Here is a 104,578-nt window from a genome sequence, read left to right on the forward strand (position 1 = left end):
CCTCGGCTGAAGCGGGCGCTTTCGGAGTCACCTAACAATTAGCTGCACAGGAAAATTTACTCGCGAGCTCGCAATTTTCCTGTGAGCTAGGCGTTATGCGAAGGAGAGAGAATGAGTTTCCTTGAAGAATCATGGGAAGAAAGAGAAGAGAAATCCTACAAAGAAATATTTGGTGATACGGGACCAGGTATATTCCCTCTATCAAATGAAATATTTGATCGAATGAATGCAAAGAGCATCGATCCTCGCTGGCTTACCCATGGTGTTTTTAAATGTCCGCCAACAGGCAATAGAAATACTTGGGCTTATGTAACCTCGGGTATGTCAAATCCTTGGGAGACAGAAGAACCTGAAGAATACTCTGGTCTTGGCGTAGAGTTTCTAATGGAAACGGAAAATGAGGAAAGCTGGACCATTGAGGTTCTTCAGACGTTAATGGCTTATAACTTATTACTGGCAGCAGGCCAAATGGGCGATTTTCCTCCACTCGATTACGGTCATCGAGTGCCTTTGGCCTTGTCTGAGTCTATAAAAGCTATCATGTTTGTTCATCCTGTTAATTTTACCGACCACTTTTCCATCAAGTCAGGTCGAGTTGATTTGTTGCAGGCAGTGGGTATCACTCCTTCGGAGTTGGAAGCAGCTAAGGAAACGTCATCTGAAGCAATCAAACAAAAATTAGTTAGCAATACTGGTGGGCTAGTTACGTCAAAGGAACGAGCTAGTGTTGCCTGAATCGCATAACAAGCAAAGGCAGCGGACGCCAAAAACGGCGCTCGCTGCTTTGGGCGTTATAAGCGAAAGTGATCTATGAATTTTGGCATGGCTTATACATTGTTATCGATCTACTTTGTGGTTAGTGTCGCAGCATCATTTCGTACGCTGCGTTCTGACTATTTCGGCATATGGCAGAAGGTGGCGCAGATATCAATTGTGTGGCTCCTACCAGTTATTGGTGGAGTGATTCTGTGGATGCTTCATGGGAGTTTGAGCCGGGGGCCGAAAAGAGCTTCCAGGAAATTTGGGGGTGGTCCGGTGAGCTCGGGAAATATCCAGCCAGGAGATAGTCATGGAAACTCATAACAATGCCATGAATGCGACAAGCGCATGATGGCCGGCGTTATGGTTGCTAAGCTATGAAGAAAACTATCAAGGTAGAGCGCCTGTCGTCGATAACATTGCTAAAGATAATGTTGATCACATCCCTTTTCCCCTGGGTATTGATCGATACAGTTGTAATTCTTTTTCATCTGTTTAGCGGCGATTTCATTGTGAACTACACTCAAGGTGAGAGTGAAAACGCGGTGCCACAACAAGTATCGTTAGCAAAGTTTGTGTTAGTGTCCTACCCAATTATTGTTGCACTAGGAGCATTCTTCACTGCAATGCTATGGCTGCCTTGTGCGTTTTCTCTCTGGGTATGGTCGAAAATTTCTAAGATGGATATTTCTTATTATGAGGCTCCAGATAAAGAAACATAACAATAAGCAGCAGGCCGACCTTCGGCGGCTGTGCTGAGCGTTAGGATAAAAAATGGACAGTTTGATTATTTCCTTAGGTATAGGGATAAGTAGCAGCCTTTTGGCTACCGCTCTATTTATCTTAGTGAGTGAGTTTTTCAGAAGAAAAATTCTTCCTTGGTACGCCGACAAAATATATAGAGGTGTGAGAATTGATGGGGAGTGGGGAGTTGTCGAGGCTCTAGGGGTGAATCTAAAAGATCAAAACAAGTCTATGACCCTTTCTCTCGTGCAACGAGGCGACGTAATTGTGGGAACCTATTCTCACAGAGATGGTGATGAAGAAATTGATGAGTATATTGTCCAGGGTAGAATTAGGGATATGTATTTCCTTGCTACGGCTATCCCGAAGTCCAATCGGCACGTAGATGCTATCACGTTGCTTCTGCATATAAGTAACGTTAAATCAAAACTAATTATGGCCGGCGGGCTCCTCTATCAAGCCAAACCAGGTGAGGTTGATAGCACTTTGGGTATTGAGTTTCAGTGGAAGAAATCCTAACAATGCCAGGCACGGCGACGCCTTTTTCGTTGCGGCTTTGCCTCCACTACAAAGGCGCGCATGCTGGCGGGCGTTAGGCATCAACGGTTTTGTAAGGGGTACCGGCAATGAGCGTTCAACTTGACCACGCGATAATTCCAGTTCGGGATAGAAGGGCGGCGGCCGAGTTGCTCGCCTACCTTCTGGACGTTCCATGGGCGGAGTCGGGAGTTGGACCGTTTTCTCCTGTTTACGTGAACGACGGACTGACCTTAGATTTCGACCAAGCTGACGGTTCCTATCCCGTCCAACACTATTGTTTTCGGGTAAGCGAGGAGTGGTTCGACGGGATCATAGCCAGAATCAGGGCTAGGGGGATCGAATACAGAAGTACGCCCCACGGTCCAGTAGATATGGAGATCAATACGCAACATGGCGGGCGAATCGTGTACTGGAACGAGCCTGACGGCCACGTGTGGGAAGCATTGACGGTGAGCTATGCTCGACAACCCCGGGAAGGTACGGACAATGATGCCTAACAAAGGCGATGGAGGCCGACGCTTGGCCGCTTCCTCTTTTCGCTTCCGCTCCAGCCAGTCGCCGTCAAGCGCGGCTCATCGCCAACGTTATGCGCTATAGGTTTCGAGGTGGGCAATGAATAAGGAGCAGCTTCTTAGATTGCTTGGTTCTCTGATTCGGGTCTCAGATGGTGAGTTGGTTGAGAACAAGTCTTGCTTTCCTTGTCCTGAGCGTGATCGAGAAAAGTACATCGTCGTGCGAGATTGCATCCAGAAAATGGTTGCTGAGGCAGACATTAGCAGATCTGATTCTTTCCAAGATGAAACAGCAGGGAAGTCGGAGGAGTATTCTGCAATGAAAGCTAGGATCCTAGGCGCTCCCACTAAAAGAGCGGAGCATAGGAGTATGCTTCTAAGTAAGTTAACTGACATTGGGGCGGTGGATAAGGCAGGCTATTTCATAAATGCTGAGCATCGCGGTTTGCATAATGAACTCATTCGTGCGCTTTCTGAGTGTCATGACGCATAACAAGCGGCGCCAGGCGGATCAAATTTCCGCTCGTTCCTCTCTCCAATTTGCCCGCTGCGCCGGGCGTTGGGCGGCAAGAAGATGAGCATTGATTCGGCGCGAGGAAGGGGTATGATAATGTCATACCTCTGCCGTGTTAGGAGTACCAGCCATGAGCATGCACCGGAAAACCATCACGCTGACCGAACAGCAAGACGGCTGGGTAAAAGCCCAGATTGAAAGCGGCCACTTTGGCAACGATAGTGAGTATATCCGCGATCTCATCCGAAGGGACCAGCAGACCAAAGAACGTCTTGCCATGCTGAGGCAAGCTCTCGCTGAGGGTGAGTCCAGCGGGGAACCGAAACCGTTGGATATATCGGCTATCAAGGCGGCTGGCCGTAAGCGGATTAAGGCTACCGATTAGTGCTTACGTTGAACGTCACGCCGAAGGCGGAATCCGATTTTATCGGGATTTGGGTGTATGCCTGTGAAGAATGGGGCGTTGATCAGGCGGATAATTACGTGGATCGGCTTGAGGCCGGCATGAAACGGCTGATTGATCATCCATCGCTTGGCGCGAACTACGACCATGTTTTTTCTGGGTATCGCAAATTACAGGTCGAGCATCACGTTGTTTTTTATCGACTACTTGAGTCGGAAGTGCTCGTTGTTCGTGTTTTGCACGAGGTCATGGATGCACCGGAAAGGCTTCTGGAGTAGTCGGAGTTATATTTTCGGCGCGGCTTAAATATTTCCATCCAGCACCGTGCTGTTGTCTCCCAACAAGTAACTGCACTCGGGAAAATTACTCGCTGCGCTCCTGATATTCCAGAATCAATAGGGCCAGGTCTCCCATTTCCCATTGGCTCTTCGGCTTTCGGGAATCAAGATGTTGAGCGTCCCTGCGTTTTACCCTGACCTTTCGGCAGGCAATAAACGTTGTCGGATTACGCCTTTCAGGCTAATTCGACCTACACGAATATGCGGCAATGAGGAGTTTCTGCCCCTTGTCGCTGCGAATGAATCGCTGCCTTGTTGTGGTACAGTGGCCACAAAATCCCAACCCGGACCCTCCCTATGCTCGTCTACCTTCTGGTCGCCTGCGATCGCCTTGATGAAAAGCAGGAAAAGAAGCTCAAGCGGAACCTGACTGATCTGCAGGCCGCGTTGCAGGCGTATGCCGAAACAAATGAAGCTGCCACGCTGATGGATGACTGCGAGAGTGAGGATTGTGAGGACTGGGTGCTGGGTATTAGCTTGCCGGTGAAGAAAAAAATCCAGCTTAAAGATTCGGTGAATCTGTTTAATGACCTGGCCAAGCGATACCACATTGATTGTGAGGTGGGTTCCATTGAGGGCGGGCAGCGTGACCCGGTGAGTTATTTTGGCAAGCGGGAAGGCATTGGGGATGCGTTTCTGATTGCGGAGTATTTGGGAGTATAGCGTACTTGTCGGATTACGCCTTTCAGGCTCTCTGTGCCCTTGGGTGAATTCGACCTACAAAAACTGTGCTTCGTAGGTCGGGTTAGGCGTAGCCGTAACCCGACACCAGCGCCGCCTTCAGGCGGCGTTTTGCTGTTTGCTTTCCTGTGTTGTCGGGGCGTACTGATTGGCGTCGGTGGTGTATTCCGCGTGGCCATAGTCCACCAGTAGTGCCTTGATTCTCTTCACCAATATCTTGTCCGCCGCCTTGTTGATCACCGGGATGTCTTGCAGTGTGCGATAGACGATCAGCCGGGGTAGCACGAACAGGTTGCCTACGGTGAACAGGGCATAGTCTATCAGGTGCGGTTCCACGCCCATTTCTTTTGCTTTCGATTTGTCCTTGCGGCCCAGGAACGCCTGAGTAAAGAAGACTTTGGAAAAACTGCGCTCCACCCGGTTGTGCACTTTGCTGAGCAGCGTTTCGTCTTTGGGGCGATAGACCGACATGGTCGCGCGGGTGAGCTCGCCGCAGGTCTCGTCGTCATAGCCTTCGCGCAGTGTGCCTGAGTACGTGAGCATGGTGTCGATAATGTCCGGCGCCTCGGCGGGCAGCAGCTCTTCGGGTAAGCCCAGCAGGAAGCATTCATAGCGTGACAGCTCGACAATGGCTCGCTCGTTGGCGGTGAAGTGTTTGCGCCCTTTGCGCAGGGCCTTGAAGGCGGTGAGGTAGGCGGGCATGGTGCCGGCGGGCATCTGGTCTACCTGGGGAATGGGGATGCCGTAGACGGCCGGGTCCCAGGGGCCGCCTTTGTCGGTGGTGGCGCGTTTGATGATGTTGAAGCGCACCATGGAGTGCATCAGGCGCACCATGGCGGCGGCCTTGAAGCCGGGGCCGAAGCGTTCCAGTGCGCCGGGCAGGGTGGCGGTGGTGAAAAAGCTGGCGGTTTCGTTGATGCGCTGGTTCACCGAGTCATTGGCCAGGGTGCCGGTAATCGCCATGGGCAGGCCTGAGTATTTGTTCATGAAGGTGGCGACGAAGGCGCCACGAATTACGTAGGGGGCCAGGTTGACCATCTGGTTGCGGCTGAGGCGAGCCCCTTCACGCACCAGTTCCATGTCTACCCAGTCCGGTGTGGTTTCCATGGCAGTGATGAAATCGATCAGCTCCTGGGGCGCATTGTCCACGGCCTCCAGGCCTTCATCGCAGGCTTTCTTGAGCATGGTGATCAGATTGCGAAAGCCGTATTCCGGCATCAGCGCGGCATAGGCGTCGGAAACGGTATCGCCGAGCAGGGTGTAGGCCCGGGCCCGTTCCACTTTTTCCTTGTCGGCCAGAATGCCACCGCGGTATTGGCGGGAAAACTTTTCGGGCAGGGCACTGCGGGTGTGGATGTCGTCGGTAAAACGTTCCGGTGTGACATCGAAATCGATATCGCCATACAGGGAGGGGATGCGGGTTTTCTGCGCCCGCACTTTTTCCCAGAGTGCATCCAGTGACTGTGCCATCACTCACCTCTAAAACGGTATTTAATGTGTGTATACATTGGGTTTACTGCGTGCTGGTGACAATGGCAGGAAAGCACAATCGTGAGAACTTGCTGGTTTTTGGCCTGAATGGACAGAGGCGGATGCAGACAGGGGAAACACGGGGCAGGGCTTTGTTTTTTCAGGGGAAACGGTTGCCCGGTTGATGTTTATTATTGGCAGTGCCCCTCTTCCGATAGCGGGAGAGGGGCACTGGCGTGTGGGTGACGAGGCGGGTTATTCCTGCTCCGTCATCGCCTCTTTGTAGAGTGATTTACGCGGCTCGGCGAAGACCTTACGCAACATGGGCTCGAAGTAATCCAGCGGCAGGATCTCTCCCTCCGGATCGAACGCGGGGGAATCATACTTGCTGACGAACTCCAGGGTCTGCCGATAGTGCGGGTGATCCTTGAAGTTCTCGCGCATGTCGCGATCCATGCCCAGGTAATGGAAGAAGTAGTAGCCCTGGAAGATGGCGTGGTGTTTCACCATCCAGTGGTTGGCATCGCTCACGAACGGTTCCAGCAATACGGCGGCCACGTCGGCGTGATTGAAGGTGCCGAGGGTGTCGCCGATGTCGTGCAGCAGCGCGCAGACCACGTATTCGTCGTCCTTGCCGTCACGGTGGGCCAGGGTGGCAGTTTGCAGACAATGCTGGAACCGGTCGATCTTGAAGCCGCCGAAGTCGCCTTCCAACAGACGCAGGTGCGTCATGATGCGGTCAGATAGCCCCTTGCTGAAATCACCGAAGGACTTGGCAATGATCTGCCAGTCCTCGCCGGTGCCATCCTTCATATGCGTAAACTCGGCGCGCGGTGCGGTCATGTCATTCATGGTGCACTCCTTATTCCGCGTAGCCGGGATTGTTACGGTCCAGCTTGCGCAGCAGGCCGGGCCACGCCAGGTTGCCGCCCATGCCCTTGGTTACCTGCGATGCCTGTTGTTTGATGGTGTCGACGATGCCTGCGGGGATCGGGGTCAGCGGGCGGTTGCCGGAGAGGGCTTGCAGCTGGATTTCGCAGGCACGCTGCAAGATGAACATGCCCAGGAAGGTGTCAGCGATGGTGCTGCCCACAGTGAGAAGGCCATGGTTACGCAGAATCATAAAGTTTGCGTCGCCCAGATCGGCTTGCAGGCGCGCTTTTTCATCGTCGCGCAGGGCCACACCTTCGTAGTCGTGATAGGCCAGGCTGGCCAGCGGGAACAGGCTCTGCTGTGACAGTGCCAACAAGCCTTCCTGCTGGGCCGACACGGCCACACCGGCGGTGGTGTGGGTGTGCATGACACAGGCCGCATCGTCGCGCACGGCGTGGATGGCACTGTGGATGGTAAACCCGGCTGGGTTAATGTCGTAATCGCTGTCGTCCAGCTTGTTACCTTCCTGATCCACGCGGACCAGACTGGAGGCCGTGATTTCGTCGAACATCATCCCGTAGGGGTTGATCAGGAAATGGTGCTCGTCACCGGGGATACGGGCGGACAAGTGCGTAAAAATAAGATCATCCCAGCCGTGCAGGGCAATCAGCCGGTAGGCGGCGGCGAGATCCACGCGCAGTTGCCATTCTTCGGCGCTGACGCTGCCTTTCTTGGAGGGGATGGTAGCTGGGGTAATGGTGACCTGGCTGTTCATTGTAGCGCTCTCCCTTGTTGTGGGTCTTATGCGGGTCAGTGACCCTTATGAAGGTACTCTTTTTTAAACTCTCTTGAGTGTAGGCCCGGGGTTAGGGGGAAAACTGTCAACTGGTTTACAATTGCTTCATGACGGATGCGTACACGGTGCTGCGGCACTGTCCCTTACTGGCCGGATTTCCCGATGTTGCCCTGCATGAAGCTGCGCGGCACGCTCGGGTGCGCTCGTTTCAGGCCAACCAGCCGATTTATGAGAAGGGCGAGCCCCAATCGAACCTGTGTGTGATTGCCGAGGGCCTGGTGCGGATCAGTTCGGTGAATGCCCAGGGCCAGGAAGCCGTGCTGATTATTTTTGACAGGGGTACCTGGTTTGGCGATGCGGTGTTTTCCCCCGGTACCGGGCGGGTCTATGGCGCCACGGCTCATGAGGCAGCGGTGCTGGTGGAAGTGCCGGGTCCCTTTTTCCGCGACTTGCTGCAACGTTACCCGCAGAGCTACCCGGTGGTGCTGGATCTGATCAGCCAGCGGCTGTGGTCAGCTATTTCTATGATCGAAGAAGACGCGTTGCGGGGTACCCAGGCGCGGATAGGGCAGCGCTTGTTGTTTCTGTCGCAAATGCAACGGGGCGGCAAGCCGGAGGGCGGGCCGGTGACGGTGCGCCTGACCCGTGAACATATTGCCAATATGATGGGGATGACCCGCCAGGGCGTGCACCGGACGCTCAAGGCGTTTGAGGCGCAGGGCCTGATCACGCTGGGCTACGGGCGCATTACGGTTGAAGATGAGGCGGCGCTGCGGGAGCACCTGGCGACGCTGAATTGATGTTAATGGCAGGATGTCGGATTACCCCTTTCAGGCTCTCTGTGCCCTTGGGTGAATTCGACCTACCCGCATACGACTCGTAGGTCGTGTTAGGCCGCAGGCCGTAACCCGACATTCCTGCCGTGGTTTGATTTCAACAGACATAAAAAAACCGGCGCTAGCCGGTTTTTTTATGTCGCTAATTAGCGCACTTCCATGCCCGGTGTGGCGCCGCTATCCGGGCTGAGGATGTGAATGTCATCCCCGCCGGGGCCAGCGGCCAGTACCATGCCTTCGGAGACGCCGAACTTCATCTTGCGCGGCGCCAGATTGGCGACCAGGACGACCAGTTTGCCTTCCAGTTCTTCCGGTGCGTAACGCGACTTGATGCCGGCGAAAACATTGCGCTCGCCCAGCTCGCCCACATCCAGTGTCAGTTGCAGCAGCTTGTCGGCGCCTTCCACATGGGCCGCCTTGGCCACGCGGGCCACGCGCAGTTTCACCTTGAGGAAATCATCAATGCTGATGGTGTCGTCGCCTGCGTCCGCTTTTTTTGCGTCTGCTTTCTTGGCCTTGTCGGCAGCGGGGGCCGGCGTGCTGTCTTTGGAGTCGGCTAGCATGGCTTCGACCTGAGCCATATCAATGCGGCCCAGCAAGGGTTTGAACTTGGCGATTTCATGGCCTAACAGCAACTGGTCCGCGTCTGCCCAGGTAAGCGGTTCCACCTGCATGAAAGCTTCAGCACGCTCGGCCAAAGCCGGCAAAACCGGTTTCAGGTAGATCACCAGCAGGCGGAAGACGTTGATGGCGGTGCTGCAGATGGCCAGCACTTCCTGCTCTTTGCCGTCTTCCTTGGCCAGGCTCCAGGGCGCCTTGTCGGCGATGTAGCCATTGGCGTGGTCAGCCAGTGCCATGATTTCACGCATGGCCTTGCCGAATTCCCGCTTCTCGTAGAAATCCGCAATGCGTGGGCCCGCTTCCTGTACTTCGCGCACCAGCATCATGTTGTCCAGATCGGTACTGAGCGTACCGCCGAACTTTTTCACGAAGTTGCCGGTGCGGCTGGCGATGTTGACCAGCTTGCCGACCAGATCCGAATTCACCCGTTGAGCGAAGTCTTCCAGATTCAGGTCGAAATCATCCACACGACTGGAGAGCTTGGCGGCGAAATAGTAGCGCAGGTACTCCGGGCTCAGGTGATCCAGATAGGTGCGGGCCTTGATGAAGGTGCCGCGGGACTTGGACATTTTGGCGCCGTTCACGGTGACAAAGCCGTGGCTGTAGATGGCGGTGGGTTTGCGCAACCCGGCGCCGTCCAGCATGGCGGGCCAGAACAGACCGTGGAAGTTGATGATGTCCTTACCGATGAAATGATACAGCTCGGCGGTGGAATCCTTGCCCCAGTAATCGTCGAAGCTCAGGCCTTCGCGGTCACAGTAGTTCTGGAAGCTGGCCATATAGCCGATGGGGGCATCCAGCCACACGTAGAAATATTTGCCCGGGTAGCCGGGGATCTCGAAGCCGAAGTAGGGGGCTTCGCGGGAGATATCCCAGGGCTGCAGGTCTTCGATCCATTCCTGCAGCTTGTTGGCCACCTGCTCCTGCAGGGCGCCGGAACGGGTCCACTCGCGCAGCAGGGGTTCGAACTTGGGCAGGTCGAAGAATAGCTGGGTGGTTTCCTTTTCCACCGGGGTGGCACCGCTGACCGAGGAGTAGGGATCGATCAGTTCCGCCGGCGTATAGGTCGCGCCGCAGACTTCGCAGTTGTCGCCGTACTGGTCTTCGCTTTTGCACTTGGGGCAGGTGCCCTTGACGAAGCGGTCTGCCAGGAACATGCCTTTTTGCGGGTCGTACAGCTGGGTAATGGTCTTTTCCAGGATATAGCCGGCATCCTTGTTGCGCTGGAACACCATTTCCGACAACGCCCGGTTTTCGGGGCTGTGAGTGCTGTAGTAGTTGTCGAAATTGACCTGGAAGTCGGCAAAGTCCCGCTCATGGTCCGCTTTCACCTGGGCAATCTGCTGTTCCGGAGTGACGCCGTTTTCCTCGGCCTTGAGCATGATGGCGGTGCCGTGGGCATCGTCAGCGCAGACATAGGTGCATTGCTGGCCACGGAGCTTCTGGAAGCGAACCCAGATGTCGGTCTGGATGTATTCCAGCAAATGGCCGAGATGGATGGGCCCATTGGCATAGGGGAGGGCACTGGTGACCAGTATCTTGCGGGGAGTGTCACTCATGGGAACGGCGTCGTTTTCCAAAAAATGGGTGGCCTATGATACGGGTGCTGCCGTTGTTTTTCATCCTGTGTTATTTGCCATTTGCGGTGCAGATTTTGTGCACGTACTGACGGCCATACCGCGAACGGCACCGCTGAAGTGAACAGGCGTTGTGGCGTTGTGGCGATCTGCTAGGGTTTGCGGTTAGTTGTGAGGGGGTGGGCAATGTCGCTGAGAGTTCGTATTCGCTGGTTACTGGTGGTCTCTGCCGCTATCTGTGTGGCGCTGGCAACGGTGGCTCTGTATTGGGTAAACCTGTCGTTGGTGGATACCCTAGCGGAGCGCAATGCGGAACGTGAGCTGGGCAAGGTGGAGGCTGCTTTTCTCGACCAGTTGTCGGTGTTGCGGGTACGGGCACAGGACTGGAGCCAGCAGCCTGAACAGGCTCCGCTGAATCAGGGAGGGGTTGGCCACCTGGACCTGATGATGGCGCTGGATAACGATGCCATTCGTTGGGATAACGGGGAGCCGGGAGCGGATTCGCCGGTGTTCGAGACCTTGGCGCGGCGTTTCACTGAGCAGGGCTGCATGCCGATTTGGGGGGTGGTGAAGGTAGAGGGAAGGCCTTTGCTTTTCAGTACCGCGGTGGAGAATGGCTGTCAGGCTTATCTGCTGGGGGTGTGGCTGGATAGTGGTTGGTTGAGTTACCTGTCCGAGCGGGTAGGGCATGCCTTGTACGTGCAGGAGGCCCAGGGTGATGGTCAGTTAATTCGTGGTCTGGGCGAGGTGGAAGGCGGGCAGTTACAGGGGCGTTTTCCCATTCCGGATTTCCTCGGGGGCACGCCGTTGGCGGTGATTGTCGAGATCCCCCATGACGGTTACCAGAGCATGCTTTATGCGGTCTTGTTGGTGGCGTTGATTATGGTGGTGCTGACCTCGATAACCGTGTTCGTCATCAATTGCCGTATTCAGCCCATGCTTTTTGGACGCTTGAGGCTGGTGCATAACGCCGTTCGATCGATTGCCCGTGGTGGAGCGCTGGATCAGCGTGTACCGGTGCTGGGCCGCGACGAAATCGGTGTACTGGCGGAAGACTTCAACGCCATGGTGGACAGTATTCACCATGCCCAGACTCAGCTCGCGCAAGCCAGGATGCAGGCAGAGGATGCCAGCCAGACCAAAAGCCAGTTCCTGGCCAATATCAGCCATGAAATCCGCACGCCAATGACGGCCATTCTCGGTTACACCGAACTGCTGCGCGATGGCTCGCTGAGTGCCGCAGACAAGCGGCGCTACCTGACCATCATTCAGCACAACGGCGATGCGCTACTGGCGCTGATTAACGATGTGTTGGATCTGTCACGGATCGAGGCGGGCCAATTGCATCCGGAGCAACGGCTGTTCTCTGTGCGGGTGTTGCTCGATGAGATCCTCGACAGTCTGCAGTTGCGGGCCACCGAGAAAGACATTGACCTGCGTATCAATTACCTGACGGACATGCCGCCAACGGTCAGTGGGGATGCGTTCCGTCTGCGCCAGATACTGGTCAATCTGATTGGTAATGCGGTGAAGTTTACCGAGCGCGGGCGGGTGCATGTGGGGGTTAACTGGAATGAAGAGGCGTCGCGTCTGAATGTGTCAGTGGAAGATACCGGGATTGGTATCAGTGAAGGCGAGCTGAGCCGCATCTTCCAGCCCTTCTCCCAGGCTGATGCGTCGCATACCCGTCGCTATACCGGCACCGGTCTGGGGTTGAGCATTGCGCGACAATTGGCCCGTGCCCAGGACGGTGACATCCAGGTCTTCAGTACCCTGAATCAGGGTAGCTGCTTTGTGCTGGATATTCCGCTGATGCGTGCCTGTGACACGGTTTCACAAACTGCTGGCGACAGGCCGGATACCCTGCCAGCTTCCCGGGAAGCGCTGGCTTCGCTGCAGGGGGGGCGGGCGTTGTTGGTGGAGGACAACGAAGTGAACCGTCTGTTTGTCCGCAAGGTGCTGGAGCAGGTGGGCATGCAGGTCACCGAAGCAGAGCACGGGCGAGAAGCCTGTGCGGTCTTTAATGACGCCGGCGGCGCTTACGATTTAGTGGTGCTGGATATGCAGATGCCGGTGATGGATGGCTATGAAACTGCGCAGGCCCTGCGCGACCGGGGGTTTGACGGGCCGCTGCTGGCTCTGACGGCCAACGTGCTGGCAGTGGATCGCCAGCGTTGCCTGGACGCCGGTTGTGATGCCTTTCTGGGTAAACCGGTACGGGTCAGGGAGTTGCTGGCGGTGTGCGCGCAGCTCCTTAACCCGTCAGGTGTTTCCGTTAGCCGGTAATGTCTCTGGAAACCTGGGGAACCTCTGGATAACTCCTTGCATGCTCAGCGTGACCTGGAGCGTACAGCTGTTGTGTCTTGTCTCGACGGTAAGGGTGGCTCCCTTTCCTGGAGACAGGGCGCAACAGATGTGCGCTCCAGGCCGCGCCCTTCGGGTCTTCCAGGCTGACCCGCACTCGTTGTTGCGCTTTTTCGATGGATGGACATACACCTTCAAAAACGCGCCTAGATTGCGAGCCAGCCTGAAAGACTGAGCACGTAAGGAGTTATCCAGAGGTTACCTGGCCACGCCTGAGTGCATCGTGGACCTGCTGCTGGGAGACCGGTTTGCTGAGGTAGTCATCTACCCCGGCGTCACGGGCTTTTTGCACATAGTCACCGGTGGCGTGGGCCGACAGGGCGATGATCCAGCAGTGCGGCGGTGTCTCCTGGGCGCTTTCCAGGGCACGAATTTCCCGGGTGGCCTGGTAGCCATCCATCACTGGCATCTCACAGTCCATGAAAATGATATCCCAGTAATCCGGATAGTTGCGGACGTGCTCTACAGCCTGCGCTCCGTCGCTGACCAGCGTGGCATGGATACCTAACGATTTGAGGATGCTGTCGATCACCAGCTGGTTGACGGCATTGTCCTCTGCCACGATCACCTTGAGCATATTGGCGCGGTCCAGCCGGATCAGTGGTTCTTTTGCGGTGGATGGAGCACGTGACTCGTCGGGGCCGGTGAGCAGGCTGCGCTTCAGCGCCTGACAGGAGAAGGGCGTTTCTATCAGCAGCAGATCTTCCGGCAGAGTGTCGCTGAGCGGCTGCCCGGTGGGGTGCAACAGTACCAGGGCCGGGTTATCGAAGTGAGCGCGCAGGCGTTCAACGTAGTGGGGATCTTCCAGCACAGGGAGTTCCGCGATGAGATAGTCCACGGGTTGGCTCGAGCTGGCGGGATCAAGCGCGGTTATGACGTCACGGTATTCCAGCGTCTTGGCACCCCAACGGCTGAGAATCTGCGAGAGGCTCAGCAATTGCGGGGCTGTGCTGGAGATGATCGCGGCGGTCCGGTTTGCCAGCACCGGTTGTTTCTGAATTTTTTCCACTTCCACCGGCAAGGATAGCCAGAATGTGGCCCCACGGCCCAGAGAGCTGGAGACGCCGATGTCACCACCGAGCAGCTCGATCAACCGTTTGCAGATCACCAGCCCAAGGCCGGCGCCGTTGTGTTTGCCCTTGGCGGACAGATCGCTGAAAGCCTGGAACAGGGACGACTGCTGGCCTTCATCCAGGCCGATCCCGGTGTCGACCACTTCAATCATCAGTACGCACATGCCCTTGTTATTCACCGGTTGCTTCAGGTTCACGTGCAGGGCGACGTGACCGCGGTCGGTGAATTTGAAGGCATTGCTGAGCAGGTTAGTAATGATCTGCTTAAGGCGAATCGGATCGGTTTTGATGCGTTCCGGTACCCGGCTGTCGATATGAATATACAGCGGCAGGGATTTTTCGCTGGAACGCAGGGCAAACAGCCGTACGCAGTCATCGACGATGTTTTCCAGTGCAATAGGCTGGTAATCCAGCTCCAGTTTCCCGGACTCGATCTTCGAGTAATCGAGAATGTCGTTGATGACGGTCAGTAACGACTGGGTAGACTGATAAATGGTGCCTACATATTGCGCTTGCTGGTGGGTCATGCTGGTGCGGCGCAACAGATCAGTCATGCCCATGATGCCGTTCATGGGCGTGCGAATTTCATGGCTCATGGTGGCCAGGAATTCACTTTTGGCGTGATTTCTGGCCCCCGCCTTGAACGCTTCCATTTCGGCGATGGCACGGTCACGCACGGAATCGGAATGGGCTTCCTTCAAGCGGTTGATGCGCCGGGCGAGCGCCAGGGAAAGCAGCACGACTTCCAGAAAGACGCCTATCTGTACGAGGTTTTCGGTCAGAGAATTGCGTGGAACAAAACCATATTTATTCAAAGCCATGGCGGCGGCGCCCACGATAAAGCAGGACCAGGCAATGGTGAAAATGCGTGCATCCGGGTCGCCGGTACGGGCGCGTATCAAACCGACGAAGAAGATACTGAAATCCATTAGCAAAATGGCGCTGACGGAAATCGGAATCAGGAAAGTGCGGCTGGTAAAAGGCGCCGCAAGAAAGAGTACGGTGCCAATACCCACCAGCATTTGCAGCCACATGGCCAGGCGCGGTGCTTTTTCCCGTAGCGACAGAAAGTGCAGGGTAAAAAGTGGCGGAAGCAGCACAATCAGGGGCAGCAGGTAATGAATCATGTACTGGCTGATCAGGGTGGAATGCGGCCACAGATAACGGTGGGCATAGCCGTGCAACACTGCCATGAACAGGGTGACCACGGCGGACCAGCACACATATAACAAATAGACTTTTTCGCGAATGGAAAAGAACAGCGACAGGTTATAGAGAATCATCACCAGCATGCCGCCGAAGAAAATGCCCTGCACGACGCTTTGTGTTTGTGTCGAAGCGTTGTAACTTTCCTGTGACAGCAATTCCAGCGGTAGCTGGATGCTGTGTGCGGAGGCGACCTTGAGGAAAATGTCGTTGTCGGTGCCTGTGGGTAAGGTCAGCGGGAACGCGGGAGTCGGGGCGGTACCTGGACGCACGGAAAAATCCCGGTCCATGCCTGCCTGAAAGTGGGCGACCAGCGTGCCGCCGGCATCGATCTGGTAGACATCCACTTCACCGAGCATGGCGTAGTCGATTTGCAGCTGCCAGTCACTATGAAGTCGATTAAGATTGCGAACTGAGAAGCGGAACCAGCAATGATCGGTGGTAAAGCCTAAATTCGGCGTGCTGGCTCCGGATGGTTGCCAGGGCAGGTCGGTGCGCTGAAGAATGGCATTAATGCCAGGCGACTGATCCGCAGGCGTGCAGAAGGTGTACAGGCCCTGATAGGGATGCATGTGTTCCTGCTGTTCGCCGATGATTTGGGTGTCCGGTCCTTTGGCTGAAGCCAGGGAAGACAGGCAAATCGAGAAAAAAGCGACGAACAAAAGCAGAGCGGCTTTCGAGTCCTTGAACAAAGTGTCTTTATCCTGAATAGACGGGGTGACATCACCTCTAATCAGCGATGCTAGCAGCGTGAGCCGGGGGGCTCAATGCAGGGGGAGAATAACAGATGACAGGGATAGTGAACCGCTTTGCGGTGGGGCCAATTACCGGTGAGTCAGGGAAAAGCCATGTGCGCCTTTTCGGAGCCTTGCCGAAAGGGGAACTGGGCGCGGGCAACAAGCTTATGTGGGGGCGGGTTCGCTGGCGTAAACAGGGGGAAGACAGCTGGTCCGAGCCCCGCAAGTTTCGCCTTAATGGCAACTTCGATGGCTCCGGGGTGGTGGTGATCAACGGGCTTGAGCCGGGCACTCGCTACCAGTATCAGGCCGGTTGGGTGCGCAGCGAAGCGGATGCTGCACCACTGGACTGGCACGCCATTGAGAGCGGCTGTTTTTCCACCGATCAGCCCACGGCTGATCAGACAACCTTCCTGTTTGGTTCTTGTTGTTACCGGTTTGTTGGGCTTGATGGGATTATCCAGGATGACCGCGCCGACAAGATTTTTGCAGAAATGTCGGTGCAGGCTGAGCAACACAAGCCGGATTTTGTCCTGTTTGGCGGCGATCAGGTCTATGCCGATTCCATGTACAGCATTGGCGCGGCGGCCACGCGCGACGATTTCGATTCCCTTTACCGGGCCAGTTTTTCCCAGAAGCACCTGGCCAAATTGCTAAGGGAAACCAACAGCTACATGATCCTGGATGATCATGAAATCGAGAATAACTGGCCGGCCAAGGCCGACGCCGAGTTATGGACGAACAAGTATCCGGCAGCGATCAAGGCATACCAGATTTATCAGGCGTCGCATTCCCCGGCGGCGCCATTGAATGAAGCCGGGACCTATCTGGATCGCGACCCGGATAAGTTCTGGTACACCTTTTCCCGTGGTCCCGCGGACTTCTTTGTCATGGATGTGCGTACCGAGCGGGTGCTGAGCCGCTGGCCCTGGCAGCGCAAGATGATCAGCGAGGTGCAGGAGCAGGCGTTCGTCGAATGGCTGGACCGCGACCCCGAGCGAATCAAGGTGCTGGTGACTTCCGTGGTGATGTTCCCGGAACAGCGGCGCCCGTTTCGTGGCAAAGATGCCTGGGAGGGCTTTCGTCATCAGCGTCAGCGACTGCTGGCTGCCATGGCAAAAAGTGCGAGCCAGAAACTGGTGGTGCTTAGCGGTGATGTGCATGCTTCCTTGTATGCCAGTTTGACGCTGAATGGTGGCAAAAAGGTACACAGCTGGACCTGTTCCGGGCTGTTCTGGCCCACCGCTTTGTTTGCGTTCCGCTGGTATCGGCCGATGATCCGGGTGCCGGGGCTGCTCTATAGCGGCTGGGGGCGCCCGTTGGGGCAAGTCAGCGTGCCGGGTGAGGTCTTTAGCGACAATGCTTTTTCGGTGGTGTCCTTCGATGACAGGGGCGCCCGGTTTGCGTTGTTCGATCGCCGGAACCGGCCCGTGCCGGATGCGAGCCGAACCATCGAATGGTAAGCGGTCCGTGAGAGAGGGGGGCGGGTTTCTCATGCTGCCCATGGCGAAACGCTTACATAGGTTGGCGCTTTTTTCGTCTTACCCCGGTTAGGCCGTTTCCCTAAAGTGGATCTTGCAAGGACGCGATGGAACACGGATGTTCGATTTCGGCCCGGTACAGCCTACGCTCGCCACCCCCAAATGGCGGGCGTTTCTTTTTCCGGGGTGTCCTCTTTCCTGCTTTCCCCTTTGATTGCCCATAACAGAACAACGATAATGTACCGCTTCACAGCAGGAGTCGGTCATGTCTGAGCAAGTAGAACAGCGGGAAATCCTCAAAGCCAAACTCAATCAGGAAACCGCCAAGGCCAGCTGGAAAGAGCTACAGCCGTTCTTTGCTCGTGGCCAGACGGTCTATGTGGCGCCGGAACTGGATTTGATTGAAGTCGCGCTGGCGTTTTCAGACGATGAGGCAGCGCAAATTGCACTGTGGCGGGACAAGGCCCAGGTCGACAAGGTGACCGATGAGCAAGCAGCGGCGTGGTTCGCGGCAGATAAAGGCTTGTGGACCGTGGTGCTACCGCCTTGGGTACTGGTGCAGCCGGAGTCCGTGCAGTAACTCGACCTGTTGCCCAGGTCGTCGGCAATAGAGCGTTGGTCGCGCGGTACATTGCCCAGTGGGTAACGGTCCTGGCACCTGGCATGCCGCCCCTTTCTGATTCTTCCTTCCTCACTCGTTCCCTGACTTCGCTTCCCACACTGTGACTTATGTGGTGGGGGGCAAGTCCTGATGCCGTGTCCGGTACTCGCCGGGGGGAAGCCCCAGCCACCGTTTGAAAGCCTTGTTGAATGACGAGGGATCTTCATAACCCAGCTGCTGAGCGATCTCGGCAAAGCCTGCTTCACTGTAGCGGACCAGTTGCTCGGCTAGTTCTGCGCGGACTTGATCGAGCAGGTCCCGGAACCGGGTATGGTGTGCGTTCAGGCGCCGCTGAAGGTTGCGCACGCTCATGTTCAGGCTATTGGCCAAAGCCTGCTGGTCGTAATGGCCTTCCTCCAGTTGATGGCGGAGGCGTTCACGAATCAGGTCAATCAGGTGGTGATCGCGCAGGGAATTCAGAGTCTTGTCGCAGTGGATCAACGCTTGCTGAAAACGCTCGTCATCGTGATTGGGGTTGAGCGTATCGAGAATCCGGGCAGGGAACAGCACTTGATCGTGCTCGCGACTCGCAGTGACCGGGGCCTGCAATAAAGCGCTGAATAGCTCGGTATGGGCAGTGTTTTCCTGCAGGTGAACGTGGACGTCTTCACTGGCCTGCACACCCAGAGCCACGTCTGCCAGCCGCAAAAAACCACTCAGTACGGCATGGGTCTGCATGGTATGAAGCGGGGCATCACCATTGGCAACGCAGCGCACCGCAACATACTCGTCCTGCAGGTGAATGGTCACTTGCTGGGCTTCTGTGAGTAATGGCCAGTACTGCTCCAGGACTTTCAGTGCCTGCCAGCCATCGCGGTAGTAGTGCAGGGCATCCCCCAGGGGGGCGATATCGGGGAGGAGAATTTGTTGGCCAATGCGAATGCCCATGGCGGGGTCGCCAAGTTTCCTTTCCGCCTGCTCGAACAGCCGGTGAATCGCGGACACGTCCAGACGCTCATCATTCTCGGTCAGTAGAGATGCCGGCAAACTGGCGCTGGTAAATAGTTCCAGCAGATCGAGTCCCTGGCGCTGCCAGTAACGCAGGTCACTGCGGAACATGGAAATGTGTTTGCTGAACATGGGTTGCCTCTAATCTTTTATTCTTATGTCGTTGTTTTGAAACGGCATTGGTTTTTGGCGACACACTCCTTGTTTGGCTGGCGTCTGGCGCCATATGTTGCTCTTCCTCTCCCTCGTAAGGTAGCCACTTCGTACGATAGTACATCGCTCTGTGCGTAATAACGCACCATTTTGCGATATATGTGGCGCGAAAACCCTCAAAACGGTGACTTACGTCACGCTTTTGTCCTGATGTTAGGGAGAGAGATAATAATGAATGCAGATAAGAATAAATTCGTAGATGTGCCGGCGGTTCGGTTGCTGGCGCCGCTGGCCCTGGCCGTATCACTGGCCGCCTGTGGCGGTGGCGGCAGCAGTAGCGGTGGTGGTGCTAATGGTGGTGGTGAGAACCCGGTGGGGTATCAGTTCCCGCAGGATATGCCAGCCGATGTGCCGCAGCAGGAAATCGCCTGTGGTGGTGACGACGCCATCATGCTGGATGCGAATAACATTACTGACAGCGCCAAGATTGCTTTCCTTGATGCTCAGGACGGGGATGTGATCGCGTTCCCGGAAGGTCGCTTTGACCTGAATGATACCCTGACCCTGGATGGTGAACTGGGTGGCGCACGCATTGCAGACATCACAATTTGTGGCCAGGGCATGGACAAGACCATCCTGGATTTCAGCAATTCCGTGGGTGATGACGGTCTGTTTATCACCAACATCAATGATGTGGAAGTCTACGGCCTGGCCGTAGTGGAAGCGGCGAATAACGCCATCAAGTTCCAGCATGCCGATGGCGTGCGTATCAACTACACCGCGACCGTATGGCAGGGTGAGCCGGACAAGGGTAACGGTGCTTACGGCCTGTATCCGGTAGAAAGCAGCAATGTGTTGGTGGAAAACAGCTACGTGCGCGGTTCTGCGGATGCCGGTGTCTATGTGGGGCAGTCACAGAACATTGTTGTGCGCAACAACGTGGCCGAATACAACGTGGCGGGGATCGAAATCGAGAACTCCACCGGCGCGGACATGTACAACAATATCGCCCGTTTCAATACCGGTGGCTTGCTGGTATTCGATCTGCCCATCGGTAATGGCACCTATGGTTCTGGTGTGCGGGTCTTCGGTAACACCGTGACTGAAAACAACACCAAGAACTTTGCCAATAGCAGCAGCAATCCGGGTGGCGTTCATATCGTACCGCCTGGCACCGGTGTCATCGTTCTGTCCACTGACGATGTGGAGATTTTCGATAACGAAATTGCCGATCACGATACCCTGGCAGTGGCAGTGACCAGCTTCTTTATCGCCGATGAAAATGCGGCGGGTCCTGACTATCAGTCCATCATCGCCGACGGTTGGCTGCCAGTTGTACGCAATATCCATGTGCACGATAACGCCATCACCAATGCCGGTTCCGCACCGAATGGGGCGTTGATTCAGGACATGATTACGCTGTTCACACTGACTCCGGAACTGCAGTGGCCGGGCATCCTGTATGACGGTCTAGGCGAGCAGCTGGCTAACAGCAGCGCTTTGCTGCCAGTGGCCGACGCTTATGAAGAGGGCGAGAAGGTTTGTTTCCAGAACAACGGCGATATCCTGATCGGCTATCCCTACGATCCGGCTACAGCTGCCACCATGGCCGGTCCGACGCTGAGCCCGGCAGTGGGTGCAGATCTGCTGGATTGCAGCCAGCCGGCGCTGCCGGCGGCCACCTTGACCTTCAAGGGTGAGCAGTTTGGTTGTGGCGTGGATGACACCACCAGCGAGCACTGCAAGCCGATCCCTGTTCTCTAACGTTTGTTTATCTTTTCTACCTGTCTGATTTCGGGGCGGCCTGTCGCCGCCCCGAAGCAGGAGTCATGACATGAAAACATTAATGCAGGTTTCTCTGCTTTCCACCGCCGCAATACTAACCGCCTGTGGCGGCGGTGGCGGTAGTAGTGGCGGTGGGGGTGCTGGTAATGGTGGCGGCGATCCGGTGGCCAGGAACTGCCAGATCAGTGACAGCGCGGACGTAAACTGGGACGCACTGGAAAACGACAATCTGGAAAAACTCTCCGACTACAACCTCTTTACCAGCAGCTGTGACCCCACCCGGGATGCCCACGGTGGCATAGCCTATGATTTGAATACGCCTTTGTTCTCAGACTACACCAGCAAATACCGATTTGTGTTTGTGCCGGACGGACAGAGTGCCACCTACAATGAAGACACTGTTTTCGACTTCCCGGTGGGCACCGTTATTACCAAGACTTTCGCCCTGCCGGCGGATACCGCTTACCGCGGTTATGATCCGGAGACGAGCACGGAAACGTTGCTGGAAACCCGCCTGCTGATTCATCGGGCTGGCGGCTGGACCGCGCTGCCTTATGTGTGGAACGCAGACGGCACCGAGGCGATCTACCGGGTTCAGGGGGCACAGTTGCCCGCGACACTGGTGCACAACGGTGCCGAGCAATCCTTCACCTATTCCGTGCCCGACAAGGCGCAGTGCAAACAGTGCCACAGCCATGATACCGGGGATACCAATGTGTTTATTCCCATCGGCCCCAAGGCCCGTCATCTCAATGGAGATATGGACTATGGCAGTGGCCCGGAAAACCAGCTGAGTCACTGGAGCGAAGCGGGTATTCTCAGCGGTCTGCCGGCTCTGGACCAGGTGGACAAGGTACCGAGCTACCACGATGCGGATGCGGGCTTGATTAGTGGTTACAGCGATGAACAACTGATGGTGGCGGCCAAAGGCTACCTGGATGTGAACTGTGCCCATTGCCACGGCGTGGGAGGCACCGCGGCCTACACCGGTTTGCAGCTGGAGTTCTGGCGCGACTATGACACCGAGAAAGAAAAGCACGGCGTCTGCAAGGGCCCCATCGCCTATGACCAGGGTGAAATGACCTACGACGTGGTGCCGGGTAACGCAGACGAATCGATCCTGCATTTCCGTATGGATACCACCAACCCGCAAGACAGCATGCCACGCCTTGGCCGTGCGCTGATCCATGAGGAAGGTGTTGCCCTGGTGAAGGCCTGGATCAATAGCCTGCCTGACGCGTCCTGTTCCTCCGAGTGAAGGGTGATGCAGTGATAGCAAGAACCGGTTTGTGTGGCGTCTTGTTATTGCTGCTGACGGCTTGTGGTGGCAGTGGCGGCAGTAGTGATACGGCCGCCACTGCACCGGAGCCCGAGCCGGATACCACCGACCCGCGCTGTCTTGCCGACAGCGACGGGCCGAACTGGCAAGCGCTGGCGGAAGTGAATTGCCCGCGCTTGTCCCAGTATCAACTGTTTTCTGATGGCCGTGATCCTCGTGTGGGCCCCACTGCGCCGGGGCTGCCATTTGCCCCGGCCAGTGGCCTTTTTAGTGATCACGCCACCAAGTACCGATTTGTTTTTCTGCCCGAGGGGAGCACGGCACAATACCGTGACACTTTTGGGTTGGTATTCCCGGTGGGCACCGTGATGGTGAAAACCTTCGCCTTGCCGGTCAGCGCTGCCGGGGGCGATGACCGCCTGATGGAAACCCGCCTGCTGATCCACCGGGCCTCCGGCTGGGTGGGGTTGCCGTATCAGTGGCAAGCGGATGGCCAGGATGCCACGCTGGCGAGGACCGGTAAGGTGATTGATACCTATGTCATGGTCGACGGTGTGCAGCAGGATTTCCGCTACCAGATCCCCGATGTGCTGACTTGCCGCAAGTGTCACCAGGGCCGCACTGACAATGAAGTGATGACCCCGCTGGGTACAACGGTTCGCCAGCTGAATCATGATTTTCCCTACGCCGGTGGAGCCAAAAACCAGCTGGTTTACTGGCAGGAAAACGGCATGCTGGCCGATGCGCCTGCCCCGGCAAGCTGGCCCCGAGCCGTGGATTGGCATGACACCAGCGAAGCGCTGGGCCTGCGCGTGCGATCCTATCTGGATACCAACTGCAGCCATTGCCACAGTGATGTGGGTAGCGGTGCGCTGTCGGGCCTGCGGCTGGAAATGTGGCGAAATCCTGCCGATTACATCTATGGCATTTGCAACCGGGCACAGGGCTATTACGGTGGGCCGTTGGGCCTCACCTACGATATCGTGCCCGGCAATGCGGCTGACTCGGTGTTGCCGTTCCGACTGGGTGCTCAGCGCCATACCGATAATGCCAAGGACATGATGCCTCCGCTGGGTCGTAGCCTTGCAGACCACGAGGCGGTTGCACTGGTGCGCCAGTGGATTGATGCGATGCCCGCGAAAGCGTGCGCTACACTGGATTAAATTCCCGCCTTCTTGCGTATTTCTGCGCTGGCTCCTCTCGGTTATCCCGCAACTCGCGATAACGATTTTCGTGTTGTCATCCTGCTGCCCTGATGGAATGGTTTGATTACTTGAAGCCGCAGGCTGGTATTGGCCGCGGCCACCGGTATAGAGTGATCGAAAGGGCCTGCAGGGCGCGCCCGGCCGGCCTGGTAAGAGCCCGGAAAACGTGACGTCTCACGTGATCCGGTTTTACGTAGCAACGTTGCGTAGTCACTTTGCAGAGAAGCTATATAGACAAACTATGTAGAGAAGCTTTGCAGAGTAACAAGGACGCCGGAGGTTTCGATGCAGGATGACATCGCTCAACGCCAGGCGCTGTTGCAGGCCCAGCTGGAAGGGCAGGTCACTGCCCACATCGGTGCTGACCACCAGTCTCTGTTTCGCAGCTTTCTCGCTGCCTATTATGAAATGACCAGTCTGGCCGCCTTGACGGCCCGGCCTCCGGAACAACTCTTCCATATTGCCCAGCAGCATTGGCTGATGGCGCACCAACGCCACCCCGGCGAAACCCTGATTCACCTGAAGCCTCCCTGTCGCCCCGGCGGCCTTGCCGCGTTGCGCACCGTTACCGATGACGTCCCCTTTCTGGTGGATTCGGTGGCCATGGCCGTGCGTGATGCCGGTACCGCCATCGACTGGACCGTGCATCCGGTCATTCAGGTGCGACGCGATGCCCATGGCCACCTGACTCAGGTGACGGGGGTAGGCGATGGTGAGCAGCCAGCGGAGTCCATGATCTACGTGGAATTCGAACCGCTGGCAGACGACGAGGATTATGCGCGTCTGCAGGACATTCTTGAGCGCGTGCTGGGTGATTTGCGCGTGGTGGTGAACGATTTCGAGCCCATGCTCGACAACCTTGAAGCGACCCGCAGCAACCTGTCGGCCAGTTACCCGGAGCGGGATCAGCAGGAGTTACAGGAAGCGACGGGCTTTATCGAATGGTTGTCCGAAGACCACTTTACCTTCCTGGGGTATGCCCGGTCCGAAGCGAAAGCGGTAGACGGCGGCATGCAGCTGCATTTGGTCGACGAGGCGGGTCTTGGCCTGGCGCGTCCCGGCAGCCCTTACGCCAACGCGGATGAATTTATTGCGCCCCATGACGAAATGGCCAAATACATCCGCCATGGTCGTCTGGTGGTCGTGACCAAAGCCAATGTCCGCTCGCCCATTCATCATCCACACTATATGGATGTGGTGTCCGTGAAGCGCCTGGCCGCTGATGGATCGGTGGAAGGCACCGACCGTTATATCGGGCTGTTTTCTCTGGATGCCTACATCAACCGCCCCCGGGATATTCCGCTGATTCGCCGCAAGGTAAATTATGTGCTGGATCGTTCCCGCCTGCCGGAACGCTCACATTCCGGCAAACACCTGCGCGATATCATTTACCAGCTTCCCCGCGATGAGCTGTTCCAGTGTAGCGAGGAAGAGCTGTACGACATCTGCATGGGGATTCGCGCCCTGCGTGATCGTCATCATCTGAGGGTATTCATGCGCCGGGACCGCTACGGGCGTTTTTATTCATGCATGATTTACCTGAGCCGCGAACGCTACTCCCGGGAATTGCGCGACAAGGTCACCGCCGAGCTGATGACGCTGTGTAACGGTCGCTCCGTGGAGCGCACCGTGGATTTCCTCCGGGAAGGGCTGGCCCGGATTCACTGTATTGTGCGTATTCCCCAAGGCACACAGCTGGCCATGACTGATAGCCAGGTGGAGCAACGGCTGATTGAAATTACCCGTTCCTGGTCGGACCAGCTACGGGAAGTGTTGCGCGAAAGTGGCTACCAGGATGAGCAGGGCGACAAGGTGGGCAGCCGGGCCGATGACGGGGCTGCGCTGGCGCTGCGTTACGGGGACGCCTTTCCCCTGGGTTACCGGGAAGCACACAGTGCCGTGGAAGCCGCCGCCGACCTGCAATACCTGACGCAGCTGTCCGTGGATCAACCGGTGTTGCCCAGCCTGGCGGTCACGGATGCGGATGGTGCTGCCTGCCCGACCAGCCTGCGCCTTTATAGCCTGAATAATCCCATCGGGCTGTCTGATGTGCTGCCGGCGCTGGAAAATTTCGGTTTGCGGGTGGTGCGCCAGAACCCCACCCGGGTGACGCCCCGTGATGGTGATCCCCGCTGGATTCAGGTCTTCGACGTGCAGGTTCACGGTGAGTGTTCCCTGGGGCCTGCCCAGCAGAAGCGCTATTTTGAAGATGCCTTCCTGCAATGCTGGAACGGCCACACCGAAAACGATGGTCTCAACCGTTTGGTGTTGCTGGCGGGCCTGAATGCCCGTCAGGTGGTGTGCCTGCGCACCCTGACCAAATATCTGATTCAAACCGGGTTGCCGTATTCGCAGAACTACATGGAAGAGTTGCTGGCGGAACATGCGCGCATTGCCCGCTTGTTGGTACAGCTTTTCGAAACCCGCTTTGACCCACAGTTGACTGACGGCCGTCGTGATAGTGAAGGACTGAAACTGGCACAGAACCTGGACCATGAACTCGATGGTGTGGCGTCCCTGGATGCGGACCGTGTCCTGCGGGCGTTCCTGAGTGTGGTACGCGCGGGGCTGCGTACCAATTTCTATCAGCAAGACGCGGGCGGGCACGACAAAGCCTATGTCAGCCTGAAGCTCGATCCGAAGAAGGTGTCGGAGCTGCCGCCGCCATTACCCATGTACGAAACCTTTGTGTATTCACCCACCATGGAAGGCATTCACTTGCGCGGTGGGCCGGTGGCTCGTGGCGGCCTGCGCTGGTCCGACCGGCGTGAGGATTTCCGCACCGAGGTGTTGGGCCTGGTCAAGGCGCAAATGGTCAAGAACGCCATCATTGTGCCGGTGGGTGCCAAGGGCGGTTTTGTGGTGAAAGGCGGTACACCGGGGGACCGGGAGGCGTGGCAACAGCAAGGCATCGCCTGCTACAAGGAGTTCATCCGCGGCCTGCTAGACCTCACTGACAATCGTGAAGGCGAGGCGATTGTGGCGCCAGAGCAGGTGGTGCGCCACGACGGTGACGACCCTTACCTGGTCGTGGCTGCCGATAAAGGCACCGCCACCTTCTCGGATATTGCCAATGGCCTGGCCGATGAGTACGGCTTCTGGCTGGGCGATGCGTTTGCCTCTGGCGGCAGTGCCGGTTACGACCACAAGCAAATGGGGATTACGGCGCGCGGAGCTTGGGAAAGCGTGAAGCGCCACTTCCGGGAACAGGACAAGGATATCCAGACGCAGCCGTTTACCGTGGTGGGGATCGGGGACATGGGCGGCGATGTGTTTGGCAACGGCATGCTTTTGTCGGACCAGATTCAATTAGTCGCGGCCTTCAATCACCTGCACATCTTTATTGACCCAAACCCGGACCCGGCGGCCTCCTTTGCCGAGCGCCAGCGCCTGTTCACGACCAGGGGCGCCACCTGGGATGATTTCGACCGCGAGGCCATGTCCGAGGGCGGCGGTGTCTGGTCGCGCAGCGCCAAGAGCATTGAGCTCAGTGAGCCGGCCTGCCAAGCGCTGGGTATCAGTGAACGGACGCTGACCCCGGCCGAATTGATCATGGCGATTCTCAAGGCGCCGGTGGAACTGCTCTGGAATGGCGGCATCGGCACCTATGTGAAAGGCAGTAACGAGAGTCATAGCCAGGTGGGGGACAGGGCTAACGACGCCATCCGTGTGAACGGCAAGGAACTGCGCTGCCAGGTCGTGGGTGAGGGCGGTAACCTGGGGCTCACGCAACTGGGGCGCATTGAATTTGCGCTCAATGGTGGGCGGATCAATACCGACGCCATTGATAACTCCGGCGGTGTGCACAGCTCTGACCGGGAAGTGAATATCAAGATTCCGCTTAACCAGCGTTTGCGTGACGGGCGGCTGGATCGCGATACCCGCGACCCGCTACTGGTGCGCATGACTGACGATGTGGCCGAGGCGGTGCTGCACGACAACTACGTGCAGAGCCTGGCGCTAAGCCTGCTGGAATATAACGCCGCATCGCGGCTGGATGAGCACGCCAATCACCTGCGCACGCTGGAGCGTCAGGCCATGCTGGTGCGCACGGTGGAGTACCTGCCGGATGATGAATCACTGAGCGAACGTCGCACCCGCGGCAAAGGACTGACCCGCCCGGAACTATCGGTGCTGTTGTCCTATACCAAGAATGCACTGTTCGATGCCTTGCTGGCGTCGGATGTCCCTGATGATGCGTTTTTCGATCAGGATGTGCTGCATTACTTTCCTCAGGAGTTGGTGGAGTCCTTCGGCGATGATCTGCTCAACCATGGCCTGCGCCGGGAGTTGATCGCCACGGTACTGGCCAACGCGGTGGTCAACCGGATGGGCTTCGCCTTTGTTCACCGCTATGCGGATGAGCATGGTTTATCGCTACACCGTTTGGTGAAAGCCTACGCCATGGCCCATGCGGTGTTCGATGGCGACCTGTATTGGGCGCCGGTGGATGGCCTGGACGGGCGCGTGGACAGCCAGGTGCAGCTACGGCTTTATGGTCGGGTAATCGGGCTGATGAAGCACGTGACCACCTGGTTGATTCATTACAAGTGGGGGCGGCGCCCGGTGGCAGAAGCGGTGGCCCGTTACCGCAAGGCCATCGCCGAACTGGAAGGCATGTTGCCGGAGGCACTGCCGGGCAGTTATCGGCAGGAATGGGATCAAGCCGTGGAGGGCATGAAGGACGACGGTGTGCCCGAGAAAGAAGCAAAACTGTTGGCCAACACCATGGTGCTGGGGTGCGCCCCGGATATTGTCGAACTTGCCTCGCAAGCTCAGGTGCCGCTGAAACTGGCGGCGGAAGTGTACTTTCTCGTGGGCGATAAGCTGCAGATTCTGTGGCTGCTATCGTCGATTCTGGATCTGTCTGTGCAGGATCGCTGGCAGGCACTGGCTCGTGCCAACCTGCGTGAAGATTCCTACCGCCTGCACCGGCAAGTGGCCGCCAAGGTGCTGGAGTATGAGGGGGACAACGCCGCCGCGCGCTTTGCGGCCTGGGAAGAAAAATCCCGCCGTAAGGTGGCCTTTGGTATCCACCGTTTGCAGACCTTGCAGGCGGATGGCCCCCACGACTTCATGACACTGGCGGTGGGGGTGCGGGAGCTGCGTAAACTGAGAAGCCTGTAGGGCGCAGAAGTCGAGACCATACGGATTACACTTGAGTTGGCTGGCCTCTGCATATACTGTACAAAAAGACAGTATATGCAGAGGTGAAGTTTATGCGCGCAGCGAACCGGGGAACCCTGAGCCAGCTACCTGGCCGTTTTGCCGTCAGCCATTGTGAATCGGATAACCCTCCGGTGAGCCGGCCTACTCGCTATCATCGCGAAAAAGCCAGCAGCATCATCATGACCAATCGTAGTCCGGACCTGCCATTTGAGCAGAGTATCAATCCGTATAGGGGCTGCGAACATGGCTGCATTTATTGCTATGCCCGTCCCAACCATGCCTATGTGGACCTATCACCCGGTCAGGATTTCGAGAGCGAAATTTTCTGCAAGGACAATGCCGCGGAGGTGCTTCGCGACAGCCTTCGCAAACCGTCTTATCGCTGCCGTCCCATTGTGCTCGGCACGGTCACCGACCCTTATCAGCCCATTGAACGAGAGCGACGTATTACCCGCGAGATATTGCAGGTGCTGGTAGATTGCCAGCACCCGTTCAGCCTGATTACCAAAAGCACTCTGGTACTGCGGGACCTGGACCTGATTGCGCCCATGGCCCGGGCCGGGCGTGCCTCGGTGGCTGTTTCGGTCACCACGCTGGATAACCGCCTGAAAGGCGAATTGGAGCCCCGTGCCAGCGGCGGCAAGGAGCGACTGAAAGTGGTCCGCGAACTCAGCCGTGCCGGCGTGCCGGTCACGGTGCTGGTCGCGCCGGTGATTCCTTTCATCAATGACCATGAGCTGGAAGACATTGTGCATCAGGTGGCCATGGCAGGCGCCCAGCAGGCGGGTTATGTGGTGCTGCGCTTACCTCATGAAGTCGGGCCGTTGTGGCAGGAATGGCTGGCAGACCATTACCCGGATAGGGCTGATAAGGTCATGTCGGTCATGCGCGATCTGCATGGCGGCGCCATTTATGACAGCCGCTGGCACCAGCGTCAGAGCGGGCAGGGGGCCTGGGCGCATCTGCTGAGTCAGCGTTTTGACTCCGCCTGCCGCAGTGCCGGGCTGGCGGGCAGGGAGTTGTTGGACCTGGACACGGGCGGCTTTGTGCCACCCGGACCCCATGGGCAGCTGAGCCTGTGGGGAGCCATTTAGTAACCCCGGGTTATTTACCTTTGCTGGTCTTTCCTTTACTTTAGTGACCAATGGTTACTAATTTGCATTGATGGTACGCCCGCTTCCGGTGTGCCTACAGGAGAGTCCGATGAAAGCGGTATTAATTACCGGTGCCAGCGCCGGTATTGGTGAAGAGTTTGCTCGCCAACTGGCTACGCAAGGGCACAACCTGGTGCTGGCGGCGCGGCGTCTGGATCGATTGGAAACATTGGCCAGTGAGTTGCGTCAGCGCCATAACCTGGAGGTTGTGTGTATCGCCTCCGACCTGGCCCTGGCCGGCGCGTCAGGAAAGCTGGTAGCGGACATGGCTACCCATAATGTGGAACTGACTGGCTTGATCAACAATGCCGGTTTTGGCGACCGGGGGGATTTTTCCGATCTGCCACTACAGCGTCAGCTGGACATGATCCAGGTGAATGTGACTGCCCTGGTGGATCTGACCTGGCAATTGGTGCCGCAGTTGAAAGCGGCCAGTGACGCATTTTTGATCAATGTCGCGTCCACGGCGGCGTTCCAGGCCGGCCCGAACATGAGTATCTATTACGCTTCCAAAGCGTTTGTACTGTCGTTTTCGGAAGGCCTGCACGAAGAGCTGAAAAAAGAAGGCGTGGCGGTAAGTGCACTCTGTCCGGGTGCCACTGCGTCCGAGTTTGCCCAGGAAGCGAACATGACCAACACCTTGCTCTTCAAGGCCGGCACCATGACCACCGAAGCGGTGGTCAGCAAGGCGTTGGCTGGACGCCACCGCGCCATTGTGATTCCTGGCTTGAAGAACCTGTTGATGGTGTGGCTCGGCAAGCTTTCGCCCCGTATGATTACCCGCCGACTGGCTGGGTTGTTACAAGCGTGAATTCTTGTCCTTTTCAACGTGCCCGTTCCCCGGAACAGAAAGCGGAGCGGCGCGCACAAATTCTGGAGGCTGCGGCCCTGTTTTTTGCCGAGCAGCGGTTCGCGGCCATCAGCCTGGCGGCCATTGCCCGCCAGTCCGGTGTGACCAAGGCCGCGTTGTACCGGTATTTCCCTTCTAAAGAAGCGCTGTTTCTGGCGCTCTATCTGAGTGAACTGGATGCCATGGTTGAGGCGCCTCTGCCGCAGGAAGCGCCCGCCTGGGTAGCAATCAGTGAGCTACTGATTGCCCGCCCATTGTTCTGCCGGTTGACCTCTATTCTGCATACAGTGCTGGAACATAATCTGGATGAATCACAGGCACGGGAATTCAAGCAGGCCTTGCTGGCCAGCTTTGCGCAGCTGGCCGCACGCTTGCAGCGCGACTTTGCCCTGGAAGGAGAACAGGCCATACGTTTCCTGATGCAGGTACAGCAATCGGTGATAGGTTGCTGGGCGGTGAGCCAACCGGCACCGGTGGTGGCCACCGTGATCAAGACGCCCCCGCTGGATGTGTTTCAGGTGGAATTCGGGGATGCACTGCGCACCCAGCTACGAGCATTGCAGGCAGCGTTATAACTCTTTGGCAGGGGAGCCTGGCATGACTGAATGGTTTGGCGTGGATTGTCTCTATGACCGGGCACAGAAGCCTGTTGCATTACTGCTGCTGGCACACGGTGCCGGCGCTGCGATGGACAGCGATTTCATGAACGCAATGGCCGCAGCATTGGCATCACATTCCGTGGCGGTGCTGCGGTTTGAATTTCCCTACATGCAGCGCCGTCGCGGCGAACAACGAAAATTCCCGCCGGACCGCGCACCGAAATTACTGACGGCGTTTGCCGAGCGCGTCAGAGAAGCGCGAAGTCTGGCGGCTGAATTATCACAGCATTCCAATGGCGCGTTGCCGCTATGGATCGGTGGAAAATCCATGGGCGGACGCATGGCCTCCATGCTGGCCGCTGAGGGCAATGGTGTGGCTACGCAGGATGTGGCTGGCGTTATCGCGCTGGGCTACCCTTTTCATCCGCCCGGGAAACCGGAGAAAACCCGGATAGATCACCTGCCGGCACTGACCGTTCCCCTGTTGATTTGCCAGGGGGAACGTGACCCCTTTGGTAAACCGGACGAGGTGGCAAATTATGGCCTTCCAGAGCGAGTTAGAGTGCATTGGCTGACCAGTGGTGATCATGATTTCAAGCCATTGAAGCGCAGTGGGCTTACTCAGGAAGACCTGATTGAGGAGGCAGCGGCCACGGCGGCAGAATTGATCAGGGAAGGGTAGTCAGAGGCTGGCAGAGAAAAGGGAATCATTGATCGTTTCCCTGTAGAGAATGTGCACGAATGAAACGTAAGAGGCCGCGTCCAAAGTGTTGGGCGCGGCCTCTTACGTTGAGATTGGAAAAATGCCAGCCGGCATGGCTGTCAATTTCCACTCTTAACTGTCAACTATCTTTGCCGGGCTTCTCACTGATCCACAGATTGATAGTGCCTTCTACCACTACGGTACCGTCATCGCGCATGGCTTTTACGGTTACCGGCAGGTTGCCAGGTTTCCAGTCTTCTGGATTGGCTTCGGCGGTGGCGGTGATATCGGTAGTGGCCTTGGCGGTGTAATTCACGTCCATGCCTTTGGGGATCCAGCGCAAATGCTTGGGTACAGAGGCTTCCGCCATGGCGCCCATGGCGCATTCCAGAGCATTACAGATGGCGATGACGTGGACGGTCTGGATGTGGTTTTCCACACCTTTGCGTTTCTTGAAGGTAACCTTACAAAAATTAGGGCGCAGTTCAGCAATTGTGGGGGTGATGGTAGCGAAATAGGGCGCTTTGCGGCTGAATACCATGGAAAAAAGCTTGCGGCCGGCGGGCAGTTTCAAGGCTTTTTCGTACATGTTCAGCAGGTAGTTATTACTCATGGGGCGGGCTCCTGAAATCAATGAGCTCATTCTCCACAGCCGGGGAGGCGCTGCAATGGGTTTTGGGGCGCCACGGCCCGGCCCAACTGCTACCATGGCGTCAGGATTTCAACATCAGTCGCATCGGTGAGAGGGGACAGGCGTGAAAGTCACACAGGCATGGAAGCGCAGTAGCTGGAAGGTCAAGACACTGTTGATTCTGGTCAGCCTCTATCTGTTGTACGCACTACTGGGCTTTTTTGTCGCCCCCGGCCTGGTGCGTGACAACGCCCGCGATGCGCTGGCTGAGTTGACCGGCCGTGAGGTGGTAATCAGCGAGGTGAAGATCAATCCGCTAGCGCTGAGTGCCACCGTAAACGGGTTCGCCATCAACGATCAACAGACCGATGTCCTGTTGGGCTTCAATCAGCTTTATGTGAACTTCGAGTTGTCGTCACTGTTTCGCTGGAGCTGGCATTTCAGCCAGATCGACCTCGATGGCCTGACGGTGCGTGGTCAGCGTAATCCGGGTTCTGTCTTTAACTTTGACGATGTGCTTACGCATATTGATAGCCAATTAACGGACAGTGCCGAGGACGTTGAGCCTGAGCCGGCCCCGGAAGAGGGCGGGGCTCTTCCCAACATTTCCGTGGGGGCGTTGGCCCTGACTAATGGCGACCTGCGCTATACCGAAGCGGCAGGCAAGGAGCCCCATCAATTGGTGTTGCCGGTGGCGTTTACGGTGACCAATTTTTCCACCGTGGCAAAAGGGGAAAACCAGAACGGTTACGCCATTCGCCTGGAGGGCCCGGATGGCGGTGCATTCGATTGGGATGGGCGCTTTGAATTCTCGCCATTCCTGGCCCAGGGCCGTTTGAGTATTGAGAAAGTGGACCTGGTGTCACTGGCAAAACTGGCCCGGGACGAAGTGCGTTTTACCGTGCCATCCGGTGAACTGGATCTGCAGACGGACTACCAGTTCACCACGGAACCGGGTACCCGGGTGGTGGTGAGCAATGGCGAGCTTACCCTGCGTGAATTGCAGATTCAGAAACCCGGTGAAGACGCGCCCAGTGTCAGCGTGCCAGCGTTGACCGTGACGGGAATTTCCGTGGATAGCGAGAAGCAGGAAATCACCTTGCCGGAGGTGAGTCTCAGCCAGCCTGCAGTGAATGCAGTCCTGGCGGCCGACGGGCTGGATCTCGCCACCTTGTTCCTGCCGGTGGACCCGGAAGAAGCGGAGCAGCGCAAACAGGAAGTGAAGGAAAAAGCGCAGGAAGCGGCAGAGCGTATTAAAGAGGCCGAAACGGTTTGGGTGACGAATCTGGGAACGCTCAAAGTGGATGGCAATACGTTCCGCTTTACTGACCGTACCTTGAATCCGCCGCAAACGGTGAGCCTGACCGAAGGTGAGTTTACGCTGAAGAATCTCATCCTGGGTGAAGAAGCCACCTTTACCTGGGAGGGCAAGGCCCGGATTCAGGGGCAGGGTGCGTTGACGCACTCTGGTGAGGGCCAGTTGGCGCCGCTGTCGGTGAATGCCAAGGCGGCGTTGGCCGGCCTGCCGTTGGCGCCGTTGTCGCCCTGGCTGGAGCGTGAAGCTCCGCTGAAAGTGGCCAGCGGTCAGCTGGATCTGGATTTGCAGTCTGCGGTGAAAGGCGATAGCCCGGATATTACCGTGAATGGCAGCGCCAGCATGGCCGGTTTCAATTTGTTGGAAGGCGGCCGACCTCTGATCAAGGTCAACAAGGTACAGGTGAGCAAGTTGTCGCTGGACACCGCCGCACAGCGGGTGCGCGTTGGCGAAATCGGGCTGACGGGTATGGACATGCTGCACCGGGTGGACGCCCAGGGGCGGGATGCATCTACCCGCATTGAGGCCGCGATGCCGTCGGCGAGCCGTTCGTCGAGCGCTTCATCTTCGTCTTCCTCAAAACCCTGGCAAGTGAAGGTGGATCGCGTGCGTCTGATCGGTAGCCAGGTGCGCCATGAGGACTTGTCCCTGAGCCCTAATTTCCGTATCGGCCTGTATCAGCTGTCGGGCACGGTGAGCAATCTGGATACCCGCCCGGGCAGCACTGCCAGGCTGGACCTGAATGCGCAGGTGGACCGGTATGCGCCGTTTTCCATCAAGGGGCGTTTGTCCCCGGAGCCATTGTCTACGGACATGGTGGTGTCGTTGCACAACTATGAAATGACCAGCCTGACGCCTTATACCGGCCTGTACCTGGGGTACAAGGTGGAGAAGGGGCAGCTGGGGGTGGATACCGAAGTCACCGTTGAGAAAAACCGCCTGAACAGTGTCTCTGACATCCTTGCGGACCAGTTTTATCTGGGCGAAAAAGTGCCCAGTGATGAAGCGGTGAGGGCGCCGGTGAAACTGGGCCTGTCGGTGCTACGCAGTCGCTCCGGTGAAATTACCTTGCCGGTGAAAATGGCCGGTGATCTGGATGACCCCAGCTTCAGTGTCAGCGGCATGATTCTGAAAGTGCTGACCAATATTGTGGTCAAGGCCGCTACGGCGCCGTTCTCCGTGCTGGCTGGTCTGGCCGGTGGTGAGAACCTGGAGACCATTGTGTTCGAACCCGGCTCCACCGAGGTGGGAGCGCAAACATCCAGTTCCTTGCAGGCCCTGGCCAAGGTGCTTACCGAAAAGCCGCACCTGCACATTGGACTGGTTGGTACGGTCAGTGCAGAGGATCGCACCGCGCTTGCCGATCAGACGATCGGAGACGATGTGGCCGGTGATGACTGGCCGGGTATTGATGCGGCCGTGCTGGAAAAGAAATGGCGCCGCAAGCTGATCCGCCGTTACGAGTCTGATTATGATCGTGATGTGGAAACACTGGTCAGCGCGCCTCTGCCCGAGGATGACGATGCGCGTGACAGTGTACTGGCGCGCAGTGCCTGGGATGCCATGGTCACCGCAGAGGCGCAGTCGGTGGATACAGCACAACTGGTGGAGTTGGCTCGCTTGCGCTCGGAAAATGCCAAAGCCGCGCTGGTGCAGCAGTTCCAGATTGAGCAGTCCCGGGTGTACCTGAAAGAATCCAAAGTGGATGGCGCCGTGACCGGGCTGACCCTGACGCTGGAAAAATAATCGGTGGCATTACTCTGGGAAACGGAACAGGACGGCGTGCGCTACGAGGTGAGGCGCGCGGGGCAGACTTTGCGGCTGTATGCCAATGGCGTGCAGCATTCTGAGTTTCATCCGAAACGTTTGCTCACCGGCAGTGTGTGGGATTTGTTGTGGTTGCCCGCCCTGTTGCACGAACCGGCCCGCTTTCGCCGGGTGCTGGTGTTGGGGCTGGGCGGCGGTTCACTGATTCCGCCTATTCGCAAACTGCTGGATCCGGATGTCTTGATGGCGGTAGAGCTGGATGGAGCGCACTTGCAGGTAGCCCGCGAAGTATTCGGCATCGAGGTATTCGGGGTGGAGACCTGGCAGGGGGATGCGCAGCAGTGGTTACGTGATTATCAGGGGGAGCCGTTCGACCTGATTATCGAAGACCTGTTTGCACCCAGTAATGAGCAGGTCAGCCGGGCGGTGCCTGCAGATGCCGACTGGCTTGCCTGCCTGCGCGATAACCTGTCGGCGCATGGCTCCTTGATCATGAATTTTGGTGATTGGCAGGAATACCGCGACAGTCCGGCCTCGGGCCGCCGTGCCATGAAAAGTTTCAGCAGCCGTTTCCGCTTATCATGCAGCGATTGCCATAACGCAGTGATTGCGTTTACCCGCCAGCCAGCGCGCAGCATTCATCTGCGCCGGCGCCTTGCCGCGACGCCGGCATTGAGCCATGCGAAAGCGGCGGCGCGGCTGGATTACCATATTCGCCAGTTGGACTGACCCGGGTTTGAGGTCAGTCCTTGTCCAGCATGGTCAGGGAATAAAGCCCGTCATTCTCTTCCTGGGTTAACAGCTGGTTGCTGCGGGGCTGGTCATCGTGCATGCCCACGAACAAGGCCCGGTAGGTCAATACTGCCTGCACATAATCCCGGGTTTCACGGAACGCGATGGACTCAATCCACACATCCGCTGGCACGCCGTCGTCGGCGTTCTCCAGCCAGCGGTTCACCCGGCTCGGGCCGGCGTTGTAGGCGGCCAGGGCCAGCACCCGATTGCCGTTGAAATCGTCGAGGAGTTCTGCCAGATAGCGGCTGCCAAGGGTGATGTTGGTGTGCTTGTCCTGCAAGGTCTTGGTGGTGGGCTTGCCCATGCTGGCGTCTTTGGCCACCTTGCGGGCGGTGGCAGGCATCAGTTGCATTAGTCCCATGGCGCCCACCGGTGAGCGAGCCAGAGGATTGAACGCACTTTCGCGCCGGGCCACGGCCATGGCCAGCCAGGGATCCAGGTCATGGGGTTTGGCTTCTTCCTTGAACAGTGGCAAATACGCCGGTGGAAAACGCCATGCCAGGGTGTTCCAGGCCATGGCCTGAATGGATGCCTGTACGGCCAGGTCGTACCATTTTTGCGTTAGAGCATAATTGGCCAGTTCCGCCAGCTGTTCCTTGTTGCTGTGCCACATTAGCCACATCCATTCCTGATGCGCCAGGTAGGGTTCATCCTGTGCTCGCAACATGCGGATACGGGTGATCGCTGGCGGTGGCGTGAACGTGGCGGAGGGCGTGTGCTTCTGTTCGGAGAAACGGTAGGGCTCGCCCAGGCGGTCTGCGGCCAGGAAAGCGAAGAAATTACGTTGCTGGGCGGCCTGCTGATACAGCTCACGGGCCTGATCCGGCTGGTCTGTGTTTTCCAGTGCGCGGGCGCGCCAGTACAGCCAGCGGGAGTCGTTACGGTCCTCCTGGGGCAGGCGCATGACCCACTCATTCAGGGCGTCCCAATCCTGTTCAATCACCGTGCGTCTGGCGCGCTGTGCCACCAGTGAGGTGTCCGGGTGGCTCGCCAGCCAGCTATCCAGCCATTGGCGATTCGCTTCCACCCCGCGGATGGTGGAGTACCAGGCGATGCGTGTACCAGCGCGCTCGCGCAGTGTGGCGTCGGTGAGGCCCTGTTTTTTGCTTTGTGTGTCGAACCATTTGCGCGCGGCTTCGGTGTCCTTGTAGGCCCAGCGGCGCAGGCCGGCGGAGAGCAGCGCCTGACGTTGCGATGCCGGCAGGTTGCGGGGCAGGTCAGCGACCTTGTCAGGAGTGCTGTACAGGGTTTGCAGCCATTCGCTGGCGGTGGCGTAGGGGCTGTCGGCCAGCATCTTGTCTAGGTAGCGCATCAACCCGGTGCTGTTGCCATCAAAGGCCAGTTGCTGGCGTTCCCAGATTTGCGCATCGCCGATGACACCCGCGTCACGGGCGGCGTTGAACAGCGGGTCGCAATTGTTGGGGCGGGACTGGCCGGTGGCCCAGAGTTCTTTGCCCGCCTGCAGGGCGGCTTTCTTAACGGCCTGGTCGCCGGTTTCCCATTGCGCCTGGTGGTAGTAGCAGCGCAGTGCAACCCCGTTGGGGGCGCTGTCGGTAATGGCGAGTAGTGCCTGCCATTTTTCCGCTTTGCCGTAGGCAACAGTGGCGAGCTGACGGATATCCTGGGGGAGCGGCGAATCCGGGTACTTTTCAGCGTACTGCGTGACTTTTTCAGGGCTGAGTTGGGGCAGGGCGGCGCGCAGCCGGTGGAAGTCGAGATAGGCTTGCAGGGGGTGCTGGTCTCCCAGAGCCTGTTGCTGCCGGGAAAGGGTTTCCCAGTCATCGTTGCGTGCTGCGTCCAGTGCTTGGTGGAAGTTGTCGCTATCCGTAGCGGCAACGACCAACGAAGAAAACAGACAGCAGGCAAACAGTGCTAAAGCGCGAGTTGGCGCAGTGCGAACCATTTGTGCCTCCACATCGTCGGAATGAATGCGCCAATTCTACCGGCCTCGCCAGGCGCTTGGCGTGGTGATTATGTAAAACTTGAGCCAGATCCTACTTATGGCTCAGCGGGTGAGTATGCCGTTTGCCGTACCCGTGTCCGGACCTGTGCGATTTGCACTATACTGCCGCCGCTGATTACCTGAGCCGGAGCCCATGGAAAATACGACCCAATTATTGCTGCGCCAGTCTGATGCCCTTGCCGGGCGAAATGTACTGGTGGTGGATGCCAACGACCCTGCACTGAAAACCCTGGCAGTGGATGCCACGGTGCATTTGCATGCGGATGACTACACCATCGGTGCGCAGCAGTGGTCGCCCGCGCCCACAGTGCCGGAAGGGACAGATTTGCTGGTGCTGCCGTTGCCCAAGTCCATCGACCGGTTACGGTTTCTGCTCAACTGGCTGGCCGGTGAAATTACTGCGCCCACCGAGCTGTGGCTGATTGGCCCGGCCAAGGGAGGCATTCGCGGTGCCCTGAAATACCTGGATGCCCATGTGGATGAATCGGTGTTGGAAGATAGCGCCCGCCACTGCAAGCTCTACAGCGGTTTATTGCAGCCGGGGGAGAAGCAGTCCCTGAAAGCCTGGGGCACCGTGCTGGAGGTGGCGGATCAGGAGGCCATCAGTTACCCGGGGGTGTTCAGCCATGGTCGTCTGGACGAGGGCAGTGCACTCCTGTTGGCGGCCATGGCGGCGCACACGCTGGGTAAACCGGGGAAGGTGATTGATATGGGCTGCGGCGCGGGTGTGATCAGCGTTTGGCTGGCCCGTCAGGGCTGGCAGGTGCAGGGCGTGGATGTCAGTGCCAGCGCCGTGGCGGCCAGCACCGATAGCCTGGCTCGCAACGGGCTGCAAGGCAGGGTCATGGGCGGTGATCTGTTCTCCCCGATTCAGGGGCGCGTCGATATGGTGGTGACCAATCCGCCGTTTCATGACCGTCGCCAACGTACCACGGACATCACCCGTCGGCTGATCGCGGAAGCACCTTCACACCTCAAGTCAGGTGGCGTGCTGTGGCTGGTGGCTAACCGCGAATTGCCCTATGTGCAGTGGCTGGACGATGCTTTCAGCCATGTGCAGGTGGCCAGCGAAACCACCCGCTTCCGGGTCTACCGGGCGGTGCTGTAGTTAAACCGCCCGCGGGCTGTTACAACATTCGTTCCCGGGCCATCCAGGCAATGCAGTTTTCCAGCATGGTGGCCAGCGGCACCTGATCATTAAAGCCCAGCTGTTCCACGGCCTTGCTGCTGTCGGCATGCACGCGGCTGGTGATCAGGGCGACTTTTTCCGGGGTCAGGCGGGGCTCTTTACCAGTGAACAGGCTACCGATGGGGTAAAGCTGGCCGGCCAGTTTCAGCACCGCGGGCGGCACGGTGCGTTGCGGTGCCTTGCGCCCCAGCTGGCCGGCAATGGTCTGGACCAGTGCCAGAAAACTGGCTTCCACACCGGCAAGAATATAGCGCTCACCGCAAACACCGTGCTCCAGCGCCGCAATATGGGCCCGTGCCACTTCTTCCACCGCACAGAAATTACCGCCACCGGGGGGCACGCCGGGCAGTTTGCCGTCGTTGATCATGCGGATCATCTGTGACCAGTTGTGAGTGTCACCGGCGCCAATAATGCCGCAGGGATTCATGATCACCGCGTCCAGTCCCTGACGAATGCCGTTTTCCACTTCCTGTTCCGCCAGAAACTTGGTGCGGTTGTAGCCGATCCAGTCATTGGCGGCGTTGGAGGGCGTTAATTCATTGATCGGGTTGTCCTGAATGCCCCAGGCAGAGATGGACGAGGTATGAATAAATCGGCCGGCCACGTTTTTCAGGGCCGCACTGACCATGGCCTGGGTGCCAAGTACGTTGTCCCGGTATTGCTGTGCATTACCCCGGCGCCACAGACTGGTGTTCCCCGCCACGTGAAAAACCGCATCCGGCGCTGCAGGCATGACCAAAGCAAGTTCGGTGGCATTGTCCAGTGGTGCCTGAACGACAGATACGCCCTTCTTGGCATGTAAGGTGCTGGCATCGCTGTTGGGCCGCACCAGGGCAACGACATCCCATTGTTTGTCGAGAAGCTGGTCGATGATATGCCCGCCGAGAAACCCCCGGCCCCCACTGATAAATGCCACTGGCATGGTTGGTATCCTTCTTTGGCTGACGCTTGTTTCCTCTTCTATACGCACCGAAACGGATGCTGGCAACTGCTTTGTCTGTCCGCTGCCTCGCTTTTCAAAAAGCCACTTTTCGAAACCTTGACGATTTCGCTTCAGGACTGGCTAAGTCGATGGGTTTTGACTATATTGCCGTTTCAAACAGGCGGGTGTAGTTCAATGGTAGAACGGCAGCTTCCCAAGCTGCATACGAGAGTTCGATTCTCTTCACCCGCTCCAGACATAAAAAAACCGCCTTTTGGCGGTTTTTTTATGTCTGGGCTAGATGCAAAACGCTTGATGCCGGACGCAATAAATCGAAAATTACATCACGGCTGCCCTTGTTGACGCGTTCCCTGCGTCCCCAATCTGCATGCCCGCAGGGCCGTTCCAGCAAAACGGTGGGGTTTTGACTTTAGGTTCCAGGCATCCAGCATCCAGTTCCGGGCGTCTTGAGTTCCCTATCAAATCCCTGATCACCCAATCACACCGAACAGGACAGGTGTCGACCGTCGAGTCGGAAAAGTGCGCGGATTTCGTATTCGCTCCCCAGTTCGCTGGCGGCATCACTGGCGTGCATGATGTCGGGGTAGCAGTGGGCCCAGGCACAGGGTTTGACCTGTTGCCGATGTGGCGTCTGCGGGTTGGGTTTGCTGGTGGCGATAAAGGCATTCTGCTCCAGGTTGAACAGAACATAGCCCTGAAATTCGGTCCGGGCGGGAAGGCCCATTTCTTCCAGGAAATCGGACATCCAGCGGTGATGGTTATCGGTGCTCATGGTGGCCTCCCGTTTACTCCGTGCGGGCTCGAAGGCAATGGGCGCAGCACACAAGGTGTATCACCGTAAGTTACGTCAGCCGTTGCAGAAGATGGATAGGCGTTGCTTGTCGTTTTGTCGCCTTCTTGTGATTGATCTCGTGTGAAGGGAGCGGGCGTTGCACGGTATAATAACTGTACATAAAGACAGTGTTTTGCCATGCTTGTCAGACTGTGGATTTCTGGTGTGTTGTTATGTCTGCCCTGCCTTTTTTCAGTGAGCGTATTTCTGCGGGGTTCCCGTCTCCGGCCCAGGGGTATCTGGATGAGCACCTGGATCTGAACCGGCTATGCATCCGCCGGCCAGCGTCCACCTTCCTGTTGCGTGTGGAAGGGGACTCCATGGTTGATGCCGGTATTTTTTCCGGGGACATTCTGATTGTGGACCGCTCACTGGAAGCCGCTGCGGGCGATGTGGTGGTCGCCTCGCTGGATGGCGAATTCACGGTGAAAGAATTGCAGTTGCTGCCGACGCCGATGCTCAAGCCCCGTAATCCTGCCTATGCGCCGATACCCATTGGTGATGAGGGTGTGGACCTGTTCGGGGTGGTGACGTTTTGCCTGCACGCCTTGCGGGGCGGTGGGTAACGTCCATGTTTGCCCTGGTTGACTGCAACAGCTTCTATGCCGCCTGTGAGCGCCTGTTCCGCCCGGATCTGCAGGGGCAGCCTGTGGTGGTGCTCTCCAACAATGACGGCTGCATTGTGGCCGGGTCTGCGGAAGCCAAGGCGCTGGGGGTGAAAACCGGCATGCCGGTGCACTTGGCTCGCGATTTGATTACCCGCCACAAAATCCTGGTTTTTTCATCCAACTATGCGCTGTACGGGGATATTTCCCAGCGAGTGATGGCGACCCTGGAAACCCTGGTTCCCCAAGTAGAAGTGTATTCCATTGATGAGGCGTTTCTGGATCTGTCGTTGATGGGGGAAGCTGAGTTGTTGCCGCTGGCGCAGCAGGTGCGAGCGCGCATTGCCCGCTGGGTTGGGGTGCCGGTGTGCGTGGGGATAGCGCCCACCAAGGTGCTGGCCAAACTTGCCAATCACGCCGCCAAGCGCTATCCCGCCACGGGCGGTACCGTGGTGCTGACCGATCCGGCGCGCCGGGAAAAACTGCTGACGTTAACGCCGGTGTCCCGGGTGTGGGGAGTGGGGCGCCGGCTGTCGGGGCGCCTTGAAGCGCTGGGTATCGAGACGGCACTGGACCTGGCCCGGGCGGATAGCGGCATGATCCGTCGGCGGTTTTCCGTGGTGCAGGAACGGCTGGTGCGGGAGCTGAACGGGGAGCCTTGTCTGTCTCTGGACACGCAGCCTTCGCCGCGCCAGCAGGTGATCCATTCCCGTTCATTTGGTGAGCCGGTAACCGCCTTGCCGCCGTTGCGTCAGGCGCTGAGTGATTTTGCTTTCCGGGCCATGGAGTCCTTGCGCAAGGAGCATTTGTATACTGGCCGGGTAACGGTCTATTTGCGCACCGCCCCGATGGGTAAGCCCCAACAATTGTTCCCCGATACGCTTGGTGCCGCCTTGTCGCCCGCCACAGCGGACACTCGTGTGGTGGTGCATCAGGCTCAGGCCTTGCTGGCGCAGTTATGGAAGCCAGAGTACCGCTACGGAAAAGCCGGAGTGATTCTCACCGACTTGCGCGGACGTGATCAGATCCAGGATGGATTGTTTGCGCAGCAAGGGGAGCCTGATGACAGGGGCAACGCCTTGATGACGGTAATGGATACGATTAACCAGAGCGGTGCCGGCAAGGTATGGCTGGCGGGGCGGGGCATGCAGACCGATCAGCGTAGTGCCTGGGCCATGCGCAGGGCACACCTGTCCCCGGCCTATACCAGTCGCTGGAGTGATTTGCCGGTGGTGCGTTAGCCGGGCGCCTTTGTGTTTGTGTGTAAGGGAGCCCGCTCCGGTATTTCCAAGCCGATGAGGCTCCGACGCCAGCGGCGTTGGAGGTTGGCAGTGGGCCTGCATGCCTTAATGTTCATTTTCACAGATGAGCGTGGTGGTCCCCATAGAACCGCGCCGGCCACTTTGAGGGCCGGCGGGTTGTGTCGGTAATGGGGTGTGGCTTACTGGTTGGCCACCGCAGTCATGTTTACCCGGTCCAGCATGCGTTCTTCGATACGGTCCAGGCGTGCTCGACAGTCGCGGAAGGTGCGGCTGATACAGGTGGTATTGGCCACCATGTCGAGTTTCGGCCAGGTCGCCTGTTCGCCTTTACGGATATAGTTTCGCACATCTTGCAGCGTGGGGTTATTCAGAACCCGCAGGGCGTTGAGCGGCTGGCGGGGCGGGATCATGTTGATGTCGCCGATATACTTCTGCGTCACCATGCTCTTCGCCTTGTCGATCATCAAGCCCATGTCGTTGGACGCCACCCGGCGCTGCACCAGTTGCAGGCCATAGCGCAGGTTCATGGAGACGTTGCGCAGCGCCCAGTCACCCAAAGTGCTAAGAGAGCTGTCGGTGTTTTCATTGCGGGACAGAAACGGCACCACATGGGGATTAGTCTGGCTGACAATGGAGTGGTTGACCCCGTAAAGGCGGGCCAGCCGGCGAATGGGCAGGTCGTCGACGATGGAGCCGTCAACAAACTTGCGGCCGGGGATGTAGGGAACCCGCTCGCCGTCGATGTTCTTTGCCCACAGGGAGACCGGCGGATAAATGCCGGGAATTGCACAGGACGCCAGCGAAGCTTTGCGAATCAGCACATTGGGAGAGGTGCGCCAGTTCAGCAGGCGCGCGTGCTGGTTGCGGTCATAGGGACTCACGGTAATATTGATTTCGCGACCGGTGTGTCGATAGGCCTCTTCGAAGGTCATGTCGGTGATGTTTTCTTCCAGGCAGGCTTCCAGATGGTCGCCGTCCAGCACCGGGGTGCCGCGTACCAGACCTTTCCAGCCCAGCACCTTGAAGGCTTCCAGATAAATGTTTTCCGGCTCCAGTTTCACCTTCAATTCTTCATCGTTGTGAGTGCCCACCACTGAGCCGATGATGCTGCCGGCACTGGAGCCGGATATCACCGAAGGCAGCAGGTTCTGCTCCCACAGGCAGCGGGCCACCCCAATATGGAACAGGCCCAGGGCCGCACCGCCGGAAAGCATCAGGCAACTTTGCCCGAAAGCCTGGCCGGTGGTTTCAAAGAAATCGAGCTTGTCTTTCAAGCCGAATTCCTTGAAGTTGCTGTCGCACAGGTAGTTCAACGCGGTGGACACTTCGGTCAGGTAGTTTTCGATCAGGCGTTTGGTGCCCACGCGGCTGTGCTGATAAAGGCGCGGGTTGGAAATGTTGCCCAGATTACCGTGCAGGCCTTCGTGTAAATGGAAGACCAGCTTGTTCACATCGTTGCGTTCGCGGGCCTGGCGAATCTGCCAGAGGCGATTACGAATCAGCTCGTAATCGTAGTAGGGGGAACGGTCCACTTCCTTCCATTCGTCGGCGCCGGAAAGGCGGTCGTGTTCCTGGCTGGCTTCGTACCATTCGTCATAGGTCGTCGCGTTATCGATGGCGCGTTCGAGCTGCTTGAGGGTGCCTTTCATTGAGGCTCTCCACCATTCATTGTTGTCATTGATTGATGTCAGTATAGACAGGAGAGAGGGCCGCGTTTAAGTGTTTGTAGGACAAAAAGCACAGAGGCGCAGATAAAAGCGTCTGTTTTTATGAGTGTATTTGCTTATTGTCGGGTTTGGCTCGGTATTGCCCCGGGGTCATGGCGGTGTGGCGTTTGAAGCTGCGCTGGAAGGAACGAATATCGGAATAGCCCAGGGCGGCGGCGATATCGGCCTGGGGCAGGGCGGTGGTGGTGAGCAGGTGACGTGCCTGTTTCAGGCGCACGTCATCGAGCAGTTTTTGCCAGCTCTGGTCTTCGTCGGCCAGCCGGCGATGCAGGGTGCGAACATTCATGCCCAGCCGCTCGGCAACGGTTTCCTTGCGGGGCAGGGAATGGCCAATGGCATCCTGGATGCACTGTTTGACCCGCTGGCTGAGATTGGTGTCCACACCCAGTTGGTTCAGTTGCTGAATGGCGTGGGCCTCCAGGGTAGAGAGCAGTAACGGGTCGGGTTGTCGTATGGGCTGCTGCAATAATTGCGGCGCGCCGACCAGGGCGGAGCAGGGTTGTTCGAACAATACATCGCAGAGAAACACACGCCGGTATTCCTCTACCTGTGCCGGTGGAGGGGTGGGGTGTTCCAGCCAGACCTGATCCGGTGCCAATAAGTCGTTGCCGGTGAGCCAGCGGGAGTAGCGCACCCATGAGCCGAGAACATTATCGATCAGATGCTGGCGTGCGGGTTGCTGGCGATACAGGCAATCCCAGCGGATGGCTACCTGGTGGGCGTCGAGAGTCGTGTCTGTGGTGCCCATGTCACCCACCAGCTTTTCGTACAGGCTGACCTTGGATAACGCTTCCTGAAGCGTGCTGGCGCTCATGGCGATATAGCCGATCACATTGTAGGAACCGGGCTGCACAAACTCTGAAGTGTGTAACCCGAACAGGGGATCGGCGGATTGTTTGATGAGGGCGTGCAGCAGGGTCTGAAAATCCTGCCCATGAATGCGGGTATCCGGTTTCTGGATATGGTCGGGGTCCAGGTTGGCCTGCTGCAGCGCCGCAGCGGTATCCAGCCCACGGGCTTGCCCGTGAGCCAGGTACTGCTGGAGTGCTGCGCTGCAAATCTGGCCCAGTGCGTCCATGGAGATGCCCGATCAGTTCAGTTCAAAAGTGATTTGTACCTGAGCGGAAATTTCGGTTTCGCCGGCCCGGTAGCTATCAGCGGCACCGCTTTCCTTGCTGCGTGCCATCATCATCACCGGTTGCGGGTGGTGAATGCCCTGGGCCTGGATTTCGAAGGCTTCACCCAGGTCGCGGTCGGCGGCTTCGGCAATAATTTCTGCCCGCTGGCGGGCATCGGCCACGGCTTTTTTCAGTGCCTGGTTGCCCAGCTCGTCGCGGTTGCTGACCTCAGCGCCAGCAGGACGGATGTTGCGTACGCCCTGTTCGGCCAACCCTTCCAGTAGCTCGGCATAGGTTTCCAGGCCATCGACCTTGAAGCTCACGTCGCGGCTGACTTGATGGCCAATCAGTTTGCGCTCGGGTTGGTATTGCCATTGGGGAGAGACTCGCATGGTACTGGCAGTGACGGATTTTTCTTCGATATCCAGATCATCGGCCAGCTCCAGCATATTGCCGACGGCGTCATCCACGCGGTCTTTCATGTCGGCAATGTCATCGCCATTTTCGCTGGCGGTGGCGACCACTGTGAAGCGATCCGGTTGGGCGTTGATTTCGCCGCTACCGGACACGGTAATGCTGTCGCGGGAGGTATTGATGGTGGTGTTGTCGCAACCGGCCAACGCCAGTGTGCCAGCGATCAACAGGGTCGCAGCGGATACAACTTTCATGATATCTCCTTGTACTGCCGTGCAGGCGGCAAAGCTCTATTTTGCTGATCGGTCAGGTTTACGCAACTCATCTCGCACAAACCCGTTAAACGAATGGTTTACCTTACAAAACGCAGGGCAAAGGTCCCCTTGGTTGTTGGTCCGATAGCCCCTATCATCGCAGCTCGTGAGGCAGAGGCAATCGGTGAGTACAGTCATGAGTTCAGCCATGGATAAATCGGAACAGCAGATTCGACAGCACCTGGGCGATTTTATTCCCGAGGATCTGGGCGTTAGCTTGAATCAGGTCAATGGGATCAGTGCGTTTCAGTTGAGCGATGCTGCCGTGACGGCCACGGTGACTCTGGGCTATCCCTGCGACAGTATTCGTGATGCGCTGATTGATGCCATTCACGCTCACATGGCTCCGGTGCTGGAGCAACGCGCCCTGTCAGTGACGGTGGAAAGCCGCATTGTGCCGCACCGGGCGCAAAGCAGCCTGCCGGCACGGGACCAGGTCGCCAATATCATTGCCGTTGCGTCCGGCAAGGGCGGGGTGGGCAAATCCACCTCGGCGGTGAATCTGGCGCTGGCGTTACAGGCGGAGGGCGCCCGAGTTGGGTTGCTGGATGCGGACGTGTTCGGGCCCAGCCAGCCATTGATGCTGGGGATGCCCGACGGTACACGCCCGCAAGTGCTGGAAGGCAAATTCTTTGTGCCAGTGGACGCCTACGGCTTGCAGACCATGTCCATGGGGTATCTGACAACAAAGCAAACACCGGTGGTGTGGCGTGGTCCCAAGGCCAGCGGTGCGCTGGTGCAGATGATGGAACAGACCCGCTGGCATGAGCTGGACTATCTGTTGGTGGATTTGCCCCCCGGCACCGGGGACATTCAACTGACGCTGGCCCAGAAAATTCCGGTGGCAGGAGCCGTGGTGATCACCACGCCGCAGGATATTGCGTTGCTGGATGCCATCAAGGGCGTGGAAATGTTTCGCAAGGTGGATATTCGGGTACTGGGAATCCTGGAAAACATGGCCATGCATGTCTGTAGCCAGTGCGGGCATCAGGAGGCTATTTTCGGTCAGGGTGGTGGCGACAAAATGGCAGCAGATTATGACACTGAGGTGTTGGCTGCGCTGCCATTGTCCCTGCGTATTCGCGAGCAGTCAGACAAGGGCGAACCGGTGATGCAGGCGTTCCCCGACAGTGACGAGGCTGCACTTTACCGGGCGGCGGCTCGACGCCTGGCGGCCCGGTTGTCATTGACCGAGGCAGGGAGCCGGGCGTTTCCGAATATTGTGCAGCACTAGGCCTGATGCCAGCTGCCCCATGCCCAACAAGGGCAGAGGGCCGCTGGCGTGCTGCGTGCGGCCAGTGATGCTGCTACCATTGGCCGCTTGAACGCTAACCACTCTGGAACATTGAGGCGTAAATGACTATTAAATCGGATCGCTGGATTTCCCGCATGGCCGCCGAGAAAGGCATGATCGAGCCATTTCAGACCGGGCAGATTCGCGCGGATGAGAACGGTGAAAAGCTGATCTCCTACGGCGTGTCCAGTTATGGCTACGATGTGCGCTGTGCCGACGAGTTCAAGGTGTTCACCAATATCCATTCCGCCACGGTGGACCCGAAAGCGTTTGATGAGCGCAGTTTTGTCGATGTGAAGGGGGAGTACTGCATTATCCCGCCGAACTCCTTTGCCCTGGCCCGCACGGTGGAATATTTCCGCATTCCCCGAAATGTGTTGACCATTTGCCTGGGCAAATCCACCTACGCACGGTGCGGCATTATCGTTAATGTCACGCCGCTGGAACCCGAGTGGGAAGGGCATGTGACGCTGGAGTTTTCCAACACCACGACGCTGCCGGCAAAAATTTATGCCCACGAAGGCGTGGCGCAGATGTTGTTCTTCGAGTCTGATGAGGTGTGCGAAACTTCCTACATGGATCGGGGCGGCAAGTACCAGGGGCAGCGTGGTGTGACCTTGCCTCGGGCCTAGTCTGACGCGGGCGCTGAGTCCGGAGCGAGTTCCGGGCCGTTGTAGTCGATCATGATCATTTCGGCTTTCAACAGGGTGCTTTCAATGTGTTTTGCCTGCACCACCATGTAATCCAGCTGCGGCGCTACCCAGAACAGGGTGCGCCGTTTTTCTTTACTGTCCCCGGTGCGCTTCTTTTCCACCAGCAGGGTGTCCAGTTTGCCCAGCGGTGTTTTCAGGGTTTCCCTGTCGATCACTTCAAAATGATGCTCGCGCACTTTGTCGCCGTACACGCTGGTCACCGAGTAAGACTTGTCGCCGGTGGCAAACACGCAGCGCCCGCGTAGCAGAATAGTCAGCTCATCGAGCGTGTCGTCGGGAATATCCAGGCTTTCCTTGTCGTCTTCGGATTCGTTGTGCACCCGTGGCGGGTTCCACTCAAAGTCCATATGGTGAAAGCGCCGCTGACCGAACCCCTTGAATTCATGCACGTAGCGCGCTGTGCGCGGCTGGCAGTCACGCCAGTGAAAATAGCTTTCCTCGGTGTTGCTGAGCAGAAACGATTTCGCCTTGAGCAACATATGGTAGTAGTCGTCGCCCTCTGCCGGTTCCAGCACCAGTTCGGCTTTGACCGGGGTGGGCAGCTTGTTCACATAAATCCGAAATTCGGCTGAAAAGGGGGCCAGGGGTTCGTTGGCTGTGGCCAGGCTGCTGGCCAGCACCAGCAAAAGTGAAATCAACCGCACGCTCAGAGTCCTTTCAGTGATTGCAGGGTCATCAGGTGTTCGCCATCGTCGTTCTTCTGCATCAGCTGCACCAGCGTATAGTCATGACCCGGTGCGAACCACATGTAGGTCTGCCGGTCGCTGTTTTTACCGCGTTGACGTTGCACTTTTAGCGTTTCCACCTTGTCGCCATCGATGGTCAGTGTTTCTGCGCCAGTGACGGTGTAGTGGTGGGTTTTCTGCGCACGTTCATCGGCCACCTGCAGTTCTATTTCTCTGGCGCCGTCGCGCAATTCGCACTGCAGGGCCAGGGAGACGGAGAGTTCATCGGTGGCGTTATCACTTACGTCATAGCTGCGCATGGGTTTGTCGGTACGTTCGCTGGCGGCCACGCCGGTCTGGCGATCAATGTGCAGCTTGGCCTCTTTGACCTTGCCCAGTCCACGGCGCTCGTAACCGTAGTAATTGCTCAGGGGGGTGCAGCCTTGCCAGTTGAACAGGGCGGTTTCGCGAATCTCGCCGAGCCAGTTTTTGGCGTGGACTTCCATTTTCCAGAGCCCGTCCTTAACCTGGCTGAGAGAGCGGGTGGCGACGATGCTGAATGGAATGCCTTCGCTTTTCAGGCGGTAGTCCAGACGAAACGGTGATGGCGTTTCGTCCCCGGTGGCGGCGGGAGAAAAAGCAAAAGTCGCCAGCAGGATAGCAGCGAGAATCAGGGGGTTGCGTAGAGAGATGCGTAGGGGATTACGCCAGTGCGTAACCCTGCGCAGGGAGTGGCTTCCCATCCAGTACGACTCCGTTGTCAGTCAGTTCCAGTCTATCTTGTGCCCGCCATTGCAGCACTTGAGGATAGAGCAGGTGTTCGCGTTGTTGTACACGCTTGGACAGGGAATCAACGGTATCGTTCGCATGCACCGCAATGGGGGCCTGGGCAATCAGTGGGCCCCCATCCAGCTCTTCAGTGACGAAGTGAATGGAGCAGCCGTGTTCGCTGTCGCCGGCTTCCAGGGCGCGGGCATGGGTATTCAGCCCGCGATATTTGGGCAACAGGGAGGGGTGGATGTTGATCAGTTGCCCGGCGTAATGGCGTACAAAGACAGCTGAAAGGATGCGCATGAAACCGGCCAGCACCACGGTATCCGGGGCGTAGGGGGTGAGCACCTCGATCATGGCCTGGTCGAACTGCTCCCGGTCCGGGTAGTCGCGGTGATCCAGGCTGGCGGTGGGGATGCCCGCCTGTGCGGCCCGCTCAAGGCCGGCGGCGTTGGCGCGATTGGAAAACACCACGGCAATCTCGGCGTCGAGGGTACCTGCTTTTTGGGCATCCATGATCGCTTGCAGGTTGGTGCCTGAGCCGCTGATCAATACCGCCAGCTGGTGTGTCACTCTGGCAGTCCGTCCAACACTACGTCCGGCTCGCCGTCGCCGGTCTGGATTTCGCCGATCAGGAAGGCGTTTTCGCCTTCGGCTTCCAGCAGGGCGAGGGCGTCGTCCACGTGGCTGGCGGGGACAGCGATGACCATGCCCACGCCGCAGTTGAAGGTGCGGTACATCTCAAAGGCGGGCACCTGGCCTTCCTGCTGCAACCACTGGAATACGGCCGGGAATTCCCAGCTTTTGGTGTCGATCACGGCACGGACGTTGTCCGGCAGAACCCGCGGCAGGTTTTCTGGCAGGCCACCGCCAGTGATGTGTGCCAAGGCGTGGACAGGCACCTGTTCAATCAACTTGAGCAGGGACTTAACGTAAATGCGGGTGGGTTCCAGCAGGTGCTCGATCAACGGCTTGCCGTCCAGATCGATGTCAGTGTCTGCCTGGGCCATGATACGGCGAATCAGGGAGTAGCCGTTGGAGTGGGGGCCGGAGGCGCCCAGAGCGATCAGCTTGTCGCCGGCTTCGACCTTGCTGCCATCCAGTACGCCGTCTTTTTCCACCACGCCTACGCAGAAACCCGCCAGGTCGTAGTCTTCGCCTTCATACATGCCGGGCATTTCTGCGGTTTCACCGCCGATCAGGGCGCAGCCGGCCAGTTCGCAGCCTTCGCCAATACCGGTGACCACGCTGGTGGCAATCTCCACGTCCAGCTTGCCGGTGGCGTAGTAGTCCAGGAAGAACAGGGGCTCGGCGCCGCCCACGATCAGGTCGTTAACGCACATGGCGACCAGGTCTACCCCCACTTTTTCATGACGGTTGTGGTCGATGGCCAGCCGCAGCTTGGTACCCACACCGTCAGTGCCTGCCACCAGAACCGGGTTCTTGTATTTGGTGGGCAACTCGCAGAGGGCACCGAAACCGCCGAGACCGCCCAGCACTTCCGGGCGACGGGTCCGCTTGGCAACAGGGGCGATGCGTTTAACCAGCTCGTTACCGGCGTCGATATCGACACCTGCGTCACGGTACGTCAGTGGCCGTTTCTGTTCGGTCATGGGGGGCTCCGGGTTGGTGAAGGCGCGTATTCTAGCAACGGGCCTGCCTGCTGGGGAACCTCTGCGTGACGCCTCGGGGCGTTAAACTCAGGGAAAGCGGGTTTCGTCCGACAGATAAGGTCGCTTCGCTCAGGGATTTGCCCTGTAATTTGCCGGAAACGGGTTCGCGTGGCTGAGGTGAATAGGTGATAATAGCGCGCTTGAATTTTCGGTTGGAATGAGCGCCCATGCGTTTTATTGGATTGTTGGCCGTGTTGTTGGGATGGAGCCTGCTGGCCCAGGCAGAATCGCTGGATACAGTGCAGGTGCCGGTGGATGGCCGTGGCGACGCGCAGCGGCAGGACGCGTTGGCTGAGGGCCTGGAGCAGATGCTGGTGCGTCTGAGCGGGCAGCGGGATGTACTCAATGAGGCGGTGGCTAGTGAAGCCGCTTCACGGCTGGATCGCTGGGTGACCCGCTACGATTACAACACGCTGGATGATGGCAGCAGTGCCTTGCAGGCCCGTTATGACGTGAATGGCCTAATGGCCTTCATGGCGGAGCAGGGCGCATCGGTGTGGGGGATGCCTCGGCCCAGGGTGCTGCTCTGGCTGGTGGAGCAGGGCGCAGGCCGCGGCGAGATGGTGGTGGACGGTCACCCGCTTTATGCGCAGTTGGTTGCGCAAGCCCAGCGACGTGGCCTGACCCTCGTCATCCCGAAGTGGGATAGCGAGGATCTGGGGCGTTTGAACGTGGCAGACATCCGTGGCCGTTTCGATCAGCAATTGCGTGACGCCTCCAGCCGCTACCCCCATGAGCTGATTGCTGCTGCGGTGCTGTATCAGGGTGAGCCGGCCACGGTGAGCTGGCGAGTCCTGAAAGACAAAAGCACTCTGGAAGACGGCCGGGAGAAAACGGAGAACGACGAAGAGGCCGTGACTGCGTTGATCGACCGTGTCACCGACCAGCTGGCCGCCCGCTATGCGGTGAAAGGCGCAGTAAGCGATTTGCGCACCCTGCTGGTGGTGGATCAGGTCGACCAGCTGCAGGACTGGTTTACGTTACAACAATTTCTGGCGGGCCTGAGCGGGATGCGTCGAGCCTCACTGGTACAGGCCTCAGGTACTACGCTGACCTTTGGGCTGGATTTCAGTGCCAGTGACGAGCAGCTGCGCAACCTGCTGGAGCTGTCTCCCCAATTGCGCGCCTGCCCGGATCCGGCGGTGGCCGGGCCCCAATGGCATTACTGCTGGCGTTGATCCGATGAGTGCGCAACTTCCCCTGGCCCTGCAGCTTCGCGAGGGCAATGCCCTGGATAATTTCCACGCGGGCCCCAATGGCGCAGCCGTTGCCGGGCTGCATGAGGCTGTGGAAGGCGTCGACCGACAAGCCTTTTTCTGGGCCGGTGACGGGCAGGGCAAAAGCCATTTGCTGGAAGGGGCCGTACGTCTGGCTCAGCACAATGGTCTGGATGCCTGCCTGCTGCCTGCCAGTGAAATCATCCCGCTGGTCCCTGACGTGCTGGAATCCATGGAACAGTTCGGATTGCTGGCCATTGATGATTGCCAGTTATTTGCCGGTCTGCCTGCCTGGGAAGAAGCCCTCTTTCACCTTTATAACCGGCTGATGTCGTTGGGCGGACGATTACTGGTCACCGCCAATGCGTCGCCGGGAGCCATGGGCTTGATGCTGCCTGATCTGGCTACCCGTCTGGCGGCGGGGCCGGTCTACCGGCTGATGTCGCTGGAAGACGAGGATTTACAGGCGCTATTACAGGAAAGAGCCAGGGCTCGGGGCTTGCGGCTGGAGCCTGAAGTAGCCCATTACATCGTACTGCGCAGTGAACGTTCCGCTGGCGCCTTGATGGAATTATTGAGCGATCTGGACCGTCTGGCCCTGGCGCAACAACGCTCTGTCACGATTCCCTTTGTCAAGGATGCGCTGGGGTGGTAAAAATGGGCGCTTAACGAATAAACAACAGTTCGCTACCTGAATTGGCGATATATTGCGCTTAATTACATTGGGTTACACATGCGTGGGCGCTTGGCTGGCGACACGATTCCTCTATTTGTATACCCGCAAGCGCAAGAACCACATTAGAACAATAACGCCAGGCAAAAAGCCTGCAGGAGAACAAAATGCGCCACTTTGGGCTACAGCAGTGCCTTGCTGGTTGCGCCTTGATTGTTGCGGCCACCTCCCATGCAACCGTCTATGAAATCAATAACACCAGTGATGCAGTGGTTACTGTCGTGGCCGTGGATGGCGATGACACTGATGGCGTTTGGGATAAAACCACCCACTGGGAGGTGACGACCAGCAACGCCGGTGGTACCTGCACGTTGCGAGAAGCCCTTTATGCCAGCAATTACCGTATTGCCGTGGGGGCCTGTGAGGCCGGTGGCGCCAGCGATACCATCAAACTTCAGGAAGGCAAGGTTTACACCCTGACCGAGGGTGAGTTGCCCGTTGGCAATGGCGAGCAAATCAAATTCACTGAAGACACGTCGGTGGACCCGGCCGTGACAACAGCCGACATAGAGCCCTTGGGCAACCAGGTCCAGTTTGACCTAATCCTCGATGCTTTCGAGGAACCTGAAGGCAAAACCCTGCCGGTGATCACCGCGGCAGGTAATTCCCGATTGATTCATGTCTACGATGGCGGCGCCATGTCGCTGACCAATCTTGAACTGACCGATGGTAATGCGGGTGCCGACAACGGTGGCCTGATTTATGCCATGGGGCCGGTTATTATCGCGGCGAACGTGTCCATGAATCAGGGCATGGCAACGAACGGCGGGGCCATGTATCTGGAGGAAGGCTCCGGCGTTGCCTTCAGCGTCGGCGGGCGCTTTGAAAACAATGTGGCCACCGGTGTGGGCGCGGTCATTGCCACCTCGGATACCTTTAATGGTTCGATTATTGGCTACGATTTTTATATGGCCGATAACGAAGCGGGAGCGGGCGCCGCCGATGCCGGCATTATCCACATGGACGGGGACCCGGATGCCACTGTGACGCTGGAATTGGCCAACGGCATGGTGGTCAATAATACCGGTGGCGTGCTTAACGTGGTCTCCACGGATCACGTGGCGGTGGTGGCCAACATGACTATCGCCTTCAATGATGGGGTCGCTCTCACGTTGGCGCAAACCCAGTTTGATGACCCTGCCGATGCGACAACGCGCGATATAATTCTGCATAGCGTCATGGTGGGTAACAGTGTTGGTGCTTGCGCTGGCCCGGTGCTGGACGGCACCGCCAGCCCGGCAGATGCGGCAGCGCGCCTGCTGTTCACCATTACCGATGATGCTAATTGCCCGGAGCCTGAAGAGCAGACCCTGGGCACGCCCGTGACCAATAACCCTAATACCGCGCAAGCGGATATTTTCCTTGGCATGGATCGCGTGCCTTGCGCCGGTACTGGCGCTGGTGGTTGCACACTGATGACTGCCGAAGAGATCGGTGGACCTTACCCGGGCTTGCTGCCCAACCCGACCCCTGCAGCGTTGGCGGGTGATCCCATGGCGCCCAGTCTGTTTGATCGCGCCAGCCCGGAAACCGCTACGGTGGACCAGTGTGAATCAACCGATAACCGCGGTAACTCACGCGGTGGACCGGCGGGTCGTTGTGATGTGGGGGCGGTGGAATTTCTGCGGGCGCGAGCACAACCGGATGAAGTCGATCTGATCAGTGGCCAGTCAGTACTGGCGGATGTGCTGGAAAACGACCGCAATGATACCGAAGTGGACTGTGGTCTACTGGAAGACGTAGTGGTAGCCGAAGGGGTGTGCAATATCGGTGAGACCGATTGCATTGCTGACGCGATCCAGGATCGCTGTCTGGTAGTGGTCGCTCAGCCCAGTCGAGGCTCGGCTCGAGTGGAGATCGATGCCGATGGCTATCCTCGCATCCGTTACACGTCGGGCTCGTCTTTCCACGGTGTGGACCAGTTGCGCTACGAGGTGGACAAGGACGCCTTTTTCGGTGGCACGGACCTGGGCCAGAACCAGAGTGAAATCACTAACCTGGTGGCTGAACCCGCCAGCGGCTTAACCGAAAAAAAGAGCATTGGCGCCCAAGGCGGTATGATGCTTGCTCTTCTGGCTCTGGTTGGGCTGGTTCGTCGCTATCGCTTGTCGCCAAAGAGGGCGTTGGCTCTGGTTTCTGCTTTACTTAGCGGTCCTGCGTTGGCGGTAGATATCGAGGTGAACTCTCTCGTCGATCAATTTCCGCCCATCACCAACGATGGAAAATGCACGTTACGCGAAGCGCTGGAAAATGCTGGCGGCTCGGGCAGCCCGGATTGCGCCTATGGCGGCAACTCGTCTGACCGGATTCTTATTCCTGCTGGCGAGATTCACCTGGCAACAACCCTGATTATTGAGGGTGGCAGTGTGGAGTTGGTGGGCAAGGGGGTGCGCGACGTGGACCCTGCTGATGATGAAGAGACGCAGACACGCATTATCGGCAATGGCACGGAACGTCTTTTCGAAGTGGAGCCGCCGAACCCGAGTTCAGGACACCCTGGTGTCACGTTCCGCTATCTGACGCTGGAAGACGGGGTGGCGACCGGTAGCGGTGAGACCGGCAGCGGCGCGGTGATCACCACCGGTGGCTCGGTGATTTTTGATCGTGTGGTGATTACCAATAACCATGCGGATGCTTCTGCGGGGGTGGCTTATGTGCGCTCCAATGCGGGTAATGAAAAGCTGGTGACGTTCAATCGAGCCTATGTTTACAACAACACTGCCGGGGTGGCCGGTGGTGTGATCTCTACCACCACGCAGAACAATGACAACGTGAAAGTGGCACTGATTGACAGTACCTTTGAGGGTAATACCAGTGTCACCAAAGGCGGTGTGCTGGATGCCAATATCAATGCCGGTTCCGTGACAGTCTCCAACAGCACTTTTGTCGATAACATGTCGCCCCAGGGCGCGGCGCTGGATCTGACCAATATCGTGGTGGGTGCCACCATCATGAACAGTACCTTCATGAATAATACTGGCGGTGGTTTGGGCATTGATCTCGGAGATGCCCCTTCAGAAATCCAGATGGCCAACAGCATTTACTTCGACAGTGGGGCAGCGTGCACCAGTGGTGCCACTGTATTGCACGAAAGCCACTACAACGCTTTTTCCGATGCTGCCTGTGCAGCAACAACAGAAAGCAATAACCAGACATCATTGGGAAGCGCCGACCTGGATAGCACGTTGAGTGGGGAAGACGGAGTGGCGGATGATTACACGCCACCATTTCTGTCCATGAGTGACCCGGAAAACGACGCCATCCTGGTGGACAAGGGCAATGATGAAGCCCTGGTCAGCGGCACTGGAACGCCTCTGCGTTGCCGTTCCGTGGATTTGCGTGGCATTTCCCGGACGTCCGGCGGTCGTTGTGATCTGGGTGCCTTCGAGTACCAGAAAATCACCGCCGGCGACGATGAAGGCACCAATAAGAACCGTCCGGGTCGCCAGGTGGCGGTGGATATTCTGGATAATGATCTGGCCAGTGATGGGGCCGAGATTGTCTATCTGGATGACGTGGACCCCAGCCTGTTTCTGGATAATGTTTTCGCCTTTGAACACGCGGAACCAAATAGCGCGGACCCTGTGGAATATGTCGGTACCGGCGATCTCTATCAGCAAGATATGAGTGAACGCACACGTTTTGAATTGATTAACCCAGCCAATCCCGATGCGGACGGTGCAATCATCGATTTCGTCTGGCTTTACTATAATCCGGACCGAGACGGTTACGATTTGCGCTGTGGCGAGCCCATTTCCCAGAAAGTTATTGATGCGAACCCGGACCTGCTGGAAGACGGGGATGTGGCCGATGAATGTGTGGTGCTCTTTACTCCCCCGACCACAGCGGGTTTTGAGACCAATGTATGTCAAAGCACCGACGATAATCCGTTGAAAATGGCGTTCCTGTATACCTTCACAGATAGCAATAATGTATCGGTGAATACGAACGATGCAGCGACAGTGGTGATGACAATAAACGACAAGGCACCTGCTCTGGACAACCAGTCGAAAATGAACCAGCCGGGGGCAACGGTGAGGTTCAACCTGACCGCATCAGATCCGGATGACCCGGACGCGGAAATTGATTGGAGCAATTACGATATTTCTGTCAGTCAGGCGCCGAGCTTTGCGAAGAAAGATGAAAACGGCAATGTGGTGGGCGCCGGTTTATTTATCGACAATGACAACGGCATCGTCACCTATATTCCGCAGAGCAATTACAACACCTTCAAGGATGTTTTCACCCTGACGGTTGAAGACACCAACTGTGGCACCGTTTCGCAGCAGGCCACCTTTACGGTTTCCTATCCCAACAATGAAACTTCTGCCGGGTCAGGGGGCAGTATTGGCTGGGCGATGTTGGGCGGGCTAATCCTTTTGCTGCGTCGCCGAGTGGCGGCGTAGCACCCGCCGCAGGGTTTCCCACACCACTGCCCCGAAAAGCATGCTGGCCATCAGCAATACAAGCTTGGGAATGTCCACCAGGGTCCAGAACAGAATATCGATGCTGGTGGGTTCCAGGTTCTGAAAAACGATAATGATGGCTAAAATCGCCAATAGAATCTGTAGTGCCCCCATGGGGTGCGTGATCAGCCAGTGCCCGGATTTACGGCTGCCGCGGGCAATCAGTGAGGTTTTTTTGCCGCTGTGGTCATCCATGATCTTCCTCCTTGCTGTGTTTCGACTCTAGTCCAACTCGTGCTTGTCTCGTTACCTCCCTATACTCTCTCTAACAGTAGAAAGGAGAGGTGAATGGATATCAGTGCCGGTTGGGATCTTGTGGTGATTGGTAGTGGCCCTGCGGGTGAAGCGGCGGCGATGCAGGCGGCCAAAAAAGATCTAAAGGTGGCGATCGTGGAGGATCAGTCGTCGTTGGGCGGGAACTGCACCCACTGGGGCACGATTCCCTCCAAGGCGTTGCGGCATCAGGTGCGCCAGGTGATTCGTACCCAGCGGAATCCCTTGCTACGCGGCATCATCAAGCCCCGCGAAATCCGCTGGCAGGATCTGATTGCCCGCACCCGCGAGGTAATAGACTCTCAGGTGCAGGTTCGAACGGACTTTTATGTCCGTAACCGGGTTACCGTGTTCGGGGGGCGTGGTGAGATTCTGTCACCGCAAGAAGTGCGGGTCGATGACCATGCAGGCCGCCAGCACTTGCTGAAAACCCGCAATATTCTGGTTGCTACGGGGTCTCGTCCCTACCACCCGGATGACGTGGACTTCTCTCATCCACGTATCTACGACTCGGATACCATCCTGACCATGGATCATACGCCGCGGCATATCCTTGTTTACGGCGCCGGGGTCATCGGCTCGGAGTATGCCTGTATCTTCACCGGGCTCGGCATCCGGGTGGATCTGGTGAACTCCCGTGAGCACTTACTGGATTTTCTGGATACGGAGATTTCCGATGCGCTCAGCTATCACCTGCGTGAGCAGGGCTGCACCATTCGCCAGGGGGAACACTACAAACGGGTGACGGCGGATGACGAGGGTGTAACGCTGGAGCTGGAATCCGGCAAGAAACTGCGCGCGGATGCCTTGTTATGGTGTAACGGCCGTTCCGGGAACACCCAGAATATTGGCCTGGAAAACGTGGGCGTTGAAGCCAACAGTCGTGGGCAGCTCAAGGTCAATGAGCGCTATCAGACTGAGATGGACACGCTCTATGCCGTCGGTGATGTGGTGGGGTGGCCATCACTGGCTAGTGCCTCCTACGACCAGGGGCGCTTTTGTGCGGCTGCCATTGCTGGTGACGAAGTGCGCCAGGTCACGGATGTGCCCACGGGAATTTACACCATTCCTGGTATCAGTAGCGTTGGGCGAACCGAGCAGGAATTGACCGAAGCCAAGGTGCCCTATGATGTGGGACAAGCTTTCTTCAAAAACCTGGCCCGGGCGCAAATTACCGGCGAGCGGGTGGGCATGCTGAAAATTCTGTTTCATCGCGAAACATTGGCGGTGTTAGGTATTCACTGTTTCGGCTACCAGGCCATGGAAATCGTCCATGTGGGCCAGGCGATCATGCGTCAACCGGGTGAAAACAACACGCTGGAGTACTTTATTGATACCACCTTCAACTATCCAACCATGGCGGAGGCGTATCGAGTGGCGGCGATCAATGGGCTGAACCGGATCAAGCGGTGAATATGGTTGGCTGTGATAGTTAGCAGCTACGCGAGGAGGTCTTGGTTAGGTTTTAAACGGGAGAGGCCGCGACCAAGGTTTGGGCGCGGCCTCTCGTTTTGAAGAATAAGAGAATCCGGGTTGCGCAGCTTTCAATTGTCCACTAAAAACTGTCAACGGTTTCGATTGTTTTTCCCCGCTTCAATAAAGAACTCCCGATTGCGTTGGCGGGCCTGCCCGTTTTTGCGAACCAGCACCTGGGTTGCGCCGCTGCCGCCACGGTTGGCGGGTGTGCTGTGAAAGGCCAGTACCAGGTAGCTTTCTTCCAGCCAGTGCATCACGTAACTTTTCAGAAAGCCGGGCCGTTCGCTGTGCAGCCCCTTGCCGTGGCTGATTAGCACGGTGCGCATGCCATTGTTGTGGGCATTCTCCAGAAACTGCTGTACCAGGTTGCGGGCATCCATCAAGCGAACCCGGTGCAGGTCCAGCACATCCTGGGCCTCATATTTGCCCAGTCGCAGTTTTCGATATACCCCTTCCTGGACGCCATCCTTTTTCAGTCCGACGATATCCAGTGGCCCGACGGGGGGCACCTGTTCGGGAACGGTCAGTGGATTGCGGTCTTTGCGATCGTCCACGGCGGCGGCGCGACGCAATTGTTCACGGATAGAGGGTTCACGACGGGGCGTACGTTCCTGCACCCGGTTGTCCGGCTTTATCGGCGTAACATCCGCCATCTCCTGGCGAAACAGATCATCGTCGGAGGCCATGGAACTGCTCCACAAAATTCATCTAACTTGCATGGTACACAAAGCCGGCGGAGACTGGGAGTAACAGGCTCCCTGAGAAGGAAGGGTGTGATGGAACGTCGACGATTCAGTCGGCCCAGGCTTCGCGTCAATGTGCGAGCGTGCGTCGATCAGCGGCCAATCGGCCATATTCTGAATATTACAGATCAGGGCGTTTGCCTGGCGGGCAAAGGCGTACCACCACAAACCTTGCAAACGATGGTGCTGAAGTTGCCCTTCAATCTGTCCGGCCAGCGAGAGTTGCACGTGCATGCGGAACCGCTATGGCACAGCTATCTGGACAATGGCCATTGGCGAGGTGGGTTTCGTCTGGCAACGGACGAGCAGACCGCAACCCTGCTGTCGAAGCTGGTGAGCCGTTACGGGGAATAGCGGGGGAGGAGCGATCAGCGGTTACTGCAAGGCCGGGAAGGCGTAGCAGTAACCGGGCTCTATCTCTTTTCGGCACCCCTCGAGAAACCGGTAATGCCCAAGGTGATCAGAAGGCGATGTAATCAGTAAGCCTGTGGACGTGAGCGGTCCCGGCTTTCCTCTCCTTTCTCATCATCATGTCTGTGACGCTTGGCGTCTCGCTTGCGGCGCTCACGCTCTGCACGCTTGTGTTCTTCTTCCCACTCATTCGGGTCGTAGTCATCAAATTGGCGACGACTCATGGTGCCACTCTCTTTCCAACGTTAAAGGATACTTGCCGTTTTGCAGGTGCCACGAATGCAACCTGTCATTGGATATATAGCACTAAAAAGTGGGGTGTAGAAGGGAAAAGGGGCACCATTTATCGGTACCCCGTCATCATGGCGAACAAGGTGGGGATCAGCGGCCGTAAGTCTGGTCCAGATAGCTGAGAATGGCCTCGGATTCGAACAATTCCTTGCCGGTGTTCGGGTCCACCAGGTAGGGCACAGCGATTCTGCCAGCCCGTGCCATCAGATCTACCCGGTTGCGTTGGCTGGGGGCGTAGTCCATATCAAGGCGGTTGCGCACCACCGGCAGCACCCAGTCCTGCCATTGGTTGCGGCCACACTGGCGTAGCAGGTAGGGCAACTGCAGTTCGGTCAGTCGTTCACGAACCAGGCGTGCAAAGGGGCTGGCTTCGAAAGAATACAGCTCCAGCGGTTTTTCCGGCGCCTGGCTGTCCTGGCAGCGGATCCCGCGGCTGCCACGGGGGGCTGAAGCGGCCACTGCGGCGGCGGTGCGCAGACGCAATTGCCAGCTTTTCGGGGCCGGTCGGCCGCCATATTGCCGGTAGAGATAATCGATGATGGCGGCGGATTCATACAGGGCTTCGCCGGTGTTGGGATCCATCAGGTAGGGAAACTGCTGCTTGCCGCCCAGCCGTTCCACCAGGGGGCGATAGCGGTCGCCACCTTTCGGGCAGGGGAACACCATCACGTCCAGGTCCAGATCCGTTAATGCTTCACGAACCAGGCGACAGAACGGGCAGCCTTCCATGTCGTAGAGCTCCAGTGGCTCCTGCGGCCGGTTACTGTGACCTTTGCTGGCAATACCGCGGCCTTGTTGCAGCGAGGAGGAGAGCAGTGAACGAAAAACCTCTGTGCTGTGTGACATGGGAATACTCCTGAAACGAATTGGCGCGACCATACCATGTGATCGGGGGCATTCATTGGCCGCACGGACATCAAGCTTTTCAATGACTTGCAGCCTTGCCCGTTCCGCTCACGGGCGCTGTTAACTCCTGTCATTGAGACATTGGGGTGGCTGGGGCACTCTTGCCTCCCTATACCGGGCTCCCAAGCCCTTCATAACCCGTCAGCAAACGCTGATACATGCCTGAGGCAAGAGGAAGGTTCCATGACCGAAGCCTATATCTATGATGCCATTCGTACTCCCCGTGGTCGGGGCAAGAAAGATGGCTCTTTGCATACGGTTAAGCCGCTGGATCTCGTAGTAGGCCTGATCGACGAAGTAAAAGACCGTTTCCCGAATATGGACACCAACCGCATTGATGATGTGCTGTTGGGTGTGGTGACCCCGGTCGGTGACCAGGGTGCCTGTATTGCCAAGACAGCGGCGCTGGCAGCGGGCCTGCCGGATACCGTGGCGGGTTATCAGCTGAACCGTTTCTGCGCGTCCGGACTGGAAGCGGTGAATACCGGTGCCCAGAAAGTGGCATCCGGTTGGGATGACCTGATTCTCGCCGGTGGCGTGGAATCCATGAGCCGCATCCCCATGGGCTCCGACGGTGGTGCCTGGGCGATGGACCCGATCACCAACTATGAGACAGGCTTTGTTCCCCAGGGGATCGGCGCCGATCTGATCGCCACCATCGAGGGCTGGAGCCGTCGTGATGTGGACGAATTCGCTGCCCAGTCCCAGTCCCGTGCTGCCAATGCCTGGGAAAAGGGTTATTTCGAAAAATCCGTAGTGCCGGTGAAAGACCTTAATGGCATGACGGTACTGGCACAGGACGAACACGTCCGTGCGGGTACCACCGCCGATGCGCTGGCCGGGCTGAATCCGTCTTTCGCCATGATGGGTGAAATGGGCGGTTTTGATGCGGTTGCCTTGCAGAAGTATCACTGGCTGGAAAAGATTAACCACGTTCACCACGCGGGCAACTCCTCAGGCATCGTAGACGGTGCTTCCCTGGTCGTGCTTGGCAACGAGAAAGTGGGCAAGGATTACGGCATGAAGGCGCGTGCCCGGGTTGTTTGCACGGCAATCAGTGGTGCTGACCCGACCATTATGCTCACAGGCCCGGGCCCGGCCGCCAAGAAAGCACTGGCAAAAGCCGGCCTGAAAGCCAGCGATATCGACCTGTGGGAAATCAACGAAGCGTTTGCGGCCGTGGCCATGCGTTTCATGAAAGACATGGATATTACCCCGGACATCACCAACGTGAATGGCGGTTCCATCGCCATGGGCCACCCGCTGGGGGCCACCGGTGCCATGATTCTGGGTACCGCACTGGATGAACTCGAGCGCCGCGACAAGAAGTTCGCGTTGTGCACCTTGTGTGTGGGCGGTGGCATGGGTATCGCCACCATCATCGAGCGTCTGTAAGCCGCGTCGAACGATTTCGGAGTAAAGATATGAGTGAACAAACTGCTATTCGTTGGGAAAAAGACGCGGACAATATCGTCGTTCTGACCCTGGATGATCCCAACCAGTCTGCCAACACCATGAACGAGCTGTACGGCAAGTCCATGGCGGCGGTGGTCGAGCGTCTGGAGAAAGAGAAAGATGAGATTGCCGGGGTGATTATCACCTCTGCCAAGAAAACCTTTTTTGCCGGCGGCGACCTGCGCGATCTGCTGAAGGCGCGCAAGGAAGATGGACCGCAATTTCTGGCCGGTGTGACTGAGATCAAGAGTCAGCTGCGCGTTCTGGAAACCCTGGGCAAGCCTGTGGTTGCGGCTATGAATGGCACGGCGCTGGGCGGCGGTCTGGAAATCGCACTGGCCTGTCATCACCGTGTTGCCATCAATGACAAATCCGCCCAGTTCGGTCTGCCGGAAGTGTCTCTGGGCCTGTTGCCCGGCGGCGGTGGCGTGACGCGTATCGTGCGTATGCTGGGTATCCAGGATGGCCTGATGAAGGTGCTGATGCAGGGCCAGCGCATGAAAGCGGATAAAGCCCAGAAAATTGGTCTGATTGACGAGCTGGTGGCGGATCGTGATGCGATGATGGCCAAGGCTCGCGAGTGGATCAAGGCAAACCCGAAGGCTCAGCAACCCTGGGACCAGAAGGGCTACAAGATTCCGGGCGGTGACCCGAAGAACCCGAAATTTGCTGTTAACCTGCCGGCTTTCCCGGCAAACCTGAAGAAGCAGCTCAAGGGTGCCAACTACCCGGCGCCGCTGGCCATCATGTCTGCGGCCATTGAAGGCGCAGCGGTGGATTTCGATAACGCCTCTCTTATCGAAGGCCGTTATTTCGTGTCGCTGGTGACCAGCCAGGTTGCCAAGAACATGATCACCGCGTTTTTCTTCAACCTGCAGGCTATTAATGGTGGTGCCAGCCGTCCCGATGGCATTGAAAAATTCCGCGCCGAGAAAGTGGGTGTTCTCGGTGCCGGTATGATGGGTGCAGGCGTGGCCTATGTAACGGCCCGCTCCGGATCACAGGTGGTGCTGAAAGATATTTCTGCCGAGAACGCCGAGAAGGGTAAAGATTACTCCCGCAAGCTACTCGACAAGGAAATCTCCAAGGGGAAAATGACTGAGGAGAAAAAAGAAGAGATCCTCAGCCGCATTACCGCCACCGCCGATGCGAAAGATCTGGAGGGCGTGGACTTTGTGATTGAAGCCGTGTTCGAAAACACCGAGCTGAAGCACAAGGTGTTCCAGGAAATCGAAGACGTGGTCAACCCGGATGCGGTGCTGGGCTCCAACACCTCCTCCTTGCCGATTACCGGCCTGGCCAAAGGTGTGAAGAAGAAGGATAACTTTATCGGTATCCATTTCTTCAGCCCGGTAGACAAGATGCCGCTGGTGGAAATTATCTGTGGCAAGGACACCTGTCCGGAAGCGTTGGCCAGGACCTACGATTACTGTCTGCAGATCAAGAAGACTCCGATCGTGGTCAACGATGCTCGTGGTTTCTTCACCACCCGTGTGATCGGTACCTTCGCGAATGAAGGGATCGCCATGCTGGGCGAAGGCGTCAATGCCCAGTCCATTGAACAGGCAGCCATGCAGGCGGGTTACCCGGTGGGTACTCTGAACCTGATCGATGAAATCAACATGGAAACCGCGCTGAAAATCGGTAAAGCGGCCCGTGATGATGCCAAGCGTGAAGGGACTGAGCCGCCTGCAGAGCACCCGGCAGAAGTGGTGATGAAGAAGATGGTCGAAGAGTTGGATCGCCCGGGCAAGCTGCAGGGTAAAGGCTTCTATGAGTATCCTGAAAATGGCAAGAAGCACCTGTGGTCCGGTCTGGCCGATGCGTTCGGTGGCAGCAAGGACATGCCGTTCGAAGACATCAAGGAACGGATGATGTTCATCGAGTCCCTCGAAGCGGTGAAGTGCTTTGATGAAGGCGTGATGGACTCTGTGGCGGATGCCAACATCGGTTCCATCTTCGGTATTGGCTTCCCCGCCTGGACCGGCGGTGTGATGCAGTACATCAACCAGTACGAAGGCGGTTTGCGCGGCTTTGTTGCGCGTGCCCAGGAGCTGGCCAAGCTGTACGGTGAACGGTTTAACCCGCCGGCTTCACTGGTAGAAAAAGCGGAAAAAGGCGAAATCTACAAGTAACCCTTGAGATGTGTCGTCCCACAAAAAAGCCCGGCTTACCCAGCCGGGCTTTTTTGTGGGGGCGGTTTCCGTTAATGGCCTCAGGCATCGGCCTCGGGCGCCCAGTCATCAAAGCCGTGATAAAGGGTTATCGTGGTCCAACCCAGAAGTGTGGGTTACAGGCTATTTCCCAGAGATGCCCGTCCGGGTCGGCGAAGTAACCTGCGTAGCCGCCCCAATCAGTGGGTTGACCGGGTTTGATCAGTCGCGCGCCATGCTCACACGCGTGCGCGAGCAGAGTATCTACCTGGGCCGGGCTGTCTACGTTATGGGCCAGTGTGACGCCGGCAAAGCCCTCGCTATTGTCTGCTACCCCCGCGTCGGCGGCCAGGTCGCTGCGCCCGAACAGCCCCAGCCAGGTGCCATTGAGCTCGAAGAAGGCTACCGGGGCGTCGTCGGCCATGGGGCGCCTGGGAAGGCCCAGGGTGGTTTCATAGAAGGTAATCGCCCGGGCCAGATCGCTGACACCCAGTGTAATCATGCTGATACGTGGATCCATGATCGCTCCGCAGGGCTGCTTGCTAACAGGGGAGGGGTGAGCCGTGGTTGGGGGCGTCGGGTCAACCGGCGGCGGGAGAAATATGGGCGTTGCTGTGGAGTGTGAGAAGTCGACTGTCCAGCCAAGCGCGTAGTTCTCTGGGGCGCAAGGGTTTGGGCATCAGGGTGTCGCCGCCGGCATCCAGGCATTGTTGAAGGCAGGCTTCGCTGCTGTTGCCGGAAATAAACAGGATTGGGATGTGAGGGTTGCCGTTACGCACATCCCTCGCCACGGTGAAGCCATCAAGAATGGGTAGCTCCACGTCCAGAATCAGCAGGTCGATGTCCCGTTGATGGTACAGACGCAGCGCGGCCTCACCGTCTGCGGCCAGCACATACTGGTGACCGAGTTCTTCGATGATGCGGCAGATAATCAGGCTGACAGCCTTGTTGTCTTCAACGACGAGAACATTCATTAGTGATTTTTATCGTAGACAGCGCGGGATAACAAGGGTGAAATCTGCGTGAAGGGTGGTTTTTCCTGTCAGAATCATAATGCAACGGTTTTGACGCCGTAGACAGTATGTTAATTCCGGCCAGTTTCTTTATGATTGACGCTCCCGGGCTCTTTGAAAACAGCAGGCCGGCAAACAATAAACGTGCCGATGACAATGCTGACGGCTACGGTTTCGCTTAATAGCAATGCCTAAGGTGTGAGGGTGGAGGTCGATGTACCATCGCAGAACGATCAATATTAACCGTGTGGTGAAGTTGCTGCAGGGCGCGGCACGTTCCGGCGCCAGCATTCCAGAGATTCTGGACAAGTGCGGTATTCCACGGCAAATGCTGGATGATCCGGACGCTACCATTGAGCGCGATACCTTCATTCGCATGATGTTGCTCATCATGACCCAGACCCAGGACGAATTTCTGGGTTTTGGGCAGGGCCGGAAATCCAAGCCCGGCACCTTCTCCATGATGGCCCACGCTGTGATCAATTGCCCGAATTTGGGCGCTGCGGTAGAGCGGGGTATCCGTTTCTACGATTTGTTCGAATTGAGCCTGCAGTCCCGGATTGAGCGCGATGGTGATGTGGCTCGGCTGGTTGTTGTCGCCGATCCGCGTCTGGACTTCCGGGAGGTGATTATCGAAGCCTCCCTGTTTATCTGGCTTCGCTTTATGTGCTGGCTGGTGGGCAAAGCCATTGAGCCCCAGAAGGTGACGCTGGATTATTCGGACGTGCGTAACGACGAGGAGCACCGGTTCCTGTTTGATTGCCCCATCGAGTATATGGCTGACCAGAATGCGGTGACCTTCCGGGCAGATTTTCTGGAATTGCCCTTGGTACAGAACGAACTGTCCCTGTCGAAATTCCTCAAGGACTCTCTGGCCCAAATCTTCGATGGCAATATCCACAATGTGGGCCTGCCGGCACAGATTCGCGCGATCATTTCCAACGAATACGGCAACAGCTTCCCGGATTTCACTGAGATTTGCGGCAAGCTGAACATGACCCCGCAGACCCTGCGGCGTCGACTCAAGGAAGCTAATACCAGCTACCAGGAGATCAAGGATGCCATCCGTAAAGATGCGTCGGTGTATTATCTCTCCAAGCCGGATCTCAGCATCGACGAAATCGCGTTGCTGATGGGCTTTAGTGAAGCCAGCTCGTTCCACCGGGCCTTCAAAAAGTGGACCGGGAAAACGCCGTCCAATTTCCGTCGAGAGCATTTTGGCGTCAACCTGTAGCAGGTTCACCATGTTTGCTCTCACTAACGATTAGCCCTGAGACGTTCATGACAGTTAATGATGCCGACACGGCACGCCTGCTGGTGACCTGCCCGGATAAGCCCGGAATCATCAGCGCGGTGAGTACCTTCCTGTACAACCACGGTGCCAACATCACCGATTTCGATCAGCATTCCAGCGATGCCCATGGCGGGACTTTTTTCTTGCGTCTGGAATTCCAGACACCAGAGCTGGATTGCTCCCGGGAAGCGTTGCGTAATAATTTCGCCAGCCGCGTCGCCGAGCCTTACGGCATGCAGTGGCAGATCAGTTACGCCAGCGAGAAAAAACGCATGGCGGTGCTGGTGTCACGGCACGATCATGTGCTGATGGATCTGCTCTGGCGCACCTCACGGGGCGATCTGCCTGCCACTATTCCCATGGTGATCAGCAATCACGATGATCTGCGCGAAGAAGTGGAGCGTTTCGGCATCGAGTACCATCATATCCCGGTCAATGCAGACAATAAGGCCGAGGCGGAAGCTGAGACCCTGGCCAAACTCGATGGCAAGGTGGATGTGGTGGTGCTGGCCCGTTACATGCAGATTCTCAGTTCGAATTTTGTCTCCCATTACCCGCATCGAGTGATCAATATTCATCACTCCTTCCTGCCGGCCTTCGTGGGGGCGAACCCTTATCAGCAGGCTCATGACAAGGGCGTAAAGCTGATCGGCGCGACCAGCCACTATGTGACGGAAGACCTGGATCAGGGGCCGATTATCGAGCAGAACGTGCAGCGAGTCAGCCACCGTCATTCAGCGGCGGAATTGCGCTCATTGGGGCAGGATGTGGAGCGGCAGGTGATGTTGCGCGCGGTCCGCTGGCACCTGGAAGACCGGGTGATCGTGGACGGCAACAAGACGGTGGTGTTTGTGAAATAACGCGAGCAGGCTGCACGCTACACGCATCACGCCAAGAGAATCCCCTCGCGTGCAAGCGTGTAGCATCCTGCGTGTTGCGGCTTAATTGCTATAACGCAGGCCAATGCCCATGGTGCCGTAGCTTTCAGACTCAAGCTGGGTCTGCTGGTAATCCACGGTCAAGGAAAGGTTGTCGAGCAGGGGAACGGCAAGTCCGGCACCCAGATAGGGGGCAATACCGCTTTGGCTGTCGCTGACAGGGGCGTCATTTACCGTGCTGACAGTGTTACCGCTACCGTCCAGTAATATTCTGTCCTGACGGTTTTCCTGCTTGAAATTGTAAATATAGCCGCCGCCTCGAAGATAGAGCCAATAAGGCGATTGCCAAAGCGCGCCGACCGTAAAACCGCCCAGATCCAGAGAATTTTCTTCCTGTACCCGCACGGAGCTTGCCCCGGCGTTTTGCTCGGACACACTGGGTGCACGGGTAAACTGGCTGTCATTGGAAACTTCGCTTTGGCTGACAAAACCGCCTTCCAGCCCGAAACGGCTGTTTTTTCCCAGCGTTACACTGTTTAGCCACATACCAATCTTAATATTCAGCCCGTCCGCCGTATCGAATCCGTACGGGTCCATGTCGGCCCGGAGCATCTGGGCTTCAGCGTAGAAATCCACATCCGGTGGGGCCAGTTCTTCGTCAGCGTGAGCGAGGGGAATCAAGGCACAGAGGCCCAGAGTCAGCGGCAGTGTTATTTTCATTATTGATCCAGCCGTTGTGATAAGGACAATGGGCCACATTGTAACCAGCGCGAGACCTTCATGCACAGTGACTTGTTGAATTCCCAGTCCGAGACCCTGCTGGCCCTGTGCCGGCCGGGTTTTGAAACGGACCTGGCTGCCGAACTGAATTTCCACGCGGCAGACCAGATGGTGGCGGGTTATCCCCGTGCCACCGCAAACAGCGGGTATGTGCTGTGGCACAGCCAGCAGGGGTCGCTGGCCAGCCTGCAGGATAGCGGGCTGATCTTTGCGCGTACCTTGAGCGTGTGTGTGGGCGAGTTTTCGGATATCGGGGATGACCGTATTACCGCACTGTGGCCTCTGCTGGAGCAGGCCGGGCCGTTTTCCGAACTCTATCTGGAGCACCCGGATACCAATGAAGGCCGGGAATTACAGCGTTTCCTGCGGGGGTTCCGCAAGGCGTTGGAGCCCCGTTTGAAAAAAGCCGGTTTGCTGCGAGCAAAGGCAAAACAACGGGTTCACCTTTTCTTCAGTGATTCCCACAACGGCTGGGTCAGCACCAGCCCCAGCGCGATACCACTGGTGGAAGGCGGGGTGCTGCGCTTGCGATTGCCTGCAGAGGCGCCCAGCCGCTCTGCGTTGAAAGTAGAGGAAGCCCTGATCCGCTTCTTTGGCAGTGCCGATGCACTGAATGCCAGGACGGCGGTGGACCTGGGCGCCGCCCCGGGCGGCTGGAGCTGGCAGCTGGCCCGGCGGGGGATTCGTGTTCAAGCGGTGGATCACGGCAAGATGGATCCCCGGCTGCTGGATGAATACCCGGTGCAGCATGTGTCCGGGGATGCGTTCACCTGGCGTCCGCGCAGCAAGGTGGACCTGGTGGTATGCGATGTGGTGGACAAGCCCGCCCGTACCCTGCAGCAAATGGAAAAGTGGCTCACGCAAGGCTGGGCCAACGCTGCACTGTTTAATCTGAAATTGCCGATGAAACGTCGTTTCCAGGAAACCTGGCAGCTGCTGGAAAAGCTCACCACAGCCATGGAGCGCATGGAGCATTTGGGTGAACCAGTGATCAAAGCCGCCCACCTGTATTACGACCGTGAAGAAATCACCGTGTGGGCCAGCTTCCACCGGGATTATTGACGGTGAGTACCGGGCGCGGTCGGGCCGCCCCTTTGTTTGCCACCCTGGGCATGCTGTATTTCGCCCAGGGTCTGCCCGCAGGGTTACTGGGGAAATCCATGCCAGCACTGGCCCGTGATGCGGGGCTGTCGCCGGAATGGATTGGCCTGCAGGCATTGCCGGCCTTGCCCTGGGCGCTGAAGTTTATCTGGGCGCCCTGGGTCGATCGCTGGGGCAGCGGCCGCTCTAATCACCGAAAACGCTGGATTCTGGTCTGCCTGGCCGGAGTGATGACCGTGCTGACAGCGGCCGCCATGTTGTCTCAGGCCTGGTTGTTCGGAGCAGGGTTTGCCGTCCTGATTGTGATGCTGTTTTTGCTCAATCTGTTCAGTGCCACCCAGGACATTGCCACCGATGGTTTGGCCGCCCGACTGTTGACGCCGCGGCTGCGTGGCCTGGGTAACAGTGTTCAGGTCAGTGGTTACAAGGTCGGGATGATTCTGGGCAGCGGCGCCTTGTTGATTCTGGTCGGCAGGCTGGGCTGGCAAGCTACGCTGTTTACCATTGTTGCGATGCTGCTGCTGGTGGCGCTCACCGCCTGGCGATTTGATGAGCCCCTTGAACCCGTACGCCCACGCAAACCGGTGACCCTGCGCTGGTGGCTGCGCCAGTTGGCCCTGTTTTGGCGACGGCCGGGTTTAGCGGTCTGGCTGGTGATCCTGCTTGGCTACAAAGTGGGGGATGGTTTTGGCACCCGCATGATCAAACCCTTCCTGGTCGATAGTCAGTGGACCCTGGCGGAAATCGGTACCTTGGACCTGGTGGCTTCATTGGTTGGGCTGGCGGGTGCCGGCTTGGCGGGGCTGATAATGATGCGGTTAAGCCGCCGTGTGGCCCTGTTCGGCTTTGCCGGCTTGCAGGCGCTGTCGTTTATTGGCTGGTGGTGGGTGGCAAGCTGGGGGGCAGACACCCCGCCGCCGGAGGTGTGGATCTGGGCGGTGGCGCTGTTCGAACAATTGGCGGACGGTCTGTCCACGGTGGCGCTGTTTGTGGTGATGATGGATTACTGCCGCGCCGGCCATGAAGGCAGCGACTATACAGTGCAGGCGTCCGTGCAATTGTTCGCGGTAGGAGCGTTCACGCTGGCCAGCGGTTTCAGTGTGGCCTGGCTGGGCTATGCGTCGCATTTCCTGCTGGCGGCAGCACTCAGTTCAGCAGTGATCGGTCTGGCGACGTTCTGGACGCCCCCGGCTCAGCCGGAATGGGCCGATACCGGCAGGTCCTGACGGGTGCTGAAGACTACATCGGTGGCGTTGCCACCCTCGCTCATTTCCAACAGGGCGGGCAGGGCGCGGAACACTTCCAGTGTCAGGGTTTTGCCTGTCAGGTTGGCATGGGCCAGCGATTGTTGATCCGGTCCGGTAACGGTGAGTACGGGGACGCCTTTTTCCATCTCCAGTTTTCCATCAATTGCCGGTACCTGACGATCCATTCCCGGTCCCAGAGTCACGGTGCCACCACTGTAGGCAAGTTTGCCGCTGATGGTGTTGATTTTGGTGCCTGTCAGTGACAGCTGGGGCAGTGAAATATCGAGCTGCCCCTCGGCTTTACCTTGCGGCAAAAAGTCATTGAGCAAGGCGATCGGGATACTGGCTTGCCAATGCTCGAAGCGCCAGTCCCCCCAGTCTGCCCCGGCCCACCCGGTGGCATTGACCTGGCCTGACTCAAACCCTAATTCCAGCCCGGGGGTCAGGCCGCGCCAGTCCAGGCGCCATGTGATGTCCAGTTGTTGCCCTTCCCATTGCGCTTGCCCCTGTCCATTCCACCAGAGTCCATAGAGTTTGGGAGGCGGGAGGGAAGCATTGTCTGTGGCCGGAGTGGGTAGCAGTGGCATCATTGCGGCCGCCGGAATCATGGCAATCAGGAAAAAACCAAAGGCAAACAGGAAAACGATAGTAAGCCCGGCCACCGGGTAGCGAAGGGATGTCATCGTTATGGCTCCTTGAATTATTGTTATGGAGATAATGCTGAAAGTGCGCATTTATTCGTAGTTCTATGATCGAACTATAGAAAAAGAGCTGATTAAGCCCTGCTGGTTCATGGCAAGGAGAGTCGGTGAATAGCGCGCGCCTTAAAAGCCAGTCACAAGTAAATTTTGAATCAGCTCACGTTAATTGCGACGAGGGTGAGAAGAAAGGTCATAAACTGGCCGAAATTTTGTCATTAGCGGTCAGCTGCTGGAAAAGCCGTTTTATTGCATGCATAAAATTAAGCAGCAAAAGCACCCTGTGGGTATTCCAAAACACATTGCGTCGTTTGAGGAAGCCGTGATGAGTAAAGAGCATTTCGGTGGTGGGTAGGTAGACCTGTTAGGCGAATTAAAAAGACGTTGCTGAAAATTTCCTGATTTTATCGCCTCGCCGTTCAGGGAAATGGAAGAATAAGGCGTGGCCGTAAATTTATATTGTCGTTACCACGGGGCGGTTTTCAGGTTATGGCCCCATTATCGAATAAAAGAATAAAAGAATAAAAGGGGTGAGGTCGAGGGATTGATAAATGTTCAAAATCAATAGTATGGCTTATGAAGTTCCGCTGGTGTCCGGGCGCTATGCAGAGCGCTTTGTCGAGTTTATGGAAGGTCGCGGTATCAGCCGCCAGGCGTTGCTGGAAGGAACATCGCTTGAAGGCGTGCTTGCCCAGCCGCAAGGTGTGTTGCTAACCATGAAACAGGTGATTGAGCTGATGGGCAATGCCCAGCGTTTTCTCCCTGATGAACAGGCCGGTTTCGAATTCGGTCAGCAGCTCGACCTGCAGGGGCATGGCCTGCTTGGCTTTGCGCTGCTCAAGCAGAAAGATTACCGGGAGCTGGCCAGCATGGTGGTTCAGTACCTGCGTGTTTCTTTGCCGATTCTGGATATGAAAGTCTCTTGTAGTGGCGAGGATCTGCGTATTGCCCTGCACGATGTATGGGAGTTGAACGATCTACGTCCCTTTATAGTTCAAGTCTATATGGGCAGCATCTATACGCTGACATCGCTGATTGGTAGGCGCTTTCACTTCGAATTTGATTTTTTTACTTCTGTCGCCGATAAAAAGTGGAAAAAAATCGCTCCGGAAGCCTTTTTATCCTTTGGCGAAAAAAGGAATCAAGTGGTTGTTCCTTTGTCTGGGCGGCCGGCCAGGGATGGTAATAATGAGCTGGCCTATTATCTTGCCAGTGCCCGTTCAAAAGAGGATGTGATTGATGACGAGAACATGGAGGTAGTGGCCAGAGTTCGTCAGCTGGTTATTAAATATCCGGGCCGAGATGGCTCTCTCGAGCGCGTCGGTGAGCGGCTGGGGATGAGCGCTCGGTCTTTGCGCCACCATTTGAAAACTGCCGGGGTGTCATTTCATCTTATTCGAAGTCAAGTGAGGAAGAATTTTGCCAATCGTTATCTAAAAGAGACCAATATGCCTTTGCACAAAATCGCTGAAGTGCTGGGCTATAGTGATCAAGCCAGTTTTACCAAAGCCTACCGAAGTTGGACAGGTGAAACCCCAGGTGACATCCGCCGCGGTTTTGCACAATCGTCCCAGCGTTAATATTCCATAATGTGATTTTGTTTATAACAGCAGCACCAGTGCGTCTGATGCTGCTGTTTTTATTTATGGCGCGTTGTCTCGGCTTACATGAGTAAACCATCACACCTGACTATTTTAACAAAGAATACGTCACTCATAACAATGCACCTCAATGTGGCTTGCGAATAATGACATCCATGTGCTCGTGAACAGTTTCACTGTTGCCTGTGTGAAAGCTGCTCAGAGTGTTAAAGCTGCGGGTACATGGATCGCAGGCAGGTCGCCAAGGCGCCATTCATGCGCTGCGATATACGCCTAATAACATTGAGAATAAATCCAAACGAGGAGTTGCTCATGATCCCCCAAAACATGACCTTCGGACCGTTCAAGATGCGGTCACTGGCAGCAGCAGGTTTGCTGGCCGCCAGTGGTGCAGCGTCAGCGGTACCGGTTCAATCCAATATGTACTTTCAATGTACGTATCCGCTTATTGGTCAGCAGCCGCTGACTGCCAACATAGAAACGGATATGCCTGAAAGCATTGGTGTGGGTGAAGCCACCGGGGCTTTCACACTGAACATTACTGCGACCGCAGAAGGGAACACCTGGCAGGGCCTGAGCCTGGTAGGCGCCACCACTATCGAAGGGACGGCAGAAGCTGATTCCACGGTAAGTGGTAACTCTCTCAGCTTGCCGCTGACCATTCCTTTAAGTATTCCGGGGACTGACATTGCCGGTGTTTCTGGTCCTTTCGATCTGGTTGCCACGGGGGATACTCCGTCGCTGAGTTTTACGGAAAGTAACGTAGGCGTGGTTGATATCTTCGTGGAAGAGAATATGACTCTCGCCATGATCGCGCGTAAGGCGGACGGCAGCTATGTGGACTTCGGCTCTGCCTGGCACGATCCTAACAACCCGGAAGTGTTTCTGGTGGAATGTGCCATGGATCAGGCACGCATGGACGAAAATGGCGTGACCAACCTGCTGCATTCCTTTGACGTTGAAGCCGGTGTGTCCGAGCAGAACATTGCCGTCAACCCGGAAGAGCTGGACTTTGGTCAGGTGCAAGGTGGTCTGACTGAAAACGCGAGCGTTACGGTTGAAAACTCGGGTGGCGAAGCCCTGGGTATCAACGGTATCTCCATCACCGGTGCCGATGCTGGCTCCTTCATGCAGACCAATGACTGTACCACTGTCGCTGCAGGCGAAAGCTGTAGCGTCGATGTGACCTTTATGCCTACCGGCGAAGGCGCACGCAACGCGGCTCTGGAGATTCAGTCTGATGATCCGGATACCCCGACAGCCTCTGTTGCGTTGATGGGCCAGAGTGTCATGGCTGCTGAAGCTGACATCGCAGTAGATCCTGAGTCCGTAAACTTTGGTTCTGTCACCGTGGGCTCCAGCAAGGACGGCAGCGTCAGCATCCTTAACGAAGGTACTGCTGGCCTGAACATTAACAGCGTTTCTGTTGGTGGTGCCAATGGCAGCGAGTTCATCCAGAGCCACCAGTGTGCAACCATTGCAGCCGGTGATTCCTGTGATGTGGATCTGACCTTTACTCCTGCAGGCGAAGGCTCCAAAGGTGCCACTCTCACTATCCAGTCCAGCGATATGGATGAGCCGAGCGTAGATGTTGCGCTGAGCGGTTCTGGTATCAGTGACGGTGGTGGTGAAGTTGAGGTTCCCTATGCCCTGACTGGCAGCACGCTGATCAAGAAAGCCTACGGAGACGTTGATCTGTCCGGTGCCATTAACGCCATGCTGAACCTGGCTACCGGCGACTTCACTGCGGATCTCTCTCTTGAGCCCACCAGTGGCAGTTTCCGCATCCTTTACGGCTGGAAGCGTGTGACTGCAGAAGCTGACATTGAGTTTGAAACAGTGGGTGAAACCACCGGTAACTTGAATGGCGGTGCGCTGACGGCAGAAACCCAGATGTACATCAAGCTGCCGACCGTGAAGATGTCTATCTTCGGCTGGTCCCTGCCGGTTGGTGGTGGCGATGAGTGCCGCACCTCCGAGCCGGTTTCCATCCAGCTCAACACTCCGGAAGGCGAAAGCTTCGATCCGCTGGGAACCGGTGGCAACCTGACCGGTACGTATGACCTGCCGGGCCTGGAGAACTGTGGTGGCCTGACCGATCTGCTGAATGTCTTTATGGCTGGCAGCGGCAATACCATTGACCTGTCCCTGACTCCGAACCTGCCGTAACAGTAACGACAAGGGTGTCTCGCGTAAGCGGGGCGCCCGTTACGGATTAGGAACAAGCAACACGCTGTGCCCGGCCGGGCACAGCGTCCTTTCTAGCTCACGAATTGCTGCCTAAGCCAGATGCCTGGGCTTTGTTTTAGGCAGCAATTTATACGGAAATAACTATGGCATCTTTATCCCTTCACAGGCTGTATCCCGTATTTCTGGCGGCGGCGATACTGATGATGGCCGGGCAGGTCGTGGCCGTCCCGGTTAACGCTTCGCTGGAATACAGCTGTGTTTTCCCGCTGATTGAAGAACAACCGCTCAGTGTGGAGATATCTGCCGATATGCCTGAAATCATTGCTTCGGGCCAATCCACCGGCGCTTTCCAGATTCAGGCAAACGCGCAGGTCAGCGCCGAATCCTGGAATGGTCTGAGCTTTGTCGGTACCCACGCGTTGGCCGGTAAGGTTGAGGCACAATCTTCCATCAGTGGTCAGGGTGTTGATCTTCCTCTGACCTTGCCCATGACAATCACAGATAAAACCCTGCCTGACGAAATAGGGGTTTTTACCGTGGCGGCCTCTGGCGAAACGCCATCGCTGACGTTCAGTGAAGCCAATCAGGGTGAAGTGAATATCCGGGTTGGCGACCTGGTCATGTTGCTTCAGCCCAGGGACGAGAATGACAATCCTACCGGGCTTGGGGATTTCGAAAGCGAATGCACATTGATGCCAGGTCAGGATGATGTACTGCACACCTTGACGGTCACTGGCAGCAACAACACCAAACAAGATTTTGAGTTTGCAGGTGAAAGCCTGATCAAGGAGAGCGTTGTTTTGCCCCTGGAGGGAGTGCTGCAGATCAGCCGTACAGCGGCAGGCTCCAGCCTGAGCGGTGAGCTGCAGCTGGAAGATTCCAGCATCAACGTGAGCATTATCCGTTTTTTCAAAACCCTGAGCCTGGATGCCCGCGTGAGCTTCGACACGGTGGGTGAGCTTGGCGGTACGGTGAGCAACGGCAATATGACTGTGGAGCAAGCGGTCAGCATGACGCTGAATAACCTGCGCCTGAAAGTGTTCGGTTTCCCGATCAGTCAGAACAATGGGCAGAGCTGTACGACCGGCGAACCGGTTGCCCTGTCTCTGTCCACGCCGGCAGGGGAAAGTTTTGATTCACTCACCGGCGGGCGTCTGACCGGAAAATACACGCTGCCGGCGTTTGCCGGCTGCGGGGTGATGACGGAACTGGTGAACCTGTTTCTGGCCGGCCCGGACAATACCCTGAACATCATGATGAGCCCGCAGCCATGAAGCTAACAGGCAAATTCCCCGATACCCGAAAAATCCAGGAAGGCATGGCATGATGATTCATATTGAGCGACGACTTCTCTCCGCTGCAATGGCAGTCAGCTTGTGGGGCTTGGTGATGTTGATGCCGGTCAATCTTGCCCATGCCGATGACAGCTTCTACCTGCCACCTGAACCCTTGCCCGCCGGCTTGCCCGGCGATGTTATACGATCCCGACCCTCCCTGGCTGGCCCTCCTGGGGCACGGGCGTTGGCTGACGCCTGGCAGGTCATGTACATGTCCACCGATGGGCTGGGTAAGCTGGTCGTGGTGACGGGTACCGTTTTGGTACCGAAAGGGGAAGACCCGGCAGCGGTACCCATCATCGGTCTGGCTCCGGGAACGGCTGGGCCTGCCTTTCGTTGCGCGCCCTCGAAGATGATCGACAAGGGGGCCTATTACGAGCAGCCGGCCATCAACGACATGCTGGCGCGGGGTTATGCAGTGGCAGTGACGGATTACGTGGGGTACCACCCGAATCCTGGCACCACGTATATCGTTGGTGAATCCATGGGGGCGGCATTGCTTAATGTGGTGCGCGCAGCGCAACGGTTACCCGAGGCTGGCCTGTCTGAGTCCGCCCCGGTCATGTTACGAGGTTACTCCCAGGGCGGCGGTGCTGCCATGTGGGCCGGGGAGATGCTGGGCAGTTATGCCCCGGAATTGAATTTGCGCGGTATTGCAGCAGGGGGAGTGCCTGCCAACCTGGCCCAGGTGGCGCTTCCCCTGAATGGGCAGGACGGATTTGGGGTCCTGCTTTATGCGTTGTTGGGGCAGGACAATCTTTACCCGGAATTATCCCTGGCGTCATTTCTGAACGCCCAGGGTCAGCAGGCCGTAGCCGACATGGTCAGCGACATGTGCGTGCTGGAATTGCTGCAGGGTTTTCAGGGTGTATCCCTGGCCGACGTGACGGATATCAACCCGCTCACCGGTCCGCGCTTGCAGCGCATTGCGGAGAACGAGTTAGGCAGCGCGGGCATTGGCGTGCCGGTTTATCAGTACCATGAGGTGGAGGACGGGCTGGTGGCCTATGGCCAGGCTGTCAGCCTGCGTAATCAATACTGCAATGCGGGGGTGAACCTGACCTGGCAGGCACAGGATACCGAAGGGACCAGTGGCGTCATTCGCCATATCAATCTGGCCTACCGGGGGAATGAGGGCGTTAACCAGTTTATCGACCAGGTCATGACGGGGGCCCCTCCGGCGTCCAACTGCGCTGCATCGCCCTGATCTCGTTTATGGGGAAGAGGGCGCAGGACTCCGGGGCTGCGAAAACGCACATAATCGTTATAATGGCCGCCCGATTTGTTCGCTGCGGAGCCCCCCCATGGATGCGCAACACCACCTTGATGCCACCGGCCTGCTATGCCCGGAGCCGGTCATGATGCTGCATAACAAAGTGCGCGATATGGCGCCGGGTGAGGTGCTGGAAGTCCGGGCGACAGACCCTTCTACCGAGCGGGATATCCCCAAGTTTTGTCAGTTTCTGGGGCATACCCTGGAAGGGCAGGAACAGCGGGGGGAAGTGTATCTGTATTGGATACGTAAAAAGCAATGAACAATGAATAGTTAATAATTAATAGCTGCGCGAGATAGCGCCTCAGTAAAAAAGCGCATGAGGCCGCGACCAACCTTTGGTCGCGGCCTCATGCGTTGAAGTTCCAACTAGTGCCTCTCCGCGCCGTTATTAATTATTCATTATTAACTATTAATTGCCTTTACCTTTCCGTCGCCAGCATGGCCACCGCCGCCAGTGCTTCCGGGTCTCTCTCCTTTAACTTGTTGGCAATGCCGTGCTGGAAGAAATACCGGAAGGCCGGTAGCGATTGTGCGGTGGTCAGGCATTCTGCGCCGGGCAGAATCGGTGTCTCAACCGGGTCGTTCTCTTGTGCCACCATGGCTGACAGGGTGCCATCGGCAAACAGCTTCCAGCTCACCACTTCCATCAGGCTGATGGTGTGGAAGTTGTCTTCCGAAAAGACCGCATGGGTGCCGATGGTATCCGGGATCTCCTGAATGGCCTGTTCGCCGGGTTGTGGCTTGCCGAAGAACGACAGGGCCGCATCCATTTCCTGCACCTTGTGTTCCGGCGCATCCACGAACAGGTAATCGCTGCCGGGCAGACGGTAACCTTCCCAGCGGCCATTCAGCGGGTCGGCCAGGGCCATGGCGGTGACCGGTTCCTTGAGCCAGGGAACCATGGCCACGGTGTCGCCATTGGCCAGTCTCGCCCAAGCCAGAATCTTCAGTGAGAACAGTTTGTCGGGGTGATGATCGTTGGCATACAGCAGTTCAATGCCATCGTATTCCGGGGATAAACGCAAAATGGGGGGCTTGGCCGCTTTGCGGCGTGGAGAGAAGGAAACAACATTGTTTCCGCCAGGGTGTTGCCGGTTCGCCTGAGACATGGGCACCTCCCGGTACGTTTCCTTGGGGGGACGCGAGCACGATCACAGCGGATCGTTCAGCACGGCCCGTTAATTCACGTTAGCCTGTCATGCGATGCCATGCAAGCGTGTGCAGATAACCGGTTTGCGTGGGATAAAATTGGCTCGCCGCGGGTAAGAGGGCGCCTGCCTGCTGGTGATATTTCCTGGCAGCCTTGTTTCGCGCTTTGCCTAACGCACGATGCCGGATGCCTGACATAAAACCCCTTAGGCTGAGAGGATCTTGCTAGTGCGGTGCCTCCTTTTGAGGGAGAACCATTATTCAGGAAATAATCGGGTAATGTGTTTTGCGCAAAGAGCATGGCGACCGAGGTTTACGTTTTTCAGATTTTGAATGCAGGCGTACGTCGTCGGGCATCCGGCGTCGAGCAATAATCAGGAGTGATGTGTGGAGTGTGATTATTACTTTGCCTATGGGTCGAACATGAACCCGACACGAATGGCGGTGCGTGGCATGCGTTACCGGCAATCGTTGCGGGCGCAACTGCCCGGTTGGCAACTGGCGTTTAACAAGCGCGCTCATGGAAAAGAAGGCATTGCCTACGCCAATATCGTCAACGCGGACCATGACGGGGCAGAGGTGCAGGGCGTCTTGTACCAGCTTTGGGATCATCGTGAAATCGAACGTATGGATCCATTCGAGGGCCACCCGGTACGTTATCGGCGTGAGCGGCTGGCGGTGAAGACCGAGGCAGGAGAACTGCATACCTGGGTCTATATCGCCAATGCTGAGTGGCAAGCCGAGGATCTGCGGCCGGAACGCTGGTACCTGAATCATCTGCTCAGCGGCCGGCCCTGGCTCAGTGCCGACTATTATCGACGTTTGCTGGCCACGGTTTGTGTGGATGATCCGCAGCCACTCTGATTTTTCACCAGCCGCCGACAGCCAGTGGCACAGTCGACCAGCACAACACTGCCAGTACCGGTAAAGCCACAGCCAGTTGGCCTGCCAGTCGCGCCCGATACGGTAACAAAAATACCAATGGTAAACCCGCTACCGCCACCAACCCTACGGCCATAAACAAGGCCAGTCCCAGGGGCCAGACCGTCAGCGTTACCAGCAGCGATCCCCCCAGTAACAACCAGCCGGGCCAACGGTAATAGCGCACGCGTTCCGGCTGGAGTTTGCGGCCCATCACCTGATCATGGTGGCGTTTCATGGCCAGAGACAGACTGGTAAGGCCTGCATAGGCCAGTGCCAGGGCGAGAAAAAGCGACAAGGCCATCGTCATTGTGTTTCTCCGGCAGGTGTTTGGCCGGTGGTGCTGGTGTTAGCGGCTCGGGGTGGCCGGGCCCGGCGCGGTTTGGCCGGCACGGGTTTGCGCTGCAAGCGCCACAGGGTATAGCCCCCCAGGCCAGCGAGAATCAGGCAGACCAGATCAAAACTGGCGATGGCCGGATGCTGCCAAGCCAGGGCAGAGAAAAGGTGTGACTCAGTGGTAAGCATGTTGATGATGGGCACGGCGAACCACAGCACTGTGGCTGCGCCGACTTGTTCAACCCATCCCTGGCGATGGGGGCGCAACAAACCGTGCACCAGTGATACCAGCCAGGCCAGGAAGAATACCTGGATTTCCCGACTCTCCCGGGCCTCCAGCGTAACCGGCAGCAAGCGGTTGGCCAGGAAGTAGGCAGCAATGGCGAGCATCAACCCGGTAATGGAGGCCATGTTCAGACCATTGACCATTTTCAGTGCCCGGTCGGGCTGTTGATCCCGGCGTAATTGCTGGGTCCGTTTGCTCACCCATAGCAGCATGCCGGTGATAGTCATAGCACAACCGGCGACACCGAACAGAAAGAACAGCCAGCGGGTTAGCGGATCGGCAAAACGCGCCATGTGCACACTGGTAAAGAAGTTATAGATGCGCCAGCCCGGTGAAACCGGATCATTGGCGGGGATGTGTGTGTCGATCAGCTCGCCGGTATTGCCCAGAAATACTTGCGTCGGATCGCCACCGCGCTGGCGATCGGTGACCGCAGGATCCCGGTTTACCCGCAAGGTGATTTGCGCGTTGTCCCGATTGGGGTTGCTGATCTGAATGCGCGTTACCGGCTTGCCGAAGCGGGTTTCGGTTTGTTCGATCAGTGGCCCGATAGCCACCATCGCCTCTGGGGCACCAGGGCGAGCCGCGTCTTCCCCGCGGGAAAATACCTCGGAGAAAAACGCACGGCGGTCACCCTGATACGCCGCGTCAATGCCCCAGGGCATGATCAAAGTCATAAACAGCAGCAGGCCGGAATAAGTGATCATGAAATGGTAGGGCAGGGCGAGTACCGCGGTGGCGTTATGGGCGTCGAGCCAGGAGCGTTGCCCCTTGCCGGGGCGGAAGGTAAAGAAATCCTTGAAGATCTTCTTGTGCGTAATGACCCCACTGATAATGGCAATCAGCATGAACAGGGTAGCCAGGCAAACCAGTAACCGCGCCCAGAGGCGATCAATTCCGTACAACTCAAAATGGAAACGATAGAGAAAATTGCCGCCGCGGGTGGCGCGCGGAGAGACAATTTCACCGCTATCCGCATCCATCAGCATTTGTTCGCCACGCCGACGTCCTTCGTTTTCTGGCTGTTTGGCCGGTTGCCAGCGTAATTCAGCGGCGGTGTGACGGGGGCCGGGCAAACTGATGTCCCAGGAGCGGGCATCCGGTGCCTTGGCATTCAAGGCCGCAAGAGCCTTATCGACGGTGTCCGGTTGCAGGGTGGAATCATGCAATTCGGGCTGCATCCACAGGGTGATTTCTTCACGGAAATAGGCGCTGGTGCCGGTGATGAAAATGGCGACCAGCAGCCAGCCCAGCAATAACCCGGCCCAGGTGTGTAGCCAGGCCATGGATTGGCGAAATGATTTTTTCATGCGGGCCGGCCCCACAGGTAAAGACCGCCCAGCAACAGACAGGGTGCCAGAATGCCGGCCCAGGCGTACCAGGCCGAACGCGCAGAAAACGCCCAGATTGCCGCACCGCTACACAGCAGGAACGACAGCATAATGCCGATGATGACGGCCTGGTCGCGAGCCACGGGCAGGGTAACGGCCAAGGCCATGGCAGACAGGGCGCCTAGCCCATAGCCCCCCAGGGCCGCGGCCAAGGTGCGGGAGGTGATCGAAAGTGGAGTCATAGGAATGTAGATGCAAGCCAATAAGAATGAGAATGGTTATTATCTACAGAAACCGTGCAAAGAAAATGCAAATGACGCCACCGGTACGTCGGCGGGGTGTAAAGACTGTAAAGCGAGGGAACCCGGGGTCAGGCGGCCAGGTCATTCTGCGGCGTAGTCTGCGCCGCCGGTAGCGGCTGAGTGAGGCGCCAGCGCAAGCGCCAGCCCAGAAAAACAGCGGCACTGGTCAACCCGGCCACCAGACCGATCCAGAACCCGGCGGGCCCCATGGGCTCCACCCACCAGTGAGTCAGCGCCAGACCATAGCCGATGGGTAGGCCGATGCCCCAGTAGGCCAGCAGGGTCATCACCATGGGCCAACCGGTGTCTTCAAAGCCACGCAGGCAGCCATTGGCGCACACCTGCAGGGCGTCGGAAACCTGGTACAGGGCGGCGAACAGCAGCAGGTAGCTGGCCAGTGCAATTACCGAACCGTTGTCGGTATAAATACGGGGGATCCAGTGGCGGGCCAGCACCAGACTGGAGGCGGCGGCGATGCCGACCACCAGCGTGATTGCCATGGCCACCTGCACGGCCACGCGAATACCCTCCCTGTCGCTACGCCCCCGGGCGTGCCCCACTCGTACGGTAGCGGCCAGGGCGAAACTCAGCGGCACCATGAAAATCAGGGAGGTGAAGTTGAGCGCAATCTGGTGGCTGGCGACGACCTGGGCGCCGAGGCTGCCAATCAGCAGAGCAATCACCGCGAAGATGCTTACCTCAAAGAATATCGACAGGCCCACGGGCAGCCCCAAGCGCAACATGTAGCCCAGGCTGGCCCGTTCAAAATGCCGTTGGCGCAGGTTTAATGGTGCGTGTTGGTACACCGGGTGGCGGTGGGTATAGATCATCATCATCAGTGCCATGGACCACATCACCAGCGAGGTGGCCCAGCCACAGCCCACGCCACCCATTGCCGGGAAGCCGAGCTTACCGTGGATCAGGACATAGTTACTGGGGATGTTGATCATCAGGCCGATCACGCTGATCAGCAGCACTGGGCGGGTATGGTTCATGGCTTCGGTATAACTGCGCAGGGCCAGCATCACAGCGGCCCCGGGCATGCCCCAGCTAAGCGCATCAAGATAACCACTGACCATGGGCCGGATAGCCGGGTCCACGTCCATCCATACCAGCACCGGGGCAATGCTGCGCAGAATCAGCGCGCAGAGAACGCCCAGCCCAAGGCCGAGCCAGAGCCCCTGCTGGGCGAGGGGGTTGATGCGATGATAAGCTTCGCCGCCCAGATGCCGGGACAGCACCGGGGTGGCGCTCATCAGCACACCGGTCATAAACAGGAACAGCGGTACCCAGATGCTGGCGCCCACCGCCACTGCGGCCAGGTCATTGGCACTGACACGCCCGGCCATCATGGTGTCCACGAAGCCGTTGGCCGTTTGCGCCAGTTGCCCACCCAGAATCGGCAGAGCGAGGGTAAGCTGAGCGGCAAGTTCCTGGCGGCGGGATAACATAGGCAAGTGCTACTGTTGTAAGCGGAACGGGTGTGGTGAACGAAATAGATCAGAATCGGGTTCAGACGAAGGCGGCTACCATACCGCAAAGCGCTTCACAGGTGTACGCCAGTGGTGAGTTGGAAGCCTTGTTTCGGGCGACTTTTTTTCATTCCTACGACACCTTACTGGAAGGGGGCGCTGCGGAGCCTGTTTACCTGCCCGGCCATCCCCACCGGATTTGCTATACACGTGATTACTTCCGCAGTGCCTTGCACGAAATTGCCCATTGGTGCGTTGCCGGCCCGGCGCGTCGCCAGCAGGAAGACTACGGTTACTGGTATGCACCGGATGGCCGCAGTGCGGATCAGCAGGCGGAGTTCAGTCGGGTGGAGGTGTTACCCCAAGCCTATGAAGCTATCTTCTGTGCTGCTTGCGGGCATGATTTCCGGGTGTCGCTGGATAACCTGAATGGCGACGGTGGTGATGAAGCGGCGTTTGCGGTGGAGGTAAAGGCGAAAGCCGAGCGCCTGTTGGTTGAGGGTCTTGCCGAGCGGCCGGCGCGTTGGTGTGAAGCGCTGGCAACGGCGTATGGGCGTGAGGACGTGTCTTTGCATCAAGCTTTGCAGCTGCTGTTTTCGTAGGCGGAGGGCTGTCGGATTACGCCTTTCAGGCTAATTCGACCTACAAAACCTGACGTTTCAAGTTTGGTAGGTCGTGTTTACCCAAGGGCCACAGAGAGGCCGAAGGCCGTAACCCGACAGCCAGTGTTGGGCTATACGTTTAAAGCCGGCCGCTGCGTTTCAGCGCCAGGTACAGGTGATTCAACTGCTGCGGCATATTTTGCGGCGTGGCGCTGGTGACCAGGGCACCGGCGTGGCGCAGGCGGGTATGCAGCTGCTGGCGCTGTTTCTGTTCCTGGGCATCGGCGCACAGCGTTAACGCCTGATCGAAATCTTCCACCGGCTGACGCGCCAGCGCTTCCTGCTCTGGCAACAGCATATCGGCGATCAGCACCAGATGGTGGCGACGCATCAAGCCCACGGCGCTGAGTAGATCATCCAGGTCCTCGTGCTGTAGCCGCGTCACTAACACCACCAATGCTCGGCGACGGCTATGGCGTACCAGCTGACGCGCCGCCAGGCTGAAGTCGCTGGCGTGCTGGCTGGGGTGCAAATCGTACAGCCCGTTCAGCAAATGGTTGATACCGTTTTGCCCCTGCACCGGCGGAAGCCAGCGTGGCTGATCGCCGGAAAACAGCATGGCGCCGGCTTTGTCCTTCTGCTTGAGTGCACTCCATGCCAGTAGCAGCGACGCATTGAGGGCGTGGTCGAAACCGGTGAGTTTACCCACTGGCATGCCCAGCCGTCGGCCGCCATCCAGCATGATCAATACCTGCTGATTCTGCTCATCCTGATACTCACGGCTGATCAAGCTGCGGCGGCGCGCGGTGGCTTTCCAATCGATCTGGCGCAGGCTGTCGCCGGGGTGATACTCGCGTAACTGGTGAAATTCCATGCCTTCGCCGCGGCGCGGCTTGAGGCGGGTGCCGGTGAGGAGAAAGGAATGGTTGGCATCCAGTTGGGTTTGGCTGATGCGGGAAAAATCCGGATATACCGGCACCGTGCATTGGGCCGGGCAAGTTTTCCGCAGCGACCAGAAGCCAAGCTGGCTGGGAAACCAGAATTCCAGGTCGCCGAAATTCACCGGGCCGCGCCGGCTGGGCCGGTAATGGTAAGTGAATTCGGTGAGCTCATTATCAGCCCGGGTAAGCTGACTGGGCAGGCCGGTGAGCACGTCATCACCGGGATGGTGGTCTGCCAGGGTAACAGTGGCGGGCAGATCGGCCGAGGTGATGCGCACCTTGATCGGATGCGGCTGCTGAACGGACAGGGCATTGGGCACGATGCGTTGCGCTGCCGGGGCCGGGCGGCGCCAGCCATGCAACAGGTCGAGCAGGGCGAAGGCTGCCAACACAGCACCTGCCGCCCACCATAGCAGGCTGGCGATGCTGTTACTGAAAAACAGCAACGTGATCGCGCTCAAGGCCCACAGGGCCACGGCGAGGAGCAGGCGCGGAGCGGGCTTCATTGCCGTGGTGCTTCCACCTGGTCGAGCAGGCGGGCCAATGCGGTTTCCGGGGTCTGCCCTTCGATTTCCGCGTCGGCGCTGAGCTGGATGCGGTGGCGCAGTACCGGGCGAGCCACTTGCTGGATGTCGTCCGGGGTGACGAAGTCACGGCCTTCGAACATGGCCTGCACGCGGGCTGCCCGGGCCAGTGCGATACTGGCCCGGGGGCTGGCCCCATGGCTCAGGCCGTTGAAGTCGCGGGTGGCGCGCACGATACGCAGGGCATAATCCAGCACTTCGGCGTCGATCAGCACGTCGTTACTGAGTGCTTTCATGGCCTGCAGGCCGGCGGCATCGGTGGCCGGGCTCAGGCTGTCCACATCCAGGCTAGCGCGGATGGTGCCGTCGAGCACCATGTTCACCAGGCGGGTTTCGTCGGCGTGAGCCGGGTAATCAATCAATACCTTGAACAGGAAACGGTCCAGTTCCGCTTCCGGCAACGGGTAGGTGCCTTCCTGATCCAGCGGATTCTGGGTGGCGAGCACCATATAGGGCTCGTTCAGGGTAAAGGCCTTGCCTTCGATGGTGATCTGCCGTTCCTGCATGACTTCCAGCAGTGCGGCCTGGGTCTTGGCCGGTGCGCGGTTGATCTCGTCAGCCAGCAGCAGTTGAGTAAAGGCCGGGCCGCGACGGATGCGAAATTGCTCGGTCTTTTGGTCGTACATGGCGTGGCCCGTTACGTCGGTGGGCATCAGGTCCGGAGTGAACTGGATGCGGTTGAAATCCAGTTCCAGTACTCGGCCCAGGCTGCGCACCAGCAGGGTTTTGCCCAGGCCGGGCACGCCTTCGATAAGCACGTGGCCGCCGGAAATCAGTGCGATCAGCACTTCACGGACGACCTGTTGCTGGCCAATCAATACCTGATTGAGCCGGCTTTCAATGTCGTGGGCCAGGGCGGCCGCATCGGCGAGGGTGGCGGGTTGGCTCATGCTGTTGTCCTTTTGCGTTGCAACTGACGTTGGCGTGGTTGTCCGCGCCACTGCACCGGTTTATTCGGCATCAGTGACTGCAATTTTTCAGCGATTGTAATAATGACACCTGCCGGGTGAACTGGTCCCGGGTGTCCGGTTGCATCTGTAGCGCCGCTTCCAGCTCTTTGGCTGGCACCGACAAGGCTTTCGCGGCCAGAGTCAGCGCCTTGTCACGTTGATGATGAAAGCGGATCAGGTGCTGCTCGGCTTGTTTACGCAGGGTGTGTACCAGGGCGGCCTGTTGATCCGTGCGCCACTGGAAATAGCCGCTGGCGTGCAAGTGTTGCAGATAATCGCGGCTGCTTTCTTCCCGGGCTTCCTGGCGTGGCCCCTGGCGGGGAATGCGATACCACAACCACAACACCAGCAGTGTTAGCAGCGCAAAAGCCAGTGCTGGGGCTTTTAACCACAACCATTGGGCCAGGGGCGGCATGGCCACCGAGCGCACAAACCACACCGGTTCGTCGGCGGTGAGCCAGGCCAGTAACCAGGCATGATCGAAGTAGAGTAGCCGTTCGTTGGACCACAGGCCCAGGTCTGTGAGCACGGAAATCTGTCCGCTGCCCAGGCCCAGTTGCACCAGCTGGCTGCCGTAATCGTTGTCCGCATAGGCGGTCACTTCCACCGGCCATTCCAGATGCGGGGTCTGGCCTTCTTCATCGTCCCAGCTGTCGTGCCAGATCACATAGTCACTGAACAATTGCACGCGCCGGTCCGGTTCGTTATCGCCCACATGCAGCCCCAGCGGTGCGGGTTCTTGTGGGGCATCACAAGCCAATCGTGTGCAGTCTTCGCGGAGTGCTTCGTTGTCGCTATGCAGACAATATTGCAGAGGGCTGTCAACAAAGGTTGGCAGGGCCATAAGCAGGTCGCGTATCGGGTCTTCTTCAGCGGATTCTGGCACCGGGGAGTCCCATAGGGTGATGCCTAGCGGGAACAACAGCGGGTCGTTGTCTTGCCAGTCGCTGTCGCTGGCGTCGGATGCTTCCAGCATGCCGGGAAGCGGGCGAGCTTCCACAACCAGTTCTCCGCCGTCCTGCACCCATTCCAGCAGGGTGTTGACCTGGTTGGGGGTGAGCATGCCGCGGTGTTTATCGATCACCAGGGTAGTGCGGGTGTCGGGTAACGGGAACAGGGCCGCGGCGCTGAGAATGCGTTCAGAAGGCTGACCCCGTTGCGCCAGCCATTGTTGGGCGGCGCTATAAGGGTTGCGGGTAATGCTGCTGTCCGGTGCCACCCGCTGCATGAACGTGACCGGTTCGGTGAGGGCGTAGTAGCCCGCGACCATGGCGACCAGCAGGGCAGCGAGTAGCCAGGGAAAGGCGCGGCGCAGTCGGGCGGTTCTACCCATGGTCTGCCTCCAGCCGATCCATTTGCTGCCAGTGCTGTGCCAGGGTGCGCACCTGTTCATCACTGACCGGACGGTGGGCCCAGGCGGTGCTGATCCAGGCCTGGGTGAGGCGCTGCAGGTAGGCAATGGGCAGCGGGTCGCCGTGTTGCTGTTGCAGGGTACGCAGGCATTGCTGTTCGGTGCTGCCTGCCGCCAATGCTACCGGGTAGCGTGCCAGAACACCGGCCAGGGCGGCGCGCATCAGCACGGCGAGAGCGGCGCGGATATCACCGGTTTTGAGGGCCTCTTCCACGGCTCGGTTCAGGTTTTTCGGCAGGCTACGTTGACGGATATCCAGCCCGGCCACGTGGGTGGGGATCATCGGGCGTTTGCTTGTGCGGTGTCCGCGCAGGCCGAACTGGTTGGCGACCTTGATGATCAGCCACAGCGCCAGGGCCACAAACAGCGTCCAGAAAATCGCCCATAACAGCGCATCGGGAATATTCAGGGGAGAGTTGGAGATATCGGTTTCATCGTCGTCCAGATTCTCGAACAAGAACCGCCAGAGTGTCTCCATCCAGCTTTCGGCGTCGCTGTTGTCCTGGTTGATCCATTGTCGTTCCGTGCGCTCCTCCAGGGGCATGAAGTCCGGACTGGCCAACAGTTCGATCACTTGTTGTTGTTCGCTGGTAGTTGTGTCTGATGCTGAGGGTTCCGCGTGGGCGGGCTCCATGAACGGCACCAACATGAATATCAGCAAGGCGCCGATGACATTTTTGACGGCGCGGCGCCGCTCTCCCAGCCGGGTGAGGCCGAGTTGCAGGTCCCAGCCTTCCAGCCAGGTGCGTTTGTTCAGGTAGAGGGCAAAGCCGCAGGCCACGTAAAGGGGCTCGGTGACACACAGCACCAGATAAAAACACAGCCCGGAAATGGCCAACTGTAACCCGCTCTGGTCGTAGAACCAGTCACTGAGCTCCAGATTGAATTGCCACGGCACCAGGGTATAGAGCAATGCCATCAACCCGAAGGTCATGAATTGCTCAAGATGAAGCACCAGCAAGGTCAGCATACCGGCCCGGTTGGAGGGATAACTGTTGAGCACTTTCAGTCGCTGGCTGGCGGTCTCGCCTTTCACTTGTTCCAGTTGCCAGACGCAGGCATTGAAACTGCGCATGGGGCTCAGGCGTCGCCAGGTGAGTTGGCCGGCCAGCCCGGGCAGGGCGTAGCCGCGCCAGCGTTTCAGCAAGGCTTTCAAGGTAAGGGTTTCGCCAAACAGGGCGTGGCTGTAAAAGGCCAGTAGCGGGCGTTCCCACAGCGGCTTGAGCCACCAGAATACGAATAACGGCCAGAGGCTGTTGTCCGCCGCGGCCAGTGCCAGCAGCAGGGCATAAGGCACCGCGGTGAATAGCAGCCAGACACCGGTAATGGACCCGGCCCAGTGGCGGTAGAACTGGGTGCCCAGATCTGCCGCTTGCCACGGGCTGCGCGGCGCCAGGCGAGCGCTAGCCTTCTCGAGTTCCATCCCGTCCCCCGAAGAAAAGATACAGATACAACAGAACCCAACAGACTGCGCCCACGCTGTATTTGATGGTTGGCGCCAGGTCCCGTGGTGACCAGAACGCTTCGATAAAAGCAGCCAGCAGTAGCAGGGAAAAGACCCCGTACATGGTGGGCAGGGCATCCCGGGCGGCCAGGCGCAGGGCATCCAGCCGCGACCAGGGGCCGGGAGCAATAATCGCCCAGCCCAGTCGCAGCCCGGCGCCGCCGGCCAGCACGATGGCGGTGAGTTCCGGGGCGCCGTGGGCAATCACAAAAGTAAAGAACGGTTCCTGTGCGCCCACATTGATCAGGTGACCGGCGGCGGCGCCGAAGAAGCTGCCGTTGAAGAGCATTACCACCAGCGCACCCACACCCAGCAACAAGCCGCTGGCGAAGGTTCGGAAGGCGATGCCGATATTGTTCTGGATGTAATGGCCGAACATCATTACGTCGTCATCGCCGCTACGCTCGCTTTTCATATCCGCCTGATTGTCCGGCTGGTACATGCTTTCCAGGTTGGCAATGCTGGCTTCGTCCACCACGGTGTAGATCATTTCCGGCTGTTGATGCACCAGTACCCAAACCAGTGCCATGGAGAGTACGAAGGCCAGGGCGCTGACCAGATGCCAGCGCCACTGGCGGCGGACCGCCCGGGGAAAACCGCTGGCAAGAAAAGTGCCGATGCGATCCGCCAGTGACGGGTTGTAGCGGTACAGCTGGCGATGGGCGCGAAGTACCAGATTGTTGAGAAACTGTTGTAGCTGCACGCTGTAGCCCCGCTCCCGGGCAAGCGCCAGTTGATGGCAGAGCTTGCGATAGTCTGTAACGAAGGTATTTAGCGGCAGCTTGTTCTTTTTACTCACGTGCAGGGATTCCAGCTGTTCCAGCTGGTTTTCCAGCGCTTGCCATTCCGGGCGGTACTGCTGTTCAAAGCGGGCCTGTTTCATGCGGGGCCCTCCACCAGATAGCGGGTCACTGCATTCAGCCGTTGTAGTGCCTGTGCCGGAGCCAGTTCAGGGTATGCCAGTAGCGCCAGCTCCTGCTGACGGGCATCAGAAAACTGCCCATGACGCTCATGGAATGCCAACAAGGCCAGCTGGTCATCACGATTCAGCGCCCAATCCGGGGCCAGGCTTTCGCCACGGTTCTGCTCGCTGCTCGCTGGTGTTTCCTCCACATGGATAACCAGCGTATTGGCTGCCATGTCACCGAGTCGTTGAAAGCGGGGACTGATCAGGGTGCAGATAAACCCGAGCAGATAGAACAGCGGGAAGGCATCGGCGGTACGCAGCAGATTGCGAATCAGGCTGCCGTTGAAGCTCAGGGGGCTGCCGTTGGCGTGGACCACCACAATGCCCATGGCTTTCTTGCCGGGGGTCTGGCCGTGGCGAAAGGCTTCAAACAGGGTGGGGTAAAACCATTCCAGCACGAAGGCCAGAATCAGCAGAAGGCCCATGCCGGCTTTGCCCAGCGCCGCGAAAATCCCGGCCAGGGCCGCGTAGATTACCAGCCGAATGGCCAGGTCGATGGTGTAGGCCAGCGCCCGAGGCACAGGCCCGGCCAGCGACAGGCTGAGCATGGCACCTTCCGGTGTTTCTACTTCCAGGCGTTCATCAATCAGCATTCTGGCCCTGACGAATTTGCAGCGCGGCAAACACAAAGACCATGACGGTGAGCGTGGTTTTGACAATCGCCAGGGTACGGACCGGCGGCGGATCCAGTAGCTGGACCGCATAGCCACAGAAATAGAAAAGTATCAGAAAGCACAACCAGGTGGCCTGGCGGCGGTTACCGCTGATCACGGCAGGGATCATCAGGAGTAACGGCAGGTACAGTACCAGCGCAATAATGACACTGGAGACGATATGGGCATCCGGCGGCGCCAGAGTGAACAGGCCGCTGATGCCGACAAGCAAAAGCAGGGCGTAGCTGATACGAAGTAAAACAAGGTTCATCATCAAGCCTTAAGTTGGCGGGCCAATAACGCCAGGCGTTTGCCCAGTGCGCGTGCCAGGGTGATTTCGTGTTCGGTTAGTGCCGGGTCGCCCTGGCTGCCGGAAACATGAGTGGGGCCGTAGGGCGTGCCACCGCTTTGAGTATCGAGCAAGGCGGCTTCGGAATAGGGCACCCCGGCCAGCACCATACCGTGGTGGAGCAGGGGCGTCATCATGGAAAGCAGGGTGCTTTCCTGACCGCCGTGCAGGCTGCCGGTGGCACTGAAGACACCGGCGGGTTTGCCGATCAGGGTGCCTTTCATCCACAGCTCGCTGGTCTGGTCGATAAAATATTTCAGCGGCGCAGCCATGTTGCCAAAGCGGGTAGGGGAGCCCAGAGCCAGCCCCTGGCAGCCGGCCAGGTCTTCCAGGCTGGCGTAGGGAGCACCCTGATCCGGTATCGCCGGTTCACTGGCTTCGCAATTGGCGGACACGGCCGGGACGGTGCGCAGGCGTGCTTCCATTCCGGTGCTTTCGATACCGCGGGCCACCTGTTGCGCCAGGTTGGCAACACTGCCGTTGCGACTGTAGTAAAGCACCAGCACATAATCGGTCATGGGCGATTCAGTCCAGTAACTGCAGGGCGTTTTCCGGGGGGCGACCAAGCACCGCCTGATCGCCTTTAACGACGATGGGGCGCTCGATCAGTTTCGGGTACTGGCTCATGGCGGCAATCACGTCGGCGTCGCTGCTCTGTGAAGACAGGCCTGCGGTTTTGTAATCCGCTTCCTTGTTGCGTACCAGATCATGGGCACTGTTGAAGCCCAGCTTGGTGATCAGGCTTTTCAATGTGGCCGTATCCGGAATATCGTCCAGATACTTTACGATAGTAGGGGTAATACCCTTTTCTTCCAGTAGCGCCAAGGTCTGGCGGGATTTTGAACAGCGCGGGTTGTGGAAGATAATGTAGTCGCTCATGGGATTGCATATCCTGTTTCGTAACGCTGCCATTGTAAGCTGCACGAGTGTGGTGGCAAGGGTGCACTGTTCGTTGCCTGTTAGAGGTTTAACCAGAAAGGATGCGTAGAGCATGGAGAATGAGCAGCCGGTAATCCCGGTGCATGCCCGGTTCGATTCCATCAAGGCGTTTTTTGCACTACTGGTGCGCCAGTTCAACGAGGACGGTTGCCGACAAAGCGCGGCGGCACTCACCTACACCACATTGTTTGCCATTGTGCCGGTAATGACGGTGAGCTTTGCGGTCTTGTCCTCGGTACCGGCCCTGAAAGACAAGGGCACCCAGTTCCAGGCCTGGGCGTTTGAATATTTTGTCCCCTCGGCGGGGAACATGCTTCTCGATCACCTGCAGTCCTTTGCCAAACAGGCCGCCAACCTCACCGGGCTGGGGATAGTGTTTCTGGTGGTGACGTCGATCCTGATGCTCAGCACCGTTGAACAAACCCTGAACCGTATCTGGAAAGTGCAGACTCCGCGTAAAGGCCTAACCAGCCTGTTGATGTACTGGGCGGTATTGTCATTGGGCCCCATTTGTCTGGGGCTGGGGCTGGCGATCTCGTCGTATCTCACCTCGCAGGCCATCTTCAGCGACACGGTGAGTTATCTGGGCGGCGTGCGGTTGTGGCTGTCTCTGCTGCCGTTTCTGTTTACCACCGCCATGCTGACACTGATGTACACCGTGGTACCCAATACCAAGATTCCGCTACGCCAAGGGCTGCTGGGGGCGGCGGTAGCGGCGCTGTTGTTTGAGTTGGCGAAAGGCGGTTTCACCTTTTTTATCAAACAGGCACCGAGTTACCAGGTGGTGTACGGCGCCTTTGCAGCAGTCCCGGTGTTTCTGCTGTGGATTTATATTTCCTGGACCATAGTGCTCGGTGGGGCGGAACTGGTGCGGGCATTGGTGGTGTTTCAGGAACACCGTCGCCAGGTGCCGCGCATGCATGCATTGGTGCGCTTGCTCAATGTGTTCTGGCAGCGCCAGCAAAATGGCAAGGTGCTACGCAGTAAAGAAGTTCGCAAGGTCATGCAGGAATCGGGTATCAGCCAGTGGGATGAATTTCGCAACTTGCTGGTGAATGCAAAACTGATCCGGCGCACGGAAGAGGGCGGGTACATGCTCAGTCGGGATCTGCGCAACCTGTCACTGGGACAGTTGGTCGCCATGCTGCCGTGGCCGGCCCATACCCAGCTACGGGTTAGACAACAGTCAGAACCGTTACCCTGGGAAGCGGCATTGAAAAACCGCATGGACCAGGCCCGTGAGGGCATGATGGCGCCACTGGATATCAGCCTGGATGCCTTGTTCAGTGAATCCCGGGCGGGAGAGGAAAAACACGTAGAGCACAACCGTAAAGACAGCACGATTGACCACGAGGACAACAATGACGACTAAGCATGTACTGGTGAGCGGCATTGTGCAGGGTGTAGGCTACCGGGCCTGGACGCGCCAGGAAGCCATTCGCCGCAAACTCACCGGCTGGGTTCGCAACTGTGCAGACGGCCGTGTGGAAGCGTTGCTGGAAGGCGAAAGCGGTGCGGTGGATGACATGCTCGATGCCATGCACCAGGGCCCGGCGCTGGCACAGGTGGAAAGGATCCTGGTGGAAGAGGGCAGTGATCATGATGATGCGCCCCGTTCCAATCACTTTGAGGTAACCCGATGAAACAGGTTGAGCTGGTCAATGGTGACCTGCGTTTTCCTGCCCTGATGGCTGGCAATGGGGAGCCGGTGATTCTGTTGCACGGTTTTCCCGATACCCACGAAAACTGGGCGGTGCAGATCAATGCGCTGGCGGATGCCGGCTATACGGCTATCGCTCCGGCTTTGCGTGGGTATGCGCCCAGCTGCCAGCCGGGTAATGGCGATTATTCCCTGTATGCGGCCGTGGACGACCTGATGGTGTTTGCCGCCCAGCTGGGTGGCCGTGTGCATTTGATCGGGCATGACTGGGGCGCGGCGGTGGGCTACCTGGCCTGTGCCCAATTTCCCGAGACGTTCTGTTCGTTCAGTGCCCTGTCTATTCCTCCCATACGGCGGATTCCCCAGGCCTTGTTGAAGGTGCCTGAGCAGGTGTTGCTGAGCGGCTACATGCAGTTCTTCCAGTTGCCGTTGGCACCGGAAGCCTGGCTCAAGCGTGGGGATCTGGATGGCGTGGAGGCGCTATGGCGGCGCTGGTCACCGGGCTGGGAACCAGAGCTCTATCTGGATAACGCCAAACACACCCTGGCCGAGCCGGGGGTGATTCCTGCTGCGTTGGCCTGGTATCGCTCCCTGTTCAAGGTGTGGAAGAAAGAACACCGCAAGGCACGGGCCTGGTTGGGGCAGGATATTGCCACCCCCACCCAGGTCTTGATCGGCGAGAATGACGGTTGCATGAGCCCCAAGCTGCTTGAGCATACCTTGGTAGAAAGTGATTTCAGTGGCGGTGTTGAGCTGCAAACCCTGGCGGATGCCGGGCATTTTCTGCACTTGGAACAGCCGGAGGCGGTAAACCGTCACCTGATTCGCTTGCTCAATAACACCCGTTGCGACTGACGGCGGCTCAATGACGCGGCAAGGAGCGGCCAACGCAAACGCCCGCTCCCACCGCTTGCCGCAGTCTTCGCGCTCCGGGTTTTCGCCCCCTTGATACTCTGCGCTATACTACGCGCCCCTATTTTCCCAGCAGGAGTAATCCCATGACGGTGATTCGCCAGGATGACCTGATTCAGAGCGTGGCAGATGCCTTGCAGTACATCTCGTACTACCACCCGGTGGATTTCATCCGCGCGGTGAAAGAAGCCTACGAGAAGGAAGAGAGCAAGGCCGCCAAAGACGCCATGGCACAGATCCTGGTCAACTCCCGCATGGCCGCCATGGGTCGTCGCCCGATTTGCCAGGACACCGGCATCGTGACCGTGTTCGCCAAGGTGGGCATGAATGTCACTATTGATGGCGACATGAGCCTGGACGACATGATCAACGAAGGGGTGCGTCGCGCCTACAACCACCCGGACAACGTCCTGCGTGCCTCGGTGCTGGCGGACCCGGACGGCAAGCGTGCCAACACCAAGGACAACACTCCGGCGGTGATCAATTACTCCATCGTCCCCGGCGACACCCTGGAAATCGACGTGGCGGCCAAAGGCGGCGGTTCCGAAGCGAAATCCAAGTTCGCCATGCTCAACCCGTCCGATTCCGTGGTGGACTGGGTGCTGGAACAGATTCCCAAAATGGGCGCCGGCTGGTGTCCGCCGGGCATGCTCGGCATCGGCATTGGCGGCACCGCCGAGAAAGCCATGCTGATCGCCAAAGAATCCCTCATGGACCCCATCGACATCCATGAGCTGCAGGCTCGTGGCGCCCAGACCCGCTCTGAAGAGCTGCGTCTGGAGCTGTTCGAGAAAGTGAACGCGCTGGGTGTGGGCGCCCAGGGCCTGGGTGGCCTGACCACCGTGCTGGACGTGAAAGTGGTGGATTACCCTACCCACGCGGCCAACAAGCCGGTAGCCCTGATTCCCAACTGTGCGGCCACCCGTCACGCCCACTTCATTCTGGATGGCTCCGGCCCGGCCGACCTGAAAGCGCCGGATCTGGAAGAATGGCCGGACATTGCCTGGGGCAACGACGAAGGTGCCAAGCGCGTGAACCTGGACACCGTGACCCCGGAAGAAGTGCAGACCTGGGAACCGGGCGACACCTTGCTGTTGTCCGGCAAGCTGCTCACTGGCCGTGATGCCGCCCACAAGCGCATGGTGGACATGATCTCCAAGGGCGAAAAACTGCCCGTGGACTTCACCAACCGGTTTATCTACTACGTGGGCCCGGTGGATCCCGTTCGGGAAGAAGTGGTTGGCCCCGCAGGCCCCACCACAGCCACCCGCATGGACAAGTTCACCCGCACCATGCTGGAAGAAACCGGCCTTATCGGTATGGTCGGCAAGGCTGAACGTGGCGACACCGCCATCGAAGCCATCAAGGACAACAAGGCCGTGTACCTGATGGCGGTGGGCGGCGCCGCCTACCTGGTCTCCAAAGCCATCCGCAAATCCCGCGTGGCAGCCTTTGAAGACCTGGGCATGGAAGCCATCTACGAATTCGAAGTGGAAGATATGCCCGTCACCGTGGCAGTAGATTCCACCGGCGAATCCGTACATAAAACCGGCCCGGTGATCTGGAAACAGAAGATCGCCGAAAAGAGCGCGTAGTACGTACTACAAGCTCGCCCACCAAAAAGCCGCGCCAACGCGCGGCTTTTTGGTGGGCGAGCGGCTGCAACACGCCTCACGCCTCACGCAACACGAAAAACCCAAACCGTCAAAACAACCCGCGCTTTTTTGTAGGAGTTCCTCTCGAGGGACGAACCCCGCGCCAGATAACCTGACAAACCTTGCAATCACCCCTCCAAACTTAACGTTCTCACCAGCCTGATTCTCCCGCTCTGAATTCCCTTTTTTACCCGCGCGCAAGTTGAATATGTAGGATATGGCTTACAGATCTTTGTAAGTTGCTGAGATAAAGTGAATTTTCAGAAAAGCGGATGCAAGAAAAATCCGAGTAAAAATTCCTGTTCAACACGCAAGTGCAAGAAAAGTCCGTTGAGAGCGAATCCTGCCAGCGGGGTAAATCACTGATTGGGTGATGGTTTTATATGGTTGTTGAGCAGGGTCGAATCGGGGATATACAGCAAAGTGATATATCGCATCTGCAATTAAATACGCTGTTAAGCTAAATTAGAGAGGGTGATGTGAAGTATTTTAAAGCAACTAGTATTTTGTTCGCTTACTGTGTCATAGCTTTGTCTGGCTGCGCCAGTGTCCCGCACAGCGCCAATTCAGCGTTATCGGAAGAGAAAGTAAGGGTTTTTATTCATAAAATTAGTAATGACATGGAGCGTATGGATATAAAAGAATTCGCGAGTAATTACTCTACGAATTTTGTCTACGAGGATAATGTAAGCACCTCACATTCAATCCGTTGGGGCTACAAACAGTACCTTCAGTATGCTGCAAATCTCATGGGTCGAGCCTCAAAGGTTGAGTCAAAAACAGCTATAAAGAATATATCTATTAAGGGGGATAGTTCGGCCTCGGTTGAAATTCAGCAAACTACCCGGGTCACTTTCCAAGGAAAGACACAAGAAATCCGATCAATACAGAGATCAAAAATAATTCAAAAAAATGGCAAATTACTTATTCTACATATCAAAATGCTGGAAGACTTGGGGCATGAGGTGCTTTGAATAAAAAAGCTTAACAGGGCGCTGCTGCAAACAAGTGGCAGAGCGCGGCGTTGAGGTTTAAGTGATTAGGGGCCTTCGATCTGACCGAGCGTACGTTAAGGTTTTCAGGGACCGGATGACTCTTGAAAGTCTCGATGTTGGTGGGCGTCCGTACGAGGTATTGCCGGTCCTGCCATTTACTACCCGCCGTCTTTTGGTCGGGCAGTTTGATGTGGCGGAGCATTGTCTGCAGCAAGGTTTGAAGCGGCTTGGCGAAAATGCATGGCTGAAACCTGGGTCGGAGCTCATAGTCCAGCCTATGGAAATGACAGACGGAGGTCTCAGCCAGGTGGAAGAACGTGTGATCATGGACATGGCATACGGTGCCGGGGCCAAACGTGTATTGCTGTGGGTGGGCGGAGAGCTTTCCAGGCAAGAGGCCTTGAATAAGCTTGAGGCTTTATAACGAGCCAGTGAAGCAGCGGAGGCCAGCGGCGTAGCTTGCTCATACATAGGGGGTTGTGGTGCATATTTGTGAGGCTGATAGATTGATTCTGCGGCGGTTGTCCCTTGATGACGTTCCCGCGTTGGCCGAAATTCTCAGCGACCCTGATGTGATGAAATACTCGGTTCGAGGTGTTTGTGATGAGGCCGCCACACTCAAGTTTATCGAGTGGTGTTTGGCTTGTTACGAATCACATGGCGTTGGTCCATGGGCTCTCATCGATAAGACATCTTCTGAACTGATCGGCTTCTGCGGTGTTGGGCCAGAATGGGTCGATGATGTCGAGGAAGTTAATCTTGGCTATCGGCTGGCCAGTCGCTATTGGAATAAAGGGTTGGCATCTGAAGCGGTCAGATCTGTCCTTGACTATGTTTTCGGTAAGCGCCTGTTCCATTCAGTGGTCGTTATCATAGAGCCCGAGCATGTGGCATCGCTTAAGGTTGCTGAGAAGGCAGGGTTTTCTCGCTTCGATGCCGTGGAATTTCATGGTCGGCCTGTAAGGTTATACCGATTGACCTCGGCGCAATGGGGAGCATCGCATAACAATGCCATGCATGTGACAAGGGCATGATGGCGGGCAAACTCCTTGTTGTGCCTGCAATTAGAAGTTCAGGCTCAGATGCCCTCCCGAATTTCAAACTCTACCATGGCTATTTCTGCACTTCATAATCCGGTGCACCACTCTTCTCCTGCTGGTGCCCATGTCAGGCATTAAAGATCCCGAGGGTAAGGCCTCGCATCGTACATATGAGGAAAATATGAAAGAGCTAACCCAATATACGCGTGTATTTCCACCGATAACGCGCTGTCACCACGTGGGGTAAATGAGTGAGATCTGTATTTCTATTCGTTGCTTTGTTGTCTGTATGTCTTCCTGTGTCAGCTAATTCCTTATGTGAGCCTGAGGATGAATTGGTTTTTTCATGTGAAATCGGAAGCAAAACTGTTTCAGTATGCAGGACTGAAAAGGGCCGGGTTGAGTATGTATACGGGGCTGGTGACAAAGGCGAATTAGAACTGAACTCACCACTCTTCAGTAGCGCGGCTTGCCCAGGTGGTGGGATAAGCCGATTGAGGTTCAGGAACGGAAACTATAGCTACATCGTTTACGATGTCATGTGCCATTCAGGCGGAATGGGCGAGAACCAGCGGAGCAAGTCAGATTTCGCCGGACTTGTCGTGCTGAACCAAAGTGACGTCGTTTTCAATAAAACGTGCACCTCCTTTGAGGATGAAGTGTTTGGCGTTAATTCGGGTATTCTTCCTGAAAGCGTTGAAAAAGAGGACTTTGATTATAGTATCCCGTAATGCGGGAACGCTTCTTGAGAGTGACGTCAAATCAGGTTTTCTTGTTGCCTAGTGCCTCAAGTTCACTATAGAAAGAGCAATCAGGTTAACTCGTTAACGTCTTCCTGGACTCACTCAAGAACAAATCCTGATGCGATGTCAGGTGTTGCCTCATGCCTCAGGAGGATTCTGACAAGAGTTGGCGCCTGAGTTCGGGTTTTAGCGAGCGGGAGAGGCTCATCCCCGATGATCCAACTGACGGAGGTGATATCAATGAAATTCCTGATTTTTTTGGGCACGGTTCGCGATAGTACTCCGCCTAAGCCTGCTCGCTTGGGTGAGAGGGTGGCGAAGGCGTGCGTTGAATGCCTCAATGCCCGATATGGGGAGCATGAGGTGGAGCTGGTTGATGCGCTGGATTATCCCATGGAGACAGTGTTTAAACCGCATTTTTCCTACCCGAAAAGCAAAGCGCCGCCGGCACTCAATACGTTGGCTGAAAAAATTGCCTCTGCCGATGGCTACATCATGGTCAGCCCGGAATACAACCACTCCATGAGCCCTGCATTGGCGAATTTGCTCAACCACTTTGGCAGTTCGTTGTTTTCCTATAAGCCCAGCGCAATTGTTACCTATTCGGCCGGCCAGTGGGGAGGGATGCGCGCGGCTGTCGGTATGCGCACGTTTCTCTCGGAACTGGGCTGTCTCCCTGTTTCTGCGATGGTGCATGTGCCCAAGGCACAAGACGTTTTCGCCGCAGATGGAGCGCTACAGGCGGGTGAGGATAAGGTGTCCTGGTTTGATTATTTGGGGCGAACGTTCAACCAGCTGCTCTGGTGGGCTCAAGCCGCGAAAGCGCATGCTGATGAGGTCGATCCGCACAAGATGGTCCGGGATTTCAAGACCACGCCTGCCGAGCGAAATGCGCCCTAGTGTTTTTCGGCATGGGTGTAGGGAAGCGGCAAGTGAGGGGCAAAGAGTGTTCTTGCCTCGCGCGTCAAATCCAATGTAGAAAGGGCAGCAGGGTTAACCCGTTAACGCTTTCCCGGACCAAATCCAATGACTGCTGATTTTCAGCCTCTCTGGCTTAAAGCAATCTTCCTCCTTGGCGTCAGCCTGCTATTCACTCACGAACTGGATGCAATGACCCACAGCGAATGGCGTGTGCTGCCCGTGACCAGTTGGCTGGCGCCGGGGCTGGGCCGTATGGTGTTTGTGACGTTGCATGTGCCGATCTTTGCGTTGGTGTTGGGTTGGCTGACCAGCAGGTTGCCGAAGCGGGCGGCGCAGGGGCAGTTCTGGGTGTCGGTATTTCTGGTGGTTCATGCTGGTTTGCATGTGGCCTTTAGTGGGCAGCCACACTATACCTTTGAGGGCATTCTCTCGAATACACTGATTTTTGGCGCTGCGCTGTGTGGTGTTGCTTATCTTTGGGGGCGTTACTGGATGAGTAGAGACTAGAGTAAACGCTTTCCTGGTCGAGGTCGGTGTATGCCCGCCATTAAAGAGGGCCAGAGGTCGTGGCCAGGGTGGAGCCGCCGCTCCAGCAGGATATCGGCGGGTTCGAGGCGGAGTTTCTGATTGATTTCTTTGCCAAAGAACTGGGACCACATTTCTATAATCTGGGGAACCTCTGAATAACTCCTTGCATGCTCAGCGTGACCTTAAGCGTGCAGCTGTTGTGCCTTGTCTCGACAGACAGGGTGGTTCCCTTTCTTAGAGGCAAGGCGCAGCAGATGTGCGCTTAAGGCCGCGCCCTCCGGGTCTTCCAGGCTGCCCCGCACTTGTTGTTGCACTTTTTCGATGGATGGACATACACCTTCAAAAGCGCGCCTAGATTGCGAACCAGCCTGAAAGACTGAGCATGCAAGGAGTTATTCAGAGGTTCCCTGGGTTTGTTTGATGCTCAGCAGGACTCACCGAGAAGATGGACGAGGTAGAGTATGTGATGCAAGAACTTGAGAAGCCGGAAGAGTAGACGTAATACGGTGGAGTCAACGCTCGCACAGGAGGGCGCTTTTGGGTCGGATAGGTCAGGTCAGAGGGGCGTTGCACACAGCCCCTCAGGAACTTTCCTTCTCTTGTGACCTCCCATCACAAAGGTTGGCGCTGAATTATTGGTTAGCCATGCATTCATTTTCCCTGAGGTGCTTTCTGTCATGTCCCGAACCCTGTTGAAAACCTTTCCGCTTCTTGCTGCTATTTTGTTTCTTGGAGGTACTGCCATGGCTGATACAGCCCCGCAAGACGCGTCTGCTGGCGCGGAACCGCCCAAACCCAAGGTCATTATCTTTGATGTGAACGAAACGCTGCTGGACCTGGAGTCCATGCGCTCATCGGTTGGCGAGGCGCTGGGAGGCAGGGAAGAGCTGTTGCCACTGTGGTTCTCGACCATGCTGCATAACTCTCTGGTCACCACGGTGACTGGGGAATATCACGACTTTGGCCAGATTGGTGTCGCCTCGTTGTTAATGGTGGCGAAAAACAACGATATTCCTTTGAGTGAGGAAAAGGCGAAAGACGCCATTGTGTCCACCATTCTCAGCCTGCCACCGCATCCTGACGTGAAGCCGGGCCTGACGGCGCTGAGCGAGCAGGGCTTCAAGATTGTCAGCCTGACTAACTCGTCCAACAACGGGGTGAAGACCCAGTTTGAAAATGCCGGCCTGACGGATTTCTTTGATGCGCGCTACAGCATCGAGGATATCAAGGTGTACAAGCCGGACTTGCGAGCCTATGAGTGGGTACTCAAGCAGTTGGGAGTGAAGCCAGAAGAAGCCTTGATGGTGGCGGCCCATGGTTGGGATGTGGCCGGTGCAAAAGAGGCGGGCTTGCAGACGGCCTTTGTGGACCGCCCCGGTAAGGCACTGTATCCGCTGGCGAAGAAGCCGGATTACGTGATCAAGGATATTGGTGAGCTGGCGGATATCATGAAAGCGAAGTAGGCGCTGCTGAAATACATTGCAGGCGGTACAAGATGACCCCGGATCCGGGTTCCCCGGTCCGGGGTTTTCTTTGTCTGGATCAATGCGGGGCAGGGCCGTGAAGTGTCTGGCCTGATGGCTAGCCGGGTATTTGCCAAGGCCTGCTGTCTCAGGAAGAGCAGGCACAGTGATGTGCCTGCTTTTGAATGTATAGGTCCGGGAGCCCGGCCCCGTCCCTGGGGCGCGGAGATCAATCGTCAGGCTTTCCTGGGGTCACAGTAATGAAGGCCTGGGGCTACCCGGACAGTTAATATACTGTTCATTTGGTCAGTGGTCAAATAGGGTAAGTTACGAGTCGCGAGTTCCGAGTTGCGAAAGGCAAAACCTCAAACCCCAAACCCCAAACCCCAAACCCCAAACCCCA

95 protein-coding genes and 1 tRNA gene are annotated in these 104,578 nt (G+C 57.5%); 57 read left to right on the plus strand and 39 right to left on the minus strand.

Annotation, left to right across the window (positions count from 1 at the left end; genetic code table 11):
- Positions 1-111: 111 nt before the first annotated feature.
- The 8 genes from CL546_RS04540 to CL546_RS04575 all read left to right on the plus strand — a co-directional run bounded on the left by CL546_RS04540 (position 112) and on the right by CL546_RS04575 (position 4,473).
- On the plus strand, positions 112-735 hold the full coding sequence (locus CL546_RS04540) for a suppressor of fused domain protein (protein ID WP_290493230.1): 624 nt from the start codon (positions 112-114) through the stop codon (positions 733-735).
- A 401-nt stretch (positions 736-1,136) separates the two neighbouring features.
- Positions 1,137-1,481, plus strand: a complete 345-nt coding sequence (locus CL546_RS04545) for a hypothetical protein (protein WP_290493232.1) — start codon at positions 1,137-1,139, stop codon at positions 1,479-1,481.
- 52 nt (positions 1,482-1,533) lie between these two features.
- Complete coding sequence (locus CL546_RS04550) at positions 1,534-2,022, plus strand: hypothetical protein (RefSeq protein ID WP_290493234.1); 489 nt, start codon at positions 1,534-1,536, stop codon at positions 2,020-2,022.
- Between the two features lie 107 nt (positions 2,023-2,129).
- Complete coding sequence (locus CL546_RS04555) at positions 2,130-2,540, plus strand: VOC family protein (protein ID WP_290493236.1); 411 nt, start codon at positions 2,130-2,132, stop codon at positions 2,538-2,540.
- A 115-nt stretch (positions 2,541-2,655) separates the two neighbouring features.
- Positions 2,656-3,048 carry a hypothetical protein gene (locus tag CL546_RS04560; protein ID WP_290493237.1) on the plus strand — a complete coding sequence of 131 codons (393 nt, stop codon included), beginning with the start codon at positions 2,656-2,658 and terminating at the stop codon, positions 3,046-3,048.
- Between the two features lie 151 nt (positions 3,049-3,199).
- Positions 3,200-3,454, plus strand: a complete 255-nt coding sequence (locus tag CL546_RS04565) for a type II toxin-antitoxin system ParD family antitoxin (protein ID WP_290493239.1) — start codon at positions 3,200-3,202, stop codon at positions 3,452-3,454.
- On the plus strand, positions 3,454-3,750 hold the full coding sequence (locus CL546_RS04570; protein WP_290493241.1) for a type II toxin-antitoxin system RelE/ParE family toxin: 297 nt from the start codon (positions 3,454-3,456) through the stop codon (positions 3,748-3,750). Before CL546_RS04565 ends, CL546_RS04570 begins: the two co-directional genes overlap by 1 nt.
- Before the next feature lie 357 nt (positions 3,751-4,107).
- On the plus strand, positions 4,108-4,473 hold the full coding sequence (locus tag CL546_RS04575; RefSeq protein ID WP_290493242.1) for a hypothetical protein: 366 nt from the start codon (positions 4,108-4,110) through the stop codon (positions 4,471-4,473).
- Positions 4,474-4,590: 117 nt separating this feature from the next.
- On the opposite strand, the gene CL546_RS04580 is transcribed toward CL546_RS04575, so the two are convergent.
- The 3 genes from CL546_RS04580 to CL546_RS04590 form a co-directional block, all read right to left on the minus strand.
- Positions 4,591-5,961, minus strand: coding sequence for an oxygenase MpaB family protein (locus CL546_RS04580; RefSeq protein ID WP_290493244.1), 1,371 nt, complete (start codon positions 5,959-5,961; stop codon positions 4,591-4,593).
- A gap of 255 nt (positions 5,962-6,216) precedes the next feature.
- Positions 6,217-6,813 carry an HD domain-containing protein gene (locus CL546_RS04585; protein WP_290493246.1) on the minus strand — a complete coding sequence of 199 codons (597 nt, stop codon included), beginning with the start codon at positions 6,811-6,813 and terminating at the stop codon, positions 6,217-6,219.
- A 10-nt stretch (positions 6,814-6,823) separates the two neighbouring features.
- Positions 6,824-7,609: a class II aldolase/adducin family protein gene (locus CL546_RS04590; protein WP_290493248.1), complete on the minus strand. Its 786-nt coding sequence runs from the start codon at positions 7,607-7,609 to the stop codon at positions 6,824-6,826.
- A 128-nt stretch (positions 7,610-7,737) separates the two neighbouring features.
- On the opposite strand from CL546_RS04590, the gene CL546_RS04595 reads away from it, so the two are divergent.
- Positions 7,738-8,430: a Crp/Fnr family transcriptional regulator gene (locus CL546_RS04595; RefSeq protein ID WP_290493249.1), complete on the plus strand. Its 693-nt coding sequence runs from the start codon at positions 7,738-7,740 to the stop codon at positions 8,428-8,430.
- 182 nt (positions 8,431-8,612) lie between these two features.
- Here the strand turns inward: CL546_RS04595 and metG are convergent, their stop codons facing one another.
- Complete coding sequence (gene metG, locus CL546_RS04600) at positions 8,613-10,646, minus strand: methionine--tRNA ligase (RefSeq protein ID WP_290493251.1); 2,034 nt, start codon at positions 10,644-10,646, stop codon at positions 8,613-8,615.
- Between the two features lie 204 nt (positions 10,647-10,850).
- Between metG and CL546_RS04605 the strand changes: the two genes are divergently transcribed.
- The gene (locus CL546_RS04605; RefSeq protein ID WP_290493252.1) at positions 10,851-12,950 is read left to right on the plus strand and encodes a hybrid sensor histidine kinase/response regulator; all 2,100 of its coding nucleotides are present in this window, start codon (positions 10,851-10,853) and stop codon (positions 12,948-12,950) included.
- Between the two features lie 265 nt (positions 12,951-13,215).
- Here the strand turns inward: CL546_RS04605 and CL546_RS04610 are convergent, their stop codons facing one another.
- A complete protein-coding gene (locus CL546_RS04610; protein ID WP_290493253.1) occupies positions 13,216-15,999 on the minus strand; it encodes a hybrid sensor histidine kinase/response regulator in 2,784 nt (927 codons plus the stop codon).
- Positions 16,000-16,094: 95 nt separating this feature from the next.
- Between CL546_RS04610 and CL546_RS04615 the strand changes: the two genes are divergently transcribed.
- Both CL546_RS04615 and CL546_RS04620 read left to right on the plus strand, forming a co-directional pair.
- A complete protein-coding gene (locus CL546_RS04615; RefSeq protein ID WP_290493255.1) occupies positions 16,095-17,507 on the plus strand; it encodes an alkaline phosphatase D family protein in 1,413 nt (470 codons plus the stop codon).
- A gap of 283 nt (positions 17,508-17,790) precedes the next feature.
- Complete coding sequence (locus CL546_RS04620) at positions 17,791-18,105, plus strand: DUF2288 domain-containing protein (RefSeq protein WP_007148927.1); 315 nt, start codon at positions 17,791-17,793, stop codon at positions 18,103-18,105.
- Between the two features lie 147 nt (positions 18,106-18,252).
- On the opposite strand, the gene CL546_RS04625 is transcribed toward CL546_RS04620, so the two are convergent.
- Entirely contained in the window at positions 18,253-19,266 is a 1,014-nt protein-coding gene (locus tag CL546_RS04625) for an AraC family transcriptional regulator (RefSeq protein WP_290493256.1), read from the minus strand.
- Between the two features lie 252 nt (positions 19,267-19,518).
- Between CL546_RS04625 and CL546_RS04630 the strand changes: the two genes are divergently transcribed.
- The 8 genes from CL546_RS04630 to CL546_RS04665 all read left to right on the plus strand — a co-directional run bounded on the left by CL546_RS04630 (position 19,519) and on the right by CL546_RS04665 (position 32,010).
- On the plus strand, positions 19,519-21,051 hold the full coding sequence (locus CL546_RS04630; RefSeq protein ID WP_290493258.1) for a parallel beta-helix domain-containing protein: 1,533 nt from the start codon (positions 19,519-19,521) through the stop codon (positions 21,049-21,051).
- Between the two features lie 70 nt (positions 21,052-21,121).
- Positions 21,122-22,330, plus strand: coding sequence for an SO2930 family diheme c-type cytochrome (locus CL546_RS04635; RefSeq protein ID WP_290493259.1), 1,209 nt, complete (start codon positions 21,122-21,124; stop codon positions 22,328-22,330).
- A gap of 11 nt (positions 22,331-22,341) precedes the next feature.
- Positions 22,342-23,514, plus strand: coding sequence for an SO2930 family diheme c-type cytochrome (locus tag CL546_RS04640; RefSeq protein ID WP_290493261.1), 1,173 nt, complete (start codon positions 22,342-22,344; stop codon positions 23,512-23,514).
- Positions 23,515-23,841: 327 nt separating this feature from the next.
- Positions 23,842-28,683, plus strand: coding sequence for an NAD-glutamate dehydrogenase (locus CL546_RS04645; RefSeq protein ID WP_290493263.1), 4,842 nt, complete (start codon positions 23,842-23,844; stop codon positions 28,681-28,683).
- A gap of 92 nt (positions 28,684-28,775) precedes the next feature.
- Entirely contained in the window at positions 28,776-29,819 is a 1,044-nt protein-coding gene (locus CL546_RS04650) for a PA0069 family radical SAM protein (protein WP_290493264.1), read from the plus strand.
- Positions 29,820-29,928: 109 nt separating this feature from the next.
- Positions 29,929-30,690: an SDR family NAD(P)-dependent oxidoreductase gene (locus CL546_RS04655; protein WP_290493266.1), complete on the plus strand. Its 762-nt coding sequence runs from the start codon at positions 29,929-29,931 to the stop codon at positions 30,688-30,690.
- Complete coding sequence (locus tag CL546_RS04660) at positions 30,687-31,304, plus strand: TetR/AcrR family transcriptional regulator (protein WP_290493268.1); 618 nt, start codon at positions 30,687-30,689, stop codon at positions 31,302-31,304. Before CL546_RS04655 ends, CL546_RS04660 begins: the two co-directional genes overlap by 4 nt.
- A gap of 22 nt (positions 31,305-31,326) precedes the next feature.
- A complete protein-coding gene (locus tag CL546_RS04665; RefSeq protein ID WP_290493270.1) occupies positions 31,327-32,010 on the plus strand; it encodes an alpha/beta family hydrolase in 684 nt (227 codons plus the stop codon).
- A 160-nt stretch (positions 32,011-32,170) separates the two neighbouring features.
- Here the strand turns inward: CL546_RS04665 and CL546_RS04670 are convergent, their stop codons facing one another.
- A complete protein-coding gene (locus tag CL546_RS04670; protein ID WP_290493271.1) occupies positions 32,171-32,644 on the minus strand; it encodes a hotdog fold domain-containing protein in 474 nt (157 codons plus the stop codon).
- 142 nt (positions 32,645-32,786) lie between these two features.
- Here CL546_RS04670 and CL546_RS04675 point away from each other — a divergent pair, with 142 nt between their 5' ends.
- A complete protein-coding gene (locus tag CL546_RS04675) occupies positions 32,787-35,723 on the plus strand; it encodes a DUF748 domain-containing protein (RefSeq protein WP_290493272.1) in 2,937 nt (978 codons plus the stop codon).
- 3 nt (positions 35,724-35,726) lie between these two features.
- Positions 35,727-36,473 (plus strand): hypothetical protein, encoded by a 747-nt coding sequence (locus CL546_RS04680; RefSeq protein ID WP_290493273.1) that lies wholly within the window; start codon positions 35,727-35,729, stop codon positions 36,471-36,473.
- Between the two features lie 13 nt (positions 36,474-36,486).
- On the opposite strand, the gene CL546_RS04685 is transcribed toward CL546_RS04680, so the two are convergent.
- A complete protein-coding gene (locus CL546_RS04685; protein ID WP_290493274.1) occupies positions 36,487-38,442 on the minus strand; it encodes a transglycosylase SLT domain-containing protein in 1,956 nt (651 codons plus the stop codon).
- 193 nt (positions 38,443-38,635) lie between these two features.
- Here CL546_RS04685 and CL546_RS04690 point away from each other — a divergent pair, with 193 nt between their 5' ends.
- Complete coding sequence (locus tag CL546_RS04690; RefSeq protein ID WP_290493275.1) at positions 38,636-39,610, plus strand: methyltransferase; 975 nt, start codon at positions 38,636-38,638, stop codon at positions 39,608-39,610.
- Between the two features lie 19 nt (positions 39,611-39,629).
- Here CL546_RS04690 and CL546_RS04695 read toward each other — a convergent pair whose 3' ends face one another.
- Positions 39,630-40,613: an NAD-dependent epimerase/dehydratase family protein gene (locus CL546_RS04695; protein ID WP_290493276.1), complete on the minus strand. Its 984-nt coding sequence runs from the start codon at positions 40,611-40,613 to the stop codon at positions 39,630-39,632.
- Between the two features lie 181 nt (positions 40,614-40,794).
- Between CL546_RS04695 and CL546_RS04700 the strand changes: the two genes are divergently transcribed.
- Positions 40,795-40,868 (plus strand) — tRNA-Gly (locus CL546_RS04700).
- Between the two features lie 244 nt (positions 40,869-41,112).
- Here CL546_RS04700 and CL546_RS04705 read toward each other — a convergent pair.
- On the minus strand, positions 41,113-41,406 hold the full coding sequence (locus tag CL546_RS04705; protein WP_290493278.1) for a hypothetical protein: 294 nt from the start codon (positions 41,404-41,406) through the stop codon (positions 41,113-41,115).
- Positions 41,407-41,639: 233 nt separating this feature from the next.
- On the opposite strand from CL546_RS04705, the gene umuD reads away from it, so the two are divergent.
- Together umuD and umuC are read left to right on the plus strand one after the other, a co-directional pair.
- The gene (gene umuD / locus CL546_RS04710; RefSeq protein ID WP_290493279.1) at positions 41,640-42,032 is read left to right on the plus strand and encodes a translesion error-prone DNA polymerase V autoproteolytic subunit; all 393 of its coding nucleotides are present in this window, start codon (positions 41,640-41,642) and stop codon (positions 42,030-42,032) included.
- A gap of 5 nt (positions 42,033-42,037) precedes the next feature.
- A complete protein-coding gene (gene umuC / locus CL546_RS04715; RefSeq protein ID WP_290493280.1) occupies positions 42,038-43,312 on the plus strand; it encodes a translesion error-prone DNA polymerase V subunit UmuC in 1,275 nt (424 codons plus the stop codon).
- 200 nt (positions 43,313-43,512) lie between these two features.
- Here the strand turns inward: umuC and CL546_RS04720 are convergent, their stop codons facing one another.
- From CL546_RS04720 to CL546_RS04730, 3 genes are all read right to left on the minus strand, one after another.
- On the minus strand, positions 43,513-44,982 hold the full coding sequence (locus CL546_RS04720; RefSeq protein ID WP_290493282.1) for a DUF3336 domain-containing protein: 1,470 nt from the start codon (positions 44,980-44,982) through the stop codon (positions 43,513-43,515).
- A 118-nt stretch (positions 44,983-45,100) separates the two neighbouring features.
- Complete coding sequence (locus CL546_RS04725; protein ID WP_290493283.1) at positions 45,101-46,138, minus strand: AraC family transcriptional regulator; 1,038 nt, start codon at positions 46,136-46,138, stop codon at positions 45,101-45,103.
- A 12-nt stretch (positions 46,139-46,150) separates the two neighbouring features.
- Complete coding sequence (locus CL546_RS04730) at positions 46,151-46,846, minus strand: SIMPL domain-containing protein (protein ID WP_290493284.1); 696 nt, start codon at positions 46,844-46,846, stop codon at positions 46,151-46,153.
- A 208-nt stretch (positions 46,847-47,054) separates the two neighbouring features.
- Between CL546_RS04730 and apbC the strand changes: the two genes are divergently transcribed.
- Both apbC and dcd read left to right on the plus strand, forming a co-directional pair.
- Positions 47,055-48,140, plus strand: a complete 1,086-nt coding sequence (apbC, locus tag CL546_RS04735; protein ID WP_290493285.1) for an iron-sulfur cluster carrier protein ApbC — start codon at positions 47,055-47,057, stop codon at positions 48,138-48,140.
- Positions 48,141-48,262: 122 nt separating this feature from the next.
- Positions 48,263-48,832 carry a dCTP deaminase gene (dcd, locus tag CL546_RS04740; RefSeq protein ID WP_063521071.1) on the plus strand — a complete coding sequence of 190 codons (570 nt, stop codon included), beginning with the start codon at positions 48,263-48,265 and terminating at the stop codon, positions 48,830-48,832.
- Here dcd and CL546_RS04745 read toward each other — a convergent pair.
- Genes CL546_RS04745 through purM form a run of 4 tightly spaced genes read right to left on the minus strand, consistent with a single transcriptional unit; the run spans position 48,829 to position 51,962 of the window.
- Entirely contained in the window at positions 48,829-49,557 is a 729-nt protein-coding gene (locus CL546_RS04745; RefSeq protein ID WP_290493286.1) for a DUF3108 domain-containing protein, read from the minus strand. The two genes, dcd and CL546_RS04745, sit on opposite strands and share 4 nt — an antisense overlap.
- Positions 49,558-49,559: 2 nt before the next feature.
- Positions 49,560-50,321: a DUF3108 domain-containing protein gene (locus CL546_RS04750; RefSeq protein WP_290493288.1), complete on the minus strand. Its 762-nt coding sequence runs from the start codon at positions 50,319-50,321 to the stop codon at positions 49,560-49,562.
- Positions 50,281-50,922, minus strand: coding sequence for a phosphoribosylglycinamide formyltransferase (gene purN / locus CL546_RS04755; protein ID WP_007149507.1), 642 nt, complete (start codon positions 50,920-50,922; stop codon positions 50,281-50,283). The genes CL546_RS04750 and purN overlap by 41 nt, the downstream gene beginning before the upstream one ends.
- Entirely contained in the window at positions 50,919-51,962 is a 1,044-nt protein-coding gene (gene purM / locus CL546_RS04760) for a phosphoribosylformylglycinamidine cyclo-ligase (RefSeq protein WP_290493291.1), read from the minus strand. Before purM ends, purN begins: the two co-directional genes overlap by 4 nt.
- A gap of 227 nt (positions 51,963-52,189) precedes the next feature.
- Between purM and CL546_RS04765 the strand changes: the two genes are divergently transcribed.
- From CL546_RS04765 to CL546_RS04775, 3 genes are all read left to right on the plus strand, one after another.
- Complete coding sequence (locus CL546_RS04765; protein ID WP_290493293.1) at positions 52,190-53,200, plus strand: DUF2066 domain-containing protein; 1,011 nt, start codon at positions 52,190-52,192, stop codon at positions 53,198-53,200.
- A 4-nt stretch (positions 53,201-53,204) separates the two neighbouring features.
- Positions 53,205-53,894, plus strand: a complete 690-nt coding sequence (hda, locus tag CL546_RS04770) for a DnaA regulatory inactivator Hda (RefSeq protein WP_007149351.1) — start codon at positions 53,205-53,207, stop codon at positions 53,892-53,894.
- Positions 53,895-54,079: 185 nt separating this feature from the next.
- A complete protein-coding gene (locus tag CL546_RS04775; protein ID WP_290493296.1) occupies positions 54,080-58,378 on the plus strand; it encodes a choice-of-anchor Q domain-containing protein in 4,299 nt (1,432 codons plus the stop codon).
- Here CL546_RS04775 and CL546_RS04780 read toward each other — a convergent pair.
- Positions 58,343-58,633, minus strand: coding sequence for a hypothetical protein (locus CL546_RS04780; RefSeq protein ID WP_290493298.1), 291 nt, complete (start codon positions 58,631-58,633; stop codon positions 58,343-58,345). The genes CL546_RS04775 and CL546_RS04780 overlap by 36 nt on opposite strands.
- A gap of 93 nt (positions 58,634-58,726) precedes the next feature.
- On the opposite strand from CL546_RS04780, the gene sthA reads away from it, so the two are divergent.
- Positions 58,727-60,124: a Si-specific NAD(P)(+) transhydrogenase gene (sthA, locus tag CL546_RS04785; RefSeq protein ID WP_290493299.1), complete on the plus strand. Its 1,398-nt coding sequence runs from the start codon at positions 58,727-58,729 to the stop codon at positions 60,122-60,124.
- 152 nt (positions 60,125-60,276) lie between these two features.
- Here sthA and smrA read toward each other — a convergent pair whose 3' ends face one another.
- On the minus strand, positions 60,277-60,873 hold the full coding sequence (gene smrA / locus CL546_RS04790; RefSeq protein WP_290493301.1) for a DNA endonuclease SmrA: 597 nt from the start codon (positions 60,871-60,873) through the stop codon (positions 60,277-60,279).
- 90 nt (positions 60,874-60,963) lie between these two features.
- Here smrA and CL546_RS04795 point away from each other — a divergent pair, with 90 nt between their 5' ends.
- Entirely contained in the window at positions 60,964-61,284 is a 321-nt protein-coding gene (locus tag CL546_RS04795; RefSeq protein WP_156496968.1) for a hypothetical protein, read from the plus strand.
- 122 nt (positions 61,285-61,406) lie between these two features.
- Here CL546_RS04795 and CL546_RS04800 read toward each other — a convergent pair whose 3' ends face one another.
- Together CL546_RS04800 and CL546_RS04805 are read right to left on the minus strand one after the other, a co-directional pair.
- Positions 61,407-61,565, minus strand: a complete 159-nt coding sequence (locus CL546_RS04800; RefSeq protein WP_290493304.1) for a hypothetical protein — start codon at positions 61,563-61,565, stop codon at positions 61,407-61,409.
- Positions 61,566-61,722: 157 nt separating this feature from the next.
- A complete protein-coding gene (locus CL546_RS04805) occupies positions 61,723-62,478 on the minus strand; it encodes a glutathione S-transferase N-terminal domain-containing protein (RefSeq protein WP_290493306.1) in 756 nt (251 codons plus the stop codon).
- Between the two features lie 243 nt (positions 62,479-62,721).
- Here CL546_RS04805 and CL546_RS04810 point away from each other — a divergent pair, with 243 nt between their 5' ends.
- Together CL546_RS04810 and CL546_RS04815 are read left to right on the plus strand one after the other, a co-directional pair.
- A complete protein-coding gene (locus CL546_RS04810; RefSeq protein ID WP_007149222.1) occupies positions 62,722-63,933 on the plus strand; it encodes an acetyl-CoA C-acetyltransferase in 1,212 nt (403 codons plus the stop codon).
- Positions 63,934-63,962: 29 nt separating this feature from the next.
- Positions 63,963-66,128, plus strand: coding sequence for a 3-hydroxyacyl-CoA dehydrogenase NAD-binding domain-containing protein (locus CL546_RS04815; protein WP_290493309.1), 2,166 nt, complete (start codon positions 63,963-63,965; stop codon positions 66,126-66,128).
- Between the two features lie 127 nt (positions 66,129-66,255).
- Here the strand turns inward: CL546_RS04815 and CL546_RS04820 are convergent, their stop codons facing one another.
- Positions 66,256-66,666, minus strand: a complete 411-nt coding sequence (locus tag CL546_RS04820) for a VOC family protein (RefSeq protein ID WP_290493311.1) — start codon at positions 66,664-66,666, stop codon at positions 66,256-66,258.
- Between the two features lie 61 nt (positions 66,667-66,727).
- The gene (locus CL546_RS04825; RefSeq protein WP_290493313.1) at positions 66,728-67,120 is read right to left on the minus strand and encodes a response regulator; all 393 of its coding nucleotides are present in this window, start codon (positions 67,118-67,120) and stop codon (positions 66,728-66,730) included.
- Between the two features lie 253 nt (positions 67,121-67,373).
- Here CL546_RS04825 and CL546_RS04830 point away from each other — a divergent pair, with 253 nt between their 5' ends.
- Positions 67,374-68,393: an AraC family transcriptional regulator gene (locus CL546_RS04830; protein WP_290493315.1), complete on the plus strand. Its 1,020-nt coding sequence runs from the start codon at positions 67,374-67,376 to the stop codon at positions 68,391-68,393.
- 47 nt (positions 68,394-68,440) lie between these two features.
- Entirely contained in the window at positions 68,441-69,313 is an 873-nt protein-coding gene (gene purU / locus CL546_RS04835) for a formyltetrahydrofolate deformylase (RefSeq protein ID WP_290493317.1), read from the plus strand.
- Between the two features lie 81 nt (positions 69,314-69,394).
- On the opposite strand, the gene CL546_RS04840 is transcribed toward purU, so the two are convergent.
- Positions 69,395-70,051: an outer membrane protein gene (locus tag CL546_RS04840; RefSeq protein WP_290493319.1), complete on the minus strand. Its 657-nt coding sequence runs from the start codon at positions 70,049-70,051 to the stop codon at positions 69,395-69,397.
- Between the two features lie 60 nt (positions 70,052-70,111).
- On the opposite strand from CL546_RS04840, the gene rlmM reads away from it, so the two are divergent.
- Entirely contained in the window at positions 70,112-71,173 is a 1,062-nt protein-coding gene (gene rlmM / locus CL546_RS04845) for a 23S rRNA (cytidine(2498)-2'-O)-methyltransferase RlmM (protein WP_155135026.1), read from the plus strand.
- Positions 71,146-72,438 (plus strand): MFS transporter, encoded by a 1,293-nt coding sequence (locus CL546_RS04850; protein ID WP_290493322.1) that lies wholly within the window; start codon positions 71,146-71,148, stop codon positions 72,436-72,438. Before rlmM ends, CL546_RS04850 begins: the two co-directional genes overlap by 28 nt.
- Here the strand turns inward: CL546_RS04850 and gspN are convergent.
- Positions 72,405-73,142 carry a type II secretion system protein N gene (gene gspN, locus CL546_RS04855; RefSeq protein WP_290493323.1) on the minus strand — a complete coding sequence of 246 codons (738 nt, stop codon included), beginning with the start codon at positions 73,140-73,142 and terminating at the stop codon, positions 72,405-72,407. The two genes, CL546_RS04850 and gspN, sit on opposite strands and share 34 nt — an antisense overlap.
- 566 nt (positions 73,143-73,708) lie before the next feature.
- Between gspN and CL546_RS04860 the strand changes: the two genes are divergently transcribed.
- The 5 genes from CL546_RS04860 (at position 73,709) to tusA (ending at position 79,820) form a co-directional block, all read left to right on the plus strand.
- Positions 73,709-74,737, plus strand: coding sequence for an AraC family transcriptional regulator (locus CL546_RS04860; RefSeq protein WP_290493325.1), 1,029 nt, complete (start codon positions 73,709-73,711; stop codon positions 74,735-74,737).
- 333 nt (positions 74,738-75,070) lie between these two features.
- Positions 75,071-76,927, plus strand: coding sequence for a choice-of-anchor D domain-containing protein (locus CL546_RS04865; protein ID WP_290493327.1), 1,857 nt, complete (start codon positions 75,071-75,073; stop codon positions 76,925-76,927).
- A gap of 164 nt (positions 76,928-77,091) precedes the next feature.
- The gene (locus CL546_RS04870; protein WP_290493329.1) at positions 77,092-78,222 is read left to right on the plus strand and encodes a DUF6801 domain-containing protein; all 1,131 of its coding nucleotides are present in this window, start codon (positions 77,092-77,094) and stop codon (positions 78,220-78,222) included.
- A gap of 49 nt (positions 78,223-78,271) precedes the next feature.
- Positions 78,272-79,492, plus strand: a complete 1,221-nt coding sequence (locus CL546_RS04875; RefSeq protein WP_290493331.1) for a lipase family protein — start codon at positions 78,272-78,274, stop codon at positions 79,490-79,492.
- A gap of 97 nt (positions 79,493-79,589) precedes the next feature.
- Entirely contained in the window at positions 79,590-79,820 is a 231-nt protein-coding gene (tusA, locus tag CL546_RS04880) for a sulfurtransferase TusA (protein WP_290493332.1), read from the plus strand.
- Between the two features lie 160 nt (positions 79,821-79,980).
- Here tusA and CL546_RS04885 read toward each other — a convergent pair whose 3' ends face one another.
- Positions 79,981-80,670 carry a hypothetical protein gene (locus CL546_RS04885; RefSeq protein ID WP_290493333.1) on the minus strand — a complete coding sequence of 230 codons (690 nt, stop codon included), beginning with the start codon at positions 80,668-80,670 and terminating at the stop codon, positions 79,981-79,983.
- Between the two features lie 427 nt (positions 80,671-81,097).
- On the opposite strand from CL546_RS04885, the gene CL546_RS04890 reads away from it, so the two are divergent.
- Positions 81,098-81,574: a gamma-glutamylcyclotransferase family protein gene (locus CL546_RS04890; protein ID WP_290493334.1), complete on the plus strand. Its 477-nt coding sequence runs from the start codon at positions 81,098-81,100 to the stop codon at positions 81,572-81,574.
- A gap of 4 nt (positions 81,575-81,578) precedes the next feature.
- Here CL546_RS04890 and CL546_RS04895 read toward each other — a convergent pair whose 3' ends face one another.
- The 4 genes from CL546_RS04895 to CL546_RS04910 all read right to left on the minus strand — a co-directional run bounded on the left by CL546_RS04895 (position 81,579) and on the right by CL546_RS04910 (position 85,337).
- On the minus strand, positions 81,579-81,941 hold the full coding sequence (locus CL546_RS04895) for a DUF3325 domain-containing protein (protein ID WP_290493335.1): 363 nt from the start codon (positions 81,939-81,941) through the stop codon (positions 81,579-81,581).
- On the minus strand, positions 81,938-83,563 hold the full coding sequence (locus CL546_RS04900; protein ID WP_290493336.1) for a PepSY-associated TM helix domain-containing protein: 1,626 nt from the start codon (positions 83,561-83,563) through the stop codon (positions 81,938-81,940). The genes CL546_RS04895 and CL546_RS04900 overlap by 4 nt, the downstream gene beginning before the upstream one ends.
- Positions 83,560-83,826 (minus strand): DUF3649 domain-containing protein, encoded by a 267-nt coding sequence (locus CL546_RS04905; RefSeq protein ID WP_290493338.1) that lies wholly within the window; start codon positions 83,824-83,826, stop codon positions 83,560-83,562. Before CL546_RS04905 ends, CL546_RS04900 begins: the two co-directional genes overlap by 4 nt.
- 128 nt (positions 83,827-83,954) lie before the next feature.
- Complete coding sequence (locus tag CL546_RS04910) at positions 83,955-85,337, minus strand: MATE family efflux transporter (RefSeq protein ID WP_290493340.1); 1,383 nt, start codon at positions 85,335-85,337, stop codon at positions 83,955-83,957.
- Between the two features lie 101 nt (positions 85,338-85,438).
- Here CL546_RS04910 and CL546_RS04915 point away from each other — a divergent pair, with 101 nt between their 5' ends.
- Positions 85,439-85,960 carry an elongation factor P hydroxylase gene (locus tag CL546_RS04915; protein ID WP_463671032.1) on the plus strand — a complete coding sequence of 174 codons (522 nt, stop codon included), beginning with the start codon at positions 85,439-85,441 and terminating at the stop codon, positions 85,958-85,960.
- 139 nt (positions 85,961-86,099) lie between these two features.
- On the opposite strand, the gene CL546_RS04920 is transcribed toward CL546_RS04915, so the two are convergent.
- The 9 genes from CL546_RS04920 to arsC form a co-directional block, all read right to left on the minus strand.
- Complete coding sequence (locus CL546_RS04920) at positions 86,100-87,407, minus strand: DUF58 domain-containing protein (RefSeq protein WP_290493344.1); 1,308 nt, start codon at positions 87,405-87,407, stop codon at positions 86,100-86,102.
- Positions 87,404-88,375, minus strand: coding sequence for an AAA family ATPase (locus CL546_RS04925; protein ID WP_290493345.1), 972 nt, complete (start codon positions 88,373-88,375; stop codon positions 87,404-87,406). The genes CL546_RS04920 and CL546_RS04925 overlap by 4 nt, the downstream gene beginning before the upstream one ends.
- Before the next feature lie 70 nt (positions 88,376-88,445).
- Positions 88,446-89,768 carry a DUF4350 domain-containing protein gene (locus CL546_RS04930; RefSeq protein ID WP_290493347.1) on the minus strand — a complete coding sequence of 441 codons (1,323 nt, stop codon included), beginning with the start codon at positions 89,766-89,768 and terminating at the stop codon, positions 88,446-88,448.
- On the minus strand, positions 89,761-91,269 hold the full coding sequence (locus tag CL546_RS04935) for a DUF4129 domain-containing protein (protein WP_290493349.1): 1,509 nt from the start codon (positions 91,267-91,269) through the stop codon (positions 89,761-89,763). The genes CL546_RS04930 and CL546_RS04935 overlap by 8 nt, the downstream gene beginning before the upstream one ends.
- Positions 91,250-92,233: a stage II sporulation protein M gene (locus tag CL546_RS04940; RefSeq protein WP_290493351.1), complete on the minus strand. Its 984-nt coding sequence runs from the start codon at positions 92,231-92,233 to the stop codon at positions 91,250-91,252. The genes CL546_RS04935 and CL546_RS04940 overlap by 20 nt, the downstream gene beginning before the upstream one ends.
- Positions 92,230-92,910, minus strand: coding sequence for an RDD family protein (locus CL546_RS04945; RefSeq protein ID WP_290493352.1), 681 nt, complete (start codon positions 92,908-92,910; stop codon positions 92,230-92,232). Before CL546_RS04945 ends, CL546_RS04940 begins: the two co-directional genes overlap by 4 nt.
- Positions 92,900-93,241, minus strand: a complete 342-nt coding sequence (locus CL546_RS04950; protein ID WP_290493353.1) for a DUF2069 domain-containing protein — start codon at positions 93,239-93,241, stop codon at positions 92,900-92,902. Before CL546_RS04950 ends, CL546_RS04945 begins: the two co-directional genes overlap by 11 nt.
- A gap of 2 nt (positions 93,242-93,243) precedes the next feature.
- The gene (gene wrbA / locus CL546_RS04955; protein WP_290493355.1) at positions 93,244-93,837 is read right to left on the minus strand and encodes an NAD(P)H:quinone oxidoreductase; all 594 of its coding nucleotides are present in this window, start codon (positions 93,835-93,837) and stop codon (positions 93,244-93,246) included.
- A gap of 7 nt (positions 93,838-93,844) precedes the next feature.
- Positions 93,845-94,198, minus strand: coding sequence for an arsenate reductase (glutaredoxin) (gene arsC / locus CL546_RS04960; RefSeq protein WP_290493357.1), 354 nt, complete (start codon positions 94,196-94,198; stop codon positions 93,845-93,847).
- A 112-nt stretch (positions 94,199-94,310) separates the two neighbouring features.
- On the opposite strand from arsC, the gene CL546_RS04965 reads away from it, so the two are divergent.
- From CL546_RS04965 to CL546_RS05015, 11 genes are all read left to right on the plus strand, one after another.
- Complete coding sequence (locus CL546_RS04965) at positions 94,311-95,630, plus strand: YihY family inner membrane protein (protein ID WP_290493358.1); 1,320 nt, start codon at positions 94,311-94,313, stop codon at positions 95,628-95,630.
- Positions 95,620-95,901, plus strand: coding sequence for an acylphosphatase (locus tag CL546_RS04970; protein WP_290493360.1), 282 nt, complete (start codon positions 95,620-95,622; stop codon positions 95,899-95,901). Before CL546_RS04965 ends, CL546_RS04970 begins: the two co-directional genes overlap by 11 nt.
- Positions 95,898-96,773, plus strand: a complete 876-nt coding sequence (locus CL546_RS04975) for an alpha/beta fold hydrolase (protein WP_290493362.1) — start codon at positions 95,898-95,900, stop codon at positions 96,771-96,773. The genes CL546_RS04970 and CL546_RS04975 overlap by 4 nt, the downstream gene beginning before the upstream one ends.
- Positions 96,774-96,916: 143 nt before the next feature.
- A complete protein-coding gene (locus CL546_RS04980) occupies positions 96,917-98,425 on the plus strand; it encodes a fumarate hydratase (protein ID WP_290493364.1) in 1,509 nt (502 codons plus the stop codon).
- 539 nt (positions 98,426-98,964) lie between these two features.
- Complete coding sequence (locus tag CL546_RS04985) at positions 98,965-99,459, plus strand: hypothetical protein (RefSeq protein WP_290493365.1); 495 nt, start codon at positions 98,965-98,967, stop codon at positions 99,457-99,459.
- Between the two features lie 115 nt (positions 99,460-99,574).
- Positions 99,575-99,904, plus strand: coding sequence for a hypothetical protein (locus CL546_RS04990; RefSeq protein ID WP_290493366.1), 330 nt, complete (start codon positions 99,575-99,577; stop codon positions 99,902-99,904).
- Between the two features lie 58 nt (positions 99,905-99,962).
- Complete coding sequence (locus CL546_RS04995) at positions 99,963-100,514, plus strand: GNAT family N-acetyltransferase (protein WP_366603634.1); 552 nt, start codon at positions 99,963-99,965, stop codon at positions 100,512-100,514.
- Positions 100,515-101,503: 989 nt separating this feature from the next.
- Entirely contained in the window at positions 101,504-102,163 is a 660-nt protein-coding gene (locus CL546_RS05000) for an NADPH-dependent FMN reductase (protein ID WP_290493368.1), read from the plus strand.
- A 126-nt stretch (positions 102,164-102,289) separates the two neighbouring features.
- Positions 102,290-102,691, plus strand: coding sequence for a DUF6713 family protein (locus tag CL546_RS05005; RefSeq protein WP_290493369.1), 402 nt, complete (start codon positions 102,290-102,292; stop codon positions 102,689-102,691).
- 68 nt (positions 102,692-102,759) lie between these two features.
- Complete coding sequence (locus CL546_RS05010; protein ID WP_463671033.1) at positions 102,760-102,867, plus strand: DUF2164 family protein; 108 nt, start codon at positions 102,760-102,762, stop codon at positions 102,865-102,867.
- Positions 102,868-103,455: 588 nt separating this feature from the next.
- Positions 103,456-104,175 carry a haloacid dehalogenase type II gene (locus tag CL546_RS05015; protein WP_290493371.1) on the plus strand — a complete coding sequence of 240 codons (720 nt, stop codon included), beginning with the start codon at positions 103,456-103,458 and terminating at the stop codon, positions 104,173-104,175.
- The last annotated feature ends 403 nt before the right edge of the window (positions 104,176-104,578 follow it).

It is taken from the genome of Alcanivorax sp. (assembly GCF_002726155.1).
In the GTDB taxonomy this organism is placed as follows: domain Bacteria; phylum Pseudomonadota; class Gammaproteobacteria; order Pseudomonadales; family Alcanivoracaceae; genus Alcanivorax.

Bases quoted from the DNA above. Each gene is read 5' to 3' on its own strand.
- CL546_RS04975 (WP_290493362.1), top strand. From the start codon at position 95,898: ATGAAACAGGTTGAGCTGGTCAATGGTGACCTGCGTTTTCCTGCCCTG.
- CL546_RS04930 (WP_290493347.1), bottom strand. From the start codon at position 89,768: ATGGGTAGAACCGCCCGACTGCGCCGCGCCTTTCCCTGGCTACTCGCT.
- CL546_RS04885 (WP_290493333.1), bottom strand. From the start codon at position 80,670: ATGTCTCAGGCGAACCGGCAACACCCTGGCGGAAACAATGTTGTTTCC.
- CL546_RS04825 (WP_290493313.1), bottom strand. From the start codon at position 67,120: ATGAATGTTCTCGTCGTTGAAGACAACAAGGCTGTCAGCCTGATTATC.
- CL546_RS04615 (WP_290493255.1), top strand. From the start codon at position 16,095: ATGACAGGGATAGTGAACCGCTTTGCGGTGGGGCCAATTACCGGTGAG.
- CL546_RS04945 (WP_290493352.1), bottom strand. From the start codon at position 92,910: ATGCTGATTGATGAACGCCTGGAAGTAGAAACACCGGAAGGTGCCATG.
- tusA (WP_290493332.1), top strand. From the start codon at position 79,590: ATGGATGCGCAACACCACCTTGATGCCACCGGCCTGCTATGCCCGGAG.
- CL546_RS04800 (WP_290493304.1), bottom strand. From the start codon at position 61,565: ATGAGTCGTCGCCAATTTGATGACTACGACCCGAATGAGTGGGAAGAA.
- CL546_RS04920 (WP_290493344.1), bottom strand. From the start codon at position 87,407: ATGAAGCCCGCTCCGCGCCTGCTCCTCGCCGTGGCCCTGTGGGCCTTG.
- CL546_RS04860 (WP_290493325.1), top strand. From the start codon at position 73,709: ATGTTCAAAATCAATAGTATGGCTTATGAAGTTCCGCTGGTGTCCGGG.
- CL546_RS04950 (WP_290493353.1), bottom strand. From the start codon at position 93,241: ATGAACCTTGTTTTACTTCGTATCAGCTACGCCCTGCTTTTGCTTGTC.
- CL546_RS04540 (WP_290493230.1), top strand. From the start codon at position 112: ATGAGTTTCCTTGAAGAATCATGGGAAGAAAGAGAAGAGAAATCCTAC.
- CL546_RS04810 (WP_007149222.1), top strand. From the start codon at position 62,722: ATGACCGAAGCCTATATCTATGATGCCATTCGTACTCCCCGTGGTCGG.
- CL546_RS04940 (WP_290493351.1), bottom strand. From the start codon at position 92,233: ATGAAACAGGCCCGCTTTGAACAGCAGTACCGCCCGGAATGGCAAGCG.
- hda (WP_007149351.1), top strand. From the start codon at position 53,205: ATGAGTGCGCAACTTCCCCTGGCCCTGCAGCTTCGCGAGGGCAATGCC.
- CL546_RS04560 (WP_290493237.1), top strand. From the start codon at position 2,656: ATGAATAAGGAGCAGCTTCTTAGATTGCTTGGTTCTCTGATTCGGGTC.
- CL546_RS04980 (WP_290493364.1), top strand. From the start codon at position 96,917: ATGACGGTGATTCGCCAGGATGACCTGATTCAGAGCGTGGCAGATGCC.
- CL546_RS04705 (WP_290493278.1), bottom strand. From the start codon at position 41,406: ATGAGCACCGATAACCATCACCGCTGGATGTCCGATTTCCTGGAAGAA.
- dcd (WP_063521071.1), top strand. From the start codon at position 48,263: ATGACTATTAAATCGGATCGCTGGATTTCCCGCATGGCCGCCGAGAAA.
- CL546_RS04750 (WP_290493288.1), bottom strand. From the start codon at position 50,321: ATGGGAAGCCACTCCCTGCGCAGGGTTACGCACTGGCGTAATCCCCTA.
- CL546_RS04580 (WP_290493244.1), bottom strand. From the start codon at position 5,961: ATGGCACAGTCACTGGATGCACTCTGGGAAAAAGTGCGGGCGCAGAAA.
- CL546_RS04875 (WP_290493331.1), top strand. From the start codon at position 78,272: ATGATGATTCATATTGAGCGACGACTTCTCTCCGCTGCAATGGCAGTC.
- CL546_RS04635 (WP_290493259.1), top strand. From the start codon at position 21,122: ATGAAAACATTAATGCAGGTTTCTCTGCTTTCCACCGCCGCAATACTA.
- CL546_RS04830 (WP_290493315.1), top strand. From the start codon at position 67,374: ATGTACCATCGCAGAACGATCAATATTAACCGTGTGGTGAAGTTGCTG.
- CL546_RS04590 (WP_290493248.1), bottom strand. From the start codon at position 7,609: ATGAACAGCCAGGTCACCATTACCCCAGCTACCATCCCCTCCAAGAAA.
- CL546_RS05000 (WP_290493368.1), top strand. From the start codon at position 101,504: ATGAAATTCCTGATTTTTTTGGGCACGGTTCGCGATAGTACTCCGCCT.
- CL546_RS04585 (WP_290493246.1), bottom strand. From the start codon at position 6,813: ATGAATGACATGACCGCACCGCGCGCCGAGTTTACGCATATGAAGGAT.
- CL546_RS04780 (WP_290493298.1), bottom strand. From the start codon at position 58,633: ATGGATGACCACAGCGGCAAAAAAACCTCACTGATTGCCCGCGGCAGC.
- CL546_RS04865 (WP_290493327.1), top strand. From the start codon at position 75,071: ATGATCCCCCAAAACATGACCTTCGGACCGTTCAAGATGCGGTCACTG.
- CL546_RS04725 (WP_290493283.1), bottom strand. From the start codon at position 46,138: ATGGACGCACTGGGCCAGATTTGCAGCGCAGCACTCCAGCAGTACCTG.
- CL546_RS04565 (WP_290493239.1), top strand. From the start codon at position 3,200: ATGAGCATGCACCGGAAAACCATCACGCTGACCGAACAGCAAGACGGC.
- CL546_RS04925 (WP_290493345.1), bottom strand. From the start codon at position 88,375: ATGAGCCAACCCGCCACCCTCGCCGATGCGGCCGCCCTGGCCCACGAC.
- CL546_RS04665 (WP_290493270.1), top strand. From the start codon at position 31,327: ATGACTGAATGGTTTGGCGTGGATTGTCTCTATGACCGGGCACAGAAG.
- apbC (WP_290493285.1), top strand. From the start codon at position 47,055: ATGGATAAATCGGAACAGCAGATTCGACAGCACCTGGGCGATTTTATT.
- CL546_RS04805 (WP_290493306.1), bottom strand. From the start codon at position 62,478: ATGTCACACAGCACAGAGGTTTTTCGTTCACTGCTCTCCTCCTCGCTG.
- sthA (WP_290493299.1), top strand. From the start codon at position 58,727: ATGGATATCAGTGCCGGTTGGGATCTTGTGGTGATTGGTAGTGGCCCT.
- CL546_RS04555 (WP_290493236.1), top strand. From the start codon at position 2,130: ATGAGCGTTCAACTTGACCACGCGATAATTCCAGTTCGGGATAGAAGG.
- CL546_RS04910 (WP_290493340.1), bottom strand. From the start codon at position 85,337: ATGTTATCCCGCCGCCAGGAACTTGCCGCTCAGCTTACCCTCGCTCTG.
- rlmM (WP_155135026.1), top strand. From the start codon at position 70,112: ATGCACAGTGACTTGTTGAATTCCCAGTCCGAGACCCTGCTGGCCCTG.
- CL546_RS04815 (WP_290493309.1), top strand. From the start codon at position 63,963: ATGAGTGAACAAACTGCTATTCGTTGGGAAAAAGACGCGGACAATATC.
- CL546_RS04990 (WP_290493366.1), top strand. From the start codon at position 99,575: ATGACTCTTGAAAGTCTCGATGTTGGTGGGCGTCCGTACGAGGTATTG.
- CL546_RS04900 (WP_290493336.1), bottom strand. From the start codon at position 83,563: ATGAAAAAATCATTTCGCCAATCCATGGCCTGGCTACACACCTGGGCC.
- wrbA (WP_290493355.1), bottom strand. From the start codon at position 93,837: ATGACCGATTATGTGCTGGTGCTTTACTACAGTCGCAACGGCAGTGTT.
- smrA (WP_290493301.1), bottom strand. From the start codon at position 60,873: ATGGCCTCCGACGATGATCTGTTTCGCCAGGAGATGGCGGATGTTACG.
- CL546_RS04895 (WP_290493335.1), bottom strand. From the start codon at position 81,941: ATGACGATGGCCTTGTCGCTTTTTCTCGCCCTGGCACTGGCCTATGCA.
- umuC (WP_290493280.1), top strand. From the start codon at position 42,038: ATGTTTGCCCTGGTTGACTGCAACAGCTTCTATGCCGCCTGTGAGCGC.
- CL546_RS04765 (WP_290493293.1), top strand. From the start codon at position 52,190: ATGCGTTTTATTGGATTGTTGGCCGTGTTGTTGGGATGGAGCCTGCTG.
- CL546_RS04965 (WP_290493358.1), top strand. From the start codon at position 94,311: ATGGAGAATGAGCAGCCGGTAATCCCGGTGCATGCCCGGTTCGATTCC.
- CL546_RS04720 (WP_290493282.1), bottom strand. From the start codon at position 44,982: ATGAAAGGCACCCTCAAGCAGCTCGAACGCGCCATCGATAACGCGACG.
- CL546_RS04645 (WP_290493263.1), top strand. From the start codon at position 23,842: ATGCAGGATGACATCGCTCAACGCCAGGCGCTGTTGCAGGCCCAGCTG.
- CL546_RS04550 (WP_290493234.1), top strand. From the start codon at position 1,534: ATGGACAGTTTGATTATTTCCTTAGGTATAGGGATAAGTAGCAGCCTT.
- CL546_RS04775 (WP_290493296.1), top strand. From the start codon at position 54,080: ATGCGCCACTTTGGGCTACAGCAGTGCCTTGCTGGTTGCGCCTTGATT.
- CL546_RS05005 (WP_290493369.1), top strand. From the start codon at position 102,290: ATGACTGCTGATTTTCAGCCTCTCTGGCTTAAAGCAATCTTCCTCCTT.
- CL546_RS04545 (WP_290493232.1), top strand. From the start codon at position 1,137: ATGAAGAAAACTATCAAGGTAGAGCGCCTGTCGTCGATAACATTGCTA.
- CL546_RS04690 (WP_290493275.1), top strand. From the start codon at position 38,636: ATGGAAAATACGACCCAATTATTGCTGCGCCAGTCTGATGCCCTTGCC.
- CL546_RS04670 (WP_290493271.1), bottom strand. From the start codon at position 32,644: ATGAGTAATAACTACCTGCTGAACATGTACGAAAAAGCCTTGAAACTG.
- purM (WP_290493291.1), bottom strand. From the start codon at position 51,962: ATGACCGAACAGAAACGGCCACTGACGTACCGTGACGCAGGTGTCGAT.
- CL546_RS04575 (WP_290493242.1), top strand. From the start codon at position 4,108: ATGCTCGTCTACCTTCTGGTCGCCTGCGATCGCCTTGATGAAAAGCAG.
- CL546_RS04820 (WP_290493311.1), bottom strand. From the start codon at position 66,666: ATGGATCCACGTATCAGCATGATTACACTGGGTGTCAGCGATCTGGCC.
- CL546_RS04695 (WP_290493276.1), bottom strand. From the start codon at position 40,613: ATGCCAGTGGCATTTATCAGTGGGGGCCGGGGGTTTCTCGGCGGGCAT.
- CL546_RS04595 (WP_290493249.1), top strand. From the start codon at position 7,738: ATGACGGATGCGTACACGGTGCTGCGGCACTGTCCCTTACTGGCCGGA.
- purU (WP_290493317.1), top strand. From the start codon at position 68,441: ATGACAGTTAATGATGCCGACACGGCACGCCTGCTGGTGACCTGCCCG.
- CL546_RS04905 (WP_290493338.1), bottom strand. From the start codon at position 83,826: ATGACTCCACTTTCGATCACCTCCCGCACCTTGGCCGCGGCCCTGGGG.
- CL546_RS04625 (WP_290493256.1), bottom strand. From the start codon at position 19,266: ATGTTCAGCAAACACATTTCCATGTTCCGCAGTGACCTGCGTTACTGG.
- CL546_RS04620 (WP_007148927.1), top strand. From the start codon at position 17,791: ATGTCTGAGCAAGTAGAACAGCGGGAAATCCTCAAAGCCAAACTCAAT.
- CL546_RS04795 (WP_156496968.1), top strand. From the start codon at position 60,964: ATGGAACGTCGACGATTCAGTCGGCCCAGGCTTCGCGTCAATGTGCGA.
- CL546_RS04840 (WP_290493319.1), bottom strand. From the start codon at position 70,051: ATGAAAATAACACTGCCGCTGACTCTGGGCCTCTGTGCCTTGATTCCC.
- CL546_RS04935 (WP_290493349.1), bottom strand. From the start codon at position 91,269: ATGGAACTCGAGAAGGCTAGCGCTCGCCTGGCGCCGCGCAGCCCGTGG.
- CL546_RS04630 (WP_290493258.1), top strand. From the start codon at position 19,519: ATGAATGCAGATAAGAATAAATTCGTAGATGTGCCGGCGGTTCGGTTG.
- CL546_RS04655 (WP_290493266.1), top strand. From the start codon at position 29,929: ATGAAAGCGGTATTAATTACCGGTGCCAGCGCCGGTATTGGTGAAGAG.
- CL546_RS04730 (WP_290493284.1), bottom strand. From the start codon at position 46,846: ATGAAAGTTGTATCCGCTGCGACCCTGTTGATCGCTGGCACACTGGCG.
- arsC (WP_290493357.1), bottom strand. From the start codon at position 94,198: ATGAGCGACTACATTATCTTCCACAACCCGCGCTGTTCAAAATCCCGC.
- CL546_RS05015 (WP_290493371.1), top strand. From the start codon at position 103,456: ATGGCTGATACAGCCCCGCAAGACGCGTCTGCTGGCGCGGAACCGCCC.
- CL546_RS04870 (WP_290493329.1), top strand. From the start codon at position 77,092: ATGGCATCTTTATCCCTTCACAGGCTGTATCCCGTATTTCTGGCGGCG.
- gspN (WP_290493323.1), bottom strand. From the start codon at position 73,142: ATGACATCCCTTCGCTACCCGGTGGCCGGGCTTACTATCGTTTTCCTG.
- umuD (WP_290493279.1), top strand. From the start codon at position 41,640: ATGTCTGCCCTGCCTTTTTTCAGTGAGCGTATTTCTGCGGGGTTCCCG.
- CL546_RS04970 (WP_290493360.1), top strand. From the start codon at position 95,620: ATGACGACTAAGCATGTACTGGTGAGCGGCATTGTGCAGGGTGTAGGC.
- CL546_RS04650 (WP_290493264.1), top strand. From the start codon at position 28,776: ATGCGCGCAGCGAACCGGGGAACCCTGAGCCAGCTACCTGGCCGTTTT.
- CL546_RS04605 (WP_290493252.1), top strand. From the start codon at position 10,851: ATGTCGCTGAGAGTTCGTATTCGCTGGTTACTGGTGGTCTCTGCCGCT.
- CL546_RS04685 (WP_290493274.1), bottom strand. From the start codon at position 38,442: ATGGTTCGCACTGCGCCAACTCGCGCTTTAGCACTGTTTGCCTGCTGT.
- metG (WP_290493251.1), bottom strand. From the start codon at position 10,646: ATGAGTGACACTCCCCGCAAGATACTGGTCACCAGTGCCCTCCCCTAT.